The sequence below is a fragment of the Dokdonella fugitiva genome (assembly GCF_014138265.1).
Taxonomy (GTDB): Bacteria; Pseudomonadota; Gammaproteobacteria; order Xanthomonadales; family Rhodanobacteraceae; genus Dokdonella_A; species Dokdonella_A fugitiva_A.
Genome location: NZ_JACGXL010000004.1, coordinates 346,029 through 445,962, shown reverse-complemented (window position 1 = coordinate 445,962; position 99,934 = coordinate 346,029). Strand labels below are relative to the sequence as shown.

Sequence of the window (99,934 nt, the reverse complement as noted above, 5' to 3'; positions counted from 1 at the left end):
CACCACGAGCAGTTCAAGGATCGCGACGAGGCACGAACCCGGGTGTTCGACTACATCGAGGTGTTCTACAACCGCGAGCGATTGCACAGCGCGCTAGGCAACCGCTCACCCGAAGACTTCGCCGCGCAGGCGGTGTCTAATTAGACTGTCCGAGAAACCCGGGGTGGTCCAGAGTGCTGCAATCGCCGACGCGCCTGCTCGTCGACTTCTGGGACGATTGGTGCGGTCCATGGGCAATGAATCTCGGGACAAGGTCGTCTGGAGCCTCCCAGTGCTACCGAGAGGAAATCACATGGTCACGGTTGCAGATCCTTCGATAACACTCAGGTCCTTTAGGTGCCCACATTGTGGCGCATTCGCTGCACAACGGTGGGGAGAAGCATTGTTCGCTGCGGCCAATTCGGGCGAGCCTAACCTTCCGCCGGCGCTCATTACTCCCGATTCGCTGGAAGGCTTACGCAAACAAGGGCACCAACCGCATGTAATTTCGGAGTTGGGACGCGCGCTAAGTGGAGATCTGATGCTCTCATATAATTCAGCCGCGACTGCCAACTATGCCGTTCATAACCTCTTTATCGCGCAGTGCGTGGCGTGTTCCAAACTATCGCTTTGGAAACGAGAAGAGATGATTTACCCCGGAGCAACTTTTGGCCCGGAGCCAAACGAGGATTTGAGCGACGATATAAAGCACGATTTTCAGGAAGCTCGCGATATCGCAGTGCACTCGCCGCGCGGGGCAGCAGCACTATTGCGGTTGTGCATCCAAAAACTCATGAGGGCTGTGGGTGAATCCGGAAGAGATATTGACAGTGACATTGCCAAGTTAGTGGCAAAGGGTCTTCCGCCACGGGTTCAAAAATCCCTCGACATCGTGCGAGTGATCGGCAATGAAGCAGTGCATCCCGGTGTATTGGATTTAGCCGACGACATTCACACTGTTGAAACTTTGTTTGGACTCCTCAATTCGATTGCTGATCAGCTCATTTCCCATCCGGCTGCAATCGATCGCATGTATGAAGCGTTACCAGAGGCAAAGAGAATCGCAATTGAGGCTCGCAATGCCAAGGCGAAGAACACTCCGAAGATTGAATAAAGCTAGCGACCAGACCGCGCTCGCCTACGGCGTGCGCTCGGCGCCGACGATGATCCTGTTCAAGGGCGGCAAAGTGCAGGCGACGCAGATGGGTCTCGTCTCGAAGTCGCAGCTGGCCAAGGTCATCGACGCTGCGATATGAGTGCGCGGACGATCCTGGGGCGATGCCTGGCGGGCATCCTCGCGATACTTCTGCTCGGCGGCGGCCTGCTGATTGTCTACTACTACATCATGGGTGATGAGTCGGTCTCAGCACTTGTGGAAGCGGCCTTCGGTTTCATCCTGGCATTCGTCTTCGCACGCTATGCACTGGGTACGTTGGCCCAGACGTCGCGATTTCTGAGGCGGTAGCGCCAGAGATCGATCGGTGCGGAACAAGGGGGGCAGAGTAATATCTGTTTGAATGTGCAGCAAACAGGTCTATCGTGGCCCTGACCCAATGAAGCTGACGCCGCCTCGTCCCATCGATTTCTGCTCGCCAAAGGTTATCGACGCTGCGCTCTAGCCGGCTTTTCCCCACCAGCAAGCTGGCGTAGCGCCGCCCGATTGAATTTCGGCTTGCTGCTGCTTCCAAAGGCAAGCACTTCGATGTCGAGGACATCAAGAACGGCCATGAGCGCCTTCGCTGGAGCACTCGGCATCGCAATCACCTTTCGCATCTTCCGGCCAGCCAGCTGCTCGTAGATCAACAGCTGGCCCACGGCTTGTTGCACCGAAGCCGCGTCATACTCCGTCTTTATCTCAAATAGCACGTCCCGCGACATTCCGTAGGTGTACATGTCCGGGCCATACCGGCCCATCCTGGCGTTCGCATGCTTGATGCCGACGCTCTCCAGGCTCGTTTTCAGCGCCGCCGACACGTCTGCGTGCCTTCGACGTCCTATCTTCGCCTCCTGCGGCGGGATGAAGAAGTTGCCGCGCAGCTCGGGCGACAACTTCTCCATGTCTGCGACCCGTTGGAGCGGAACGCGCAACTCCTTCCCTTGCGCGCCCGCCAGTTCACGCGCGTTCGCACAATCGCCGACGAACTGCGCCAGCGCTTCGACGCAGGCCTTGGGATCCAGATCGAGTGGGCAAACTAGTGCGCACGCCGCGGAGCTGCCATCCGAGAAGCTCACGTCGCATATGTCGACGGTTGCCGATGCAAGAAAATCGGTCGACGCGATCCTCGCGCCTGCCGGATACAGACGTCCGCGATGTAGTACATAACGGCAGCCATCTTCGTCTTGAGCGAAAACTCCCTGATTCTGTGGGTTGATTCCAGAGCGTGGGGGGTTAACCTCGACTATCATGTTCTGCTTGAATCGCACTGGGGTATTGGAAAAGATGTTCCAGAAGATCGGCTGTCCTTTGCGATGGCTATCCCAGAACTGCGCAGAAATTCCGAGCGCGTCGATCCACAACGTATGGTCCCCGATTGGGGTGGCGAGCGACGCGAAGTTGTCCCGCCACTTCCTGAACAGCGCCGAGCATTCCGCTTTGTTTTCGATCGCGACAAGCTTTCGATGTGGCATGTATAGCTCCAGCCGCAGTGGGTGAACGACAACGCTTACGACCAAGTCGCGCCGCGTAACGCGGCCCCGAGTGCGGCGAGATCGTGTGGCACATCTTGCCTGCCGAGGACCTCCCGCAGATTCAAATAGCGACGGTTCTGGATGCCTCCCGGGGTACTCTTGCGGAAGTCGGTGGGTTCGAACGCGCCGCACAGAAAGAACTTATGCCCTTCGGTGATTGGCCAGCCCAGGGCAGCAGCGGCATCCGAGGCGCAGAGTATTCGCTCGGACTGCTCTTCCGTCAGCGCGGATTCTCCCGGGGCGACGCGTACGGAGCGCGCCTCCCGATCAATCACAGGATTCACCACGACGCGTTCGATGACGCCGATCGCTTGCACGGCCTTCCAGGCATAAACGCCGAGGAATCGCGTACTGCGAATGGCGCGGTCGGCCGGGCAGTAGTAAAGGCGCTCGCTGATATTGTGTTCGAACGACTGGCCGCACGGCGGCACGAACACGGTCCATTGATCTTGCGGCAGCAGGTCTTGGCTGTCGCAGAATGCTTCGTAGTCGTCGACGAGCTCCAGCATTTCCTCGTGGTGAGAGAGGTAAAGGCGGCGGACGCGGTCGATGAGGCCCGCGAAGGTGGCAATTGCAAGGGCGATGCCGCGATCCGCTGCTTCTTTGCGGAGTGCATCCATTTCAGCTGAGTTCCCATCCACTGATCCACATCCGAGCATCAGTGCGAAGCGGTGCTGCGCGGACTCGAGCGACAAGAAATGATTGCGCATCTGGGCCGTGTCGAAGGCATTCGACAACTTGGTTTCGACCACGAACTTGACGCTGTCCTGAGAAATGATTCCATCAGGAACGCTTGCGAAGGAGCGCTCCTGCTGCGTGAAACGCAGGCCGAGTCGAGGTATCTCGAACCCTTCTTCCCAAAGCGCGAGTACCAGCTGTTCAAATCGCTGGGGACTATCCCGATAGATTCGCCCTAACAGAACCATCGTGTTGTTCGTCACTAGATTTTCCGCAGCGACATAGCGCGGAAATTGGTGTAGTTCTGTCATCACAGCCCCTTGGATTCAATGCGTGGAGGCAATAACCGTCCCCACAGCTCAGGCAACAACGGCGATCACGGAAACGCGATTGCCACCCTTATACGGTGGACTGCCGACAGCGGCTTGTTGTCTGGCTCAATCTCGATTGCATTACCGAAGCAACGTCCTTGCCAACGCCTGCGGCGACAAAGGTCCAATAGGGATATTCCAGTGTGAGCCAGCGCGTACACATATGTACGAAATTGGTCGGAAGGTGACGCCGGGTTGCTCCCGGTGTAGGGGATAGGCGAAGGGAATAGGGGCTGGCAAGGGGCAGGCGACGCGGTTGGGTCTCGTCTCGAAGTCGCAGCTGACCAAGGTCATCGACGCCGCTCTGTGAGCCGCGGCTCGCCGGATCGCGCCCCCGTTCTCTCCTCTCGGAACCAGGACTGCTCCACCGAGGGCCGGTGCTGCTCCATCTCGGGGGCAGGCCTGCTCCCCGGAGGACCTGAGCTGCTCCTCGTAGGACGAACATTGCTCCTCCGAGGAGCAACGTTTCTCCTCGGAGGACCCCCCTTGCTCCTCCGAGGAGCAGCGCTGCTCCGGGCGAGGGGTAGCTTCGCTCCGCCAAGGACCGGTTCTCCTCCACGGAGGATCGACACGCCTCCTCCGCGGACCGGCACAGCGCCTGGGGAGGCGCAGCGCTGCTCCTCAGAGGGTCAGTGTTCCTCCACGGAGGCGCAACGCGTCGGTGAGGGTGGCCGTGAATGGCGACGACACTGACGCCCGCGCAGCGCGCGCAGGTCCGCGCGCACGACGGCGAATGACACCGGACTGACAGGTAGGGCATGGTTCGATCGTCGAACGCGGCCGCCTGCGTTCCGCGTTCGAGACACCATCGCACGAAACTTTCCACTCAATGCCGTGTCGTATCCCGCTCGAACGACGCCCTGATGCGGGCGATCGTTGTTCCCGTGCGTCGTTGCATGTCATGGGCCCCGAGCTGACGCTCGTCGCGGATTCAACGACCCGGGCCCCGCTCGTTCACACCTGTTTCCCGACCCCGCTGCTGGACGAATCATGAAAGCCCGCCGCGTCCATCCCTCCACGGCGGCATGAACAGGACGTCGCGCCAAGCCACCCAGGGGCCTCGAGACCGGACCGATCGCGTGCACCGCGGGATGGCGGCGCTGGTGTCGGTGCTGCTGCATGGGCTGCTCTTCGTGGTCATGATGCGCGATCCCCCGATCACGATGGCCATGCAGCAGGCCGAAGCGGGCAACGGCGCAATGAGCGTGACGCTCATCGACCCGACGCTCCCGCCATCGCCCGCCGAGCCCGTGCCACCGGCCCACGCGCGCGCACGCCCCAAAAAGCCCAAGGCGCCGCGTCCACCGCCCACGCCGGTCGAGCAGGCCACCGTGCCCCTGCCTGCCGAGGCGGCGGACACCGCGGATGCCACGGACGCATCGCCGGACACGGCGCCCGAGCCGACCGAAGCGCCGCGCGAGACCGCGAAGGTCGCTCGTCCTCCGCACGTATGGGGGCAACCGCCCGGCATGGATGCCAACGCCGTCGCGAATGCCGCATTGGCCGCCAAGCTCGGCAGCTACCGCGGGCGCGGCAACACCAACGCGCCGCCGCCCGTCGGACCCGACATGGCCGTGGATGGATTCCAGGTGTACTACGAGCTGGCCAACGAAACCCGTTTGCGCGCCTGGCGCGCGCAAGGCATGACCGAACTCTTTCTTCCGATGCCCGGCTCGCTGCGGCTAATGGTCTGCCCGCTCGAGGTCGCCCTGCGACGGGGCTCCAGCGCGTGTCGCATGGTCGAACCGGATTCACCGCAACTCAAGGTCATCGGCGACGCGCGCGACGTCATCACCATCCAGCGCGTCTACCAGCTGGGCGACCTCGTCTGGAGCGGACCGGGCCCGTACCGGTAGGCGGAAATCGCACGGGTGTCAGTCCGTTTGCGATCGCCCACAAACACGGACGGAGTTACCATCTTGATGCAGTGAGTACGTGAATCAGCCCATCGACGCGAACGTTGGTCAATGAGCATCGTAAGAGTCCGCTTCACCACCACCAGCACTGAACGCCCGCGATCGCAGGCGTCCATGCGGAGCGTTGCGACGATTCCTGCAACACTCGGAACACGCACGATGCGGCATGGAGCCCTGCGTGCGTGTGCGTGGGTGCTGACAGCGCTGCCGTTCGGCCATGCCGGAGCGACTCCCCCGATCACGGATCAAGTACGCGACGTGACGGTGAACTATGAGAATGGCGATCGATTGCATGCTGAATGCAACGATCGAAACGAATGTGATATCGAAGTCCGCGTCTTCGGCAGGACGTTCAAGCTGAAGAAGGAAGATCTGCGCCCCGCGGGCGCACTCTTCCCAACCTTCATCTCGCTCACGCCGCTCTATCCGGATGAGCTCACCTACGCGGTCGAGATCGATGTCTGGTGTTCGGACGACGAGCGCGCGCGCTGGAAAGCGATGTGGGATGCCGCCGACGCGCAATCCGGCAAGTGGACACACAGCCAACTCAAGTGTCGTGTCGGTATCATCGCCTCAGGCAACAAGGTCACGCGATTCGACCGGTTCCCGAAAGCCTCTGTTCCTGTGGACTAGCCGATTCCAGGGCGCATGGGCGGAGCATGCGCTCCGCCGCTCGTGCACGTTGGCCCGGGCATGTTTCTGCAGCTGCGCACGGTGGGACTCGCGGTGGGGCGCGTCGCATCGATGTGGGGTTCGTTCGCGCTGCGTCCCACCCTACGGGCGCCCCTCGCACCCCGCCCACTCTCCGCATGCGTACGGCAGACGCTACTTGAGGACGACCCTCAATTTGCGCAGTCTGGGCTGGTCGTCATTGCCGGTGAGCACGCTGACGCTGCGAACCAGGTTCGAGCGCAAGAGGATCGCGTCGACCGAAGCCAGCACGGCGGGCGAATCGCCGGAAAAATGAAGCTCGAGGATCGTGTCGCGACACAGCTTCGTGGGTGTCTTCGGTGCGTCTTCGAGCGGCGCCAGGGAGGCCAAGGCGACGCCGGCCGGCGAATGGGCGAGGATGAAACTCGACAGGTCGCTGACGCGCGCCGCCATGTCGGCGCACGTCGTCGGCCCTGCGCGTGATTCGGCGAACTCGGCCTCTGGTGCTGCCGGCAGGTCTGCATCGGTCAGCGGATCCGCAGGGGCATAGGGCTGTGCCGGAACTCTCGACCAGCTCGTCCGACTGGACGTGCGGATGGAACTGTTGGCGTCGCCCCAGATGTGGAACGGCCGGAGGCGGTAGACCCGATTCTTGACCAGCAGGTCACCGCTGCGATCATGCGCCAGCCAGATTTCGGTCTCGCGAGAACCGCCTTCGTCATCGGCACGAACGTCCGTGGGCTGCACGCGTGTGCGCATCCAGTTTTGCTCGCAGGCGTAGCGGACGATACCGGCATAGACGGGCGATGGTGGTCCGAGTTCGGCGACGGCCGCGAGAAAGGCATCGTGATCGTAGGAAAGTTTTCCGGCCAGCTTGCCGCGCAGCACAAGACTCCGCCAGCGCGCGTAATTTTCCGGATGGTGCTCGCGCTCGGCTGCGGCCCACTCCAGCAGTCGCTCGCGTGGCACGACCCACCACGCCTCGGTGGAGGTCGCGCCTCGCTTGAAGGTGAGCAGGATGGGTAGACCGTGGGAATCCGGCGGTGCGCGGTCGGTGATCGCCCTGCCGAGCGGATTGCCAGCAAGGTCATAGCTGCCATCGAGGGTGGGGCATTGAGGATTGCCCGGGTCGGGTTGCGCGGACGCTTCGGGATGAAAGTCGGCGGGAGGCCCAGCATCGAAGCAGGCGGTCAGTGACAGGCCGATTGCAGTGACCATGAGCAGACGACAACGGAGCATCCAAAACCCTTTCCAGGCCCGATGCCGAGAGCGTACACCAGCCGTTGCAACCAACGGTCAGAGTCATTTTTCCCAATGCAGTGAGCGCACACCAACAAAGGCACCAACAAGGGGACGGAGTAACTTTCCGTCCGCTCTGAGCCTGCGCACGCGCTTCAATCGAGTCGCGGCTGGCTTGGTCGTGTTGTGGTTCGCGGGCTCGTCGTCCTGACCGTGATGCACCGTCGAGCCGGCGCGATGGATGGGCCGTGGTCATTGTCGCCTCGAGTGCCCGGGTGGTCTGGAAGCTCCTCTGCACGGGGTGAACGAGGGTCCAGCACATCAGGATTGAGCCCGCAGACATCGGCGACCGCGCGTACGCTCGATAGGTGCGGAGGGACTCGCGGTTGTGCGCCTCGCACTCACTCGCTTTTTTTCGCGCCGCTGCGTCCCACCCTACGATCACTGCGGCGCCTCACCCCGACATGCGACAGGGTGGGAGGGGATCACGGCGCCCGATCGGCGGTGAACGGCGCCTCTCGGCACGGACGGCCCGGCGCCCGTTCGGTCCTGGCGCTTTTTTCCGTTTCCCTCTATGAGCCAGCCGATCGAGGGTCGATTCATGTTGCGCCATTTCGTCATTCCCGCGGGTCTGTGCGGCCTCGCGATCGCCTTCTCGGCGCACGCCAACTACGCGGTCGACTGGTACGTGATCGCCGGCGGTGGCGGTCCTGCCGCCGGCCCCTCCGTTTTCAGCGTCGAAGGCACCGTGGGCCAACCCCTCGCGATCGCCTCGTGCAGCCCCGGCGCGGTCGACTGCGCCTCGGCGGCCTGGGCGTTGAACAGCGGCTACTGGACGCGCGTGCCGTGCGACACGACGCCTGACGTCGTGTTCTGCGATGCGTTCGACCACTGAGCGCGCCGCGCTCCCACGACATTTCCTGCAAAGGAGTTCCGTACATGTATCCGATCCGTTTCCGTGCTTTCGTCCTCGCCGCCGCGGCGAGCGTCCTGCTGCTCGCCACCACCGCGCATGCCGCGCAGCCTCTCGGCTCCGCGTTCACCTACCAAGGGGAATTGCGCAATGCCGGCCAGGTCGCGAACGGGCTGCACGATTTCAGGTTCGCGCTGTATGACGCGCCATCCGGCGGTACCCAGATCGGCGTCACGCTGGAGCAGAGCCTCACCGTGTCGTCGGGGCGCTTCGGCACCTTGCTCGACTTCGGCGCCGGTGCGTTCGACGGCGAACGGCGTTACCTCGAAATCGCGGTGAGTCCGGCCGGCGCCGGCACGTACGAGACGCTGACGCCGCGCCAGGAGGCCACCGGCACCCCGTACACGATCGCGCAGCGCATGCGTTCGATCGTCGTGCCCGGCAACGCGATGTTCCACAACCCGAATGACGCGCAAACGACCGCGACGACCTACGGGCCGCGCTTGTCCGCCACCGCGCAATCGATCGGCTTTTCGATGCCGCAGCCCGCGGACTGGGACAAGACGCAGCCGTTCACGGTGACGCTGTACTTCGCGGTGCCGACCTTGTCGACCTCGTCGATCGTGAACTGGCGCCTGCAGGCGGGTTCGCAGAACCTCAATCTCGACGTCGGCTCGGCAAATTCCGGCTGGGACACGCTCGGCTACGGCGGCCAGGAGGACGGCACGCCGCTGAACATCTACGCGGCGCCGTCGCGCTCGAACATGATGAAGTCGCAAACCTGGACCGCCCACTGGAGCCAGACGTACCACACCTGGTACTTCGGCGCGGGCGTCAACACCAACAACGACTTCGCCGACGATCCGTTGTGGACCTTCATGTTCCAGCGCGGCAGCGCGGTTGCCGGCGGCAACGGCGAGGGGTATACGCAGGGCCTGACCGTGGTGTCGGCGGAAGTGCGCTATCCGTCGCACTGAGGCCGCCCTGCGTCGCTTGCACGCTGGTCGCCATCGCCATCTCCGTCTTGAAGGGTGGATGCGCGGGTTATAGTGCCTTCAGGCGAAGGAGATGGGCCATGCGATTCCCGTGCGCGGTGCTGCTGATGGTTTTCGCGGTCTCCATCGCGCACGCCGCGAGCGGCTCGCTGACCGTTTTCGACGACGCCGACCAGAACGGCTTCAATCGGTTGTTCTGCACGTTCGGCGACGGCGCGCAGGCGGAGCAGGACACCGTGCACAGCGGCACGACCGCGATCGGCGTCACGATCGCAGACTTCAATTCGACGTGCTGGCAAGCCCCGTCTTCGCTCTCGCGACAGAGCGACTATGACGCGATCTCGTTGTGGGTGAATGTAGGTTCTTTCACCGCGCCGCAGGACCTGCGCTTCCTGATCTACGGCAACGGCGAGATCATCGGCAAGGTCGACCTCGTGACGGTGTACGGCGGGCCGCTGCCTGCGGCGACATGGATCCCTCTGCACATCTCGCTGGCCGACCTGCCGGCGGATGCGCCGCCGGCGGATCCCGAGCACTTCGACGATATCGTGATCCGCACCTACTCCACCGGCTTGGGCGGTGCCGATCGATTCTTCGTCGACGACGTCGTGCTCATCGGCGCGGACATCTTCAAGGACGGTTTCGAGGGTTAGTCCCGACGAACACGCCAACGAACGCCCTGCGGCAGCGGCGTGCTGCAGCCGCCGACGCCGTCAGAGCGGCGCGAAGCCCGCATCGAGCCATTGCACCCTGAGGTTGCGCATCTGCGCGGAGATATCCGTCGCGCGCATCTTCGCGTAGATGAAGTAGCCGGTGTTCGCGGACGGGAATCCGTGCGCGCTGTACGGGTTCGCGCAGAACGAGTCGTCGGCGTAGAGGCTGCCGAACGGCGGCTGTATCGGACACGCGTAGAAGCCAGCCACGGTGCCGGCATAGGTCGTCGTGCCGTCGGCGAACGTGAGCGGCACGCCGGTCGCGCGCTGCGTGACCGTGAGGCGCACGCGCGCGGCATCGTCGAGCGCGTAGTCCACGTGGTACCAGGTGTTGGCTCGCAGCGGCGTCGCGAGCACGGGGCCGCAGGAGATCGTGCCTTCGCCGATCTCGAACACGATCTGCCCGCCCGTGTTCGCGACCGTGTCGCAGACGGTACCGTTGAGCGTATTGCCGGGGACGAAGGTGATCGCGACGCCGTCGTACGGCGGTACCGCGGACAGCTGGTTCGCCGCGGCCTGGCTCGCGTAATGCAGATACATCGGCATGTGATCGAGCGGCGACGCGTCCGGCACGGGCGGGAACCAGGTGCCGGTGTAGAGATCGAAACTCAGGCTCTGCCACGCGGCGCCCGCAGGGCGCTTCGTCACGTTGGATGCGTGCATGCCGTAGACGCTGCTGCCGGACGGGCTGCCGCCGAGCGCGAGCTGCGACCTGAGCGGCACGACGTCGCGGATCGGCACGGTCACCGGCGTCGTCGGCGACACGTTCGTGCCGTTGTAGGTGCCCGCGAAACCGACCGCCGCGACGGTCGGGTTCACGTACGACGCGAATGCGTAGCCGGCGACGCCTTCGTCCAACCAGCCTTTCGCGCGCAGGCTCGCGCGCGCGCTCGCGCTCAGCGTGTAGCGGTGTTCGACGGTCTGCCCGGTCGCGCGGTTGTCCTTGCGCAGGCGATACAGCGCGGTCGAGCCGTCGACCTGCGACGTGAAGAGATAGCCTTCCACGCGGTCGAAGCCGTAGCCGCTCGCTTCGAGCGCAGCGACTTCCTCGGCCGACGTCGTGTAGACGTGATCGGTCTCGGGCCGGGACTTGTACAGGCGATACAGCGGCCGCGCGTCGGCCGGCGGCGCGCACGCGAAGTCCATGCGCACGGCGTAGCCGTGGCCGGAGCGCGACGGCGCCAGGCCATCGCCCGCGGGCGCGTCGGGCGCGGCGGGCGTGCCCTTGTACGAGGGTTCGCCGAACGGCCCGTCCAGCGCGTTGCTCGAGCACGGCAACCAGGCGGCGACGCCATGGTCGACGAAGCCGTTGGCCGGCCCCGAGATCGCGTGGTCGTTGTAGTAGGTCGTGTAGAACGTGTCGGTCATGCCCGCGTTGCGCGACTCCCACAACGCCGTGAGGTCGTACGCGTGCGCGGATCCACCGGCCAGTACCAGTCCCAGTACCGCCACCTTTCCCATTGCGTCCATCCGCGTGCTCCTTCAGGTCGTCGTGGCACCGCCGCGGCGCTGTCACGCGTGATGCCGCGAATGCTACCGCAAGCGCGACGATGCGGGCTCGCGTGACGGAGCGCGACGCGGATGGCGCCAGTCGATCATGCGGATGCGGAACAGCGGCGGAACGCGCATTCATCCAGGCCGAGAGGCCAGGCAAACCGTGCGACCCACGGAGAGCGTGCGGCTGCCCTCGCGGGCAGGTAATAATGCGCTCGTGAAAATGACGCCGCCACGCCCCATCGACGTCCTCGTCTGCGGAACGACGGCGCTCGTGGTTGCGTTCGAGTTCACCTGCTTCCCCATGTGGAATGCGTTGCCCATGATGCTCGTGGCCGCGTACATGCTCACGCGCTGGGCGTCGGCGCGACGCCCGCCCGGCTGAAGCAGCGCATCCAGGCTGGAGACCGCCGCAAATGGAACGACCCATCCCGTCGCTCGGCGACATCGACGCGGCGCTGCAAGGTCGCGACGAACGCGTCGTGCGCCGACCCGTGGGGCCCGGTGCGCATCCGCGCAAGCCGTGGCTCGCCTTCCTGCTCGGCCTGTTCGTGCCGTCGCTCGCGTTCGCGTACGTCGGTCGACTCGGCGTGTTCGTGCTCCTCTACGGCGGCGTCTTCGCCGCACTCGCCGTGCTCGGCTGGAGCGGCCTCGTGCAGACGCTGCCCGGCATGGGCGTCGTGATGCTCGCTGGCGCCGCGCTGTTCGTCGCCTCCCTCGTGCTGCCCTGGCGGTGGGCGACCATGCAGCGGCCGTATCGCCTGCGCGCGTACAACCGCTGGTACGCGTACGTGCTGTTGCTCGTCGCCGTGCAGTTCCCGCTGTCGCTGGCCATGCTGCAGCGTGGGAGCTGGCTCGGCTTCGATACCTATCGCGTGCCGGCGGCGAGCATGGCACCGAGCATCGACGCCGGCGACTTCATCGTCGCGGACACGCGCCCTTCGACGCTCGCGTCGCTGCGCGTCGGCGACATCGTCGTGGTCGAATCCGCACGCCGCCCCGGCGAGCTGGTCGTGCGCCGCGTCGTCGCGACGGGTGGGCAACACGTCGTCGTCGGTGCGGACGGCGTGAGCGTCGACGACGTCGTGCAGCCGCGTACGCACGTGCGAGGCGACGAGGCGTTGCCGCCGGGCGCGATGAAGTACGCGGACACCGTGCTCGCACCGGACGAGCTGTACCTCATGGGCGACAACCGCCCCCTCAGCGTCGACAGTCGCACGACCGGCCCGGCCGCGCGCGCTTCCATCCGCGGCAAGGCGACGGCGATCTGGTGGTCGCTCGACCGCGCTCGGCTGGGCCCGATCCCCGCGCCCTGAGAAACCGCCGACCGTGTGTGGAATGACGGGACCGGAGTCACCGGTCCCGCGGCGATCCGGCCTGCGCGGAATGCGGATCGACATGTCGGGACAAAGGGGACGGAGTAACTTTCCATTTGAATGTGCGCGCGATCGAAGGAACGAAACGTCTTGCATTGAGCGCATGAGCTACGACCGTTGCCCGGACGATGTTGCGCGGCCAACGCCGGAACGCCACCCGAGCCGGCGACGTCGGTTCCAGGAAGCGGCTGCCCGCGACGAGCGCATTCCCTCGAGGTCGCTGGCGGCAAGGTCCGCGATGACCGAACGCGCGACATTCACTGTTGGGATCGAGGCGGCATCGCCACTTGGCGCGGCCATCGATCACTCGTCCGCTCGGCGCAAGTCCCTGCCTGCCTCGATGTCGCGAGCGACCGTCGATCGTCGTTCTAAGCTGCATCGACCCACGGGGAAATCCGGCATGTCCTTTCGCGCGCGTTCGTTCTCTTGGGCAAGACGGGGCATCCTGCTCGCCGCGCTCTGGGCGGGCAGTGCCGCCGCGGTGCAGCTGCAGGTGCCCGCGACGCATCCGCGCCTCTTCTATGGGGATGCCGCCCGCCTGCAGCAGGCGCGCACGTACTACGGCACGCACGCCTTCACGCCGGCCGCCGACGACTATGCCGGTCTCGCCCTGCGCGGCCTGCTCACCGGGAGCGCCGCCGATTGCACGACGGCCGCACACCACGTGCGCGACTGGCAGGCGAGCAATGGCGACGGTGGCTTCCGCGACGACGTGCGCGGCGAGGGCGAGGATCTGATGCTGGAGTTCGACTGGTGCCACGACCGGTTGACCGCGGCGGAAATCCAGACGCTGGTCACCCGCTGGAACGGGTACATGGACCGGGAACTTGCCGACACGCTCGGCAATACCGGCAAGGAAGCCAACAACTACTGGGCCGGGCGCACGCGCAACCTGCTGCTGTGGGGCATCGCGAGCACCGGCGAGAATCCGCGCGCGCAGGAGTTCATCGACGACGCGCTCGAGCAGCGCATGGGGGTGGACTTCACGCGCTGGTACGGCGATTTCGGCGTCGGCGGCGTGTTCCCGGAAGGCGACGATTACGGCGTCGTGAGTCTTTCCTATCCGCTGATCGCATTCGCGTCCGCCGCGGATTTCGGCTACGACCCGTTCGCGCAGACGCCCTATTACACCGAGGCGATCTACGCGCTCGCCTACGGCAGCACGCCGGGTCCCTCGACGATCGACGGCGAGGCTGCGAACGAGGCGAGCTTCTTCCCGTTCAACGACGACGAACATTTCTACGAAGGCGGTGCGATCAATCTGCGCGACTACCTTGGCGACTTCGCGACCTGGTTCGGCACACGCAATCCCGCCAGCGGCAACGCGCATCACGCCCTCGCGTGGCGCGCCGCGACCGGTGCGGGCCGACGCTGGATGTTCGACGCGCTCGGTACGACCGGCAGCGTCGCCGACCTCGCTTCGATGCCGCTCGACTATTACGCGAAGGGCGCCGAGGTGTTCGATGCGCGCACCAGCCACACAGGCGACGCGACGCAGGTACACCTGCAGCTCGGCACGCCGGGCGGTATCGAGCATCGTCACCTCGACGGCGGCAGCTTCCAGCTGTGGCGCAAGGGGCGCTGGATGACGCGCGAAAGCACCGGCTACGCCGACGCGCTCGCCGGCTTCATGGACCACGGCACGACCGATTCGACCGACCCGGTCGCGCACAACGCGCTGCTGTTCGAAGGCCGCTCGACCGGCATCTGGATCGGCAGCACCGGGCCGTTGCCGGTGTCGCCGGGCGGCGACCAGCCCCGCGGCCTGCCGCATGTCGTGCGCCTGCAGCACGCACCGCAGTTCGCGTTCGCCGCGGTCGATCTGTCCGATGCGTACCGCAACGGCCTCGACACGCGCGTGGACTGGCCGTATGCGGAGATCGCGATCCGTGAGTTCCTCTTCATCCGCCCGCTGCAGGCGCTCGTCGTGCTGGATCGCATGCGCGCGTCGTCGGACTCGCAGCGCCCGTTCTACGCCAGCGGCCAGTGGCTGGAGGACGGGCCGCACGAGGCGGCGGCCGCGGTGCGACGCACGTTCGTCATGCATTTCGAACGCGCGCCGACCGCGTCCGGCGGCAACCGCATGACGGCACCGGCCGGCACGCAGACCGCCGAGCTGATCACGCTGGTGCCGGCGTCGCCGTACGCGGTGGCGTCGCCATCGGTGCGCGTCTTCAACGAAGACCAGCCGGGCGACGCGCAGGCCGGGCAGTACCGCCTCGAACTCGATTCGATCGGTTCGGCCGAGAGCTATTTCCTCAATGTCGTCACCGGGCACGACGACGGCGAGCAGCCGATCGACGCGCAATTGCAGGACGAGGGTGATCACTGGCAGGTCACGCTGTCGCATCCGGGGCGCGGCACCGCGACGATCGTGCTGGCCAAGGGCATGCAGTCGTCCGGCGGCAGCGTGCGCATCGGCGATGGCGAAACGACGCCGCTCGCTGCCGGGGTGCAGGGCATGCACGTCGATACCACCGGGCCGGTCTGGGATGGCGGCGGCGACGTGATCTTCGCGTACGGTTTCGAAGCGCGCTGAGCGGGCCTACGGCGTTCGCTCAGTGGACCGCGCCCGCGGCGGAGGCGAGCGCGCGCACGCGACGCAGCAGGTCCGGATCCGGCGTCTGCATCAGGGGCAGCAGCGCGAGCGCGGCATCGGCCGCTTCACGCGCCTCGCGCGCGCGCGACATCGACGCGAGCGCGAGCGCCTTCTCGGCGGCGGTCTCGAAGCGCTGCGCTGCCTTCGGCGCGATGCGCGCGTACGTCGGTTCGATCTCCTGCAGTTCCGCCAAGGCCTCCGTGCCGCGCCCCAGCGCGAGCAAGGCCTTGGCGTGGTTGAGGCGGGTGTCGAGCGTGCTCTGCAGCAGCGCTCCGCCGACCGGTGCGTTGATCGCGAGCGCTTTCTCGGTCGTGGCCAGCGCCTGCGCAAACCGGTGTTCGCGCAGTTCCACGTCCGCGCGCACGATGAGGATCCAGGCGTACGCGGGATGTGCATCCCCCGAATGCGCCTTCTGGATCGCAAGTGCCTCGTCTTCGTCGCGATCGGCCTCGTCGAAGTGTCCGGCGTTCGCGTGGGTGCGGCCGCGCATCGCGAGGGAGCGCGCGAGCATCGTGCTGAAGCCGTCGCCGCGGTATACCTGAACCGCCTTGTCCATCCAGCGGATCGACTCCGCGTAGTCGCCGCGGTTTTCGTACAGGCGCGACGCCGCGAAGAAGGTCTGCGCGATGCGCGGATCGTCGTCGCGGAACATCGACTGCTGCAGTTTGAGCGCGCGCAGGATCTGCGTGCCCGCCTCGTCGACGCGCGACTGCGCGAGCAGGAACGTTCCGTAGGCCTGGATCGCCATCGCGTGATCGCGCGCCGGTTGCGCGTAGATGCGGTCGCCGACGGCGATCGCATTGCGATACGCCTCTTCCGCACCGTCGATGTCGCCGACGCTTTCGCGCGCGGTCGCGGCGTTGCTCCACATCGTCATCGTCCAGACCGTGAGTGGCTGGCCGTGTGCGCTCCAGTAGTCGATCGCCGTGCGCGCGAATCCGACCGCCTCGGGGTAGCGCTGGGCCTCGACCGCGACGTTGAGCTGCAGCAACAGGGCGGTCAGCGCGAGCTTCGCGTCGTCGGCGTCGCGGTAGCGCGCGACGATGCGGTCGACTTCGGCGTCCGCCTCCGCTTCGCGACCGGCCACCTGCAGCGCGCGCGCGCGGTACGTCAGCGCCTTGAGGCCGGTCTCGTCGGTACGCGCGTCGAGATCGGCGCGAAGCGGTTCGAGCAGGGCCAGCACGGGCGCTGCGTTCGTGGTCGTCTGGTCGATCAGGTTGCCCGCGCGACGTACGCGCAGGCGCACGAGCACGTCGGCGGCAGCAGCACCGAGTGCGGGCGCGAAGCGCTCGACCTCGTCGAGCAGCCGGTCGGACCGCTCGTAGGCGCCGATGCTGCTGGCCACGTCGGCCAGGGTCAGGAGCAGGTCGGCGCGCAGCGATGCGTCGAGCTGGTCGTCGCTGAGCAGGCGCTGCCCCGCGTTGGCGACGACGTCCTCGATGGTCGGCTTGCGGTCCTGCGGGCTTTCGGCATTGCCCGCATCGAACAGCGAGGCGAGGAAATCGCGGATCGTGCCGGCGCGAACCGCCTCGGCGTGCGCGACCGCCGCCTGCTCGCGCGCGAGCAGCGCCTGCTGGCGCGCGACACGCCACTGGTAGGCGATCCCGATCGTGCCGCCGACGAACGCGAGGGCGACCAGGGCCGCCGCTACCGCCGACGTGCGATGGCGCGCGACGAACTTGCGCAGCCGGTACCAGCGCGTCACGGGCACGATCTGCAGCGGTTCGCGATCGAGCCATCGGCGAAAGTCGTCCGCGAGGTGTCCGGCCGAGGAATAGCGGCGCGACGGTTCGCTCGCGAGCGTGGCGCGCAGGATCTGGGTGAGTTCGCCGTCGAGACGGCGCCAGTTCTGCCACGTGGTGGCGTCTTCGCTGGCGGGGAGCGTCGCGTCCGGCCCCATGCGGCCGCCGAGCAGCAGCTCGCTCGCGAGCACGCCGAGCGAGTAGACGTCCATCGAGGTCGCCGCGGGACCGGGCTGGAACTGCTCGGGCGCCGCGTACGCAGGGGTCAGGGCGACATGTTGCGTCGCCGTTTCGGGGTTGTCTTCGTCGATCAGCTTGGCGATGCCGAAATCCAGCACCTTGACGACGCCGTCCGCGGTCACCAGCACGTTCGACGGCTTCAGGTCCCGATGCACGACCAGCGCGCGGTGCGCTGCGTCGACCGCGCGGCAGACATCGACCAGCAGGGCGATGCGCGCGCGCGTGTCGAACGAGCGCGCGCAGGCGAAGGACACGATGTCCTGGCCTTCGACGTACTCCATCACGATGTACGGCGAGCCGCGTTCGGACATGCCCGCGTCGATGAGTCGCGCGATGTTCGGGTGCGAAAGGCGGGACAGGATCGCCTGCTCGCGTCGGAAACGGCGGTGCGCCTCCGGCGAGAGCAATCCGCTGTTGAGGAGCTTCAGGGCCACCGCCTGGACGGTGTCGCCAACGCGCCGGCGGGCGAGGAACACGACGGCGCTGCCGCCGCGCCCGAGGAAGCGCTGCAGCTCGCAGGTGCCCACGCGCGTTCCGATCATCGCCTCGACGTAGTCGTCGCCGTCGAGCTGGTGCACCCAGTCGAGCGCAGGCACTTCGAACAGACGTCGGCGCGCGTGGCCGGCGAGCAGTCGTCGCACCATCGCCCGCTCCTCGTCGTCGAGGTCCATGGCCGCGAGCATCGGTTCGTGCGCCGCCTCGGGCATCTCGAGCAGGCGTTCGAAGGCCTCGCGCACGCGCGCGTTGCGCGTGTCGAGCGTTTCATCGGTCATGCACGCACCGTTCGGTCGGCCCGGGTCGGGCCTTCGTTGGAATGCTAACGAGGAAAGCGAGGCGACCACGCCATCCTCGAAAAAATATTCTCCACGGCCCGCCGGCGCGTCGCAATCGCGCGCTCGCCTTGCTACAGTCATCGTCGTAGGTCGCGAAGTGGAAGAACGGCGGAATCCCGATGTCGGAACAGAGCATCCAGCCTTTCGAGGACGGGGGGTTTGACGGACCGGTCGCCGAGGCAGCCGTCGACGAGTCTTTCCGCAGCGTCTATGCCGCCCTGCGCCAGCTCGCGCGTCGCGAGTTGCGCCGCGGCTCGAACACCCTGCATACGACCGAGCTCGTGCACGAGGCCTACGTCAAGATGTCGCGTACCGAGGGGCTCTCGTTCGCCAGCGACGGCAAGTTCTTCCGCTACGCGGCGATGGCGATGCGGCACATCCTGCTCGACCGCGCGATGCGCCGCGCGCGCATCAAGGCCGGCGGGGGCAGTGTGCACGTCGACCTCGAGGATGCGGAGCACGCCGGGGTCGGACGCAGTCCGGCGCTCGCGCTGCATCTGGATGCGGCATTGCGCGAGCTCGAGAAGGTGGATCCGCGCGCCGCGCAGGTGGTCGAACTGCACTACTTCGCGGGCGTGTCGCTGTTGAAGGTGAGCGAAATCGTGGGCATGAACCGGCGCACGATCGATCGCGACTGGGCCTTCGCGCGCGCGTTCCTCGAGTCGCGCATTCCCGACGATCTCGGCTAGGCGCACGAGAACCGTTCCCGGGTGTCGTAGTCCGTCGCCGACGCTCGTTCTACTCGAGGCGACCGCGCAGCCGTTCTCCCTAGGTGGCTCCCCCTGTGCGTTCGCGCCCGCGGGACGGATGCAGGGCTACGGAAAGGCCCTGCGTCCGTCGCCGCATTCGCGCCGGGCGTACCGCTTGGCCTGAGTCTCGCGCCACCTGTGAGGGTGGTCGGATGGACACGCTCGGGCATTGGTGCCAGCGAGCGATCGCGCGGCGGCACGGGCGCGCATTTGCGCCGCCCCAAGCGCGCGACCGTCATGCACGGCTTCGGAATCGACGGCGCTCCCGCGCAGGACGGGCGTCGGTCGCCCGTCCTGCCCTTCGCATCAGCCGGTTTTTTCGAAGCCTGCGACGAAGATCGCATCGGGTGCCGTGAACGAGCCGAGTGCGTACGGCCCCTGGTTCACCGGTACGCTGGCGACGATCGTGTCGGCATCGCCGACGATGTTCACGACGTGCAGCACGTTGTTGCCGCTGTCGACCGCCAGCAGGCGCGTTCCGTCGGGAGAGATCGATACGCCCTGCACCGACGCGACCGCCGGGTCGTCGATCGTGTCGATGAGCGGATTCTGGCCGGCGTCGGACACGCGCGTGAGGTCGAGCACCGAGATGACGCCGCTCGTGGTGCCGACGTACGCGCGCTTGCCGGAAGCGCTGATCGCGATGCCGTTGGGCGAACTGAAGCCGAGCGGGATCGTGCGCAGCACCTGCATCGTGACCGCGTCGACCACCGCGACGGCCGAGCCGCTGCCGTGTATTACCACGTAGACGCGCGCGCCGTCGGGGCTGACCGCGACCGCGGTCGGCAGAGCCGAATCGTTTTCGCCCACTTCGACGCAATCGTTGGTCGTGTCCGGCAGCGCGACGGTGTTGACCTTGCAGAGGCGATGGCCCGGCGACGTATCCGTGACGTAGGCGCGCGTGCCGGCGAGGTTCAACGCGACCCCGAGCGGCTTGGCGAAACCGCCGCTGTAGTTGGGCAGGCCGACGTCGGTGACCGCCTGCGTCGTCGTGTCGATGACCGACAGCGTCGTCGACGCGAAGTTGGCGACATACACGTGGCGGCCGCCCGCATCGACGGCAATGCCGCGCGGGTTGTCGCCGACCGCGATCCGTCGCACGAACGCTCGCGTCGTCGTGTTGAACTGGTACACGGCCTCGTCGAAGTCAGCGGAGAGGTAGAGCATGCCGTCCTTGCCACTGAGCGCGCTGCCATAAAAACCGGGGTTGCGCGGTGTCGTGACGCTCAGCTGCATCGGCGTCGCCGCCGTGTCGGCGAGGTCGACGATCGACGCCGTCGCGTCGAAGTTCGATGCGACGTAGGCATACGGGCCTGCGGCTGCCAGCGGCAGGCTCGTGATCGCCAGCAGGCCGAAGGACAAAGCGCGTGCCTTAGGCAGCGCCTTCGTGGGGTTGCGCATCAAGCGAATCTCCTGGTGGTTGGGCGCAGGGCTGAACGAGGTCGGGCGGGCCTTGACGACATTCGACGTCGTCGCCGGTCGCGATACCGGCCGCGCACGCGGCCTGGAGTCGTCGCCGTGCGACGCGGGGACCCTGCAGCGAAGCGGGCTCTGGCGTGAACGCGCATCGAAGCTCGTTCTGACCGCGGTCAACCGTCCACGGAGTCAGATCATGAGTTCGCTATACCCATCCACCCGCCGCATCGCGCGGGCGTTCGGCACCCTGATGCTGCTGTTCGCGGGCCATGCGGCGGCCTACGTGTCGGTCGGCTCCGGATGCCAGTACAACGACCTCCAGGCCGCCATCGACGCGCAGTCCACGACCGGCACGTACGAACTCCACGTCCGCGCGGGCTACGTCAGCGGCCCGATCTCGTACAACAACAAGTCGATCTGGATATTCGGCGGCTATCCGAGTTGCGACGCCCCCAGCCCGATTCCGTACACCGGCCTGAACTTCAGCGACCTCTCGGAAATCGACGGCTCCCGCAATTCCGGCCGTCCCGCCATTTCGGTCAGCGGCAACTCGCGGCTCGCCCTGCACAACTTCAACGTGCACGGTGCCGACAATGGCAGCGGCAACGGTGGCGGCATCGCCTACAACGGGAGCGGTGATCACTCGTTCCTCGCGATCGCCAGCTCGATCATCAACAACAACAAGGCGGGCCGCGGCGCGGGCGTGTTCTACCGGAGCACGTCGAACAACGCGCTGATGTCGCTCGAGGACTACAGCTGGATCGAATCGAACACGGCATCGATCTCGGGCGGTGGCATCCGCCTCGAAGGCACGGTACACCTGACCGCGCTCGGCAACCCGGCGTCGATCGACAACAACGTGGCCAACCCGAATTCGTCCGACGGTTCCGGCGGCGGTCTGCAGATGCGCGACAACACCACGGCGAACATCGGCTCGCCGGGCAACAGCGGCTTCGCCTACATCAACGTGAACAAGGCGCGTGTCGGCGGCGGTGTCTCGGTCGAGAACAATGCCGTGCTCAACCTGTACACCGCGGTGCCCGGCCAGCTCGCGCGCATCGAGAACAACCAGGCCGCGGCGGGCGCGGGCGTGTACCTCAGTGGCGAAGGCGGCGCGCCGACGTTCTGCATGGTCGGCGGCGGCATCAACTTCAACGCGACCACGGTCGGCGGCAACGGCTCGGCGATCCAGGTCAACGGCGGCAACGCCCACGTCTATGCGGACGACATCGCGTCCGCGTGTCCCGGGACGCTCGACGGTTTCGCCAACTGCACGGCGGGCCAGCCCTGCAACACGATCACCAACAACGTCAGCGACCGCCAGAACACCGCGACCATCAACATCAACGAGGGCTCGAGCGCCGGTGTGTACCTGCGCCACGTCCTGCTCGCGTCGAACTTCGGCGGCAACCTCATGTACAGCTCGACGAGCACCGACCCGCAGCTGTCCGATTGCGTGATCACCGGCAACGACTTCGCGAACTCGCTCGTGACGACGGCCCACGCGACGCTCGGCGTCGTGCAATGCTCGATCGCGGGCAACCACCTCGCCTCCGGCGTCAAGGTGTTCCGCGAATCGGGTACGGTGTTCTCGCTGTACGACTCGATCATCTGGGAGCCGCAGAACCCGACGCTCGGCGGCAGCGGGCACAGCGTGCGCGACGTGATCGCCAGCGATGCGGGCGAATGGAACCCCGCCGACTTCGTACAGTTCTTCAACGCGTTCAATGCCGACCCGCTGTTCGTCAACGCGGGTGCCGGCGACCTGCACCTGCAGGATGGATCGCCGGCCGTCGATGCCTCGCCGACCGGAACACAGTACGACCTCGACAACCACCCGCGCGGCATCGACGTGGTGCAGGCGGCGGGCAGCCCGAACCTCGGACTGTTCGACCTCGGCGCTTACGAGGTGCAGCACATCGATGTCTCCATCCCCGTGACGTTCCCGCCGGTCGAAACCTTCGACGAGCTCGGCCCGGCCGGAACGCTGCCGGCGAACTGGCAGAACGTGTCGTCGCATCCGGAATCGGTGTGGGTGCTCGCCAACGACCAGGTCGACAGCGGCATGTACTCGGCATTCGCGCCCGATGCACGCAACGCGAACGACGCGACCCTCACGACGACGCCGTTCCATGTCGTGCATGGCGGCCAGGTCTCGTTCCGCCAACGCGTCGGGCTCGAAGCGGCCGACAACGTCACCGCCTATGACGGTGCGCGCTTGGAGATCCAGATCGGCAACGACACGGAGTTTCGCGAGGTCACCGAAGCCGGCGGCCAGATCGTGCAGGGCGGATACGACCACGTGATCGCCCAGGGCGTCGGCAACGCGTTGCCGGGAGCGGGCGTGTGGAGTGGCGACGTTCCGTATTCTTCGGTGCTGGTGGCGCTGCCGCACGCGGCGAACGGGCAGGACGTGAAACTTCGCTGGCGCGTGGTGACCGACCAGAACAACGGCTGGGCCGGCTACTGGCTCGACTCGATCCAGGTCGCGCCCGACGATGGCCAAACCGACCCGGATGACAACATCTTCCAGAATGGTTTCGATCCGTAAGAGATGATCAGCCACGGGCGGCGAGGGAGTTCCATCCCCCGCCGCCTGGTGGCCGGCGCGGGATGGCGCCGGCGCGAGTCGGCCTGCGTGCCGGCGGGCTGGTTCCCTAAGAATTGCGGATCGCATCGGGGCGATTGCCACTCTCGGCATTGATCGGATGCGCGGAGCGGATCCGTGGATCCGCCCGCGAATCGCCACATCGTCGCCCCTCGATCGCTGCACCGCCTCGCGATGCTGGGCGGCCGAATCCACGGAGCCGACGATGATCCTGTCCCTCGCATTCTCCGCCGCACTGTCGCTCGCGCCACTCGCGACGGCGCTTCATGCCGACGAGAAACCCAAGACGTGTTCACGCTGCGACGACTGGAACGCGCCCGTCGATCCGTATCCGCTCGCGGAGAACACCTGGTACGTCGGCACGAAAGGGTTGTCCTCGGTGCTGGTCGTCGACGAGGACGGGCTCGTGCTCATCGACGGCGGCTTGCCGCAATCCGCGGCGCGCATCCTCGACAACGTGCGCAAGGCGGGCTTCGATCCGTCGCGGATCCGCTGGATCCTCGATTCGCATGCGCACTTCGACCACGCCGGCGGCATCGCCGCGCTCGCGCGCATCACCGGCGCGCAGGTCGCGGCCGGGCGCAACGGCGTGATCGCGTTGACGCACGGCTCGTATCATCCCGACGACCCGCAGAAGGGTTTCGGCGCGTCGGCGCACTTTCCGCCGGTGCGCCGCGTGCACGCCGTCGACGACGGCGACGTGATCACCGTCGGCCGCACGACGATCACTGCGGTCGCATCGCCGGGCCACGCACCCGGCGGCATGAGCTGGCGCTGGCGGTCGTGCCATGACGGCGCATGCCGCGACGTCGTCTACCTCGACAGCCTCAATCCGGTGTCGACCGACGACTACCGCTTCACCGATCATCCCGACGTCGTGAGCGCGCTGCGCGCGACGGAGGACCGGCTCGCGGCGCTCCCGTGCGACGTCGCGATGGCCGCGCATCCGGACCAGCTGCCCGCGACGAGCGATGCATCGACGACGCCGTGCGCAGCGTATGCGGAAGAAGGGCGCGAGAACCTGCGCAAGCGGTTGGAGAAGGAGCGGCGGTGAGGCGAGGGGTTCGCCACGAGGAAGGACGGTTCGCGCGGCATCGTCGATGCGAATGCGGCGGGCCAGGGCCCGCCCTACGCTTACGCCTCGCCGCCTTCCGCGACGCTCCACCACAGCGCCAGCAGCGACATGCCTGCGATCGCGAGCAGCAGCGCCATCGCCGATGCGGTCAGCCGGCCGCTCGCCCACGCGCTCCAGCCCTCGTGCAGCACGGGTGCGGATTGCAGGCTCGCCCAGCACGTCAGCACCGCGGCCGCGATGCCGGCGCGCACGGGCCAGTCGACGCGGCGCCGTCGTGGCGGCAGCGCCTGCATCACGCGCTTGCTGAAACCGTCATCCGGTACGGGGCCGTCGAACTGCGCGCGCAGCAGCGCGTCGATGGGGTCGTCGTCGTGCGGATTCATGGGGTCTTCTCCTCGCCGGCGCGCGGGTGCCACGCCGCCAGCATCGCGTTCAATTTCGCCTTGCCGCGCGTCGCGTGGCTCTTCACCGTGCCGAGTGGCATCGCCAGCACGTAGGACGTCTCGTCGTGGCTGAGGCCGAGCTGCACGCAGTGCAGCAGCACCGTCTGCTCGGCCGCGGAGAGACGCTGCATCGCGCGTTCGACGTCCATCTGCAGGTCCACCGCCGGCATCGCTGCCGGCACGTGCTCGGCGGCTTCGTCGCCGTCGTCGTCATCGGCCCACGATCGCTTGCGGCGTGCCTGCAGGAAGCACGCGTAGGCGATGCGATAGAGCCAGGTCGAGAAACGAGCCTCGCCGCGGAACTGATCGAGCTTGCGCCACGCGAGCAGGAAGGTTTCCTGCGCGAGGTCGTCGGCGGCGGCGATGTCGCCGCGCAGCAGCCGGCGCAACTGCGCGCGCACCATGCCCTGGTGGCGACGCAGCAGCTGCTCGAACGCGCGCGGGTCGTCGCCGACCCGCGCGCGCGCGACGAGCGCGCGATCGATGCGCGCTTCGGCGTCGCCGTCAGCCACGCGCCTGCTCGCGCCGGTTGAACCACCAGCTTGCGAGGTAGCCGAGGCCGATCATCAGCGGCAACAGGCCGAGTCCCCACAGGTTGCCGATCGACTGGCCGTCGTCGAAATGGACGGGCAGGGCGAGCAGCGTCGCCATGATGCCGATGCCGGCGCCGATCAGCACCAGCGCGCGGCGCCGTTCGCAGTAGGCGAGCTGCGGTTCGACCAGCAGCTGCGGCGGCAGCTCCACGCCTTTTTCGGCCAGTTGCAGCAGCGTGCGATAGCGTGCCTGGGTCTGCTGCGAGCGGTAGCGCAGCAGCATGAACGCGATGAGCACGGGGGCCGACATCACGACGAGGGGGATCAGCAGGTATTCCATGGTCTTGCTCCGGTGGATTCGCGAGGGTCGATGACGGGCGTGCGCGCATTCTTCGCACAATCGGCACGCGCCGCCATCGGGGTGGTCAGGGCTTGGCGCCGTCGGCGGCGAGCAGGTCGGCGATGTGCTCGGCGAGCATCCACGTCTGCGACGGCCCTTCGTTGCTGGTCAGCACGACGGCAGCGCCGTTCTCCCACACCATCTGCAGGTTCGCGTCGGTGCCTTCGATGCTGCCCGCGTGTCCGCGGATGTGGCGACCGTGCGAGAGGCGATCGCCGAAGCCGACCGCGTAGGTGCCGGGGCCGGCCGGCACGCCGTCGTCGAACATCTTCTCGAGCGTCGCCGGTTGCAGCAGCGTGCCGTCGCGCAGCGCGCGGGCGAACTTCACGAGGTCGGTGTTGTTGGAATAGCCGCCACCCGCGGGACTGCCCTTGAAGCCGGCCTTGTACGCGTCCGTCTTCCAGCCGGTCGAGAACAGGCCGTCGTGGAAGTAACCGACCGCGAGCTTCGGCGTCACGTCCTCGGGGCTGTCGAATCCGCTCGCGGTCATGCCGGCGGGCGTGAAGACGTGGCGCTGTATGTAGTCGAAGTAGTTTTCGTGCGAGACGTTCTCGATGATGCGGCCGAGCAGCACGTAGCCGGCGTTGCTGTAGTTCCAGTCCTTGCCGGGCTCGCCGACCTTCGGCTGGCGTGCGATCAGGTCGAGGTAGTCGGCCGGATCGACGAACGTCTCGCGATGCGCGAAGAACTCCGGCACCATGAAGTCGCCGAGGCCTGCGGTGTGGTGCGCGAGCTGCCACACGGTGATCGTCTTCGCCGTCGCGTGGTCGGGATACTCCGGCACGAGCGAATCCAGCGTCGCGTCCCACGACAGCTTGCCGGCCTCGACGAGCTGCGCGATCGCGACCGCGGTGAATGTCTTGCCGATCGAGGCGATGTGGAAGCGCGTCTGGCGATCGATCGGCACGCCGAAGCGGCGATCGGCGAGGCCGCGGCACGCGTCGACGATCGTTTCGCGCGCGTCGACGACGGTCACGCAGCCGGAGAAGTCGGCCGTGCGCACGAGCTGGTCCAAGGTCGTCTCGACCAGCTGCTTCATCGCCGGGTGCGACACCGCTTCCTTGGGCCACGCGGCGTAGAGCGAGGGATCGTCCATCGGGAACGCAGCCGCCTGCGCGAGCAGTCCGGGATGCGCGGGATCGGCGGCGAGCACCCACACGGCCATGCGTCCGCCGCGACGTCCCTTGACCGCGAGCTGGAGCAGGCCTGGTTGGCGTGGATCGCTGCGCGCGTCGACGAGCTCCACGCCGCCCGCGTCGCGCGCGGCCGCGACGAGGTTCGTCGTGAAGTCCGCCTTGTCGTTCGCAGCGACGGCCGGCGAGAGGATCGTGGAGGCCCAGCTGCGGATCTGTTGCGCGTTGTCGCTGCCGACGTGGCGGATGAGCTCGCCGCCGAGCTTGCCCACGAGCGTGTCGGGCAGCCTCGCGGGTGCGGCGATCGCAGGGGATGCGAGGGTCATGGCCACCGCGGCGAGCATCGAAAGCAAGCACGTGCGGACGGCCGGGATGGCGGACGGATCGGGTCGACTCATGGATTGCGCTCCTGCAGGCGTCCGCCGCCGGCTTGCCGGTGGCGGACACGGGGGTGGGGGAAACCTTGCCGGACCGGGATGGCCGCGGGCTCGGGAGGCATGGATGCGCCGACAGGGCGGTTTGGATTCAAGGAGCGACAACGGCGACGGAGGCCGTTGGTGGAGGTCTAGGTGTGGCTGCTCGCGGACTTTGATCGCGCGGTCGTCGGCGCGTTCGCCCGGAAACGGTCAGGCTGTCTCGATCGGAACCTTCGTCGAGTACAGGAACTGTGAAGCAAGCGGGCGAAGGATGCTTCTTTGTCGCATAAAATAAAAAAGCAGCATCTGCTGCATAGCAGTGGAACAAGCCGATGAGCAACAAGCCAATCGCGATACTGCTGGCACTACTCGCCGCCACGTCGACGGCCCATGCGACGCTGAATGACGACATTGCTGCTGCTTGTGCCGGAGGCGGAAGCGTCACCGTCCCGCTCAACTACGTCGCCACCACGACGATCAACCTGACGTGCCCGGGCGCCATCGAGCCCCCTCCCGTGCTTCTCCAGGGGATGCCCTCGAAGATCACGTGCCAGACCGGTGCAGCGCCCTGCATACTGATCGGAAGCACCACGTCGACGCAAAGGACGAACCTCGCGCTTCGCGATGTCTACATCTACGGGCCCGGTCGCACGGTTGCGGGATCGGAGGCCATCCGCTTCTCGCCGACTGCCGACTATTCGAGCGTTTCCGATGTCCGGATCGACAACTTCGACAAGGGCATCCACTTCATCGGCACTACGACTCCCGTCAACGATCTGCTCGTCGGCCCGCACTTGCGCAACATCGTGATAGGCGAGTCGAACAGTCCGGCCAGAATGAACGTGGCCGTTCATCTGGATGGTCACGTTGCAAACGTAAGCTTCAACCAGTTTCACCTCTCCGCGTACCAGCGCGTGATTCTTTCCGATGGTCCGGGTGGGACCGGCGCCGATGCGACCTTCATTGACGGGGGCCTGAATACCACCGCCACGTCGGGAACAGCCGCGGTCTACATCTCGAGTTCGGATGGTGCGGGGCGAATCCTCAACCTGACTCAAATACAGGACTGGGAAACACGCACGCCATACATCGAAGTGGGCTCGGCGTCCTACGTCACGATCTCGGGTATCGGCTTCAGCGGCGACCCTTCCCAAACCCCGGGGTATGCGGCGTTCAGGATACTCAATACGGGTACCGGTTCGCGCCTGAGCATCAGCGACGCCTGGATGTGGGCGGAAAGCAACGGACTGAACCTGGTCAGCGTGGAAGATGCGACGGCGATCCTAAAAATCAGCAACTCGCACATTCAAGGCGTGGTCAATTTTTCCGCCGCCGCGAAAGGAGCCCTCGTTGGTAACTCGTGCTACATGGTCACGGGAACCCTCACGAATGTCCGCATGAGTGCCAACACTGGTTGTGCGGATCGATAGTGCGCGCAAACGCAACGAGGTGTACCGCTCTTCGTTGCGTTCGCATGCGGAAGTTAGGCTCCGGCATGAGCTGCGCAGAACGACCGACGAAGCCGTCTCACGGCTTCGTCGACACGCAAGCAGATCGCCCGCACCCTCAGCCCTTCGCGGGAAAGAACGGATCGAGGTGGAACACGTGTTCCCCGCCCGCATCCGAGCCGACGCTGACGGTGACGCCGATGCCGTCGGCGACGACCGCGTAGAGGCCGTCGAAGCCGAGGCGCACGCTGAGCGCGGCCGTCGTGCCGAGCGGGATGTCGACGACCTTGAAGTCCTTCTCCTGCCCGTCGTCCCACACCGCGACGCGCAGCTGGTCCACGCCGCTGCCGCGGTCGACGCTGCCGGTGTACTTGCCGCGCACGAGGACTTCCACGCGCGCGCGCCCCTCGACACCGGTGGCGGTCTGCACGCCGGCGACCGTCCAGTCGGCGGCTGCACGTGGCGTCGTGCTCGCTTCGTTCGTCATGATCGTTCCCTCGTGGATCGCGACTGCATCACGCGAGCGCCGATCGCGCCCGCGCCCATGTGGATCCGACGGTATCGCCATCATGCGCCGTTGGCAACGCGCAGCCGACTCGCGCGTTCGAGTCGCGCATTCATGCGAGGTTGCATGCTGCCTTCGATACTCGTGCGTCGTCCATGCAGACCGGGGCGAAGCAGCGCATGCGCATCGCGATCAACGGAGCGGGTATCGCCGGATCGACGCTGGCCTGGTGGTTGCAGCGTGCCGGCCACGAGGTCGTCCTCGTCGAACAGGCTCCGCGGCTGCGCCAGGGCGGCTACGTCATCGACTTCTGGGGGCTTGGCTACGACATCGCCGAACGGATGGGCGTGCTGTCGGACGTGCGTCGATTCGGCTACCAGGTCCGCGAGGTGCGCTATGTCGACGCACACGGCCGCCGCCGCGGCGGCTTCGACGTCGACGTGTTCACTCGGCTCACCGGCGATCGGTTCACGAGCGTACGGCGCAGCGACCTCGCCGCGACGATCTTCGCCGCACTCGACGGCAAGGTCGAAACGCTGTTCAGCGATTCGATCGCCGGCATCGACGAGGACGCCGATCGCGTGCGCGTGCGCTTCGAACGCGCCGCCGCACGCGATTTCGACCTCGTCGTCGGTGCGGACGGACTGCATTCGCGCGTGCGCGCGCTCGCGTTGGGCGACGACGATGTCCTCGAGGTGCCGCTCGGTTACCACGTCGCGGCCTTCGACGCGGTCGGCTACCGCCCGCGCGAAGAATTGGTCTACGTCAGCCATGGCGTCGCCGGCAAGCAGGTGTCGCGCTTCTCCATGCGCGATGACCGCACGCTGTTCCTGTTCGTGTCGCCGACGAACACCTGCGCGAGCGGGAGCCGTCGAACGACGCCGAACGCAAGCGCGTGCTCACCAACGTGTTCGCCGACGTCGGCTGGGAATGCCCGGCGATCCTCGACGCGCTGCAGGGCGTGGCCGAGGTCTACTTCGACCGCGTCAGCCAGATCCGCATGCCGGCGTGGACGAAAGGGCGTGTCGCGCTGCTCGGCGATGCCGCGGCGTGCGTATCGCTGCTCGCGGGCGAGGGCACCGGGCTCGCGATGACCGAAGCCTACGTGCTCGCCGGCGAACTCGGCCGCTGCGGCGGCGACACGGCCGCAGCGTTCGCGCGCTACGAGGCGTTGTTGCGGCCATTCCTCGCCGCCAAGCAGGCGACTGCCGTCCGCCTCGCCTCGTCGTTCGCGCCGAGGACCGCGATCGGCGTGCGCGTGCGCGATGCACTCACGCGCCTGCTGCGCATCCCCGCGGTCGCGGATTACCTCATCGGCCGCGATCTGCGCGACGACATCGTCCTGCCCGACTACGACTAGTTGTCGCCGCACACCGTCGCGACGGCGCGGATCGACGCATCGCCCCGGCGATCCGCACGCGGAATCGGACAACCTGGCCTCAGGCCCATCGGGGATCCTGCTTCAAATCGAAGCGTGTGCGCCAGTCGATCGTGCACAGTTGCACCAGTGATATCGCATAGGCCAATACGATGCCGGCGGCGACCGCGCCCACCCTGTTCGCGGGGAACAGGTGCCACGCAGCGAGCACGAACGCGATGCGCATCGCGAGGTGGACGAAGCCGACCGGATGCCCGGTCGTCCACGAGAAGATGACCCAGTGCAAGGCGAAGCCGATCCCCACCGTGATCGGGAACAGCGATGGCGCGTAGATCCAGACCGGGATATGGATGGCCCATGTCGACAGCGCCATCACGCGCGCCTTGGCGGAGAGATCGAACAAGGGGTTGTCCTTTCGCGTGCGCATTTCCTCGCCGCGCAAGCGGCCGATGAGCAGGCCGACGGGCATGATCATCCAGAAGCAGAGGGCGAGCACGAGGTTGTGGTGCGGAGCGGGCACCACCAGGCTCGCGAACGCCGCACTCGAGTAGGCGATGACGCCGGTGATCGGCAGCGCCAGCGAGCCTTTGCGACGCACGATGAAATCCTTCTGCATTTCCTCAAAGGTCATCTTTCCCTCGCGGGCATGCGACGTCGCGGAAGGTCCGAGGGTAGCGGGGACGACGTCCGTTGTCTCGATGCGGCAGGATCTGCGCACCCACGCGGCCATCGCCGAGCAGTAGGGACGGCCCGATATTCCGCGCACCATGCGGCGCGCGCCGGAGGTGCGCTGTCTCCCGCCCGCGCGACGGATCGAGAGGCGCCGCGCCGACTACGGCGCGCACGAAGGCACGCTCGGCGCGAGACTCGAGTTCCTGCGGCGCTTCGTCAAGACGATGGCCGATGCGGGCGTGCCGCTCGTCGCGGGCACCGAAGCGCCGACCATCGCTCGGCGGTTCGAAGGCGTCGTTGCGGTGGATCGGAGGGGACTGGATCAGAGCATCGATACTGCGCCGCCTGCACGCGCGTTCGGGCGACGAAGTGACTACGCCGACAGCGGCGCGATCTCGAAGCCGTCCGCGAACACGACGTCGTCGACGAGCGTGACGTGCAACTGGTCGACCGGCGACGGCTGCCAGCACTGCAGCGGATTGCCGTCGACGCAGGCCACGGGACCGCCGTCGATGTCGCCGCCCATCGCGCTGCCGACCAGGTGCAGCGCGGGCGTGCACGACTGGTGCGACGCGAGCACGAACGGATCGGCGCAGTGGCCACCCGCAGTATCGATGTCGACGCCGGCGATCGGCGTGATCACGAACGTGCGCGGCGATACGGACGGGTTCGTCACGGCGTACTGCACCGAGGCCTCGCCGTCGACCGGCAGTACGAGCGTCGTCGGCGTGAGCGGCACGAACGTGAGCAATGGCTGCCCGGCCGCCGCCGTGCACGCGTACGTTAGCGCGACGGCGGCCGCGATGCGGGCGAGGCTTGGTCGAAACGCGGCAACGGGCTGGATGTTCATCGGCAGCCTCCAAGGGCATGCCGATGATAGAAGGAAGAGCACGGCCCCGGCTCGTCGTTGCGTGTTCGCGGCGGGTGCGCTCAGCGGTCCGCGCCGAACCAGCGGATCTCCGCGGGCTTGCGCGGCACCACGCTCGCCGTGCCGGCCGGGTGGCCGACGATGATCGGTGCGACCGGGCGGATCTCGGACGGGATGTTGAGGAACGCCTTGCCCTCGGCGCTGCGCAGCCACGCTTGCGCGAAGCCGATCCAGCACGTGCCCAGGCCCGCGGCGTGCGCGGCGAGCATGAGGTTTTCCGCGGCGAGCGCGCAGTTCTCGACCGCCCACGGATGGTCCGTCGTGCTGCAGATCAGCACGAGCGCCGGTGCGCCGTAGAAGATGTCGAAGTTCGCGTCGTGCAGGACCGTGTCCACGTGATGCGAGAGCAGCCCGGCCGGCGTGTTCGCGAGCATGTGCTCGCGCGCGCGCGTCGCGATGTCGGCGAGCATCGTCGGATCGCGCACGATGCAGAACGTCCACGACTGCGCGTTCATCGCGCTCGGCGCCTGCACCGCTGCGTCGATGAGCTCGCGCAGCACGGATTCGTCGACCGCCTCGCTCGTGTACGCGCGCTCGGCCCGGCGATGGTAGATCGCGTCCTTGATGTCCACGGCGTTGCCCCGTCGAAGGAGAGGACTCCAGCGTCCTCCTCGCGCGTGCCGCGTGCCTTGACCGGGATCAAGCGGAACCGGAATTGCGTGCATCCGCATCGCGTCGCGCGAACCCGCCCGGTGCCTGGACGAGGCCGCGCGCGCCGATTCCCCTTGCACGGCCGGCGGTCGCCGGCCGTGCATCATGCGCCTTGCGATCGCCTCAGCGATGCACCGGCGAGACGAACAGCGGCGACGGATCGCTCGTGATCTTCGTGAAGAGGCTGCCGTTGCCGCCGGCGGTCGCGTTCGTGCCGATGTTGCCGCTGTTGCCGCCGGCGCCGGCGGAACCGCCGCCGCCGCCGCCGAAGGCGGTGTTCGCATTGCTGTTCGTGCCGGCACCGGCGGCGCCGCCGCCGACGTTGGTCGAACCGGCCGTGATCGTCGGTGCGAGCAGGTTGACGACACCGCCGCCGCCGCCGCCGGACGCGGCCGAGCCGGTCGCGCCGGCGAGCGCGTCCGCGCCCTTGCCGCCGGCCGCGCTGATCGTGCCGCTGTTGGTGATGCCGGTCTTCGAGGCGAGGATGACGATGCCGCCGCCACCGCCGCCGCCGCCGTTGCTCGTCGACGCGATCGCGGCCGTGCCGACCGCACCGTCCGCGCGGATCGCTCCGCCGCCGCTGATCGTGATCGTGCCCCCGGCGATGATGACCACGGTGCCGCCGCCGCCGGCCGGGTTCTGCACGCCGCTGTTGACGAACGGGCCGATGCCGCCGCCGGCGGGGCCGGGGCTCACGCCGAGGCGCGCGAACAGCGGGCTCGCCGCGCCGCCGCCGACGCCGACGTTGTTGTTGCCGAGCACGGCCGCCGAACTGCCGATGCCGGTGCCCGCGTTCGTGTTCGTCGCGACGAGGATCTGCCCGCTGATCGTGACGTTGCCGGTCGCGCGGATCACCATGCCGCTCGGCACGGTGAGGTTGCCGGTCACGCTGAGGGTCGTGAACTGCAACGTGCTCGCGGGCGGCGCCGAGGTCCAGTCGACCGTCGCGAACGAACCCGCACCGTCGGAGCCGTCACCGTAGACGTTGGCGACGCCGGCCGGGCCTTGCGGGCCCGTCGCACCGGTGGCGCCCGCGGGACCGGTGGCTCCGGTCGCGCCCGTCGCGCCTTGCACGCCTTGCGGCCCTTGCGCGCCCGTCGCACCGGCGGCGCCGGCCGGTCCCGTCGCTCCTTGCGGGCCGGTCGCACCGATCGGACCGGTCGCGCCCTGCGGACCTTGTGGGCCGATCGCGCCGGTCGCGCCCTGCGGACCTTGCGGACCGATCGCGCCGGTATCGCCTTGCGGACCCGCTGGGCCTGCCGCGCCCGTCGCGCCTTGCGGTCCGGCCGGGCCGACGGCGCCCGCATCGCCTTGCGGGCCGGCCGGGCCCACCGGACCTTGCGGTCCCGCCGGCCCCGCGGGGCCTGGCGCGCCGGGAGGCCCCGCAGGTCCGGGATTGAGCGAATACTGCGCGACCGGTACCGCGGACACCGCCTGGCGCCCGGCCAGCGTTTCCTGGTTCGCGAGCGTCGTGCCGACCTTGATCTCGAGCCAGTACTGCGTGCCGTTGAATACCGCGCCGAAGTCGAGGTCGGTCGTGAACAGGCCGTCGACGACGACGATCGACTGCTGGATCGGCGCGGTGCCGACCACCTGCGCACCGCCGCTCGCGGCGTCGAACAGCGTGAACGTGAAGAGGTAGGTGCCGTTGGCGAGCGTGCCGCTCGCGTTGAGTTGGCCCTGGTAGGTGAAGGCGCTCGACTGCGGCGCGAGCGGCGCGGCGACGACGCCGTGCAGCAGGCCGGCGAGCACGAGCGCGAACAGCACGGACAGGCAACGTTTCATCGTCAGCACCCCTCGAATCCGCTGAAGAACATCTGGTCCGGCGGATTGCCCGCGGCGGCCCAGAAACCGGAGACCACTTCCATCGTCGGCCCGCTCGAATAGCCGGGCGCGGCTTCGCCGACGCTGCCGGCGAGGCGGTAGCACGCACCGCGCAGCCGCGCAGCGCCGGAACCGACGCGATGGAAGTCGATGGAATAGGTCGGCGTGCCCGCGCGGCTGTCTGAAGCCGGCGACACGAGCAGTGCGGCGAGCGCGAGGGCGAGGCCGGACGCAAGCAGGCGCCCGCGCCCGCCCGGGCGCGTAGTGGACGGGTGCATCGATTCCCCCTGTGGACTCGACTGGCCGGTGGAGTATACGCACGTTCAGTTGGGAAACCGGTGACGGTGCGGTCGCGATCGATGACGCATCGCAGCGCGCGTCGCGTCGATGGGGCCGGCGTGGATCGGCGCGGTTCAGCGGTCCGCCCGCACGCTCGTAAGCGACCTATCGAGAGCCGCTGGAGGACCCACGATGAACCGGGCCGCGAGGATACTGCTCGCCTGCACGAGTGCTGCCGCCGTGGTGCAGGCGTCGGCGGGAGCGCCGGGTGAAGCGAGTGAAGGGCGCTATCGCTTGCCGTTCGCCGACGGCACGCGCGTGAAGGTGTTCGACGACGCGACGACGCATCGCCCGCCCGGTCGCGTCGACCTGTTCGCGGTCGAGGGCAAGGCGCCGTACCGCGTCGTCGCCGCCGCGGCCGGTCGCATCGTCGCGATCCAGGACGGGTACGGCGAACAACAGTCCGGCCGCGCGGCGAAGGACTGCCACAACAATTACGTCTGGATCGAGCATGCGAACGGCGAATGGAGCAACTACTCGCATCTGGCGAAAGGTTCGGTGACCGGCCGCGCGCATCGCAAGGTCGGCGACGCCGTGCAGGCCGGCGACTACCTCGGCGACGAAGGCGCGGTCGGTTGCGCGATGCTCGACCACGTGCACTTCGAAATCGCGCGGCCGGCGCAACCCGATCCGATCGACGCCGGCGGCTTCCTGCGCGACAACGACGCGGCGCAGCGTGAACGCACGCCGCGGTTCTGCGGGGTGCCGGGCGAGACCGTCGTCAAGGGCCAGACCGTCGTCGCGCGGCGGTGTGACTAGCCGCGGTGGCCGCGGTGTCGCGTCGACGACGCGAGGCCGATCGTGCGAACTGCGAAGCGGTCGAGCAAACACGCACGCGCGCGCTCCGACAATGCCGGCGAACCGGCGGCCTGGGGAGTGCGCATGCGCGGTCATCGAACCCGTCGCCACGCTCGGCGAGTGCACCGTGCGTGCATCGGCGCATCGTTGCTGTTCGCCGGCGCCGCCGCCGATGCGGCCACGTGCCCGCTCGCGCAGCCCGCGTTCTGCGAAACGTTCGAGCAGGGACCCGCGCCGGCGTGGGACCGCGGTCGCGGCGTCGAACTGAGCCGCACCCATTTCAGCGCGACGCGCTACGCACCATCGCTGTCGACGGGCGACGGCGTCACGTTCTGGGTGTGGGAAGCGGAGTTCGGCCTGATCCCCGAAGAGCCGCCGCCGTGCCGCGCCGACGTCACGGGTCTGCTCATGCCGACACGCGACACGCTCGTCTGCGATCCGTCGCCGCCGATCCAGAGTCGTTACCTCATGACCGCGGTCGGCTCGCAGAACTACGGCAGCAATGCGTACCGCATCCGCCAGCCGTTCGACTTCGCGAACCGCACCGGTCGCATCGTGTTCGACACCGACCTCGCCTCGAACTTCCTGCTCGGCTACACGAGTGTCGTGGTCAGCGAGGATCCGTCGCCCGCGCCGACGTGGGACGTCAACGGCCGCGGTCCGAACCCGCGCAACGGCGTCGTCGTCGTGTTCCTCGGCAGCCCGATCGAAGTGCACGACGTGCGCGACCATGCGATGACGGACCTGCCCGGCACGTCGAGCGACGTGCCGCGCCAGCGCGGCCACCTCTGCCGCGTCGAGCTGCGCCTGTCGACGCAGCAGATCGAGGTGCTCACCTCGGAACCGTCGGCCGACGGCGTCACGTTCGGCCCGCTCGTGAGCCGGCGCGTCGACACGTTCGCGACGCCGCTGCCGTTCACGCGCGGCTACGTCTCGCTGATCGCGCACAACCACGCGACCTGGAAGTACGGCATCACGTTCGGCGACCTGCCGCGACCGCTGCGCTCGTGGAACACGTACTGGGACAACATCGGCTTCGACGGCCCGGTGCTGCCGGGCACGCGCGAGTACGAGGTGCCGGCTTCGGAGGTCCCGCACACGTTCACGACCACCGACGAATTTCCGCCCGGCGTGATCAACGTGATCGAACATCCCGGCCTCAGCCTCGGCTACGTGATCCCCGACGGCGTGGGCGCGCTCGGCGACCCGCTCGTGTTCCGCGCGGTGTCGCTGCGCCACGCGACGCGCGCGCGGCTCGTCTTCAACGGCTATTACCAGGGTTACGACATCGACGGCATCCGCCTCGGTACGGGCCGCCTGCGCTGGCAGCTCAACGGCCATCCCGCGCACGAGCGCGCGTTCACGCCGGGCGAAGTCGCGATGCTCGATTCACCGGGGCAGACCGGCGGCTACAACCACGCGATCGACGTGCCGCTGTCCGAACTCGTCGACGGCAACAACACGCTGCGCTTCGGCACCTTGCACATCTCGTCGGGCTACCCGAACGCAGTCACCAACCTCGACCTGCTGCTCGACACCGATCCCGCCTTCATCTTCGACGACGGCTTCGATGGGCGCTGATCGTCGAGGCGAAAGCGCGAAAGCGGAACGATTGAAACACGAAGGACACGAAGGACACGAAGGACACGAAGTAGAGCAAGAGATCCAGAGATTGAAACACGGAGCACACGGAGCACACGGAGCACACGGAGCACACGGAGCACACGGAGCACACGGAGCAAGCGGAGCAAGCGGAGAAGGACTCCGGACAACCGGCGGCAACGCCTCGACGTGTCAGCGTCCCCGCGCTTTCGATCGTCGATGGGCGGGTACCTCCAGACGGCATGGATAAGCCGCGATTCAGTGCGGATCGGTTACTGGTGTCGCATGGACGCCGCCGAACGCCGCCGTCGCGCCATCACGTTCGAGCCCGGGCTCGCAGGTTCGGCCCGCCTTGAAACAGTCGCCGCGCCCGCGCGCGCCGAAGGTGCGCTCGTCGTCGCGATCGAAGCGATCGGCATTTGCGGCACCGACCGTGAACTGCTAGCGGGCGCATACGGCGAAGCGCCGCCCGGGCGCGAGCGGCTCATCATCGGCCACGAGTCGCTGGGGCACGTGCTCGAAGCGCCGGCCGACAGCGGCTTCGCGCCCGGCGATCCGGTCGCGGGCATCGTGCGCCGGCCGGACCCGGTCCCGTGTGCCCACTGCGCGATCGGCGAGTGGGACCTGTGCGAGAACGGTGCCTACACCGAACGCGGCATCAAGGCGCGCGATGGCTATGCGACCGACGTCGTGCGCATCGAGCCCGATTTCGCCGTGCGCGTCGATGCGGCACTCGGCATCGCGGGCGTGCTGACCGAACCTGCGAGCGTCGTCGCGAAGGCCTGGGCGGAAATCGAGCGGCTCGCCGCGCGCTCGGCCGCGAGCACGATCCACGACGTATGGGTCACGGGCGCGGGGCCGATCGGACTGCTCGCCGCGCTGATGGGCGTGCAGCGCGGCTGCGACGTCGCCGTCTACGACCGTGCGGAGGACGGGCCGAAGCCCGCGCTCGTACGCGACATCGGTGCCCGCTACGGCACGCCGCGCTCACCGCCTGCCGCCGACGCCGCGTTCGACGTCGTGATCGAATGCACGGGCGCGGCGCCCGTCATCGTCGAGGCGATCAAGCGGCTGCGTCCGAACGGCATCCTCTGCCTCACGGGCGTGTCGCGCACGGGCACCAAGGTCGGCGTCGACGCGGGCGCGATCAATCGCGAGATGGTGCTCGAAAACACCATCGTCTTCGGCTCGGTCAACGCGCGCCGTACGCATTACGCGGCTGGCGCGAGCGCGCTCGCCGCCGCCGATCGTCTTTGGCTGCATCGCCTCGTCACGCGTCGCGTCGGGCTCGATGCGTGGCGCGAGGCGTTCGAGCCGCGCGCGGGCGACGTCAAGGTCGTGCTCGACTTCGCCGCCGGGCGCCATGGCACGCATTGAGGACTACGGCCTCATCGGCGACTGCGAGACGGCCGCGCTCGTCGGCCGAGACGGATCGATCGACTGGTTGTGCTGGCCGCGCTTCGACAGCGACGCCTGCTTCGCGGCGTTGCTCGGCGGCGCGGACGATGGTCGCTGGCGCATCCATCCGCGCGCGGCGGTCAAGACGTGCACGCGCGCCTATCGCGGCCCGACCCTCGTGCTGGAGACGAGCTGGGAGACGCGCACGGGCCGCGTGACGCTCGTCGATTTCATGCCGCCACGCGGCGCGTGCTCGGACATCGTACGCATCGTACGCGGCGATCGCGGCCGCGTGCCGATGGCGATGGAGCTCGTGCCGCGCTTCGGCTACGGCGCGCAGGTGCCTTGGGTCGTGCGGCTCGACGACGGCGGCGTGCGCGCGATCGCAGGCCCCGACAGCGTGACCTTGCGCACGCCGGTCGGCGTGCGCGGCGACGGCGAACGCATGGCGGCCGCATTCACGGTCGAGGCGGGCGACGCGGTGCCGTTCGTGCTCACCTACGCGCGTTCGCACGAGGCGCCGCCGCGACCGATCGACCCGCATGGCGCGCTCGGGCAGACCGAAGCGTTCTGGACGCAATGGATCGCGCGCTTCGAAGGCGAGGGGCCGTGGGGCAAGGACATCCGTCGCTCGCTGATCACGCTCAAGGCGCTCACCTACGCGCCGACCGGCGGCATCGTCGCTGCGCCGACGACGTCGTTGCCCGAGCAGCTCGGCGGCCACCGCAACTGGGACTACCGCTACTGCTGGGTACGCGACGCGACGCTCTCCCTGCTCGCGATGATGAACGCCGGATTCTTCGAGGAGGCCGCGGCCTGGCGCGACTGGCTGCTGCGCGCGGTCGCGGGCAATCCGCGCCAGATGCAGATCATGTACGGCATCGCGGGCGAGCGCCGACTCACCGAGTGGTCGGTACCGTGGCTCGCGGGATACGAAGGGGCGGCGCCCGTGCGCGTCGGCAACGCCGCGCACGCGCAACTGCAACTCGACGTCTACGGCGAACTCATGGACACGCTGCACCATGCGCGTCGCGGCTCGCTCACCGGCGACGCGTCGAGCTGGCAACTGCAACGCGCGCTGCTCGCGCATCTCGAGACGATCTGGCGCGAACCCGATGCGGGCATCTGGGAAGGGCGAGGCGATCCGGCCGCGTTCACCTATTCGCGCGTGATGGCGTGGGTCGCGTTCGATCGAGCGGTCAAGAGCGTGGAGCGCCTCGGCCTCGACGGTCCGGTCGGGCGCTGGCGCCGCCTGCGCGCGCGCATCCATCGCGAGGTCTGCAGGAAGGGCTACGACCGCGGGCGTGGCACGTTCGTGCGCGCGTACGGCAGCAGCGACCTCGACGCGAGCCTGCTGCTGATGCCGCAGCTCGGTTTCCTGCCGCCCGGAGACCCGCGCATCGGCGGCACGGTCGCGGCGATCGAACGCGACCTCGTGCGCCGCGGATTCGTGCTGCGCTACGACAGCGCCGAGGCGGACGATGGCCTGCCCGCGGGCGAGGGCGCGTTCCTCGTGCAGCTTCTGGCTCGCCGATGCGTACACGATGCTCGGCCGGCATCGCGACGCGCGGCGGCTGTTCGAGCGCCTGCTCGCGATCCGCAACGATCTCGGCCTGCTGTCCGAGGAGTACGACGTCGACGCACGGCGGCTCGTCGGCAACTTCCCGCAGGCGTTCTCGCACATCGCGCTCGTCAACACCGCGCTCAACCTCCGGCGCATCGCGCCACCGGCGGAGCAGCGTGCGGACCGCGCGGGTGAACGCGTCGACGACGGTGCGCGGCGCAGGCCGCCGGCGTCCTGACGCGCGCCGCAGCACGAAGCGGTCGCCCACTCCCGTCACGCGCGCGCGAGCGCGGCGCCGTGACCGCTGCGCGCACCTCAAGCATTGAGGCATCGCCGAAGCAGAGGGACGGATGCCGACGCCGGCGCTCGGCCGGAACCGGCATGCCGTCCCTCGTGTTCACGTCATCGGCAATTCCACGCGATCACTCCTCCGAGAATTCGATCGGCGTGTCGAGGTCTTCGCAGAAGTTCTGCTTGCTCGGCGCGCTCGTGCTGCCGTCGCTGAACTTCGCGCGGATCCACTGCTCGCAGTTCTCGTCGTCGGTGCTGCTGTCCCAGACCAGCGTCTCGGTCTTGCCTGGCGCGATGCCACGGCCGATGTCGAAATCACCCCAGGTCTTCTTGCCCTCGGACACCTGCAGCTTCGTGATACGCGTTTCGGTGGCGTTCGTGACCTTGAAATGCCACTCGTCGGCGGCGGCCGCCTGCAGCGCCGGTAGCGCGAGCGCCGTGCACAGCAGTGTTGCCTGGATCATGGTCCGGATCGACATGGGTTCCCCTAAGCATGGTGGACGCGGCTGCCAGCATGGCGAGCGCGTGGCGCACGGCGTCGCGAGCGGTCGCCCGCCGCCGTGCGTGAGGGAAACCCAAGCAAGAACGGGGCCATGCGCGGCGAGGCAGTCGGCGAAGATGCCGCGTCGCAACGCGACGGCATGCGTCGATGCGTGACGCATCCGTCCCCATGACGCCAGGCCGCGTACGGCGCCGCGGTCTTCCCTGCGATCCCCGCGCGTTATCGGGCGCACCTCAGGGATCGAGGCCGTCCGCGAAGATCACGTCGCGCACGAGGCGCGTGACGACGTGGTCGGAGTCGGGGATCGGGAAGTTGAAGTCCCACAGGCGGAAGCCCGCGACGAGCACGCGGTCGCTCGCGTCGACGAGCATCGACATCGGCCAGCCTTGCGGCAGCACCAGCGACGGGTATTCGATCGACACGGTCGCGGTCGGGCCGTTGCCGGCGGCATCGAACTGCACGATCGACTGCAGCGTGTCGGAGTTGTAGTCGTTCGGCACGATGCCGTTCGACGGCGTCGACACGACCAGGTCGCCGTTCGCGCGCACGACGAGGTCGGTCGTCTGCAGGTTCACGCCGATGTCGGCGTGGACGAGGCCGTCGACGCCGAAGCCGGGCGTGCGCGTACCGTCCGGCTGCAGCGACACGAGCAGCACGCCGGTGGTCGTGTTGAAGAACTCGTCGTCGTGGTTCGCGTTGCCGGCGGCGACGATGCGACCGTCGCCGAGCACCTGCAACGCGCGCACGGTGAGGTCGTCGTGGTTCACGCCGTTCTGCAGCGAAGCCCAGGCGTAGCCGCCGTCGCCGAACGCGGGGTCGAGCGCGCCGGTCGCCGGGTCGAGCGCGAGTACGTAGGCGCGGCTGCCACGGTCGTCCTGCGCGGAGCCGCCGACGAGCACGTCGCCGTTCGCGGCGAACGCGGCCGCATAGGCGAAGTCGTAGCCGTCGACGATGAGGTTGGGGTCGAACACGGCCGATCCCGCGAGCGGGCCGCTGCCGTCGCCGAAGCTCGCGACGAGCGCGCCGGTCGCAGCGTCGAGCTTGGCGACGACGATCGCGCTCGAGTGGCCGCTCGAACCGCCCGGATCGGTGTTGCCGACCACGTACAGCGCACCGTCGCGGTGCAGGATGCGCGCGGCGTCGCTGTTGAAGCCGGGCGCGTTGAGCGGGAGCTCGACCGAGCCGGCGTTGCCGAAGCCCGCGCACGGGGCGCCGTCCGGCATGACGCAGGCGACCGCGGCATCGCCGAAACCGCCGTCGAGGTAGTGGATGCCGGTGAGGTAGAAGCGCCCGTCGACGAGGATCACGTCGTGGACGAGGTTGATCGCGGTGTCGGCGAGCTGCTTGCCGCCGTCGCCGTAGCCCGTGTCGAGCACGCCGTTCGCGTCGAGCCTGGCGATCGCGACGCGGTCGCCGTTCGCATTGGTGCGATGGAAGCCGACCATCCAGGTACCGCCGCCGTCGGCAGGGATCAGGCGCACGGCTTCGTCCCACGTACCTGCTTCGTCGTTGTAGTTGACGACGGTGTAACCCTGGCTGCCATAGGCGGCGTCGACCAGGAGGTCGCTGCCGATCGAGATGCCGACGACGTCGGCACGTGCGGCGTCCGCGACGAACGCGGCCGCGACGGCCAGCGTGATCGATGCGATCGTGGGAGTGGATGTGCGCATGGAGGCCTCGTGCTGCGGGTTGCGCGCGGTCCGCGATGGCGTGACGCGACGCTGCGAGCCGTCGATCGTCGACACGCCGGCGCGGGCTGTCAAACGGATCGCGCGGCGGATTTGTGCCATGACACAAATCCGCCGCCGCAACGGTCGCGCGGGCTCGCCGACGTGGGCGATGCGCGTGGGTGCGCGCTCGACGCTCGCGCTTTGACCCGCGCGCGAAGCGCGCAGTAGCATCGCTGACGTCCCGCCACGTCGAATCGCCTTGTCGTTCTCCGATCCCCAGGCTGTCGCACGCTACGCCGAAGGCCCCGTCCGCCAGGTCCCGGGTTTCCACGCATTGCAGCGGATGACGGAGCTGCTGCTCGCCGAGTCGGTGCCCGTCGACGGCCGCGTGCTCGTGCTCGGTGCAGGCGGCGGGCTCGAATTGAAGGTGTTCGCCGAGGCACACCGGAGCTGGCGCTTCGTCGGCGTCGATCCATCGGCGCCGATGCTGCAGCTCGCGCGTGCGACGCTCGGCGATCTCGCCGCGCGCGTCGACTGGCACGAAGGCTACGTCGACGACGCACCCACCGGTCCGTTCGACGGTGCGACCTGCCTCCTGACCTTGCACTTCCTCGATGCGGCCGAGCGCCTGCGCGCGCTCGCGCAACTGCGCCGTCGCCTCGCGCCGGGCGCGCCGCTCGTCGTCGCGCACCACAGCTTTCCGCAGGACGACGCGGGCAAGACGCGCTGGCTCGAACGCTACGCCGCGTTCGCGGCGGCGTCGGGGATCGAGGCGTCGAATGCGCGGAACGCCGTCGAAGCGATCGGCAGCCGACTGCCGCTGCTCGCGCCGGAGGTCGACGTCGCATTGCTGCGCGAGGCGGGTTTCGAACGGATCGACCTGTTCTACGCGGCGTTCACGTTCCGCGGCTGGGTCGCGTACGCGCCCGCGTAGGCGTCGAGCGCGCAACGCCGGTCACGCGAACGCGCTTCGACGCGCACCGCGCGCTCCGCTAGCATCGCGCGCATCGCCGTTCGCGTGGGGGGTCCGCGATGATGACGTGGCATGATTTCGTCGTGCAGTTGCTGCTCGTGCTCGTGCCGGCGGCGATCCTCGCGCTGATCCACGACGACACGCGGGCGCGCTGATGTACGCCGCGCACGTCGCCGCCGCGCTCGCGATCAAGGCGGTCCAGCCGAAGGCGCCGGTGTGGGCGCTCGTCGGCGCGGCGTTCCTGCCCGACCTGCTGTGGCTCGCGCTGGCGATCGGCGGCATCGAGCATGTCGACGCGGCGACCTGGTTCGACGGCTGGTCGCATTCGATGCTGTCCATCCTGCTGCAGGCGGTCGCCTGCGCCGTGCTGCTATGGCCGCGTGATCGCGGCGTCGCGCTCGCGATCGGCGCAGCGGTCGCGAGCCACCTGCTGCTCGACCTGCCGATGCATCCCGCCCGCCTGCAGCTCTATCCGCATGCATCGATCGCGTTCGGCAACGTGCTGCACGGCTGGGCCGGCGTACCGGGCTGGCTCGGTCGCAGCAACGGCTGGTGGACCGAGGCGCTGGTCGCGGCGGCATTGCTCGCGGCGTACGCGCTGCGCGCGCGCCGTGCGCGCATCCGGCCGAACATCGTCGCGGCGAGCGCGTTGTTCGTGCTGTCGCTGCAGTGCGTCTACGGCTAGGGGGACGCGACGGGCGGCGATGCCGTCGGCGGTGCCGCGCGAAGCAACCCCGCCGAACCTGTTCGTGCGTTGGTCCATGGGCAGGCGGCGCGGCGCGGTCGCGCCGCGACTGCGAACCGACCGGGAGCCGACGATCGTGCGATCCATCCTCATGGCCTTCACCGGCCTCGCCCTCGCCGCGTGCAACGGCGCCACGTACCTGCAGACCCGGCGCATGGCCGACTTCCACGTGGACCCGCGCGACTTCGATGCGATCGCGGCCGAGACCTTCCGGCAGATCGACGCGCACGGCGCGATCGAAACGATCGTCGCGCCGCCTTCACTCGACCCGCGTGCGCGCGACGCCTTGAAGCGAGTGCATCCGGTCGTCGCGGCGGTACCCGGCGCGGCGGGCACGCTGCCGGCCGGCTATTTCCTCGTGCGCGAATTCGAGGTGGACGAGGGCGAAGCGCACCTGGAAGGCCAGCTCGGCCCGGTGACCGGCCGCACGACCGCGGCAGGCATCGCCGATTGCGGCAAGGAGTATTCGATCGCGTTCGCGATCGAAGGCGGCGATTGGGTGAATCATGCGTACAAGACGTCCACCTGCACGCAGAGCCGGCACTGGGTGCCCGTCGACGAGCCGGGCGTGCCGCGCTAGCACGCCGGACGCACGCGCCGTTCGCTTCGTCGCCCGCCGGCATTCCTGTTCCGTCGACCCGACGGAGCCACGACCATGTCCCAGCGATCGCGTTTCGGCATTCCGTGCACCCGTCGCGCTCGCGCGCGGAAACGCTGCTCCTCGTTCGCTTCCCTGGGTGCCTGCCTCGTGCTCGCCGCGCAGGGCCCGTCCGCATGGGCGAGTTCGTTCGAGTGGATCGAACTCGACACGATCATGCCGTTGCAGCCGCAGGCGGGCGCGCAGTTCGGCGCAGCGCTCGCGGCGGATGCGCTGCAGCTCGCGATCGGCGAGCCGCGCGCGAGCGTCAACGGCGTGAGCGTGGCCGGGCGCGTCGCCGTGCGCCGGTTCGCCGGTGGCCCGCAGGCGTCGGTGATTCCGGACGTGCTGCACGCGGGCGGGTTGTTCGGCGCGGCCTTGAGCGTGCAGGGCGACGTGCTGCGCGTCGGCGAACCCGGCAATCCGACCAACGGCGCCGATGCGGGTGCGATCTCGCAGTACGACTACCACGCGGACAGCCAGCACTGGCTGTGGTCCGGCACGGGTTTCAGCCTCGCCGGCGACCGTTTCGGCACGAGCCTCGCGCAGGACGATCCGTGGCGCGTCGACAGCCGGCCGGGTTCGCCGGCGTTCGCGGGAGGCTACGTGATGGTCACGCAGCTGGCGGGCATGGCGGACGTCCAGTTCATCGCTGAACCGGGCGGCGTCGCCGGCGACGCTTTCGGCGCGAGCCTCGCGATCCATCGCGGCGCCGCCGGCGAGCCCGACCTGCTCGTGATCGGCGCGCCGCGCCGCGATCTCGGCGCCGGCGCGACGGACGCAGGCGCCGCATACGTGTTCGCGAACGCGACGCACACCGCGACGGGCTGGGTGCAGGTCGCCTACCTGACGCCACCGTCGCCGCACGACCAGGACTTCTTCGGCAGCAGCGTCGCAGTCGCCGCTTCGCGGGTGGTGGTCGGCGCGCCGGGCCGCGACAAGAGCGCCGCGCCGCCGGCCGGCAACGCGGGCGCGGTGTTCGTGTGCGAGCCGGATGGCGCAGGCGGCTGGCAGCAGGCGCAGGAGATCGTGCTCGCGGACGCGGCCACCGGCGATGCGCTCGGATCGTCGGTCGCTTACGACGCGGCCAGCGACCGTGTCTTCGGCGGCGCACCGTTCCGCGTGCACACGGTGTTCGGCGGCACCGGTGCGACCGGCGGCGTCATCGTCGCGCAGCGCATCTGCCTGTTCACGTCGTGCGGATGGGCGCCGATCCGCGAGCTGTACAGCCACGACCAGCCGTCGATCGGGCAGCAGGCCGGGCGCGCGATCGCGGTGGTCGGCGACCGCCTGTTCGTCGGCGCGCCGAACTACGACCACGCTACGGACGTCAACAGCGGGCGCGTGCTCGCATTCGTCGCCGACGACATCTTCGCCGACGGCTTCGAGTAGTCCCGCACGGGCGCGACGAAGGCGGCGCGTGCCTCATGCTCAGCCGTCGAAGCCGTCGGCGAAGATCGCGTCGCCAGCCCATTCGTAGGCGCCGATGTCGATCGTGCCGAGCGCGACGCGCGGCGCGATCGCGGCCGGGTGCAGGTAGACGCTCGTCGGTGCCAGCGATTCGCCGCCACCGCTGCCGGGTGCGACGCCCTGGTCGATCACCGCGATCGCGTCCGCGCGCAGGCGGTAGTCGTAGTTCGCCGCGTCGACGAACGGGTCGACGCTGCCGGCGTAGTTGTGGTCGAGCACGGCGCTCGCCTGCGAGCTGACCGTGCCGCCGCCGAAGAAGAGGTTGTCGCGCGCGAGCGCGGGCGTCGTGCCGCCGACCTGCAGGAACGTGCCGCTGCCGCGGTCGTTGACGAACGTGTTGCCGACGACGAACAGGCGGAAGTCGGTGTTCGCGCCGGCGCCTTCGCTGAGGTAGTCGAGCATCGCGCCGTTCTGCGTCGTCGCCGGCTGCTGGACCAGGTTGCCGATCACGTAGGAGAGGCCGCCGTTGGGCAGGTTGATCTCGTAGCTCTCGCTGCCCGCTTCGCCGGTGAGGCGGTTGTAGAGGATGTCGTTGCGCGCGGCTCGCGACTTCAGCAGGTGGCCGACGACCGCGTCGTGCGACCAGTTCGCGCGGAACACGAGCCGCGCGACGTGGCCGATATAGAGGTTATGCGAGTAGCCGTCGCCGGCACCGTTGCGGGCGAACTCGCTGTGCTCGATCGTGATCGTGCTCGCGGTGTTCTCGCCGGCGAGGATGCCGTCCTCGTTGTCGTGGAAGTAGGCGTGCCGCACGGTGAGGTTCGCGCCTTCCTGGCGGATGCCGGCGCCGTTCATGTCCGGCACGTGGCAACCGGACAGCTCGATGTTCTCGATCGTCGTGTCGTCGCCGGCGATGACCCAGATCGCCTTGCCTTGCGCGCTCGCGCCGTTCGCGTCGACGTGCGGTCGCCCGTTCACGCCGCGCACGGTAAGGCCGTCCTTCGACCATGCGCAGACGTCGCCGGCATAGCTGCCCGCGGCATCGACGAGGATCGTGTCGCCCGCGGCCGCCGCCGCGATCGCGGCGCACGGCGTCGCGTACGCATGACCCGGGCCGACCTCGAGCGTCGCCGCGCGCGAGGCGAGCGGGACGGCGGCCGCGGATGCGGCAGCGATGGCGAAAAGGATGCGCATGATCGGGGGCTCCGCGGGGCCCCGATCATCGCACGCCCTCGCGCGGCGAACCGAGAAGCAGCGCTGATCTCACGTGCCTACGGGCGTTTCGCGGGCGAACCCCGCGCGGCCGCGGTACGCGTCGGCGACGACCCAGCCGGCCGCGGTCAGTGCCCACGACACGACGAACTCGTTCCACTGGTCCGTGCTCGGCCCCGCGAACAGCGTCGGCACCCACACGAGCAGCGTGAAGCCACCCATCTGCAGCGCGGACAGCGTCGCCGCGAGGCGCGCACCGATGCCGCCGAGGATCGCGATGCCGGCGCCGATGTAGGTCGCGCCGGTGAGCGACGCCCACGCGGTCGGCGCGGGCAGCCACGACGGCACCAGCGCCGCGGTCTGCGCGAGGTAGGCGAAGTGCGCGACGCCGAACGCGATCAGCGCGAGGCCGTACGGCACGCGCGCGAGACGCACGCCACGTTCGCCGGCGGCGAACGCCGGCCACGGTCGCGCCGGTCGTGGGACGACGGTCGCGAACAGCGTCCACGCCGCGGCGACGAGCACGATCGTCTCGCTGCAGGTCTCGTACGACACCACCGACAGCGGCGCGCGCACGACGAAGCGTAGCTTGAACGCGAGCAACCAAAGCGCGAGCGCGGCGAGCAATACGCCCGCCGAACGCGCGGCCACGCGCGGTACCAGCAGGCCGATGCCGGTGGCGAGCGACAGCAGCGCGGTCGCATGGACGAGGGCCTCGCGCGCGGGCAGCGTCTTCGGCACCGGCTGCCAGATCGGCGCGAAGTCGCGCGCGACGAAACCGGCGACGCCGATGCCGATCATCGTCGCCGCGAACACCGCCTGTCCCACGCCTGCGATGCGCATCGTGCCTGCTCCGCTGCATGCGGTTCGCCGCCCGTTCCCGAAGCTAGCACGCGGCGGGTCGTCCCCGATTGCTCGATCGCATTGCGGAACGGGCGCGATGCGCGCGCGGGTGCCGATCCGGTCGTCGGCTACCGCGCGCGCCCCTTCGCCGCCTCGAGCACGCGATCGCGCGCCGCGCGGAACTCGTCGTCCGCGGTCCAGTTCGGCCACGCGGTGTCGTCGGCGAGACGGCGGCCGATGGCGTAGTAGAGCGCGATGTCCTGCAACGCGCCGGACCAGTCCCAGTGCGCGTCGTACTCGTCGGACGGCTGGTGATAGCGGTGCTCGAAGTAGTCGGCGAGCAGCGCCTTGCCGGTGCCGACCGGCTTGCCGACGACGTCGACGCCATTGCCGAGCAGCACGACCGGGACGCCCGCGCGCGCGAAGCTCAGCGTGTCCGAGCGGTAGCGATCGCCCGCCTCGGGCGACGCGTCGGGCTCGACCACGCGGCCCTGCGCGGCCGCGCCCGCGCGCACGACGGCGGCGAGTTCGGTCTGGTCGGCGACGAGGCGGATGTCGCGCGTGCGGCCGAGCATGAAGCCGAGCGGATCGAGGTCGATCTCGGCGACGCTCTTCGCGAGCGGATGGGCCGGATGCGCCGCGTAGTAGCTCGAGCCGAGCAGGCCGTATTCCTCGCCGGTGGTCGACAGGAACAGGATCGAGCGTTCGCTGCCGCCCGCGCGACGGAACGCGCGCGCGAGTTCGAGCAGGCCGGCGACGCCGGTCGCGTTGTCGATCGCGCCGTTGCAGATCGTGTCGCCGCGCGCGTCGGCCGGGCAGCGGCCGAGATGGTCCCAGTGCGCGGTGTAGATGACGACTTCGTCCGGCCGCTTGGTGCCGCGCAGCAGGCCGAGCACGTTGTGCGAGACGCCGCGGCGCGACTTCACGTCGAACGCGACGTCGGCCTTGATGCCGAGCGCGCGCGCCTTGAAGCCGCGTGCGCCGGCGGCCTGTTCGAGCGTGGCGAGATCCGCGCCGGCGGCGGCGACGAGTCGTCGTGCGGCATCGTGCGTGATCCACGATTCGAACTGCAATGCATCCGCGTCGGCGTCGTCGAGCGAGACGCGCGCGCCGCCGAGGCTCGAGGCAGGCACCGAGAACGGATAGCCGGCCGCAGCGTCGTCGTGCACGATGATCGCGGCGGCGGCGCCCTGGCGCGCGGCTTCCTCGTACTTGTACATCCAGCGGCCGTAGTAGGTCATCGCGACGCCGCCGAATTCGCCCTGTGTCGTCGTGCTGCGCCAGTCGGGGTCGTTGATGAGCACGAGCACGGTCTTGCCGCGCACGTCGACGCCCGCGTAGTCGTTCCAGCCGTGCTCGGGCGCGTTCACGCCGTAGCCGACGAAGACGACGTCGGAATCGTGCAGGTCGATGCGCGCCGTCGCGCGCCGCGTGTTGAGCGTGATGTCGGTGCCGTACGCGAACGCGACGCTGCCGTCCTTCACGGCGAATCGCGGCGCATGGTCGGTCAAGGTCTGCGTCTCGACCAGCGGCACCGGCTGCACGTAGGCGCGCTGGCAACCCGGCGCGAGCCCGGCGCGCTTCATCGCTGCGGTGAGCCAGGCGACCGTCTTGTCCTCGCCCGCGCTCAGCGGCCCGCGGCCTTCGTACGCGTCGCTGCTCAGCACTTCGGTATCGTGCTTGATCGCCTTCAGCGAGAACGTGGGCTGCGCGGCGCTGGCGGCAAGCGCGGTCCACAGGAGCAGGGATACGCCCGCCACGGCCACGTACGTGCGGCGTGCCGCGGCTACTTCACATCGGATCATCGCGCAAACCTCGTCCCGGGATGCGCGCAAGCGCATCGTCGACGTGCACCATCGGAGCCCGAACGATAGCAACAACCCGCGTACACGGCCCGGGACGCACTGTCCCGCGGTCGATGCTGCGCATGCAGCGTGTGGTCCGACGAACGTCGCGTCTCCCGCTCCCTAAGTCCACGCTTCCACGCGCGGCTTCCTGACCTCCACCTGAGTGGACGGGAAAGTATTCAGCGCGCGCACCGGGCGGTGGTGCCATGGTCCGCGAACTTCCACGCGTTGCATGCGACAGGGATGGCTTTGATGTACGCCCTCGACGGCATGCGACCCGCCGCCCGCCGAAAAAACGAGGAATGCCCCATGGACGCCATCACGCTGCTCAAGAACGACCACAAGGACATGCGCGCGCTGCTCGCAGCGCTCGAAGCGACGACGACGCGCGCGGTGAAGAAACGCGAGTCCCTGCTCGCGAAGATCGAGGCGAACCTCAAGGCGCACACCTCGATCGAAGAGGAGATCTTCTATCCGGCGTTCAAGCAGGCCGGTTCGAAATCCGACGACGACAAGATGTACTTCGAGGCGCTCGAGGAGCATCGCGCGGCAGGCGACCTGGTCTTGCCCGACCTGCTGGAGACGGATCCTTCGACCGACAACTTCAGCGGGCGCGCGAAGGTGCTCAAGGAATTGGTCGAGCACCACGCCGGCGAGGAAGAGAAGGAAATGTTCCCCCGCGCGAGGAAACTGCTCGAGAAGGCGGAACTGCTCGCCCTCGGCGAGCAGATGGAAATTCGCAAGCGCGAGCTGATGCGCGGCTGACGCCGTGCTGCCGATTCCGCCAACTCCAAGGACAACGATGACCATGGAAATTTCCGCCACGCGTCAGGAACCGGTCGCCTTCGGGGCCGGGGAAGACGCCAATATGTCGGGCGTCAGCTGGGGGGCGGTGCTCGGCGGTGCCGCTGGTGCGGCGGCGCTGTCCTACGCGCTCGTGATCCTCGGCTTCGGGCTCGGCCTGTCGTCGGTTTCGCCGTGGTCCTTCACGGGCGCCACGGCCACTACGATCGGGGTCGCCACGATCCTGTGGCTGACGCTCACGCAGATTGCCGCTTCGAGTCTCGGCGGCTACGTCGCGGGACGCCTGCGCGTGAAATGGCCGACCGTGCATACCGACGAAGTCTATTTTCGCGATACCGCCCACGGCTTCCTGAGCTGGGCGGTCGCGTCGCTGCTGGTGGCCGCGTTCCTCGCCAGCGCGATTGCGGGCGTCCTGCGCGGAGGCGCCATGGCCACGGCGGCCGCCGTCGGTGGTGCGACCGCCGTCGCCGGTGCGGGTGCGGTGAAGGTCGCAGGCGACCCTGAGGCACAGGCGTACTACGTCGATACGCTGCTGCGTGCGCCGCCGGGCGCGCCGCCCGGTGCGAACGCCTCCGTGGCGCCTACGGACGCGGCGCAACTCCGGGCGGAAACAGGACGGATCTTCGCCAAAGCGCTCGTCATCGGTGACCTGTCGATCGCGGATCGCGCCTATCTCGGGCAGCAGGTCGCGCAACGCACGGGCGTCGACAACGCTCAAGGTGAGCAGCGCGTCGATGAGGTGTATGCGCAGTTGAAGCAATCGGTCGAGAACGCGAAAGCACAGGCGAAGCAGGCGGCGGACGACACACGCAAGGCGACTGCCGGCATCGCCGTGTGGATGTTCATCTCGCTGCTGTGCGGCGCGTTCTTCGCGAGCCTGTCCGCGACCCTCGGCGGCCGTCATCGCGACACGTTCGTCCACGGCCCGCGCACCGCCCATCGTTGACGGAAAGGAAACCTCATGCGTTCACTCCTGCTCTGGCTGCTCGGCGTGCCCATCCCGATCATCCTGCTGATCGCCCTGTTCGTGCGTTGAAGGACCGACGCGTCCGGTCGATCCGAAGGCGCAGCCCGCATGGGCGCGCGTCGAGGTCGAAGCGGGCGGCGCCAGGGACGGCGCGCGCCCCCGCAGGATCGACGGGCTCCCCGTCGCAGGGGACTGCGCAATTGTCCCGCTCCCGGAACGCACTGATGCGCGCACGGCGCGCGAGGTCGGCTAGCATGCGGATTCATTTCGCCCGCGAGCCCGCCCGATGTCGTCGCCGATCATCTCCGTGCGCAACCTCGACAAGGTCTACGCGTCGGGCTTCCACGCCCTGCGCGACGTCAGCCTCGACATCCGCCGCGGCGAGATCTTCGCGCTGCTCGGCCCGAACGGCGCCGGCAAGACCACGCTCATCAGCATCATCTGCGGCATCGTCAAGGCGTCCTCGGGCAGCGTGACCGTCGACGGCCACGACATCGTGCGCGACTACCGCGCCGCGCGCTCGACGATCGGCCTCGTGCCGCAGGAGCTGTCGACCGACACGTTCGAAAAGGTCTTCGCGACCCTGCGCTTCAGCCGCGGCCTGTTCGGCAAGGCGCCCGATCCCGCGCACATCGAGAAGGTGCTGCGCGAACTCTCGCTGTGGGACAAGCGCGACAGCAAGATCATGACGCTGTCGGGCGGCATGAAGCGGCGCGTGCTCATCGCCAAGGCGCTCGCGCACGAGCCGTCGATCCTGTTCCTCGACGAGCCGACCGCGGGCGTCGACGTCGAGCTGCGCCACGACATGTGGCGCATGGTGCGCCGCCTGCGCGACGAAGGCGCGACGATCATCCTGACCACGCACTACATCGAGGAAGCCGAGGAGATGGCCGACCGCATCGGCGTCATCGCCAAGGGCGAGCTCGTCGTCGTCGAGGACAAGGCGACGCTGATGCGCAAGCTCGGCCGCAAGCAGCTGACCCTGAGCCTGCGCGAGCGGCTCGCCGCGGTGCCCGCGGCGCTCGCCGACCAGCCGCTCGAACTCGCCCAGGACGGCCACGCGCTCGTCTACACGTTCGACACGCAGACCGAGGAGACCGGCATCGCCGCGCTGCTCAAGCGCCTCGCCGAGCAGGGCATCGACTTCAAGGACCTGCACTCGAGCGAGAGCTCGCTCGAGGAGATCTTCGTCGGCCTCGTGCACGGCAAGCCGCAGGAGGCCGCCGCATGAACCTGCACGCGGTCAAGGCGATCTACCGTTTCGAGATGGCGCGCACGTTCCGCACGATCACCCAATCGATCGCCTCGCCGGTGCTGTCGACCTCGCTCTACTTCGTCGTGTTCGGTTCGGCGATCGGCTCGCGCATGGGCGACGTCGGCGGCGTCAGCTACGGCGCGTTCATCATCCCCGGCCTGATCATGCTGTCGCTGCTCAACGAGAGCATCTCGAACGCGTCGTTCGGCATCTACATGCCGAAGTGGGCCGGCACGATCTTCGAGCTGCTGTCCGCGCCGGTGTCGTTCGTCGAGGTCGTGCTCGGCTACGTCGGGGCGGCGGCGACCAAGTCGGTGATGCTCGGCGTGCTCATCCTCGTCACCGCGCGCTTCTTCGTTCCGTACCAGATCGAGCATCCGTTCTGGATGGTCTGCTTCCTCGTGCTCACCGCGGTCACGTTCAGCCTGTTCGGTTTCATCATCGGGTTGTGGGCCGACGACTTCCAGAAGCTGCAGGTGATCCCGCTCATGGTGGTCACGCCGCTCACTTTCCTCGGCGGCGCGTTCTACTCGATCAACATGCTGCCGCCGTTCTGGCAGCACGTGACCCTGTTCAACCCGGTCGTCTACCTCATCAGCGGATTCCGCTGGAGCTTCTACGGGATTTCCGACGTCAACGTCGCGGTCAGCGCGTTGGCGACGCTCGGCTTCCTCGCGCTCTGCCTCGTCGCGGTGTGGTGGATCTTCCGCAGCGGCTACAAGCTGCGCAGCTGAGTGCATCGGCGCCGCTCGCGCGCGTGCGCGCCGCGGGCCGTGCTACCTTGCGGCCAAGGATGGGGAAGGGGGCGGTGATGACGAGTCGACTCGACAAGCGGCGCGGCCACGCGTGCGCGGCCATCATGATGGCGTCGATCCTGGCGGCCGGCGGCTGCGCGACGCAAGCACCGACCGCGAAGCATTCCGACTGGAATCCGCGGCCGGCATCGGCCGAGGAACAGCAGGCGATCGACGCGATCACGCGGGTCGGTCGCGAGATCCACCGGCAGGACCAGTTCGTCTGGCACGCCGCGGACGCCTACGGCGTCGCTCGCGGCGACGCGCCGGCGCCGCGCGACGGCGGCTACGTCGTCACCGAGCACGAAGGCGTCGTGCGCGTCGCATTCCTCGCCGGTACCGACGACGCCTTGCGCGTGCTCGCCGACGTCGACATGAGCCATTCCTCGCCGACCGTGGCGCTCGCGCCGGCGCGCGCACCCGACGAGCGCGAGCGCGTGCAGATGCGTGCCCGCGCGACCGCGCTCGCAGCCGCCGCCAACGTCTGCGGGGGCCCGCGCAACACGGTGATCCTTCCCGGCGCGGACGGTACGATGGACGTGTACGTGCTCGCCGCGAGCAGCGACTCGAACATCGTGCCCGTCGGCGGGCACGCGCGCGTCGCCGTGAGCGCGGACGGCCGCACCGTACTCGCGCTGGAGCCGTACTCGAAGGCCTGCCTGTCCTTCGACACGCGCCAGCCGGGCCTGCGCGTGCTCATGACGTCGATCGTCCTGTCGGACCTGCCCGCACCGACCCACGTCTACACGAGCCTGACCTATCCGTGGGAACTCATGCTGCCGTCGAAGACGCACCTGTGGAAGGTCGCCGACGGCCGCGTCACGGCGATCGTGAACGACGCCCACGACGGCACGAAGTAGTCGTGGCGATGGACGATCTGCCGGCGAACCCGTGGTTGCGCCTGCCGCGGGTGGCGCCGTACGTGCTCGACGAGGACCGCCTTGCCGTGGAGGTGTTCAATGCGGACGCGCCGGCGCACGTGCGCCTGCACGTCGACACCTGTCCCGAGCCGTTTTTCGGCGATCCGGACGCGCCGATCGTCGTGCTCCTGCTCAATCCGGGCGTCAGCGAGGACGGCCGCTACGACGACGGCCTGCGCGCGACGGTGAGTGGCGACGGCCCCACGCAGCGGCACTTCTACATCGGCTCCGACAACCGATGGTGGCGCAAGCTCGTCAGCGCGCTCGCGCGCGAGCGGCCTGGCGTGGACGTCGCGCGCCGCGTGCTCTCGGTCGAGTTCATCGCCTATCGTTCACGCTCGTTCGGTTGCGGTCAGCTGCGATTGCCGTCGCAGGACTACGCGTTCGCGCTCGTGCGCCGCGCGATCCGGCGCGGCGCCGCGGTCGTGATCGTGCGCGGCGAGCGCCATTGGATCGGCGCCGTGCCCGAGCTGCACGGCCATGCGCAGCGCGTCTCGATCGTCAATCCTCAGAGTGCCGCCTTGTCGGCGCGCAACCTCGCGGGCGACGGCTTCGCGCGCCTGCTCGCGGCGCTCGACCATGCCGAGGAAAGCGAGCGTGCGACGCCGGCCTGATCCCGCCCACGGCGACGCCGCTACACTGCCGCGATGACCCGCGCCGAACCCGCCGAGCTGCTGATTCCCGCACTGCACGACTACTGGTCGCGTCGCCTGCGCGGGCTGCGCGGTGAAGGCAGCGTCCCCGATCGGCGCCGGCAACACCTCGACCGCGTGCTCAGCGACAGCCTTGGCATCGGCCTCGAGCAGATCATGCGGTTCCTCGCGACGATGCCCGCCTTCGAGTCGCTGCAGCAGTACGTGCTCGATTGCCACGGCGGCATGCTCTCGCCGGCGCGCGTGGCCTGGGTGAATGCGCTGCAGGACGGCAGTGCGTACCCGACGGAAACCGCGCAACGGCACGCGCAGGTACGCGCGCTCGCGCCCGTGTTCGATGCGCAGGCGCTGCACCACTGGGACGAACACGGTTTCGTCGTACTGCGCGCGGCGATCACGCCCGACGAATGCGCGGCCGCGGCGGCTGCCGTGCACGCGTCCATCGGCGCCGATGCCGCGGACCCGCGCACGTGGTACGCGCCGGGCGTGCGCCAGGGCATCATGGTGCAGCTGTTCCAGCATGCCGCACTCGAAGCCGCGCGCGGGTCGATGCGCGTCCACAAGGCGTTCGCGCAACTGTGGGGAACCGAAGACCTCGTCATGACGGCGGATCGCTGCGGCTTCAATCCGCCGGAGACCGAGCGCTTCCGCTTTCCCGGCCCGCACCTGCACTGGGATGCCGTGATGGAGCCGCCACTCGGCCTCGGCATCCAGGGCATCCTCTACCTCACCGACACGCCGGCCGAGCAGGGGGCGTTCACCTGCGTCCCGGGTTTCCATCGCGGCATCGACGACTGGTTGCGCGCGCTGCCGCCCGGCGTCGATCCGTACGCGCGCATCCCGGTCGAAGCCGCGCGGCCGATCGCGGGCGCCGCAGGCGATCTGATCCTCTGGCATCACGCGCTGCCGCATGCGAGCAGCGCGAACCACGGCGTGCACCCGCGCGTGGTGCAGTACATCGCGATGTATCCGGCGCGACCGGACTTCGGCGACGCCGTCGTCGCGGCCGGTGCGCTCGATCGCGGCGAGGGCGAGTGCGATGGCCCGGCATGACCCTGCACGCTGCGACGCGTGCCTCCGGCGCGAGGCCGCGATCGACGGCGTCGCCGCGCGCAGCGGATGTCCGCGCGACACGGTCGCGTGGATCGCGGGGGCTGTCACCTTCGTCGGTGCGTGGCAACGCAAGGACGCGACGTCCGCGCACGTCGATGCCGCCGAACTCTGCCGCATGCTCGTCGCGGACCTGCCCGCGCGCACGCCTCGGGAGGTCCGCGTCCAGCTCGAAGCGATGGGATTGGCGACGAGCCGCGACATCGGGCGCGTCGTCTACGCGCTGATCGACGCCGGCCTGTGCACGCCCGACGACCGCGATCGCGAGGAACACTTCGCCGCGATCTACGACGGCGCGACGATCGAAGCGTATGCCGCCCATGTGCTCGCGACGCGCCCGCGCGACCTGCCGCGGATCGCGCGGAACGTCGCCACCTGCGTCGCCGGCGCCGCCGGCGCGCTGATCCTTGCGATCACGCGGCAGCCGCCCACGGCGTCGATCGCGAGCGCCTCCGGCGCCGCGCTGCTCGGCATCGCATGGCTGCTGTCGCGCGGGCGACCTGCACGGATGCGCTTCGGCCTGCCGTGGTCGACGTTGCGTGCGGTCCGGCGCGCGGACGCGCACGACGCCTGAGTCGACGCCGACCGCGGCCATTCGACGAGCATCGCTTCCGAGGTGCCGCGTGCTCCGGCGTCCGTCGCGAACGCTCGACCGGGTAGGGAAATCCGCCGCTCGTCGCGCTAGGGTGGGCGCATGGCCACGCGCGGTCGCCCGCCCTTCGACGACGTGCTCACGCCTTCCGAGTGGAAGGTCGTCGAAGGCGTGCGCCACGGCCTCACCAATCCGCAGATCGCGCGGCGCCTCGGCGTCGGCCTCGATGCGGTGAAGTACCACGTCGCCAACGTGCTGCAGAAGCTCGGCTTCAGCGGTCGCGCACAGCTGCGCGGTTGGGACGGCATCCGGCGCTCGAGCGCCCTGCACGGGAGGAAACAACGCATGAATCCGCACATCGGCGTCGGTCCCATCGGCCAGATCGCGCGCTCGGTGCGCGACATCGACGCCGCGGAAGCCTGGTATCGCGACGTGCTGCGCCTGCCGCACCTGTACACGTTCGGCAACCTCGCGTTCTTCGACTGCGGCGGCACGCGGCTGTTCCTCAGCGAAGGCGAGTCGCGCACGGACGAATCGATCCTCTACTTCCGCGTCGAGGACATCCATGCCGCGCGCGACGCGCTCGTGGCGCGCGGTGTCGCCTTCGTCGACGCGCCGCACATGATCCATCGACACGACGACGGCGTCGAGGAATGGATGGCGTTCTTCCGCGACAACGAAGGGCGGCCGCTCGCGCTGATGGCGCAGGTCGCGCCCGCGACGCCGGCCTGAGCGCCCGCGCGCCCGCGGCGCGGCGGCATCGACCGCCGGTCGTCGCCTCGCGGGCGGACCGTCCGCGTCAACCGATCGTCGTCGACCGCGTTTGAACGTTCGCGTGCACCGCATCACGGCGCACCTCGACGAAGGAGAACGACATGACGACGATCGCCCACCGCATCCTGCTGCGCGCCCTCGCGCCCACGCTCCTCCTCGCCGGCCTGGCGACCGCGCACGCCGCCGAACCCGTGCCCGGCCATCCGCGCGTGAACGAAGTGAACCAGCGCCTCGACAACCAGCAGCGCCGCATCGACGCCGGTGTTGCCAGCGGCGCGATCACGCCGATGCAGGCGGCGCGCGACGAGAAGCGCGACGCGGCGATAGCGCAGCGCGCGAGCGTCGACGAGGCGCGCCACGGCGGCCACCTCACCGCGGCGCAGGCGCGTCGGCTCAACCGCGCGGAGAATCGCAACAGTCGCGCGATCCGTCGCCAGAAGCACTGAGGGCCGCCGCGGCGCGCATCGGCGGTGGCCGATCGCGACCGCTGCGCGTGACCACCGCGCCGCGCGGCTCAGGTCGGATAGCAGCTCGCGATCGGTTCCTCGAAGCCGTCGGCGTAGATCGCGTCGCCGCTGCCGAACTCGACTGCGCCGATATCGACCTGCGCGCCGACCTGGCGCGGATAGAGTCCGCTCATCGCGTACGCGCCGGCCCAACCTCCGCCGCGCTGGTCGCAAACGAGCGAGAGCGGATTCGCACCTGCGCCGATCGCAGGACTGCCCGGTTGCAGTCCGATCGCCATGGTCTGCCCGCCGTAGTCGCCGAGGGTGGAAAGATGCGGATCGCCCGACAACGTGCCGGCCGGCACGGCGACGCTGGCCTGGCCGATGAAGTCGTGGTCGCCGCCGATCGACGCCGCGCCGCTGATGTCGCCTCCGGGTGTGCTCAGGGCGACGATGCTGCTAACCAGCGTGAGCACGTGCGAACCCTCGATCACGATGCCGTTCGCGTGATCGGCGCGTGCGCCGTAGTTGCGCGCGATCGTGCTGTTGTGGATCGTCAGGTCGCCGCCCGCCTCGATGCCGCCGGCGAAGCCGGTCGCGGTGTTGAACGCGATCGTGCTGTCGACGATCGCGAGATCGCTGCTGCCGACGTCGGGACCGCCGAACAGGCCGAGGCCGCCGCCGTAGGCGGCGGTGTTCGCGCTCACCAGCGAAGACCGCAGCATCGCCGGGCCGGTCACGCCGACGCCGCCACCGTAGCCGATGCCGGTCGCGTTGTTGCTCGTGATCGAACTGAATACCGCATAGAACCCGTACGAGCTGAACACGCCGCCGCCGTAGGCGTAGCCGCCGCCGGCGCGCGCGAGCGCGACGTTGCCGCTGATCGTGCTGAACACGAGGTCGACCTGGTCGTTCGACCAGATGCCGCCACCAAGCGCGGCGTTGGCGTCGTTGGACGCCGCGGTGCATGCACTCACCGTGGTCGCGGTCGCGGTGACGTGGCCCATCGCGTAGATGCAGCCGCCCTTGTTCGCGTTGGTATGGCCGTGGCTGAGCGCGAGCCCGGTGATCTCGAGCGAGCCACCCGAGCGGTGCTCGATCACGCGGCTGTGGTCGTTCGCATCGATCGTGATGCTCGGCAGCGGCTTGCCGCCGACGACGCGCACGGGCGCGACGAGCTTGAGCGAATCGGTGTCCGGATCGGTGAGCGCGCCGCTGGTGAGCGTGATCAGGCTGCAACTGAGCTGGCTGAAGTCGACCGTGGTGTTGTTGTGCGCATCGAGCATCGCCTGGCGCAGGCTGCCCGCGCCGCTGTCGTTGCAGTTGGTGAGCGTGAAGTTCGCACCATGCGGTGCGTCCACGGCCTTCGAGCGCGTGGCAACGTCGCTGGCGGCGGCGCCGGCGACCGCGCTGCCGAACGAGAGCGCGAGTGCGCGCGCCAATGCGCGGGTGCGGCCGGGCGATCGCGTGGCGGTCATGGTCGATCCTTGGCGCGGGCGGGGTAGCGCCGAGGAACGCCGGGTCGCGCCGGATTCGGACACCGGCCGGTCGCATCGCGCTCAGGTCGACGCGCGCGCGGGCTCCTGCGAGGCGGGCGCGTGGGTGTAGACGTGCGTGTCGCGCTGCGGGTATGGAATCGAGACACCGGCGTCGTCGAAGGCCTTCTTGATGCGCTCGGTGAGCTCGCATTTGGCGGCGAACCAGTCTGCATTGGCGACATGGCAACGAATGCCGAGGTCGACGCTGCTTTCCGCGAGCGCGTACACGAGTACGGCCGGCGCGGGTTCGCCGAGCACGCGGCGGTCGCCCCGCAGGATCTCCATGACGATCGCGCGCGCCTGGTCGATATCGTCGTCGTAGCCGATGCCGATGACGAGTTCGATGCGACGCATCGTATCCGGCGTGAGGTTGACGATCGAGTCGGCGGTGATGAGCGCGTTCGGCAGGGTCACCGTCTGGTTGTCGGCGCCGCGCAAGCGTGTCTGGAACATGTTGATGAGTTCGACCTTGCCGCTCACGCCGCCGATGGTCACGATGTCGCCGACGCGGAACGGTCGCAAGGCGACCAGCATGACGCCGGAAGCGATGTTCGACAGCGAATCCTTGAGCGCAAGGCCGATCGCCAGGCCGGCGGCGCCGAGCACAGCGAGCATCGACGTCATCGGTACGCCGAGCAGCTGGACGGCGGCGAGCAGCAGCACGATCTGCATCGTGGTCTGCGCCACGCGCGCGAGGAACAGCGCCGCGGTCTGCTCGATGTGCGCGCGTGCGAGGGCGCGCCCGAGCGCGTCGGCGATCCAGCCGACGATCTTCATGCCGGCAAACAGGATCACGAGTGCGCCCGCGACCCGCATCCCGAATCCGGCGGCCAAGCCTGTCCAGTACCCGTACTCCGGCGTGCTGAACCAGTCGTGCATGCGCGCCTCCTCGGTCGCGGTGGATGGCCACGAATCTTATCAAGCGCGGTTTGACGGCCAGGTGAACCGCGTGTCGCGACCGCTTTCGTGACGCAATCCACATCGTTCGGTTCAGGTCGGCGCGCGGTCGCTCCGCATTCAGCTCGTGCGGCTAGCCTGCAGCTGTTCGCGGTCGCCTCCGCCGCCGGACACCACGAAACCGAAAAGGAGTACGCCGCGCATGAGCGTCAACTCGAACCTGCGCAATGCGATCCGGGCGATCGAAGCGTTGAAGCGGACCCACGATGCGTCCACTGCGCTCAAGCCGCTCGGCACGCCGATGACCGACGAGGAACTGCGCGATCGCGCCGAACTCGTCGAGAAGGTGATCCAGACGCGCAGCAAGCTGAAGGCGCTGCGCGACCGCTCCGAGGCACTGCGCGAGTCGCTCGAGCGTTTCCGCAGGCGGCGCGCGGAATCGGCGTGATGGACGGCAGCGCGGTGGCTGCCGGCTGAATGGCGCCGCGACGCGTCATCTGCGATTCATCGCCGTCGAACTATTCCATGGGCGTCGCGTGACCGATGTCCGGAGGGGGAATCCCGATGACCGACCAGCACCTGCATGGCCTCGAAGAGAGTTTCGACGTGGGCTCGCCGCAGGACGAGCCGGCGACGCTCGCCTCGATCGTACTGAACTGCATGCGCGACCGGCCGCTCGCCGTCTACCTCGGCGAGGGCCGCGCGCTCCGCTGCGTGCCGGCGCGCGCGCTCGGCGAGATCGAGATCGACGACATCGTCGGCGTCTATTCGCCGAAGGCGGATCTCGACGCGATCGCGGACGACATCCGCACCTATGTCGAGGCGCGGTTCGGCCCGGCGCGCGTGCCGCCCGTGCTCGCGCCACGTCGCGCCGCCTAGGCCGCCTAGCATGCCGGGCCGGTGCGCCCGTCGTCGCAGCGGCAGCAAGGCGTGATCGTCGGTTTCCCGCGCTTTTTCCGTTCCTGAAGACGAAGGGCCGCGTGCGCGGCTCCCGTTCGCGAGGAAACCGACCATGCGCATCCCCTCCATCCTCGTCGCCGCGTTCGCCGCGCTCGGCGGCATGCCTGCGTTCGCGCAGACCTGCGCATCACCGATCCAGGTCGGCACGCAGATGATGCCGTACGTCGCCAGCTACGACAGCTGCACGTCGTTCGACAACATTTCCTACTACGGCGGCGTGGTCTACGCGCCCGGCCGCGACGTCGTCTACCGCGTGTACGGTTATCGCGTCCGCTATGGCGCGACGCCGGCGCTGCGCTTCGTCCTGCAGCCGAATGCCGGTTACGACGCCGCGCTGTTCGCCTGCAGCCAATGCGGCGTGACCCCGACCTGCTTCGACATGGCGGACGCCACCGGGCCGGGCTGGTCCGAATCGATGATCGAGGCCGGCCAGCACGCCGCATACTACGTCATGGTCGATTCGGAGACGGACATTTCGCCGTACGGGGACTGCGGCGGCTACAGCCTGTTCATCAGTCGCTACTAGGCGCAGTGGCGCCGCGATCGCGGCGCCGGGATCGGATGCGTGGCCGCGTGTCGATCGGGCAGGGTCTCGTTCGTCGTATTTTCCGAGGACTCCTTCCGATCCGGAGATACGACGATGAACGACCGCACGATCCGCCTGCACCGCGTCATCCGCGCCACGCCCGAACGCGTCTATCGCGCGTTCCTCGACGCCGACGCGATGGCGAAATGGCTGCCGCCGAATGGCTACACGGGACACGTGCACGCACTCGACGCGCGCGTCGAGGGGACTTACCGCATGACCTTCACGAACTTCGCGACGGGCGAGTCGCACGCGTTCGGCGGCCGCTACCTCGAACTGGTGCCGAACGAGCGCATCCGCTACACCGACGCGTTCGACGATCCCGGCTTGCCGGGCACGATGCAGACGAGCGTGAGCTTGCGCGCGGTGTCGTGCGGCACCGAGCTCACGGTGGTGCAGGACGGCATCCCGGCGGCGATTCCCCTCGAAGACTGCTACTGCGGTTGGCAGGAGTCGCTGATCCTGCTCGGCAAGCTCGTCGAGGCGTGCACGGGACCGCGCTGATGCGTCAGCCGACGCGGCGGTCGCGCTGATCGCGGAATGCGGTGATCACGACGTAGAGGTCCGCGTCCGCGCCGGGCAGGCGATAGCCGGCGACGCCGCCGAGCCGCTCGAGCGCGATCGCGACCATGTCCCAGCCTTCCTGCTCGCCCGCCTCGCTCCACTTGCGCAGCGCGAAGATCTCCAGGCCCGCCTCTTCGGCTAGCGCCTTCAGGCCTTCCGAGCGCGTCCGCAGCGCCGGCGGCAACGTCGTGTTCGACCAGGCCCACTGGAACGAATCGCCGGCGACGGAGCCGACCGCATAGAAGTCGGCATCGACATCGCCGCCGTCGGCGTGGAAATGCAGCACGCCCGCATCCACGTCCGCGGTCCATCGATCGAAGTGGCCCAGTCCGTACTCGGCCTCCGCGGCATCCTGCAACACGTCCAGGCGTTCGTTGCAGCGGTCGAAGAACGCGTCGATCTGCGCGTCGGTCCAGGCCATCGTGGTCGCTCCGTCGAATGCACGAGCATACATGGCACGACGGCCGCGCAGGTCGATCGTTCGCGTCAGTCCAAGCCGTCGGCGAAGATGCGGTCGCCGCGATCGAAGTAGGCGACGTCGTTCGCGGCAGCGTGGCGGATCCAGGCGAAGTTCGGCAGCCCCGATCGCGGCGCGAAGCCGACGCGCGGCGCGGCATCGTCGATGCCGTCGACGAGATCCGCGTAGTTGGCGTTGCCGAGCGTCCACGCGTTCGGCGCGGCGAATTCGAAGCCGTTCGACTTGAACACGAGCGCATGGGCGGCGCGATCGACGTAGGTGAGCAGGAATGTCGCGTCGTGGTCGTCGTAGACGACGTGCGCATCGCGTTCGTCGCCGCTGCCGACCGGTGTCGGCGCGAACTGGCCCCAGAAATTCGTGTAGTGCCCGCGCATGTTGTAGAAGCCGACCACGTTGCCGAGTCCGGGCGCACGGTCGCAGGTCGCGGTGACGAGCGTCGTATTGCTGCCGATCGGGTTGTCGACGTCGGAGTACTGCACGGCGATCGACGGCGCGCGGCAGGCGCCTTCGGTCGCTGCGACGACCGGGAACTCGGGGCAGGGATCGCTGCCGGCGTCGCACTCCGTCGGCGCGGGCGCGCCGGGTGGCGTACACGGGTCGTTGCTCGAGCCTGGTGCGCGGTTGACCGTGACCGGCGTGATGAACGCGCTGCTGACCGTGCTCGTGTTGCGCGATTCGCAGATGCTGCCGTCGACGTCGTCGACCGCCGCGAAGCGTTCCCAGGCGACGTAGTAGCGGCCGTTCGAGCCGCTCGCGCTGCGGCCGTATGCGAGCGCGACGCGGCCGAACGTCGCCGACGTGCCGGCGACGGTGCGCGTAGTTGCGTAGGTCGCGCCGCCGTCGGTGCTCACGGCATAGCCGATCTCGTCCTGCGAGGGCGTGAAGCGCGACCAGGCGATCGCGACGCTGTAGGGCGAGGTGCCGACGCCCGGCTTGCGGTAATCCGAGGCGATCGCGACGTCCTTGATGTGCGTGGTGCTGAACAACGCGAACGCGGTGCCGAGCGGCGTGCCGCTGGCGCCGTCGTAGCGGTCGACCGTGAGCGTCGAGGTCGGGCCCGACGGCGACTTCACCACGGCGACGTCGAGCACGAGGCTCGCCTCGTCGTTGCCGCTGACGACGAGATCGACGCCGTTGTAGTCGCTGTCGAACGCCGAGTACGCGGCGAACGGGCTCCAGTTCGCGCCGCCATCGGTCGACCTGAGGATCGTCACGCCACCCGTGCCGTTGGACTGCGTGCCCAAGGCGGCGTAGACCCAGCCGTTGGACGCGGTGGTCGTCTTCAGGTGCGCGAGCGCACCCGCTGCGGCGGTCGCGAGTGGCGTGTCGGCGTGCGCGATCGGCGCGGCGAACAGGAGTGGCGCGAGGCAGGCGAGGCATCGCTTCATGGCGGACATCCGTCGACGGAGGACGCGGTTCGCGGCCGCGCTCCGATCGGCGCGGCGCCGCTGCGCGCCGGTATACCACGCGTCGTGCGCCGGCGCGAAGCGTCGCCTCAGGCGGCGATTTGGCGCAGCGCGCGCTCGATCGCGAACACGTGCGCGTCGTCGGCGTCCTCGGCGCGCAATGCTTCGGCGAGGTGGAACACGTAGTCGCGGTTGGCACCGCTCGGGCCGTGCGCGTCGGCGATCTGGCGCGCGATCGCCGCGTCGGACGCCGGTCCGAGCCAGGCCGCATTGTGTTCGTCGGCGATGTAGACGAGGCCGTCCGCGCGCTCGCCGTCGTCGAACTCGAGCGGTTCGACGTGGCGCAGGTAGCCGTTCTTCTCGCGCTGGTCGAGCGCATCGAACACGGCGGGCGTGACGAGGTAGGCGGCGCCGACGCAGGTCGCGCCGGCCTCGCGCGCGAGCGTGAGCACGCGTCCCGGCGCGTCCGGCGTGCCGCGATGGTCGTGCGAACCCTGCCAGAAGCGGCGCGACCAGCCGTACAGGCGCGCGCGGCGGCGCTCGATGAAATCGAAGTCCGCCTTCCAGATCAGCGAGCCGTAGCCGAACAGCCACACCTGCGTCGCGCCTTCGAAGCGATGGCGCTCGCGATTGAGCGCGGTCGTGTCGTGCGTCATGCGCCGCATGATAGCGGCGCGCGCGGGCCGCGGTCGCGCGCGCGACACGGTCTGCGCCGGCCTGCCGCTCCACGTCGTCGGCGCGGATCCGCGCGGCCATGCGCGCAATGCCTGCACCGCGGGCCGGCGTGGTCGCGTGTACGCTGCGACGCACGACCCCCGGCGATCGCGGAAGCGACGACATGGCGATGGGCAAGGCGGTGGCGGCGAAGGATCCCGACGCGTACGTCGACGCGCTCGACGGCTGGCGGCGCGATTGCGTCGAACACCTGCGCGCGGCGGTGCGCGGCGCCGCGAACCTCGACGAGGTGATCAAGTGGGGGCACCTCGTCTATATCGGCGACGGGCCCGTCCTGCTCATCCGCGCCGAGGAACGGCGCGTCCTGTTCGGCTTCTGGCGCGGACAGCGCCTGCGCGCGATCGAGCCGCGCCTCAAGCCCGGCGGCAAGTACGAGATGGCGACGCTCGACCTGCGCGAAGGCATGGTGATCGGCGCGACGGTCGCTCGCCGGCTCGTGCGCGCCGCGGTCGCGCTGGACGCCGCATCCGGCGCATGAGTACGCCGCGTCCCCGCCGTTTCCCCTGCGCCGGCGCGTCGGCGCGAGCCGCGATGGAACTTCGCGCGGACGTGCCGGTTCCAAGCCGGTACCGCACGCCTTGGAAGGAGCGCACCGATGTCGTCCAAGTGCCCGAAATGCGAAAAGCCGGTCGACCACGTCAACGCACGCGCGATGCCGATCCAGGCGAGCACGAAGCAGTGGCGCGGCGTCAGCTACGACTGTCCGCATTGCCACACGATCCTCTCGGTCGCGCTCGATCCGGCTGCGTTCAAGGAGGAATTCGTGCAGGACGCGAAGCGGCGTTGAGCGCCCGGCGGGAGCGTGCGTCGCATCGACGCGTCCACGCGGTCGGCCTATGCTGCGTGCGCCAGCCACGGAGGTGATGAGTGCCTGTCCGATTAGTCCTGACCGCCGCGGTCCTCGTCCTCGCCGGATGCGCGCCGGCGCCGCCGAAGGTGAATGCACCGCTCGCGCCGCGGGCGGCATCGGCCACCGAGGCTTCGGCCATCGCGCGCGTCGAAGCCGCGGGGCGCGCGATCTACCGCCAGGACCAGGCCGCGCAGCGCGCGCGCGATGCGCTGGCGGCGCAGGGCATCGCGATACCGCTGCCCGACGTCGGCGGCTGGATCATCACCGAACTGCCGCAGGGCACGCGCGTGAGCCTGTTCGTCGAGGACGCCGACGCGGTCGCGCATGTCCAAGCCGATGTGCTGTTGCCGCCGCCGGGCAAGGGGCTGCCGCAGGTGACGACCGCGCCCGCGCGCGCGCCGGATGCAGCCGAAGCCGCGATGTACCGCGCGCGGCAGACCGCGCTCGCCAACGCGGACGAGCTGTGCGGCGCCGCGTTCGGCACGGTGATCCTGCCCGGCGCGGAGCAGCGCTGGGACGTCTACCTGTTCCCGGAGTCGGATCGTGCGAAGGTGATCCCGCTCGGCCCTCTGCTGCGTTTCGACGTCTCCGCGGACGGCACGCGGCTCGTGTCGAGCGAGGCGTACTCGAAGGATTGCATCAGCATGGCCGACAACGACGCCGAGCTCTACGTGAGGCTCGAGAACCGTACGCAAGGCGAGCTGCCGGTGCCGATGGACGTGTTCCTCAGCCTCAGCTATCCCAAGCCGATCATGCTCGCGACCGGCGGCCACCTCTGGCTCGTGGAGAACGGTCGCATCAAGCCGAAGGGGCCGTGAAGCACGAATGGACAGGTGGGGAGGTCCGGACCAGCGGCCTCTTCAGCGGCGCGTGAACTCCATCGTCCAGTTGGTCTCCCAGGACTTGCCGCCATCGGATGAAGAGGCCTGTTCCCAGTGCGCGTGGTCGGCATCGGCGTGCGACCACTGGTAGCGCGTGCGGACCGGCTTGCCGTTGACCATGCCGTCGGAATAGAAGCGGCCCACGCCGTTCTCGAAACGACCCTTGACCGGCGGATCGATCGCTCCGTGCGGATCGCGGCCGTCGACCCACCAGATCGCCCACGAGCCGGTCTTCGGATCGTAGGCGCGCATCCCGACGGCACGGTAGCGGCCGTTCGGCGAATCGAGCACGTTGTCCTCGACGTTGCCGAAGCCTTCCATGATCTTGCGCGTGCTCATCGTGCCGTCGAATTCGATCCACTGGCGTGTCTTCGCGCTGACCAGGCGGTGGTGCACGCGCCAGTCGCCCACCGCGAAGTCGAAATCGTGCAGGCCGGACAGGTCCTGCGCGGCCTTCGGTGCGTCCGGCGGCGCGGCCACGGCGGTCACCGCGCAGCAGGCGAATGCGAGCGAGAGGCCCGCGGCAGGCAGGAAGTGCAAGGCGATCATCGGTGCAGCCCTCGGCATGCGCACGGTGCGCGCGAGCCGAGGCTGCGCCGCGCGACGCCGGCCGAACAGGGCCACTCGTGCGCGCCGATGCCGGGCCACTGGCGCGGCTCGCGTGGCGGCAGGCCTCAGCATCGCTGATCCATTCGCCGCACTGAGGTATACCAATACACCTGTATTACTGTGGATGTTTTGATACGATGTGGCGGCGCCGCCCAGCGGTCGCGCCAAGGGGGATCTTCGAACCGTCTCGCGTATTCGATCGGCTTGCCCGTGGCCGCGCCGGCGCGTCCCCGTATGTCCCACGCCAGCTACCGGAGGATGCACCATGAAGGGAGCCACCTGTGTCGCGCGCGGCCTCGCCGGCGCGTCGTTGATGTTGTGCGGAGTGTTGGGAATGGATGCGCGCGCGGCCGAGGGCGCCTCGCCTGCGTGCTCGCCGCCGACGTCGGTCGCTTCGACGCCGGAACAGACGGCCTGGCAGTTGTTCGTCGCGGCGACCTGTCCGGTCAACACCGTGCAGTACCCGTACGTGACCTGGCAGACCTGGATCGAGCAGAACCAGCTGTACGGCGCCGGCGGCGCCGCGCTCGCCGCGGGCGAGCGGCCGCGCTTCCACATGAGTCCACTCGCCGCGCTGCTGCGCGCGCAGGCCGACGCGATGGGCAAGGACAAGAAGAAGGGCAAGGCGAAGGACGCGAAGGATGCCGCGAACGCGCACGCGGCGCTGCCCGACATCGCGAACCAGAACTGCAACTCGAACACCTGGAGCGGGCGCACGATCTGCGAGGAGGCGCGCCTCAATCCGGACGCGCAGCAGTACATCGTCGCGAACGGCCTCAACACGCGGCCGGGGCAGGTCAAGTTCATCGAAGCGGGCAACGTGTTCAAGTTCCCCGCGCCGGCGGTCGAGATCAAGGCCGACTGGATCCAGCTCGGCAGCTGCAACAACCCGCCGCAAGGCGTGCACGTCGAGAACGTCGGCGGCACCTGCTACGCGCTCGGCGGCATCCACCTCATCTCCAAGCTCATCGACAAGTGGATCTGGGCGACGTTCGAGCCGCAGAACACGACGACCAATCCGCAGCGCTGCAAGGTGCTCGGCTGCAACGACCCGTGGGGCTCGAGCCCGGCGACGAGCCAGGGTGCGTCGACCCAGCAGACCGCGGCGCTGAAGGCGCTCATGGTGCAGGCGAACCTCGCGCCGGAATGGTTCAACTATCGCCTCGACGGCGTGCAGGTCGACTTCCTCGACGCGAGCGGCAAGCCGACGCGCCTCGGCAACTCGATCATCGAAGGCGACAACGCGGGCAACCCGCAGGCGATGGCGAAGTCGTCGTGCATCACCTGCCACAACCTGTCGTCGATCAACCCAGCGGGCAACGAGCAGAACCCGAACTTCATCATCGGCGCCCCGCAACCGCCACCGTCCGGCTACGTGCTGCGCGACTTCGTCTGGTCGCTCACGCTCGCACTGCCGCCGCCGTCGAACTGACCGCCCCTGCGAACGCGCGTGCCGCCGCTGCGCGGCACGCGCGTTGCGCGCATCAGTCCACTTCGCTGCCTTCGAACGGGATGCGCGTCGCATCGACCGACAGCAGCGGGCCGAGTTCGTAGACGTTGGTGTAGCCGTAGGATTTCAGCGACGTCCAGGTCGACAGGTTCAGCGACGCCGTTGCCGCCTTCGGTGCGAACGCCTGCGGGCTGTCGCGGAAGTTGTTGTTGCAATAGATGAGGATCTTCGCGTCCGTGCGCGGCGCGACGCGCGCGAGCGACTCGGCGGTGAACTCGGTGAACGGCAGGTTCACCGCGCCCTTGACGTGGCGCATGCGGTAACGCGCTTCGCTGCGCGCGTCGAGCACGATCACGCCGGGCTCGCGCATGCGCGCGAGGAACGCCACTTCGCTCAGGCGGTGCGACTCGCGTTCGTCCTTCGACGACGCGACGATGCGCTGGAAGCCGTCGTAGTCGATCAGCGGGTTCGGAATCGCCTCGTCGGCGCGCGCGACGCCCGCGGCCACGGCGAGAGTGAATGCGACGGCGACGGACTTCGACATGAGGCCCTCCCGGACAGCGGCGCGGTCGCGCCTCTCCGTGGTTTGGTGCGTGCGACGCGCGGAAAGTTCAGCACGGACCGCCACGCGTGTCCGAGGTACGGGCGCTGCGGCGTTCGACGCAGCATCCCTGTCCGTGTCGAGGTCGTCATGTCCCGCTTCGCCCGTCCGCCGATGCCTGCGTTGCGACCGCTCGCCGCCGGTGTGCTCCTCCTCTGCGGCGCCACCGCCGGCGCGGCGACGATCCCGGTCACGAACTGCCTCAACGGCGGCACGGGCAGCCTGCGCGCGGCGGCGCAGGCGGCCGGCAACACGGACGTGATCGATCTCGGCCAGTTGCAGTGCAGCCTCATCACGCTGACCACCGGTCGCATCGAGCTGCCGAGTTTCGTCACGGTGCAGGGGCCCGGATCCGGCCTCCTCGCGATCGACGGCAACGCGTACGACCGCGTGTTCCAGCACACCGGAGCCGGCGTGCTCACGATCAGCGGCCTCACGTTGCGCAACGGCAGCGGTTTCCTCTCCGGCGGCTGCATCTACTCCGGCGGCAACGTGCAACTCACCGATGTCGCGATCCGCGACTGCAAGGTCGTCGGCATCGCCGGCACGAGCACCTATCGCGGCGGCGGCCTGTTCGTCGACGGCATCCTCGCGATGGTCGGCAGCCACGTCGACGGCAACCGCGTCTATTCCTCGCTCGGCAACGCGGTCGGTGGCGGCGCGTACGTGCACGGCGACCTCACGATGACGAACAGCACGATCAGCGGCAACCGCGCCGACAGCGTCGCCTCGGCCGGCTTCGCCAATGGTGGCGGCGCGTACGTGACCGGCGTCGTCGACGCGAACTATTCGACCATCGACGGCAACACCGTCGCGGCGCTCGCCTCGCCGTTCGGCAGCGGTGGCGGCGCAGTCGCGGGCGGCCGCGCGAGCTTGCGCAACTCGACCGTGTCCGGCAACGAAGCCGGCTTCGTCGGCGGCGTGCAACTCAAGGGCGGCAACACCGTACCCGCTTCGCTGATCGCGAACAGCACGATCTCGGGCAACCGCGCGACGATGGCGACGATCGGCGGCGTCTACGCGAAGGCCGCACTGACGGTCGCGAACGCGACGATCGCCTTCAACCAGGAAGCGCTGCCGCTCGGCGCCGGCCTGTTCCAGACCGGCTTCGCGGCGGACCTGCAGAGTTCGATCATCGCACGCAACGGCGGCGCGGCCGGTTCGCCCGACGTCGGCGAAGGTCTCGGCGCCTCGTTCGGCGGCGCCGACAACCTCATCGAGAACCACGGCACCTCACCGGTGCCGGCCGACACGATCGCCGCCGATCCGCGCTTGGTCGGCCTCGGCGACAACGGCGGCCGAACGCGCACGCACCTGCTGCGTGCGGACAGCCCCGCGATCGATGCGGGGAACAACGCGCAGGGACTCAGCGCGGACCAGCGTGGCGGCGCGTTCGCGCGCGTACACGGCGTGGCCGCGGACATCGGCGCGCTCGAGGCCGACGGCGACCGCCTGTTCGCGAACGGCTTCGACTGACTTCCCGGCCGCTCCGGGGGCGCATTCCGCGGCTCCGGGCAGCTCTCGTTCTGTGATGGCTTGAGCTAAAAATATCCTGCGTATACCTGTACTTGATGGGTATACTTGGTGTATATCGTCACCGAACGCACGCGAGGGATTGCGGCATTGCTCCAGGGGAGCCCTCCGTGAAGCCACGTCTCTTGTGTATCGCCCTTCTGGTCGGAGCCGCGCCCGGCCATGCCGCGTCGCCGTGGGGCGAAGTCGTCTTCGCCGACGCCTTCGAAGGTTTCGCCACCTGCCCGTCGACCACCGTCGTGCCCGATGGCACGGCGCGCATGCGCCTGCTCAATTCCAACATTTCCTACGGTGTATTCCCGACGTTCCGGCCTGCGGCCTACCTCGGCGAGTACGACAACATCTGGGGCCACAACACGCCCTATGATGGCGTCACTGCGTGGCCGGGCGTCACCGGCTCAGCGCCCGTCATCAAGGAATTCCACCGCTGGAACTACATCGGCGCGCATTTCAGGACGCCGGCGACGGTTCCGCCGGGCTTCTCCGGGCGTTTCGTGAATCCCGCATCGATCGCCGGGCCAAACACCACGATGGCGATCAGCCGCGCCTGCGGCGACTTCGCCAACCACCTGCCGACTCCCGGCTGCATCACCCGCGACGTACCGACGGCCGACGCCTACATGGTGTTCTGGCAATTCGGCTCGTCGAGTCCGCAAACCGCCTGCAACCTCGAAACCGACACCGACTACTACGTCAACATCATCCAGTCGGACGAGGACTCGCATACGGAGTGTGCCGGCGACATCTGTCCGGTCGCGCCCTGGCGCAACTGACGAGCGCGCCGCTCCAACGCTCGCACAATGTTTTCCGAACGAAATCGGAATCCGCGCTCGCGCATGATGATGCGTTGCGGTTTCGCCGCCGTTCTCCCACGTCGTCCAGAAAGCCTGCTCTGCAGTGGTGGACGTTTCCTTGCCACCCGTCGCCCAGAGGAGGCTACGACCTTGCGTATCCGTCTTGCCCTCGCCGGCCTGCTGCTCGTGCTCGCCGTGCCCTGTTCCGCCGTACCTCCGTCGTGGGACGAAGTCGTGTTCGCCGACGAGTTCGACGCGATCACCGATTGCCCCGACACGATCCTCGTGCCCGACGGCACGCAGCGCCTGCGCCTGCTCAAGTCGGACATCCAGTACGGCGCGCAGCCGGCGTATCGGCGCGACGTGCCGTTGGCCGAGTACGACGACATCTGGGGCCACAACAATCCCTACGACGGCGTGACGTCGTGGCCGGGCGTGACCGGCGCCGCGCCGGTGTTCAAGCAGTTCCACCGATGGAATTACGTGGCGGCGCATTTCCACACGCCGGCCACGGTGGTGCCGGGCATGTTCGGATCGTTCGTCAATCCCGCATCGGTGCCGAGCCCGCACACGACGATCGCGATCAGTTATGCGTGCGGCGACTTCTCGCGGTGGCTGCCCTCGCCGGGCTGCCTCGCGCGCGACGTGCCGAGCGCGGACGGGATGATGATCTTCTGGCAGTTCAACACGTCGAGCCCGGCGCTCGCGTGCGACCTGCGCCCGGACACCGACTACTACATCAACGTGATCCAGGCCGACGCGGTCTACGACCCGGAATGCAGCGGCGACATCTGCACGATCTCGCCCTGGCGCGGCGGCTGAACGCGCTTCAGTCGAGGCCGTCGGCGAACAGCAGGTCGTTCTCGACGCCCATCGTCGCCTGCGCCAGCGTGGCATTGCCGATGCAGGCCTGCACGCCCGCGATGATGCGTCCCGGCTGGACCAGCGGATTCACCGCGTACGTGCAGTCGAGGTCGTCCGTCGCGACCTGCGCGAGGTAGCGCGCCTTGCCGCCGTCGCCGAAGCTCGGGTCGAGGTCGAGCGACGGCGTGAGGCGCACGAGCGTGACGCCGGTGAGCGAACCGGGTGCGCGGCTTTCGCCGAGGATGACGATCTTGCCGTCGCCCTGGCGTGCCAACGCATAGGCACGGTCGAAGTTGTCGATCGCGTTGGCCGGATTCGCACCGCCGAAGTCGAGACTGTACGCGCGCGCACCGAGCGGGCCGATCGACGTGTCGAGCTGCCCGTCCGCGCGCCACTTGACCAGCACGATGTCGTAGTCCGAATGCGCGCCGCCGTAGTGGATGCCGGTGCCGACCTGCAGGATCGAGCCGTCGGGCTCGAGCAGGGAGCCTTCGCTCAGCACGCGCTTCTGCAGGTCGCCGGAGGCGGTGCCGAGGTCGGCATGGGCGATGCCCGGCGCGAAGTTGCCGAAGCCGACGTCGACCGCGCCGTTCGGTTGCAGGCGAAAGACCGTCTGTCGGCCTTCCAGCAGGTTCGGTGCGTAGCGGCCGGTGACGACGATGCGCCCGTCGCGCATGAGGTGCAGGCCCTGCACCGCGTTGATGAGGTTCTGGGCGTCGAAGTCGGCCTTGCCGTCGACGCCGAAGCCGGCGACCGGCGCGCCGTCGGCGGTGTAGTGGGCGATCGCGAGTCGGCGGGCCGGCGTCGCCGCGGCGAAGCCCGCGGCGACCACGCCGCCTTGCGCATCGATCGCCAGCTGGCGCGCATCGTCCGCGTCGTCGTCGCCGAGGTCGAACGCGATCGTGAGCACGCCGGTGCCGAGCAGGCTCGTGTCGACGTCACCCGACGGCGTGAAGCGGTAGATCGTGAAATCGTCGCAACCGCTGAAGCCGACCCAGATGCGACCTTGCGCGTCGATCTGCGCATCGGATGCGTTCGCCCCCACGCACGGCAGCGGATAGCTGCGCAGGCCGGTGTCGCCGAACGTGTAGTCGGGATAGCCGTCGGCGTCGAGGCGCTGGATCGTCGTGCGCCAGACGTTCTGTTCGTCCATCATCGACCCGATCAGGTAGAGCTGCCCGTTCGGCGCGCGACGCAGCGTCTCGAGGTGGGCGTTGAACGTGCTGCCGTAAGGGTTGAGGTAGAAGCCGAAGCCGGGGAACTCGGCGTCGGTGCCGAACGTCGGATCGAGCGCGCCGTCGGCGCCGAACGCGGGCGTGGCGGTGGCGACGGCGGTGGCGAGGGTGGTGAACAGCAGGGCGGTGCGCATGGCGATGTCCTCTACGGTTGCATCGGCATACGCAATGCCGCGGCGCGAGGGATCACGCCGCGACGCATGGGTACCGCGACGGGCGCGGACGAGGCAAGATCGGCGGTGGAGGCCGGCCGATGCGTGCGACGCGCGCCGGGATTCAACACGCTCCGGAGGCCCGATGCTCGCAACGCTCGCGATGATCCTCGCCCTCGCGGCCCCGCCGCCGCAGGAACTGCCGCCGACGCGCGTGCAGGGCGAAGCGACGACCACGCTCGCGCAGTTCACCCCGGCCGAGCGCTACCGTTTCGACCTCGGCGGCGAGGCGGGCCAGTACAGCGAATGGGAGCGCACCGGCCTCGCCCGTTTCGACGGCATCGCGACGACGATCCTCGTGAAGGCGGCGAAGGGCCGGCGCAGCGAGAAGTGGGCATCGATCGCGCGCATCGACCTGTACGGTGCGGGCGGCGCCGACGCCCGCCGCCAGCTGTCGATCATCCTCTCGGTCGACCGCGCGACCGAGCTCGTCACGCCGCAGCTCTGGCGCGGCAAGGACCGGCCGCGCGCGCCGTTCAAGGTCGAGCTGCCGCGCGGCGAACCGGTCGACCTGAAGATCCTCACCGACACGCCGGGCCAGCTCACGATCGCCTTCGGCGAAACGATCTTCCGCATCGAGGACGACTTCCAGATCAAGTCGGTCGGCGTGCTCGCCTCCGGCGTCGACGTGCGCTTCGATCCGTTCGCGTTGCTGCGTCGCGTGGCGACGGAAGACTGAGCGCCGCCGGCCGCGATGAGGCTCGCGATCGGCCGTTCCGCGGCGGGCGGCGTTGAACGGAAATCCGCAGCAAGGCGGAGGGAGTGCCACTGCTCGCGGGCGGGTGCACGCCCGCGAAGCGTCAACCGTCGAAGCCGTCGGCGAAGATCACGTCGGACACCACCGGCTGCCGTTCGTAGGCGCCGATGTCGGCCGCGACGCCGGCTTCGCGCGGATAGCCCTCGCCGCGCTGGTCGAACACGAGGCCGATCGCGTTGTTGCCGGCATCGATCGCCGGGCTGCCGTCGCCGAGTGCGTGCGTCGGTGTCGCGCCGCCGTTGTTCGCGAGCGGCTGGAGCAGCGGGTCGGCGGTGATCGTGTCGGCCGGCATCGTGGCAGGGCCGCCCGCGTTCGGCACGAGGTTGTTCGCGCCGCCGACCGTGTCGGGGAACGCCCACACGTTGTTGGCCGCGCCGACCGTGTCGTTGTTCGCGACGATCGTGCTCTGCAGTTCGATCTGGTAGGTGTACTCGCCCGCGCTGATGCCGGCGCCGCGCGACGCCGCCGTGTTGAACGCGATCGTGCTGTTGCTGAAGCTCGCATCGCCGCCGTCGAGCATGATGCCGCCGCCTTCGCGACCGCTCGTGTTGCCGCTGATCGTGCTGTCGATGATCGCGGTCGCCTGCGGTGCGTACTCGCCGTAATGGATGAAGATGCCGCCGCCTTCCGCGCCCGCGCTGTTGCCGCTGACCGTGCTGCTCTGCAGGACCACCGCGCAGCCGAGGCAGAGGATGCCGCCGCCGCCTTCGTTGAGCCCGGCTTCGTTGCCGGAGCTGTTGCCGGTCACCAGCGTCGTGTCGAGCGTGACCACGCCTTGTTCCGGTCCCATGATGCCGCCGCCCGCCGACGGCGCGTGGTTGCCGGCGATGACCGAGCCGTCCACTTCGAGGCTCGTCGCCTTGAACACGCGCACGCCACCGCCGCCGCCGTAGTGGCCGGGCGAGTACACCGTGTTGTTCAGCACGGTCGAGTCGCGCAGGCGCGTGTCGCCGACCGCGGCGATGCCGCCGCCCTGCGGCGCGCACACGCCGCATTGGGTCGTCGTCGTGTTGTCGTGCACGTGGCCGCGCAGCACGTCGAGCGAGGCGATCGCGTCGTCCGGGTGCGAACCGACCGCGACGCCGCCGCCGAACACCTCGTACGAATCGGATTTCGCCGTGTTGCCGGTGATCGTGCTGTCGGTGAGGTGGGTGTCGCCGAGCGCGAAGATCGCGCCGCCTTCGGCGACGTCGTCGTTCGGGTTGCCCTCGGCATGGCTCCACGCGGTGTTGTTGGTGAACGACGTGCCGGTCACGGTCAGCGTGTTGCCGACCGCGATCGCGCCGCCGCGCACGCGCTGCGTGCCGTCGACGTGGTTGGCGTCGAAGGCGCCGCCGGTCAGCGTCGCATTGCCGGTGACCGCGACCGCACCACCGGAGACGAGCGCGGTCGTCGCGCTGCCGGCCGCGCACGCGTTCGCGACGACGTCGTCGAGCACGAGGTCGCCGCCGGCCTGCACGCAGCCACCGTCGCCGCCCGCATGACCATGGGTGAGCGCGAGCCCGCGCAGCACCAGGTGCGCGCCCGCGGCCGGCTGCTCGAACACGCGGCTCGCGTCGTTGCCGCTGATCGACAGCGCACCGCTGCCCGGGCCCTGCACCGTGAGGTCGGCGACCGTGACCGCGAGCGCGCCGCCGGTAAGGACGATCGTGTTGCAGGCGAGGCCGGCGACGTCGATCGTCTCGCCCGCCGCGGCGTTCGCGACCGCGTCGCGCAGGCTGCCCGCGCCGGCGTCGTCGCAGTTCGTCACGGTCGCCGCACCGGCGAGCGGAGCGGCGAGGGCGAGGGCGAGACCGGCGGCGAGGCGTTGCGGTCGCAGGGTGCGCGCACGGGCGCGGGGACGGGCAGGACTCATGCGGAAACTCCAAGGGCGATCGAAAGGAAGGGGGCGCGCGCCCGGGTCGACGCGGCTCGCCTGAAGCATCGCACCCGCGGGTGCAGCGTCCATGCCGGGCGCGTTCCGTTGCTGTTCGGATTCCGTTCCGCGTCAGTCCGCGGCGGGTGCAAGTCGTTGCAGCGACTCCGGAATCGGTCGTTCGCCGGCGAGTTCGCGTGCGTGCGCGAGCGCGGCGCGCCAGGCCGACGCCTGGCCGAGCGCGCGGTACAGCCGCACCTGCAGCAGGGCGCAGTCGAAGTCCTGCTCGGCCGCGCGAGCGACGCGACCGGCGACGACCGCGGCGGCGTCGAGCCGGCCTGCGGCGATCAGGTCGTTGCCGTACGCGGTCGCGACGTCGGCGACGAGTTCGCTGCGCCCGTCGACGCCGGCGAGCGCGGCGTCGAACGCGGCGCTCGCCGTGCCGGCGTCGGCCGCGGTCGCGGCGCGCGCGAGTTCGACCCGCACGCGCACGCGCGGGTCGTCGGTGTCCTTGGCCCAGGTCGCGAACGCCACCGACTGCGTCGTCGCCGCGGTCGCCTCGCCCGCGTGCAGCGCACGCACGAGCGTGAGCCACGCATCCGCGCGGTCGGCCTCGTCGCCGGCACCGTCGAGCGCATCGACCGCGTCGCGCGCGAGCACGGCGGCGGTCGACGCGTCGCCGAGCGCGAGGTCGAGGCGCGCTTCGATCGCGCGTGCGTGGCCTACTTGCGCCGCATCGACCGGCGGGTCGGTGCGGTGGATCAGTGCGTCGAGCACGGCGCGCGCCTCGGCGATGCGCCCGTTCGCCGCGAGCGTGTCCGCGCGCGCGGCTTCGAACGCGCTGCGCACCTGCGGGTCGGTGATGCGCGCGTGCTCGGCCCAGCCGGCGTCGCTCGCCTTCAGCGCGTCGAGCGGCTGCAGCAGCATGAGGTGCGAACCGATCTGGTTGACGATCGAGGTGATGAACTCGTTGACCATGCCGAAGCGGCGGAACGTCTCGCCCGCGCGCACGAGCGTCGGCAACGCCTCGGCCGGGCGCCCGTGCGCCATCTGCACCGTGCTCTCGTTGCCGTCGAGCTGGGCGAGCAGCAGCGGGTCGCCGCCGAGCGTGAGCGCGACGCGCGAACGCGAGAAGTCGGCGAGTGCTGCATCGGCGTGGCCTTCGCGCGCTTCGAGGATGCCACGGTCGTTGTAGGCGCGGCCGAGCGCGATCGGCTCGCCGCGGCCGTCGAGCAGGCCGATCGCCGCGTCGCAGGCGCGGCGTGCGTCGGGCAGGCGGCCGCTGCGCAGGTCGGCGACGCAGAGGTTCTCGAGCAGGCGCGCGTGCATGACCGGATCGGACTCGGCCGTCACGCGTTCGAGCAGCGCGGCGATCGCCGTGCGCGCGGCGTCGAAGCGCCCTGCGCGCAGGTCGATGCGGACCGCGCGTTCGCGCACTTCCGGCAGGTCGCGCAGCGCGGGCGGCGCGTGCTCGATCAGCGAACGCGCGAGCTCGAGGTTCTCGGCGAGGCGCGCGGCGTCGGTGCGCTGCAGCAGCTCGGTCAGGCCGATGTCGGCGTCGGGCGGTGCGTCGCCGGCCTGCGCCCGACCGAGCAGCGCGAGCAGCTGCTGCGCGGCGCGATCGGTCGCGGCGATCGGGTTGTCGGCCTCGGCCTGCACCGCGCGTCGCGCGCCGCCGACGTCGGCGAGCTCGGCGCGCACGACCCAGTCGTGGCCCGACCTGCGCACCGCGGGCAGCACGAGCGAACGCAGCGCGGCGGAACCGGACAGGCGTTGCGCGGCCTCGTCGCTGCCGCGGCTGCCGGCGACGACGCGCACGACGCTGTCGCTCGGCATCACCGCGACGCCATGTGCGCGCAGGCGCGTCGCGAGCAGATCCATGAGGCCGAGGCGCAGCCATTCGTCGTCGCTGCCGGCGAGCACGTCGGCGGGCAGCACCGCGATCGCGTCGCCGCGCGCGGGGGCGGCGGCGTCGGCGCGCGGCGCGTCGGCTTCGCGGGCATGGCGCGCGGCGAACCAGCCGGTGGCGAGCGCGAGCCCGATCGCGACGGCGGCGACGAGCGCTGCGAGTCCGTGGCGGCGCGTGGGTGCTGCGACAGGCGCCATGGCGCCCGGCGATGGCGCCTGCGCGACTGCGGGCGGCGTCGCAGCGGCGGCGCCGGCGTCGACCTCCTCGGTCGGCGCGACCCAGCGGTAACCGTAGCGCGGCACCGTGCGCAGGATCGCCTGCGCCTCGGCGGTGTCGCCGATCGCACGACGCGCGGCGAGGATCGCCTTGCCGAGCATCGTGTCGCTCACCGCGGTCTTGCCCCACACTGCGGCGACGAGTTCGTCGCGACCGACCGCGCGGTCGCGGTGCGTCGCGAGGTAGGCGATGCAGTCGAACACCGTCGGCGGCAGGTCGATGCGGCGGTCGCCGCGCCAGAGTTCGCGCGCGGCGATGTCGATGCGGTCGTCGCCGAAGCGCAGGAACGTGCGGGTCATCGCCGCAGCGTAGCGGCGTGCGGCGCGCGCGTGAAGCGCGTCCGACGAAGGTCGAAACGTCGCGTCGACGTGCCCGCGTCCGTCGTGGCGCCGGACATCGGAGGCCGCGGACGGCCCTCAGGCGCCAGCGAGCTCGCGCGTGAGCTCGGCCGCGCCGATCTCGCGGCAGCCGCTCGCGTCCTGCCCGGCCCACAGCGGCGAGAAGTCGCCGCGACCCGCGCGTTCGGCGTGCGCGCGCAACGGCGCGATCGCCGCCGCGGCGAGCGGGAACGGCGGTGCGAGCGGACTGATCGGGCCGAGCTCGCGCATGAGCCGGTTGACGATGCCGCGCGCGAGGCCGCCGCTGAAAAGGTTCGTCAACGCGGTATGCGCCACCGCGTCGCTGCGCAGCGCGGCGCGATGCACCGCGTGCGTGGTCGCTTCGTCGCACAGGAGATAGCTCGTACCTACTTGCACCGCGCTCGCGCCGAGCGCGAGCGCAGCGGCGACGCCGCGCGCGTCGGCGATGCCGCCGGTCGCGACCACCGGCACGCGCAGCGCGCGCACGAGCTGGGGCAGCAGTGCGAACGTGCCCGCTTCGCGCGTGGCGTCGTCGGACAGGAAATGGCCGCGATGGCCGCCCGCCTCGAGACCCTGCGCGATCACCGCATCGACGCCGCGCGCCTCGAGCCAGCGCGCCTCGTCGAGCGTCGTCGCCGAGGCGAGCACGGTCGAACCCCACGCCTTCACCTGCGCGAGCAGGTCGGGCGCGGGCAGGCCGAAATGGAAGCTCACGACCGCGGGCCGGTACGCCTCGACGACGTGCGCGGTGCGCGCGTCGAACGGCACGCGCGAGACCGCCGCGGGTACCGCGTCCGGATCGAGGCCGGCCTCGCGGTAGTACGGCGCGAGCGCGTCGCGCCACGCCTGCTCGCGCGCCTCGTCGGCGGTCGGCGGACGATGGCAGAAGAAGTTGAGGTTGAAGGGCCGCGAGGTGCCGTCGCGCAGCGCGTCGAGTTCGCGTCGCAGCGCGTCGGCCGGCAGCATCGCGCACGGCAGCGAGCCGAGGCCGCCCGCGCCGCACACCGCGAGCGCGAGCGCGCTGCCTTGCACGCCGGCCATCGGCGCCTGGATCAGCGGCAGGTCGGTGCCGAGCAGGCTGGGCATCGGGATCCTCCGGTCGGGCCGGCGTACAGGCTAGCGCATCGGCTTTAAACCTTCGTGCCCGCGGTCGCATCCGAACAGGGGATTCCCCACGGAGCCGCCCGCATGCGCCGCCTGTCCCTCGTCCTGTTCGCCTTGCTGCCTGCGTTGGCGGCGGCGAACGACTGCAAGTTCACCGCCCGCCACGACTTCGACGTCGATGCCGCGGGCCTCAAGACGTTCGCCGCCGCGATCGGCTCGAGCGACCTCGAGATCGTCGGCGTGCCCGGCCTCGCCAAGGTCGAGGTGCGCGGCCGTGCCTGCGCCTCGGAACAGGCCTGGCTCGCCGACCTCGGCGTCGACCAGCAGCGCAGCGGCGACCGCCTCACCGTCACGCCGCGCCAGGACCGCTCGCACGGCTGGCACTGGTTCGAGTCGAGCTACGCCTACGTCGACCTGGAAGTGCGTGTGCCCGCCGCGCTCGCGGTCGAGGTGCGCTCCGGTTCGGGCGACGCCAAGGTGCGCGAGGTCGCGTCGCTGCGCTACGACGGCAGCTCGGGCGACCTCATCGCGGCGAAGATCGCCGGCCTGTTCGACCTCAAGCTGAGCTCGGGCGACGTCGAAGCGAGCGACGTCGGCAGCGTCGAGGTGCGCAGCGTGTCGTCGGGCGATCTCATCCTGCGCGACGTGCGCGGCGACGTCCGCGTCGACCGCGTCGGCTCGGGCGACGTGCGCCTCGACAACGTCGGCGGCGGCGTTGCGATCGGCAGCGTCGGTTCCGGCGACGTCACGATCGGTCACGTCGACCGCGACGTCAGCGTCGAATCGCTCGGCTCCGGCGACATCGACGTGTCCGACGTCGGCGGCAACTTCAGCCTGCGCAGCAAGGGCTCGGGCGACGTCCACCACCGCGGCGTGCGCGGCCGCACCGACGTGCCGCGCGACGACGACTGACGCGGGGCGGGGGCGGCGGCGCATGGCGTCGCCGTGCCTCCTGCGCACGCGGGCATCGATCCCGCGCCTCGCGCTCGACGCGGGACCGCGTCGCCGGGCTCCTGTCGCGCGGGGCGAGGTGAGTGCTTTCGCACCGCCGCCGTCCCGCGAGGCGCCCCCGCGGCCCTCCGATCCGCTCCCGAGGCGCATCGATCCCGCTTCAAGCCGCCTGCATGCGCCTCCCACCGCGCACGGCTGCGACTTCGAGCGGCATCGTTGCGACTTCGAGCCGCACCATTGCGACTTCGAACCCCCATCGCTGTGACTTCGAGCGGCATCGTTGCGACTTCAGGCCCCATCGTTGCGACTTCGAGCCGCACCATTGCGACTTCGAACCCTCATCGCTGCGACTTCGAGCGGCATCGGCGCGACTTCAGGCCCCATCGTTGCGACTTCGAGCCGCACCATTGCGCCTCCGCGGCGCAGGCTTGCGACTCCAACCCCCGACGCTGCGCTCCCCGACCCGCGCCGTTGCGCCTCGAAGTCGCACGCGCGCGCCTCCCGCGCGCATCGATGCCGCTCGATCCCGCATCGCTGCGCAAAAACCTAATCGCTGCGGCCAAGGGCGCGGCGCCGGAGAGCCGCGCCCCGCGCGATCACTCGAAGCCGTCGGCGAAGATCGCGTCGCCGACGACGAGCGTCGCGACGTAGCTGCCCTTGTTCGTCGCGAGCAGCAGGCGCGCGTCGTCGCCGGAGCGCACCGTCGCGAGTTCGGTCGGCGCGCCGCCCGCGTCGAGGCCGCTCGCGAACGGCGTGAACGTGGCGCCGGCGTCGGTGGAGCGCGCGACGCGCGCGCCGGAGCCTTGCGCGATGTAGAGCGTGTCGCCGTCGGTCGTGTCGCAGGCGATGTCGAGGATCGACGCGCCGTTCCAGGCCGGCGTCCAGCTCGCACCGGCGTCGTCGCTGCGCAGCACGGTGCCGTTGCTCCAGCCGCTCGCGATGCCGAGGTAGAACACGCGCGGATCGGCGATCGATCCGCACAGGTGCGGGCGCTGCACGTAGGTCGACTGCTCGAGCACCGGCGCCCAGCTCGCGCCGCCGTCATCCGAACGCAGCAGGCCGCCCTGGTCGGGCGACTGGTAGCCCGTGTACGGCGCGAGCATGACCTGGTCGCTGCCGTCGTCCGCGATCTCGATGTCGCCGATGAAGAGCCCGTCGTCGCCGATGTACTGCTTGTCCCAGGTCTGGCCCGCGTCGGCTGAACGCCACACCGTGCCGGCGCTGCCGGCGACGCCGAAGTCGGAGCCGCCGAGCAGGATGAGGTCGGGGTCGACCTCGCTGAAGCGCAGCGCGGCGAGATCGGATTCGTAGAGTGGCCCTTGGTCCGGGCCGAGTCCGGTCCAGCTCGCGTCGGCTTCGCGCCGGTAAAGGCCTTCGGGCGCGATCGACGACGGCCCGCTCGAGATCGCGTAGAGCACGCCGGACGGCGACCATCCGACCTTGCTGTAGCGCGTCGGCGGCAGCGCCTCGATCGTCCAATGCACGCCGCCGTCGGTCGAGCTCATGACGCCGCCATTGTTGTTGCCCTGGAACGCGACCGCGACCTCGGCGGGATCGAGCGGGTTGCCGGCGATCGAGACAAGGTTGAATTCCGAGATGCCGTCCGACGACGCGACGAGCGGCGCGTCGGCATCGGCCGAGCGGTACACGCCGAGCGCACTCGCGCCGACGAGCAGGGCCTGCGAACCCGCCGCGGCCCAATGCACCGATTGCGCGGCGAGCGCGCCGCTGCCGCCGATGCCGAGGTCCCAGTGCGCGCCGCCGTCGCGCGTGCGGTGCACGCCGGTGCCGTCGGTCGAGACCACGATCGTCTGCGCATCGGCGGGATCGACCGCGATCGCCGTCACGATCGGCAGCGGCCACGTCGCGTCGTGCAGCGGCGACCAGCTCTGGCCGAGGTCGGTCGATGCGTACAGGCCGAAGTACTGCGAGCCGAAGTTCATGCCGCCGCCCGCGAGCAGGCGCGTGCCGTCGTAGTGGAGTGCGTTGACCGGCGTGCCGGGCAGGCCGGCGCTGCGGTCCTGCCAGTGGTCGCCGCCGTCGACGCTCGTCCACACTTCGCCGGTGCCGAAGTCGCCGCGGAACGCGGCGACGACCGTCGCCGACTGCTGCGGATCGATCGCGATCGCGGTGCCGTTCAGCGGCGTCGCGTGCGGCGGCGTGCGATCGGACCAGTTCGCGCCGCGGTCGAGCGAGCGCATGAGGTTCACGCTCTGGAAGCCCGCGGCGGCGGTCACGCCGACCCACACCGTTGCCGGCGTCGACGGATCGACGGCGAGCGAGAAGGTCGCGTCGTTGAGCGGATCGATGCCGAGGTTGCGCTGCGTCCAGCTGGCGCCGGCGTCGTCGCTGGTCCAGACGCCGTCCTGGGTCGCCGCGTAGACGCGGCCGTCGCTCGACCAGGCGACGTCGTGCACGCTGGTGCCCGCGAGCGTGGGCACCAGCGCCCAGTGCGTGCCGGCGTCGGTCGAGCGGTACAGGCTGCCGCCCGGACCACCTGCGGGCGCGGTGCCGGCGAGCACGATCGACGGCGTCGTCGGCGACGCGACGACGACCGCGACGTCGCCGCCCGGCGGGCCGAGCGGGTTCCAGGTACCACCGCCCGCCGGGCTGAGGTCGTGTGCAGCGGAAGTGATGCGCGGCGCATGCACGCCCTGCAGGTCGGTGCGCACGGGCGACATCGACGGCGGGATCGACGCGACGTGCGCCGGCGCCGCGACGGCAGCCGCGATGCACGCGGGCAGGGCGAAGACGGAATGATCGAAGGCCATGGCGGGACACCGGTTCGGGGGAACTCCGACAATGGCGGGCGCCGGCGCGGAAGGCTTGATGTTCCGATTAGATTCGCTTTCCAATCCGATGAGTGATCCATCGCCGCGACGCCGGCGTGCCGCCCGATCCGACCGTCGGCGTAACATTTGGCCAATCGCCGGGGAGCATGGCCGCGCGCCGCAGGGCCTGCGCGATGGCTCAGTTGTTGCAGGAAAGACCCCGCATGCGCGTCGATGGTCGGACGCGCGTCGATAGGACCATCAGGGGGAATCCATGAAGTCGATGCACAAGCGCAATATCCTCGCCGCCGCGATCACGTGCGCCGTGGCCGCACCCGCCGCCCAGGCGGTGGACCTGCTCTACCAGCCGTTCAACATCGGCGTGACCCAGCCGCCGGGCTGCCACACCGAGGAGTTCGGCGGCGGCGCCGGAACCTATCCGTATCCGAGCGACTGGCTGCTCTTCAACGTCGACGGCCGCACGCCGGCGGGGGCGGTCGCCTACGTCAACGACGCCTGGGAAGTGCGCGAGGACTTCGGGCACGACGTGACGCAGTGCGCGGCGTTCAGCACGTCGTGGTACTCGCCCGCGGGCCAAGCGGACGACTGGACCTGGTCTCCGGCCGTGGCGCTGACCGGCGGCGCGACGCTGAGCTGGCGCGCGATCGCATACGACCCCGATTATCGCGACGGCTACGAGGTCCGCGTGAAGACCGGCGCCGTGCCGACGCAGGCGAACCAGGCCACCAGCGACGTCGTGTTCTCGACGCCGGCCGAGGAGACGGCCTGGACGGACCATTCGCTGAGCCTGGCGAGCTACGCCGGCCAGACGGTGTACATCGGCTTCCGCAACAACAGCAACGACAAGTTCCTGCTGGTCATCGACGACGTCCACGTGATCGACGACACGCCCGATCTCGTCGCTACCGCGTCGCCGACATTCACGACCGACTACGCGCGCGCGCCTTCCGGCTACGACGTGACGCCGCTGCTCGGCGTAACGGCGATGAACGGCGGCGGCGCGACGCTCACCAACGTGTCGGGCACGGCCACGCCGACGCTCGACGGCAGCGCGGCGGGCATCCCGGTGCCGGCGAGCGCGCCGATCGCGAGCCTGGCGATCGGTGCGAGCGAGCCGCTGACGTTCGGTGCGGCGGCGGCCTACTCGGGCGACGGCGCGTGGACCACGGAGTACGCGCTCACGTCCGACCAGTCGGGCAGCGAGACCAACACCGCCAACAACATCGTCGACGTGCCCGGCACGACGATCGGTGGCAACGAACTCGCGCGCTGGGAAGGCGCCGTTTCGGGATCGCTCGGCATCGGCGCCGGCGATGGTGGCGAGCTCGGCGTCGCGTTCACGCTCGAGCACGACCTGCTCGTCGGCGGTGCCCACTTCACGATGCTGTCGCTGCCGCCGGACGACGGCGGCATGCCGCCGACGCCGACGCCGTGTCCCGGCTTCGACTACACGCTCAACCTGCGTGCGTTCGATACGGTCAACAACGTGCCCGGCGACGTCATCGACACGACGGTGCCGGTGGCGTGCACTTACGAGGGAGGTTCGTACGACGTCGCTTTCGCAGCGGGTCGTCACCTCCTCGCGGCGGGCACCTACGTGCTCACCGCGATCGAGCCGGTCGCGGGACAGACCTTGCCGCTAGCGTTGCATGTCGACCGCTATGTGCCGGCCTCGACCTGGGTCGTCTGGCCGTCGAGTCCGTTCGGGGACTGGGCCCACTTCGAGGATTTCGGCGTGGCTTTCGCCCGCACGCCGGAGCTTTCGCTGCTGAGCGCCGAGGCGTCGATCTTCGAGGACGGCTTCGACGGCGTGCCGGTGGCGATGACGATGCAGACGGTGCACAAGGCGGCGCCGGTCGCGCAGCCCTCGCGCCCGACGCGCAGCGTCGCGCCCACGCGCCTTACGCAGGCGAAGCGCTAGTCCGGTCCGCGCATCGCATGCGCGAGGACCGTTATCGGCAGCGCGTCGCCGAACACGCGATGCACGGTCGATTCGGCGCCGCGCTCGCCACGCTCGACGCATGGCGGGCGCGGACGCCGGGGAGCGTGGAGCCGGAACTGCTGCACGCGCGCATCGACCTCGCGCGCGGACGCGTGCGCGCGTCCGGCGCGCGAGCCGTCGCCGCCATTCGTGCGCACGACTGCCCGCCCGAACTCGCCGTCGACGTCGTCCAATGCCTGCGCGTGCTCGTCGAGCACGATGCGCTGGTCGAATGGGCGAGTGCCTACCCGCATCGCGCTGCCGTCGCGGCTGCCGACCTCGCGCGCGTCGCCGCCGCGCTCGCGAGCATCGGCGCGCACGCACTCGCGCGCGACTGGGTCGAGGCGGCTGTCGCGCGTGCGCCTGACGACGCGACCTGCCTCGTCAACCGCGCGCTGCTGCGCAGCTACGCGGGTGATTTCGGCGGCGCGGGCGCGGACCTCGAGCGCGTGATCGCCTCACCCGCGGACCCTGCGATCGCGCACTGGCTGCTCGCGCGCCTGTCGCGCCAGCGACCCGACGCGAACCACGTCGAGCGACTGCGCGCGCGCATCGAGGGCGCCGCCGCCGCCGATCGCGAGTACCTGCAGTTCGCGTTGTTCAAGGTACTCGACGACATCGGCGACCTCGACGGCGCCTGGGCCGCGCTCGACGCGGGGTGCCGGCTCGTGCGCGCGCGCGCGCCGTACGACCGCGCCGCGCACGAGCGGCTGTTCGCGGCGATCGAGCGCACGTTCCCGCTCGACGGACCGCCTGCCGCGGTGCGCGCCGATGCGCCGCAGCCCATCTTCATCGTCGGCATGCATCGCTGCGGCAGCACGCTGCTCGAAAGCATGCTCGCCGCACACGACGCCGTGTACGGCTACGGCGAGTCGCAGCGCCTCAGCGGTGCGCTGCGCCATGCCGCGGACCACGCGTGCACCACATTGCTCGACGAGGCGCTCGTCGAGGCGGCGCCGCGGCTCGACCCTGCGCTCGTGCGCGACCGCTTCCTCGACGCGGGTCGGCGGCTCGTCGGCGACGCGCGCTTCGTGACCGAGAAGATGCCAGGCACGTTCCAGCTCGTCGGCTTCATCCGGCAGGCACTACCCGCGGCGAAGGTCGTCCATGTGCGGCGTGAGCCGACGGACTTGTGTTTCGCCAACCTGCGCGAGCTGTTCGCCGACAGCGTCGCGCACGCGTACGCGCAGGACGACCTCGCCCACTACCATGGCCTCTATACCGGGCTGATGGCGCACTGGCACCGCGTCCACCCGGGCTTCGTGCTCGACGTCGACTACGAGGACCTCGTGCGCGATCCGGTCGGCACGTCGCGGCGCGTATTCGCATTCTGCGGACTCGACTGGCACCCGCGCGTGGTCGAGCCGGAGGCCTGGGCGGGACGCTCGATCAACACCTTGAGCTCGGTGCAGGCGCGCCAGCCGGTGTACGCTTCGAGCATCGGCCGCTGGGAACGCTACGCGGACCGGCTGCAGCCGCTGCATGACGCGCTATCGCGCACGCGCGAGGGCTGAGGCCGCGACACTTCGCAGCGCGTGGGTTTGCGTTTATCGTCGGCGCTTTCGCGAGCGAGGAGTCGTCGATGAGGTCGTCCGTCACGCTGTCACGCGCATGCTTGCTCATGGCCGCGTTCGCCGCCGCGGCGCCGGTCCTCGCGGCGACGCCGCCGCTCGCGCCCGACATCCCCAGGAAGTTCGACGTGCCGGTCGGCGACGCCGACTACATCAAGCGCGAGGAGATGATCCCGATGCGCGACGGCGTGCGCCTGCACACGGTGATCGTGATCCCGAAGGGCGTGCAGCACGCGCCGATCATCCTCACGCGAACGCCATACAACGCGAGCAGGCGCGCCGAGCGCAACGTGAGCCCGCGCATGCACGCGACCCTGCCGCTCGGCGACGAGGTGTTCGCCAGCGACGGCTACATCCGCGTATTCCAGGACGTGCGCGGCAAGTACAAGTCGGAAGGCGACTACGTGATGACGCGGCCGCTGCGCGGCCCGCTCAACGACAGCAAGGTCGACCATTCCACCGACGCGTACGACACGATCGACTGGCTCGTGAAGCACGTGAAGGAGAGCAACGGCAAGGTCGGCATGATCGGTTCGTCGTACGAGGGCTTCACCGTGCTGATGGCGCTCGTGAACCCGCATCCCGCGCTCAAGGCCGCGGTGCCGATGAGCCCGATGGTCGACGGCTGGAAGGGCGACGACTGGTTCCACAACGGCGCGTTCCGCCAGACCAACTTCGACTACATCTACGGCCAGACCGCGGCGAAGGACGACAGCCTGCACGTGCCGCGCGGCGCGTTCGACGACTACGCGAATTTCCTCAAGTACGGTTCCGCCGGCGACTACGCGAAGCACTTCGGCTTCACCCAGCTCGGCTTCTGGAACAAGATCGTCGAGCATCCGGCCTACGACGCGTACTGGCACGGCCAGGCGCTCGACCCGGTCATCGCCGCGCAACCGCTCGGCGTGCCACGCATGATCGTGGCCAGCCTGTGGGACCAGGAGGACATGTACGGCGCGATCGCGACGTACGAAGCGACCGAACCGAAGGACACCGCGAACGATCGCAACTTCCTCGTGCTCGGCCCGTGGCGGCACAGCGGCGTCAATTACGACGGCAGCATGCTCGGCGCCCTGAAGTTCGACGGCGACACCGCGCTGCAATTCCGCCGCGACGTCATGAAACCGTTCCTCGACGCCTATCTCAAGGACGGCGCGCCGAAGGCGGACACGCCGCCGGTGTTCGTCTACGAGACCGGCACGAATCGCTGGCGACGCGAGACGCGCTGGCCGCTCGCCTGCGCGCGGGGTTGCGCGTCGACGTCGAAGCCGATCTACCTGCACGCGGGTGGCACGCTCGATTTCGCACGCGCCGACGGCAGCGCGTTCGACGAGTACGTGTCCGACCCGGCGAAGCCGGTGCCGTACCAGCCGCGTCCCGTGCACTTCGAGGACGGCGATGCGTGGCGCCGCTGGCTCGTCGTCGACCAGCGCTTCGTCGACGGCCGCACCGACGTGCTCAGCTATGCCAGCGCGCCGCTCACGGCTCCGCTGAAGATCGCCGGTGCGCCGCTCGTGAACCTGTTCGCCTCGACCAGCGGCAGCGACAGCGACTGGGTCGTCAAGCTCGTCGACGTCTATCCCGACGAAGTGCCGGCGCAGCCCGAACTCGGCGGCTACCAGCTCGGCGTTGCGATGGATATCTTTCGCGGCCGCTACCGCGAAAGCCTCGAGCATCCCTCGGCGATCCCGGCCGACACGGTGCAGGCGTACCGCTTCGAACTGCCGAACGCGGACCACGTGTTCCTGCCCGGCCACCGCATCATGGTTCAGGTGCAGTCGAGCTGGTTCCCGCTGTACGACCGCAACCCGCAGACGTACGTCGACAACATCTTCACGGCCAAGCCGGGCGACTACCGCAAGGCGACGCAGCGCGTGTACGTCGCGGGCGAGCAGGCGAGCTTCGTCGACCTGCCAGTGGTCGCTGCGGAGTGAGCGGGGCTGTCGCCCGCGATTGCTGTGGGAGCGGCGGAAGCCGCGATGCTCTTCGGCGATCGGACCTTCCCTCGAAAAGCATCGCGGCTTCCGCCGCTCCCACAGGAGAGGCCGCCGGCCCCTGAGTCCCCTGACATCGGAAGAATTTCATGGACGCCTTCAGCTACCTGTCCGTCCTGCTGTCGATCATCCTCGGCCTCGCGATCACGCAGGTGCTGAAGGGGTTCCGCGGGCTCATGCAGTCGCGCTCGCGGCTGCGCCTGTACTGGCCGACCGTGGTCTGGTCGATCCTCGTGCTCGTGATCGCGGTGCAGTCGTGGTGGGCGATGTTCGACCTGCGCGACCACCACGACTGGACCTTCCTGGAGTTCTCGATCGTGCTCACGCAGACGATCGTCGTCTACCTGCTCGCCGCGCTCGTGCTGCCGGATTTCTTCGGCGACGCGGGGTTCGATCTGCGCGCGCACTACTACGACCACCATCGCTGGTTCTTCGCGTTGCTCGTCGCGCTGATCGGCGTGAGCATCGTGAAGAGCCGCGTCGTGTACGGCGAGTGGCCGCACCCGCTCAACTTCGCCTACCACCTCGTGTTCGCGACGACCGGCCTCGTCTGCGCGTGCACGCGCAACGCGCGTTTCCATGAAGTCATGACGGTGGTCGCCGTAGTCAGCATCGGCAGCTACATCGCACTGCTGTTCACGTACCTGACCTGAAGCGGCCGCGCGCGCCGCCGCCGCGACGTCGCGTACGGCCGCGGCCGGTTGACCATCGCGACGAGCGCGTAGCTGACGATCAGCAACAGGAACCACGAGCCGAGCTTGCCCAGGCGCACGAGCGTCCAGCCGTGCGCCTGGTGCGGATAAGTCCAGGTGTGGGTCAGCGTGCCGAGGTTCTCGGCGATCCAGATGAACGAGGCGACCAGCAGGAAGCCGAGCAGCAGCGGCATGCGCCGGTGCACGCGCCAGATGCGGTAGTGCACCTCGGTGCGCGCGAACAGCAGCGCGGTGGCCGCGAACAGCGCGATGCGCAGGTCGATCCAGCGATGGTGCGTGTAGAAGTTCGCGTAGATCGCGAAGGCGAGCAGCGCGACCGCCCACGGTTTGGGGTGGCGCGTGAAGCGGAAGTCGAACAGGCGCCAGCACCGCGCGATGTAGCTGCCGATCGCCGCGTACATGAAGCCGGAGAACAGCGGCACGCCACCGATGCTGAAGATCGCGGCCTCGGGATAGCTCCACGAACCGACCCCGGTCTTGAACACTTCCATCGCGGTGCCGATCACGTGGTAGACGAGGATCACCTTCGCTTCGTCCGGCGTCTCCATGCGCGTCGCGAGCAGCAGCGCCTGCAGCGCGAGCGCGGCGACGAACAGCGCGTCGTAGCGCGCGAGCGGCGCGCCCGCCGGATACCACAGGTGGCTGGCGACGATCAGCGCGACCATCGCACCACCGAACAGGCAGGCCCAGGCCTGCTTGCAGCCGAAACGCGCGAATTCGTAGGCGAACGTGCGCGCGCGCGTGCGCGCGAAGCGCTCGGCGAAACGCGCCTCGGCGGCGGCGAAATGCGCGATGAGCGGCCAGGCGCGATCGGCCGGCGTCGTGCGCGGGGCGACGACCTCCGGCCGTGCGGTGTCGTCGGTGCATGGCGTGTGCATATGCGACCTCCCTCGATCGCGAGAGTGGTCGCGTCGCGTGTCGCCGGCGGGGCGCGGATGTGGCGTGGCGATGGCGTCGGTGCATGCGGCACCGGCCACGGACCTCGCGGTGGACGCGGACGGCATCGGCGTCGAGGCGCCGCCGGCGCTTACCGCCGCGGCCGCGACGGAGTAGGCTGGAGGCCGGGTGACGGAGAGCCGGCATGGCGACGCAGTCGACCAAACTCGCGGTGCTCATCGATGCGGACAACGCGCAGCCTGCCGTGGTCGAGGGCCTGCTCGCCGAGATCGCCAAGTACGGTACCGCGACGGTCAAGCGCATCTACGGCGACTGGACCGGGCCGCAGCTCAAGGGCTGGAAGGAAGCGCTGTTGACCCACGCGATCCAGCCGATCCAGCAGTTCCGCTACACCACCGGCAAGAACGCGACCGATTCCGCGCTGATCATCGACGCGATGGACCTGTTGTATTCGGGCCGCCTCGGTGGCTTCTGCATCGTTTCGAGCGACAGCGACTTCACCCGCCTCGCCGCGCGCGTGCGCGAGGCGGGCCTCGTCGTCTACGGCTTCGGCGAAAAGAAGACGCCGGCGCCGTTCGTGTCCGCCTGCGACAAGTTCATCTACACCGAGATCCTCGTCGCCAAGGACGACGAAGCGGCGGCGCCGCCGCCGCGCAGCGGTGCGCAGCTCAAGCAGGACACGCGCCTGGTCAACCTGCTGCGCAACGCGGTCGAGGCTGCGTCGGACGATTCGGGCTGGGCGTTCCTCGGCGCGATCGGCAACGTCATCGCCAAGCAGGCGCCGGAATTCGACGCGCGCAACTACGGCTACCAGAAGCTCAGCGAGCTCGTCGCCGCGAGCGGCCTGTTCGAGGTCGAGAAGCGCAAGACCGGCGACGGTTCGACGACGTCGATCTACGTGCGCCAGGCCGGCAAGCGCGCGCGACGCGGTACGTGAGGCACGGTCCACGGGATGCGGTCGCGCACGGGGTGCGCCCTGCCGGACGCGTTCGTGCTGCATTTCCGTGCATTCCGTCGCGCCGCGCGTCCGCGCCGGCTGCGATGATGCGATGTCGGTATCCCGGAGCCGTGCCGTGCGCATCGCTGCCCTCGCCATCCTGCTCTGCACCGCGCCATTCGCCGCGGCGAACGACTTCTACGTCGACCCCGATCACGGCAGCGACGCCGGCAACGGCAGCGCGGCGCAGCCGTGGCGTTCGCTCCAGGCGGTGTTCGACGACGGCCTCGTCGAGACGCGCGACTGGCCTTCGTATCCGTACGTGCCGGGCATGACGCTCGTGACGGTGAACGCCGGCGCGCCCGTGCGCGCGGGCGACACGATCTGGCTGCGCAGCGGCTACCACGGCGACCTCGTCGTCGCCGACGCGTACAACAGCGCGCCGATCACGATCGCCGCGCAGCCGGGTCAGAGCCCGCGCATCCGCAGCGTGCTCGTGCGTTCGGCGCAGAACTGGATCCTGCGCGACCTCGTCGTGAGCCCGTCGTTCGCGCCGACCAACGAACCGCTGACGATGCTCAGTATCGAGAACCACGGCTGGACCGGGCCGAGTTGGGACGTCGACGTCGACCACTGCACGCTCTACAGCGTCGCCGACGCGTCCGCGTGGGGCGCGAACGAGTGGATCGACCTCGCCTCCGACGGCATCTACGTCGGCGGCGACCGCGTCGACGTGCACGACTGCAGCGTGCGCAACGTGCGCTTCGGCATCGGCGTGGACGGCGTCGACGCGCGCATCCGCCGCAACGTCGTCGACGGGTTCTCCGCCGACGGCCTGCGCGGGCTCGGCGACGGCGACGTGTTCGAGTACAACACGATCGAGAACGACTACATCGGCGACGAACTCGACGCCAACCACGACGACGGCTTCCAGAGCTGGTCGATCGGCAGCGACGGCCAGGTCGGCACCGGCGAGGTGCGCGACGTGGTCCTGCGCGGCAGCCTGTTCATCAACGCCGAGGACCCCGGCAATCCGTTGCGCGGCACCTTGCAGGGCATCGGCTGCTTCGACGGTCTGTTCGTGAACTGGGTGGTCGAGAACAACGTCGTGATCACCGACCACTGGCACGGCATCAGCTTCTACGGCATGCGCGACTCGCGCATCGTCAACAACACGGTCATCGACCTCGCCGACGGGCAGCCCGGACCGCCGTTCGACCTGCACCTGCGTGCGGGCGCGGCGGCGATCGACGCGGGCAGCAGCGTGCTCGCGCCGGGCCGCGACATCGAGGGGCAACCGCGACCGCAAGGCGCGGGCGTCGATCTCGGCGCGTACGAGCGCCCCGTCGATGCGATCTTCCGCGACGGGTTCGATCAAGCGTGAGGGCAGGGCGGCGGGACGCCGCCCGGGTCATTCGTTCGCGGCGAAGCGCAGGTCGCCGAGGTCGGCATCGTCCTGCACGCGCTCGCGGCGCAGGCGCTCGATCTTCTCGCTCGTCGACGGCTGCAGCGGCAGCAGCGCGCGCAGGCGGTCGAACAGGCCGGACTTGCGCGGGCCCTGGGCCCCGTCGGTGCGCGGCGCCGCGTGCGCGGCCTGCGCCGGCAGCGGCAGGATGTAGTCGTCGCCGGTGCGCAGCGCCCATTCCTCGACTTCGCGCTGGGCCGAACCGAGCGAATCGTGCAGCTCGAGTTCGCGCGCGGGCATCGGGCGTTCCCACCAGGTCAGCGCGTACTTGCCCGACCACGGACCGGAGATCCCGGCGACCGCCTTGCTGCCGATGTAGGCGACCGTGACGAGGCCGTCGTAACGCGTGCGCCACTGCAGGGCGCGGCCGGAGGCCGGCGCGACCGTCGCAGGAGGGTTGCGGTCGCCGCAGAGCGTTTCGAAGGAATCCATCGTGGCCAGCATGTCGAGCCGTTTGGTCGTCGTGTGTCGCTGAACCTCAAGCAAGGGGCATGCCACGGCCGGAGGGGTCGCCACAAGGCCCTCCGGCCCGGCGCAGGCGGGTGGAACTGCCATTCCTTGGCACTTTCGGCCGATGTGTCGCCCGTCACACTTGCTAGAGTCGGCCCATGCGCCCGCGCACGTCCGCGGGCGGCGACCGAGGAGATGCCATGACACCGACCGCCCTCGCCCCGGCGGGCTTCGCGATGCTGCTGGCCTTCATGCTCTACCGGCGCTTCCGCCGCCTGTTCGGCCGCCAGCCGGTGCAGCCGGCGCGGATGAAGGTGCGCATCGCGATCCTCGGCGTGGTCGGGGCGATGCTCATGCTGCGCGGCTCGCACGATCCGTCGATGGCGCTCGCGCTCACGCTCGGCTTCGCCGGCGGCGCGGCGCTCGCCGTGCTCGGCCTGCGCCTGACCACGTTCGAGACGACGCCGCAGGGGCGCAGCTACACGCCGCACGGCGGCATCGGGTTGGTCCTGTCCGCGCTGCTGCTCGGCCGGCTCGCGTATCGATGGTTCGTGATCGCGCCCGCGTTCGACGGCGCGCGCGCGGCCGGCGCCGATCCGTTCTCGGCGTTCCAGCGCAGCCCACTCACCTTCGCGCTGTTCGGCCTGCTCATCGCGTACTACGTCGCCTACTACGCCGGTATCCTGCTGCACGAGTCGCGCGGCGCGAAGGCCGTCGCGCGCGACGAGGCCGTGCCGCCGCCGCGCGAGCCGGGCGCGTAGCAAGCGAGGAGCGCGGCCGGCGCCTCGCCCTTCGGACACCGTCGCCCGCAATCGTGCGCGGCGCAGCCCGCGTGCCGATCGCGCAATCGGCGCAGGCGCGAATATGTGACGCATGCACGGTCATTTGCGTGGCCGTCGAGGCGCGTGCTATCGTCCGCCGAATAGACGTCTATACGTCCGTTGCTCGTGCGCGACGTCGCATCGCGCGTCCCGTACCGCCTCGCCGGCCGATGCCCCGGATCGCTCCGGCCCGTCCGTCGCCCACCCTGGGGATCCCGAAACATGAAGCACACCGCATTCCGCCGCACCGCGCTGGCCGCCGCCTTGCTGCCGCTGCTCGCGTTCGCCCAGGACGACACCCAGGTGCCCGCGCAAACGAACCAGCTCGAGCAGATCACCGTCACCGGCTCGCGCATCCCGCGCGCGCAGGTCGAGGGGCCGGCGCCGGTCATCACGATCAAGGGTTCGGACATCGACGCCGGCGGCTTCCGCAGCGTGTTCGACGTGCTGACCCAGGTCACGCAGAACACCGGCAGCGTGCAGGGCGAGGACTTCGGCAGCACGTTCACGCCGGCGGCCAACGTGCTCAACCTGCGCGGCCTCGGGCCGAACCACACGCTCGTGCTCGTCAACGGCCACCGCGTCGCCGATTATCCGATCGCCTACAACGGCTCGGTCAACGCGGTCGACCTCGCCAACATCCCGAGCGTGATGATCGACCGCATCGAGATCCTCAGCGGCAGCGCGTCCGCGGTGTACGGTTCGGATGCGATCGCCGGCGTCGTCAACATCGTGCTCAAGCAGCAGCACGAAGGGCTCGACGTCAGCGTCAGGGTCGGCGGCACGCAGCAGGGTGGCGGCGACAACCAGCGCGTGCAGCTCATCGGCGGCGGCAGCTGGGGCGACCTGTCCGGCGTGTTCGGCCTCGAACTGACCCAGCGCGAGCCGATCTTCTACGGCGATCGCCGCCTCACCGACAGCTACACGCGCTACACCACGCCGGACGACGTGCCGGCGCCGATCCTCGCGATCCGCGATCCGGTGTCGCGCGACTACTACGACCTGCCCGGCGCCGGCTGCGACGCGCTCGGCCAGCTCCTGGACGGCAGCCTCACGAGCTTCCAGAACCCGCGCTACGACGGCAGCTACTGCAGCAGCGACCACTACTACAGCAACCGCACGATCCAGACGCGCAAGAAGCTCGCCAACGGCTACGCGAGCCTGCACTACGCGCTCAACGACACGACCGAGCTGTTCGCCGACGCGCTGTACGGCTTCTCGAAGATCGCGACGACCGTGCGTGCGCCCGCGTGGTCGTCGCCGGCGGCGTTCTGGAACGAGGCGACCGGCCGCCTCGAGACCTGGACGCGCGTGCTCACGCCGGAGGAGATCGGCGGGCGCGAACGCAGCGCGCGCACGTTCCTGCAGCACGCGACCGATTTCACGTTCGGCGCGCGCGGCACGTTCGGCGCGTCCGACTGGCACTACGAAGCCTCGGCGAACCGTTCCGACTACGTCAGCGACCAGGGCATCTCGCGTTTCCTCGCCAACGTCGACGACTTCTTCCTAGGCCCGCAGACCGGCACGCACGAGTTCGAGGGCGACGAGTACCCGTCCTACAACGCGGACCCGGCGCAGTTCCTGCGGGCGGTCACGCCGGAGCAGTTCCGCAGCTTCAGCACCTACACGCGCGAGCGCGACAAGGCGTGGACCGAGAACGTCAGCTTTTCGGTCAACGGCGACCTGCTGCAGCTGCCCGCGGGACCGCTCGGCTTCGCCGGCGTCGTCGAGGTCGGCCGCCAGGGCTACCGCAACACGCCCGACCCGCGCATCGACGCGGGCGCGATCTGGCACGTGACCGGCGCCGAGACCGACTTCGGCACGCGCGATCGTTACGCGGCGGGTTTCGAGCTCAACGTGCCGATCTTCTCGCAGCTCAACGCGACCCTCGCGGGCCGGCACGACGCCTACAGCTACGCCGACAAGGACATCTCGAAGAACACCTACAACCTCGGCCTCGAGTACCGGCCGTTCGAGAGCCTGCTGCTGCGCAGTACCTACGCGACCTCGTTCCGCGCGCCGGACATGAACTACCTGTTCGCGCGCAACACGACCGGCTACATCCCGAGCGTGACCGACGACTACCAGTGCCGCCTGTCGGGCCAGCCGTACGACAGCTGCGACATCTTCTACAACATGAACTTCGCCCAGTCCGGCAGCACCGAGCTGCTGCCCGAGCGCGGCAAATCCTTCACCTACGGACTGGTGTGGTCGCCCGGCGGCGGCTTCGACGTCTCGCTCGACTACTACCGCATCCGCATCCGCGACGAGGTGACCAACCTCGACGAGAACCAGATCCTCGCGACCGAGGCCGACTGCCTGCTCGGCGAGGCGCAGGACGGCACGCCGATCGACCGCGACTCGCAGATCTGCCGCGACGCGATCGCGCGCGTCGTGCGCAATCCCGCCGACGCGGCCGTCAACCCGAACCAGGTGACGAACCTGCTGCTGAGCCCGGTCAACGCGGCGACCGAGCGCACGCACGGCATCGACCTCGCCGCGAACTACCGCATCGCGACCGACGGCTACGGCAAGTTCCAGCTCCACGCCGGCTACACGCACGTGCTCGGCCACGACTACCAGCAGTTTCCCGGCGATCCGGTGCGCGACTACCTCAACGACCTCGCCTACCAGAGCGACTGGCGCACCAAGGTCGACGCGTCGGTCGGCTGGAGCCGCGGCAATTGGAGCGCGACGATCGACGGCACGCGCTGGGGCCGCATCCCGAAGAACGACTACTCCGGCTTGCGCAGCGCCTACACCCTGTTCAACGGCAGCGTCGGCTACGACATCGGCGATCGCGCGCACGTGATGCTCGCGGTGAACAACCTGCGCAACTCGAGCCCGGTCGACAAGAGCGCGGGCTGGCCGAACTACTCGGCCGGCTGGTACGACGCGTACGGACGCCAGTGGTGGCTGCAGTTCGACTACCACTTCGGCGCGGGCAAGAAGGGCGGCTGACGCGCCTTGCGGGGCGGCCGCGGCTTGAGCCGCGCGCCGCCGGCCCCATCTCCGCGCGATGCTCGACAGCGAATTCCCCGATGGCGCCACGGCGCCGCTTCCCGACGGCGACGCGTCCCCGGCCGTCGACACCGTCGCCCTCGACGCGTACTCGCGCGTCGTCACCGGCGTCGTCGACGCGGCTGCGTCCGCGGTCGTCGCGATCGGCGTGTCCGACCGCGTCGACGAGGCGGGCCGCGCGCTGCCCGGCGGCGGCGGTTCCGGTTTCCTGTTCACGCCCGACGGCCTCATCCTCACCAATTCGCACGTCGTGCATCGCGCGCGGCGCATCGAGGTGACGACCACCGCGGGGCAGGCGTTCACGGCCGACCTCATCGGCGAGGATCCGCACACCGACCTCGCGCTGCTGCGCGTGTCCGCGCCGAAGGCGCTGCCGGTGCTGCCGCTCGGCTCGGCGCGCGGGATCCGCGTCGGCCAGCTCGCGATCGCGATCGGCAACCCGCTCGGCTTCGCCTGCACGGTCACCGCGGGCGTCGTCAGCGCGCTCGGCCGCAGCCTGCGCGCGACCGGCGGACGGCTCATCGAGGACGTGATCCAGACCGACGCCGCGCTCAACCCCGGCAATTCCGGCGGACCGCTGCTCGACGCGAACGGGCGCGTGATCGGCGTCAACACCGCGATCATCGCCGGCGCGCAGGGCATCTGTTTCGCGACCTCGATCGACACCGCGAACCAGGTCGTGACCGAGCTCATGCGCCACGGTCGCGTGCGTCGCGCATCGCTAGGCCTCGGCGCGCAGAACCTGCGCCTGCCGCGCCGCTACGTGCGCTGGTTCGAACTCGCCTCCGATGCGGCGATTCGCGTCATGGAAGTCGCGTCCGGCAGCGCGGCCGCGCGCGCGGGCGTCGAGGTCGGCGACATCGTCGTCGCGTTCGAGGGCGCCACGGTCGACGGCATCGACGCGCTGCATCGCGCGCTCGGCGCCGACGCGATCGCGCGCACGGCGACGATCCGCTTGCTGCGCCGCGACCGCCGCCTCGACCTGCGCATCACGCCGGACGAGTTCGCGGGGTGAGGGCTTCGCGCGGAAAGGCGAAAGATTGAAACACGAAGGACACGAAGGAAAAACAAAAGAAGATTGAAACACGGAGCACACGGAGCACACGGAGAAAGCAAGGCAAGGAAGCGCTTTTTCT

Annotated in this window: 91 protein-coding genes and 2 pseudogenes; 58 read left to right on the top strand and 35 right to left on the bottom strand. The window is 69.3% G+C overall.

What is annotated here, in order from left to right:
- From FHW12_RS14490 to FHW12_RS14475, 4 genes are all read left to right on the top strand, one after another.
- A partial coding sequence (locus FHW12_RS14490; protein WP_182531737.1) for an IS3 family transposase occupies positions 1 to 144 on the top strand: 144 nt, incomplete at its 5' end.
- Positions 145 to 382: 238 nt separating this feature from the next.
- Positions 383 to 1,093, top strand: coding sequence for a DUF4145 domain-containing protein (locus tag FHW12_RS14485; protein WP_182531736.1), 711 nt, complete (start codon positions 383 to 385; stop codon positions 1,091 to 1,093).
- Entirely contained in the window at positions 1,086 to 1,235 is a 150-nt protein-coding gene (locus FHW12_RS14480) for a thioredoxin family protein (RefSeq protein ID WP_182531735.1), read from the top strand. Before FHW12_RS14485 ends, FHW12_RS14480 begins: the two co-directional genes overlap by 8 nt.
- On the top strand, positions 1,232 to 1,444 hold the full coding sequence (locus FHW12_RS14475) for a hypothetical protein (RefSeq protein WP_182531734.1): 213 nt from the start codon (positions 1,232 to 1,234) through the stop codon (positions 1,442 to 1,444). Before FHW12_RS14480 ends, FHW12_RS14475 begins: the two co-directional genes overlap by 4 nt.
- Before the next feature lie 134 nt (positions 1,445 to 1,578).
- Here FHW12_RS14475 and FHW12_RS14470 read toward each other — a convergent pair whose 3' ends face one another.
- Positions 1,579 to 2,607: a hypothetical protein gene (locus FHW12_RS14470; protein ID WP_182531733.1), complete on the bottom strand. Its 1,029-nt coding sequence runs from the start codon at positions 2,605 to 2,607 to the stop codon at positions 1,579 to 1,581.
- Positions 2,608 to 2,642: 35 nt separating this feature from the next.
- Entirely contained in the window at positions 2,643 to 3,608 is a 966-nt protein-coding gene (locus FHW12_RS14465; RefSeq protein WP_182531732.1) for a hypothetical protein, read from the bottom strand.
- Between the two features lie 1,199 nt (positions 3,609 to 4,807).
- Here FHW12_RS14465 and FHW12_RS14460 point away from each other — a divergent pair.
- Positions 4,808 to 5,572, top strand: a complete 765-nt coding sequence (locus FHW12_RS14460; protein ID WP_182531731.1) for a type II toxin-antitoxin system RelE/ParE family toxin — start codon at positions 4,808 to 4,810, stop codon at positions 5,570 to 5,572.
- A gap of 111 nt (positions 5,573 to 5,683) precedes the next feature.
- Positions 5,684 to 6,265: a hypothetical protein gene (locus tag FHW12_RS14455; RefSeq protein WP_182531730.1), complete on the top strand. Its 582-nt coding sequence runs from the start codon at positions 5,684 to 5,686 to the stop codon at positions 6,263 to 6,265.
- Between the two features lie 192 nt (positions 6,266 to 6,457).
- Here the strand turns inward: FHW12_RS14455 and FHW12_RS14450 are convergent, their stop codons facing one another.
- Entirely contained in the window at positions 6,458 to 7,501 is a 1,044-nt protein-coding gene (locus FHW12_RS14450) for a hypothetical protein (RefSeq protein WP_182531729.1), read from the bottom strand.
- Between the two features lie 622 nt (positions 7,502 to 8,123).
- Here FHW12_RS14450 and FHW12_RS14445 point away from each other — a divergent pair.
- The 3 genes from FHW12_RS14445 (at position 8,124) to FHW12_RS14435 (ending at position 10,083) form a co-directional block, all read left to right on the top strand.
- On the top strand, positions 8,124 to 8,417 hold the full coding sequence (locus FHW12_RS14445) for a hypothetical protein (RefSeq protein ID WP_182531728.1): 294 nt from the start codon (positions 8,124 to 8,126) through the stop codon (positions 8,415 to 8,417).
- A 44-nt stretch (positions 8,418 to 8,461) separates the two neighbouring features.
- Positions 8,462 to 9,412, top strand: coding sequence for a hypothetical protein (locus FHW12_RS14440; protein WP_182531727.1), 951 nt, complete (start codon positions 8,462 to 8,464; stop codon positions 9,410 to 9,412).
- Positions 9,413 to 9,510: 98 nt separating this feature from the next.
- A complete protein-coding gene (locus FHW12_RS14435) occupies positions 9,511 to 10,083 on the top strand; it encodes a hypothetical protein (RefSeq protein ID WP_182531726.1) in 573 nt (190 codons plus the stop codon).
- Between the two features lie 60 nt (positions 10,084 to 10,143).
- Here FHW12_RS14435 and FHW12_RS14430 read toward each other — a convergent pair whose 3' ends face one another.
- Positions 10,144 to 11,613, bottom strand: coding sequence for a hypothetical protein (locus tag FHW12_RS14430; RefSeq protein WP_182531725.1), 1,470 nt, complete (start codon positions 11,611 to 11,613; stop codon positions 10,144 to 10,146).
- Between the two features lie 440 nt (positions 11,614 to 12,053).
- On the opposite strand from FHW12_RS14430, the gene lepB reads away from it, so the two are divergent.
- Together lepB and FHW12_RS14420 are read left to right on the top strand one after the other, a co-directional pair.
- Complete coding sequence (gene lepB, locus FHW12_RS14425) at positions 12,054 to 12,953, top strand: signal peptidase I (protein ID WP_182531724.1); 900 nt, start codon at positions 12,054 to 12,056, stop codon at positions 12,951 to 12,953.
- A 460-nt stretch (positions 12,954 to 13,413) separates the two neighbouring features.
- Positions 13,414 to 15,552 (top strand): hypothetical protein, encoded by a 2,139-nt coding sequence (locus tag FHW12_RS14420; RefSeq protein WP_182531723.1) that lies wholly within the window; start codon positions 13,414 to 13,416, stop codon positions 15,550 to 15,552.
- A 19-nt stretch (positions 15,553 to 15,571) separates the two neighbouring features.
- On the opposite strand, the gene FHW12_RS14415 is transcribed toward FHW12_RS14420, so the two are convergent.
- Positions 15,572 to 18,367 carry a protein kinase domain-containing protein gene (locus tag FHW12_RS14415; protein WP_182531722.1) on the bottom strand — a complete coding sequence of 932 codons (2,796 nt, stop codon included), beginning with the start codon at positions 18,365 to 18,367 and terminating at the stop codon, positions 15,572 to 15,574.
- A gap of 179 nt (positions 18,368 to 18,546) precedes the next feature.
- Here FHW12_RS14415 and FHW12_RS14410 point away from each other — a divergent pair, with 179 nt between their 5' ends.
- Complete coding sequence (locus FHW12_RS14410) at positions 18,547 to 19,116, top strand: ECF-type sigma factor (protein WP_182531721.1); 570 nt, start codon at positions 18,547 to 18,549, stop codon at positions 19,114 to 19,116.
- Positions 19,117 to 19,482: 366 nt separating this feature from the next.
- Here FHW12_RS14410 and FHW12_RS14405 read toward each other — a convergent pair whose 3' ends face one another.
- A complete protein-coding gene (locus tag FHW12_RS14405; RefSeq protein ID WP_182531720.1) occupies positions 19,483 to 20,577 on the bottom strand; it encodes a YncE family protein in 1,095 nt (364 codons plus the stop codon).
- Positions 20,578 to 20,788: 211 nt separating this feature from the next.
- Between FHW12_RS14405 and FHW12_RS14400 the strand changes: the two genes are divergently transcribed.
- Both FHW12_RS14400 and bla read left to right on the top strand, forming a co-directional pair.
- A complete protein-coding gene (locus FHW12_RS14400) occupies positions 20,789 to 23,143 on the top strand; it encodes a hypothetical protein (RefSeq protein ID WP_182531719.1) in 2,355 nt (784 codons plus the stop codon).
- A gap of 262 nt (positions 23,144 to 23,405) precedes the next feature.
- Complete coding sequence (gene bla, locus FHW12_RS14395) at positions 23,406 to 24,254, top strand: subclass B3 metallo-beta-lactamase (protein ID WP_182531718.1); 849 nt, start codon at positions 23,406 to 23,408, stop codon at positions 24,252 to 24,254.
- A gap of 80 nt (positions 24,255 to 24,334) precedes the next feature.
- Here the strand turns inward: bla and FHW12_RS14390 are convergent, their stop codons facing one another.
- From FHW12_RS14390 to FHW12_RS14375, 4 genes are all read right to left on the bottom strand, one after another.
- Positions 24,335 to 24,658, bottom strand: a complete 324-nt coding sequence (locus tag FHW12_RS14390; protein ID WP_182531717.1) for a hypothetical protein — start codon at positions 24,656 to 24,658, stop codon at positions 24,335 to 24,337.
- A complete protein-coding gene (locus FHW12_RS14385) occupies positions 24,655 to 25,230 on the bottom strand; it encodes an RNA polymerase sigma factor (protein WP_182531716.1) in 576 nt (191 codons plus the stop codon). The genes FHW12_RS14390 and FHW12_RS14385 overlap by 4 nt, the downstream gene beginning before the upstream one ends.
- Positions 25,223 to 25,591, bottom strand: coding sequence for a DUF6249 domain-containing protein (locus FHW12_RS14380; RefSeq protein ID WP_182531715.1), 369 nt, complete (start codon positions 25,589 to 25,591; stop codon positions 25,223 to 25,225). The genes FHW12_RS14385 and FHW12_RS14380 overlap by 8 nt, the downstream gene beginning before the upstream one ends.
- 85 nt (positions 25,592 to 25,676) lie before the next feature.
- Entirely contained in the window at positions 25,677 to 27,110 is a 1,434-nt protein-coding gene (locus tag FHW12_RS14375) for a serine hydrolase domain-containing protein (protein ID WP_182531714.1), read from the bottom strand.
- A 422-nt stretch (positions 27,111 to 27,532) separates the two neighbouring features.
- Here FHW12_RS14375 and FHW12_RS14370 point away from each other — a divergent pair, with 422 nt between their 5' ends.
- Positions 27,533 to 28,630, top strand: a complete 1,098-nt coding sequence (locus tag FHW12_RS14370; protein ID WP_182531713.1) for a hypothetical protein — start codon at positions 27,533 to 27,535, stop codon at positions 28,628 to 28,630.
- Positions 28,631 to 28,766: 136 nt separating this feature from the next.
- Here FHW12_RS14370 and FHW12_RS14365 read toward each other — a convergent pair whose 3' ends face one another.
- On the bottom strand, positions 28,767 to 29,135 hold the full coding sequence (locus tag FHW12_RS14365) for a hypothetical protein (RefSeq protein WP_182531712.1): 369 nt from the start codon (positions 29,133 to 29,135) through the stop codon (positions 28,767 to 28,769).
- Positions 29,136 to 29,308: 173 nt separating this feature from the next.
- Here FHW12_RS14365 and FHW12_RS21835 point away from each other — a divergent pair.
- Positions 29,309 to 29,761 (top strand): annotated as a pseudogene (locus tag FHW12_RS21835) (FAD-dependent oxidoreductase); the annotation flags it as partial.
- Between the two features lie 287 nt (positions 29,762 to 30,048).
- Positions 30,049 to 30,513 (top strand): FAD-dependent monooxygenase, encoded by a 465-nt coding sequence (locus tag FHW12_RS21090; protein WP_310735243.1) that lies wholly within the window; start codon positions 30,049 to 30,051, stop codon positions 30,511 to 30,513.
- A gap of 79 nt (positions 30,514 to 30,592) precedes the next feature.
- Here the strand turns inward: FHW12_RS21090 and FHW12_RS14355 are convergent, their stop codons facing one another.
- From FHW12_RS14355 to FHW12_RS14335, 5 genes are all read right to left on the bottom strand, one after another.
- Positions 30,593 to 31,261, bottom strand: a complete 669-nt coding sequence (locus FHW12_RS14355; protein WP_182531711.1) for a DUF7010 family protein — start codon at positions 31,259 to 31,261, stop codon at positions 30,593 to 30,595.
- A 315-nt stretch (positions 31,262 to 31,576) separates the two neighbouring features.
- Positions 31,577 to 32,053: a hypothetical protein gene (locus FHW12_RS14350; RefSeq protein WP_182531710.1), complete on the bottom strand. Its 477-nt coding sequence runs from the start codon at positions 32,051 to 32,053 to the stop codon at positions 31,577 to 31,579.
- Positions 32,054 to 32,133: 80 nt separating this feature from the next.
- Positions 32,134 to 32,703 (bottom strand): nitroreductase family protein, encoded by a 570-nt coding sequence (locus tag FHW12_RS14345; protein ID WP_182531709.1) that lies wholly within the window; start codon positions 32,701 to 32,703, stop codon positions 32,134 to 32,136.
- A 202-nt stretch (positions 32,704 to 32,905) separates the two neighbouring features.
- Positions 32,906 to 34,567, bottom strand: a complete 1,662-nt coding sequence (locus tag FHW12_RS21630; RefSeq protein WP_182531708.1) for a collagen-like protein — start codon at positions 34,565 to 34,567, stop codon at positions 32,906 to 32,908.
- A gap of 2 nt (positions 34,568 to 34,569) precedes the next feature.
- Positions 34,570 to 34,884 carry a hypothetical protein gene (locus FHW12_RS14335; protein WP_182531707.1) on the bottom strand — a complete coding sequence of 105 codons (315 nt, stop codon included), beginning with the start codon at positions 34,882 to 34,884 and terminating at the stop codon, positions 34,570 to 34,572.
- Between the two features lie 193 nt (positions 34,885 to 35,077).
- Between FHW12_RS14335 and FHW12_RS14330 the strand changes: the two genes are divergently transcribed.
- The 4 genes and pseudogenes from FHW12_RS14330 to FHW12_RS14315 all read left to right on the top strand — a co-directional run bounded on the left by FHW12_RS14330 (position 35,078) and on the right by FHW12_RS14315 (position 40,545).
- Complete coding sequence (locus FHW12_RS14330) at positions 35,078 to 35,704, top strand: M23 family metallopeptidase (RefSeq protein WP_182531706.1); 627 nt, start codon at positions 35,078 to 35,080, stop codon at positions 35,702 to 35,704.
- 159 nt (positions 35,705 to 35,863) lie between these two features.
- Complete coding sequence (locus FHW12_RS14325; protein WP_182531705.1) at positions 35,864 to 37,324, top strand: hypothetical protein; 1,461 nt, start codon at positions 35,864 to 35,866, stop codon at positions 37,322 to 37,324.
- A gap of 306 nt (positions 37,325 to 37,630) precedes the next feature.
- A complete protein-coding gene (locus FHW12_RS14320; RefSeq protein WP_182531704.1) occupies positions 37,631 to 38,722 on the top strand; it encodes an alcohol dehydrogenase catalytic domain-containing protein in 1,092 nt (363 codons plus the stop codon).
- A pseudogene (locus FHW12_RS14315) lies at positions 38,709 to 40,545 on the top strand (glycoside hydrolase family 15 protein). Before FHW12_RS14320 ends, FHW12_RS14315 begins: the two are co-directional and overlap by 14 nt.
- A 184-nt stretch (positions 40,546 to 40,729) precedes the next feature.
- On the opposite strand, the gene FHW12_RS14310 reads toward FHW12_RS14315, so the two are convergent.
- On the bottom strand, positions 40,730 to 41,062 hold the full coding sequence (locus tag FHW12_RS14310) for a hypothetical protein (protein WP_182531703.1): 333 nt from the start codon (positions 41,060 to 41,062) through the stop codon (positions 40,730 to 40,732).
- A gap of 271 nt (positions 41,063 to 41,333) precedes the next feature.
- The gene (locus FHW12_RS14305) at positions 41,334 to 42,770 is read right to left on the bottom strand and encodes a hypothetical protein (protein ID WP_182531702.1); all 1,437 of its coding nucleotides are present in this window, start codon (positions 42,768 to 42,770) and stop codon (positions 41,334 to 41,336) included.
- Here FHW12_RS14305 and FHW12_RS14300 point away from each other — a divergent pair.
- From FHW12_RS14300 to FHW12_RS14280, 5 genes are all read left to right on the top strand, one after another.
- Complete coding sequence (locus FHW12_RS14300) at positions 42,769 to 42,975, top strand: hypothetical protein (RefSeq protein ID WP_182531701.1); 207 nt, start codon at positions 42,769 to 42,771, stop codon at positions 42,973 to 42,975. The two genes, FHW12_RS14305 and FHW12_RS14300, sit on opposite strands and share 2 nt — an antisense overlap.
- A gap of 138 nt (positions 42,976 to 43,113) precedes the next feature.
- Positions 43,114 to 43,704: a methyltransferase domain-containing protein gene (locus FHW12_RS14295; RefSeq protein WP_182531700.1), complete on the top strand. Its 591-nt coding sequence runs from the start codon at positions 43,114 to 43,116 to the stop codon at positions 43,702 to 43,704.
- Positions 43,705 to 43,897: 193 nt separating this feature from the next.
- Complete coding sequence (locus FHW12_RS14290) at positions 43,898 to 44,428, top strand: hypothetical protein (RefSeq protein WP_182531699.1); 531 nt, start codon at positions 43,898 to 43,900, stop codon at positions 44,426 to 44,428.
- A gap of 136 nt (positions 44,429 to 44,564) precedes the next feature.
- Positions 44,565 to 45,068, top strand: coding sequence for a hypothetical protein (locus FHW12_RS14285; protein ID WP_182531698.1), 504 nt, complete (start codon positions 44,565 to 44,567; stop codon positions 45,066 to 45,068).
- Positions 45,069 to 45,143: 75 nt separating this feature from the next.
- Positions 45,144 to 46,517 carry a hypothetical protein gene (locus FHW12_RS14280; RefSeq protein WP_182531697.1) on the top strand — a complete coding sequence of 458 codons (1,374 nt, stop codon included), beginning with the start codon at positions 45,144 to 45,146 and terminating at the stop codon, positions 46,515 to 46,517.
- A 39-nt stretch (positions 46,518 to 46,556) separates the two neighbouring features.
- Here the strand turns inward: FHW12_RS14280 and FHW12_RS14275 are convergent, their stop codons facing one another.
- The 3 genes from FHW12_RS14275 to FHW12_RS14265 all read right to left on the bottom strand — a co-directional run bounded on the left by FHW12_RS14275 (position 46,557) and on the right by FHW12_RS14265 (position 50,350).
- The gene (locus tag FHW12_RS14275) at positions 46,557 to 47,729 is read right to left on the bottom strand and encodes a right-handed parallel beta-helix repeat-containing protein (RefSeq protein WP_182531696.1); all 1,173 of its coding nucleotides are present in this window, start codon (positions 47,727 to 47,729) and stop codon (positions 46,557 to 46,559) included.
- A gap of 69 nt (positions 47,730 to 47,798) precedes the next feature.
- Positions 47,799 to 48,590, bottom strand: a complete 792-nt coding sequence (locus FHW12_RS14270) for a DoxX family protein (protein WP_182531695.1) — start codon at positions 48,588 to 48,590, stop codon at positions 47,799 to 47,801.
- A 128-nt stretch (positions 48,591 to 48,718) separates the two neighbouring features.
- Complete coding sequence (locus FHW12_RS14265; protein ID WP_220484461.1) at positions 48,719 to 50,350, bottom strand: M28 family peptidase; 1,632 nt, start codon at positions 50,348 to 50,350, stop codon at positions 48,719 to 48,721.
- A gap of 396 nt (positions 50,351 to 50,746) precedes the next feature.
- Between FHW12_RS14265 and FHW12_RS14260 the strand changes: the two genes are divergently transcribed.
- The 10 genes from FHW12_RS14260 to FHW12_RS14215 all read left to right on the top strand — a co-directional run bounded on the left by FHW12_RS14260 (position 50,747) and on the right by FHW12_RS14215 (position 58,752).
- On the top strand, positions 50,747 to 51,202 hold the full coding sequence (locus tag FHW12_RS14260; protein WP_182531693.1) for a hemerythrin domain-containing protein: 456 nt from the start codon (positions 50,747 to 50,749) through the stop codon (positions 51,200 to 51,202).
- A 43-nt stretch (positions 51,203 to 51,245) separates the two neighbouring features.
- On the top strand, positions 51,246 to 52,187 hold the full coding sequence (locus tag FHW12_RS14255; RefSeq protein ID WP_220484460.1) for a hypothetical protein: 942 nt from the start codon (positions 51,246 to 51,248) through the stop codon (positions 52,185 to 52,187).
- 307 nt (positions 52,188 to 52,494) lie between these two features.
- Positions 52,495 to 53,439, top strand: coding sequence for an ABC transporter ATP-binding protein (locus tag FHW12_RS14250; protein ID WP_182531692.1), 945 nt, complete (start codon positions 52,495 to 52,497; stop codon positions 53,437 to 53,439).
- The gene (locus FHW12_RS14245; protein ID WP_182531691.1) at positions 53,436 to 54,197 is read left to right on the top strand and encodes an ABC transporter permease; all 762 of its coding nucleotides are present in this window, start codon (positions 53,436 to 53,438) and stop codon (positions 54,195 to 54,197) included. Before FHW12_RS14250 ends, FHW12_RS14245 begins: the two co-directional genes overlap by 4 nt.
- 77 nt (positions 54,198 to 54,274) lie before the next feature.
- Positions 54,275 to 55,117 carry a hypothetical protein gene (locus tag FHW12_RS14240; protein ID WP_182531690.1) on the top strand — a complete coding sequence of 281 codons (843 nt, stop codon included), beginning with the start codon at positions 54,275 to 54,277 and terminating at the stop codon, positions 55,115 to 55,117.
- An 8-nt stretch (positions 55,118 to 55,125) separates the two neighbouring features.
- Complete coding sequence (locus FHW12_RS14235) at positions 55,126 to 55,791, top strand: hypothetical protein (protein WP_182531689.1); 666 nt, start codon at positions 55,126 to 55,128, stop codon at positions 55,789 to 55,791.
- A gap of 33 nt (positions 55,792 to 55,824) precedes the next feature.
- Positions 55,825 to 56,883, top strand: coding sequence for a phytanoyl-CoA dioxygenase family protein (locus FHW12_RS14230; RefSeq protein WP_182531688.1), 1,059 nt, complete (start codon positions 55,825 to 55,827; stop codon positions 56,881 to 56,883).
- Entirely contained in the window at positions 56,870 to 57,514 is a 645-nt protein-coding gene (locus tag FHW12_RS14225) for a hypothetical protein (protein ID WP_182531687.1), read from the top strand. The genes FHW12_RS14230 and FHW12_RS14225 overlap by 14 nt, the downstream gene beginning before the upstream one ends.
- A 120-nt stretch (positions 57,515 to 57,634) precedes the next feature.
- Positions 57,635 to 58,264, top strand: coding sequence for a LuxR C-terminal-related transcriptional regulator (locus tag FHW12_RS14220; RefSeq protein WP_182531686.1), 630 nt, complete (start codon positions 57,635 to 57,637; stop codon positions 58,262 to 58,264).
- 143 nt (positions 58,265 to 58,407) lie between these two features.
- The gene (locus tag FHW12_RS14215; RefSeq protein ID WP_182531685.1) at positions 58,408 to 58,752 is read left to right on the top strand and encodes a hypothetical protein; all 345 of its coding nucleotides are present in this window, start codon (positions 58,408 to 58,410) and stop codon (positions 58,750 to 58,752) included.
- Between the two features lie 68 nt (positions 58,753 to 58,820).
- Here FHW12_RS14215 and FHW12_RS14210 read toward each other — a convergent pair whose 3' ends face one another.
- Both FHW12_RS14210 and FHW12_RS14205 read right to left on the bottom strand, forming a co-directional pair.
- Complete coding sequence (locus FHW12_RS14210) at positions 58,821 to 60,230, bottom strand: choice-of-anchor Q domain-containing protein (RefSeq protein WP_182531684.1); 1,410 nt, start codon at positions 60,228 to 60,230, stop codon at positions 58,821 to 58,823.
- A gap of 81 nt (positions 60,231 to 60,311) precedes the next feature.
- Complete coding sequence (locus FHW12_RS14205) at positions 60,312 to 61,169, bottom strand: mechanosensitive ion channel family protein (RefSeq protein ID WP_182531683.1); 858 nt, start codon at positions 61,167 to 61,169, stop codon at positions 60,312 to 60,314.
- Positions 61,170 to 61,389: 220 nt separating this feature from the next.
- On the opposite strand from FHW12_RS14205, the gene FHW12_RS14200 reads away from it, so the two are divergent.
- The 4 genes from FHW12_RS14200 to FHW12_RS14185 all read left to right on the top strand — a co-directional run bounded on the left by FHW12_RS14200 (position 61,390) and on the right by FHW12_RS14185 (position 63,237).
- Complete coding sequence (locus FHW12_RS14200; RefSeq protein ID WP_182531682.1) at positions 61,390 to 61,635, top strand: hypothetical protein; 246 nt, start codon at positions 61,390 to 61,392, stop codon at positions 61,633 to 61,635.
- Between the two features lie 116 nt (positions 61,636 to 61,751).
- Complete coding sequence (locus FHW12_RS14195; RefSeq protein WP_182531681.1) at positions 61,752 to 62,066, top strand: hypothetical protein; 315 nt, start codon at positions 61,752 to 61,754, stop codon at positions 62,064 to 62,066.
- 133 nt (positions 62,067 to 62,199) lie between these two features.
- The gene (locus tag FHW12_RS14190) at positions 62,200 to 62,673 is read left to right on the top strand and encodes a hypothetical protein (RefSeq protein WP_182531680.1); all 474 of its coding nucleotides are present in this window, start codon (positions 62,200 to 62,202) and stop codon (positions 62,671 to 62,673) included.
- Between the two features lie 114 nt (positions 62,674 to 62,787).
- Positions 62,788 to 63,237, top strand: a complete 450-nt coding sequence (locus tag FHW12_RS14185) for an SRPBCC family protein (RefSeq protein ID WP_182531679.1) — start codon at positions 62,788 to 62,790, stop codon at positions 63,235 to 63,237.
- A 4-nt stretch (positions 63,238 to 63,241) separates the two neighbouring features.
- Here the strand turns inward: FHW12_RS14185 and FHW12_RS14180 are convergent, their stop codons facing one another.
- The 3 genes from FHW12_RS14180 to FHW12_RS14170 all read right to left on the bottom strand — a co-directional run bounded on the left by FHW12_RS14180 (position 63,242) and on the right by FHW12_RS14170 (position 65,837).
- Entirely contained in the window at positions 63,242 to 63,718 is a 477-nt protein-coding gene (locus FHW12_RS14180) for a DUF6882 domain-containing protein (protein WP_182531678.1), read from the bottom strand.
- Between the two features lie 65 nt (positions 63,719 to 63,783).
- Complete coding sequence (locus FHW12_RS14175; RefSeq protein ID WP_182531677.1) at positions 63,784 to 65,163, bottom strand: hypothetical protein; 1,380 nt, start codon at positions 65,161 to 65,163, stop codon at positions 63,784 to 63,786.
- Positions 65,164 to 65,270: 107 nt separating this feature from the next.
- Complete coding sequence (locus FHW12_RS14170; RefSeq protein WP_182531676.1) at positions 65,271 to 65,837, bottom strand: gamma-glutamylcyclotransferase; 567 nt, start codon at positions 65,835 to 65,837, stop codon at positions 65,271 to 65,273.
- Positions 65,838 to 66,019: 182 nt separating this feature from the next.
- Between FHW12_RS14170 and FHW12_RS14165 the strand changes: the two genes are divergently transcribed.
- The 3 genes from FHW12_RS14165 to FHW12_RS14155 all read left to right on the top strand — a co-directional run bounded on the left by FHW12_RS14165 (position 66,020) and on the right by FHW12_RS14155 (position 67,584).
- Positions 66,020 to 66,394: a DUF1801 domain-containing protein gene (locus tag FHW12_RS14165; RefSeq protein WP_220484459.1), complete on the top strand. Its 375-nt coding sequence runs from the start codon at positions 66,020 to 66,022 to the stop codon at positions 66,392 to 66,394.
- 117 nt (positions 66,395 to 66,511) lie between these two features.
- Positions 66,512 to 66,703, top strand: a complete 192-nt coding sequence (locus tag FHW12_RS14160; protein WP_182531675.1) for a hypothetical protein — start codon at positions 66,512 to 66,514, stop codon at positions 66,701 to 66,703.
- Between the two features lie 80 nt (positions 66,704 to 66,783).
- On the top strand, positions 66,784 to 67,584 hold the full coding sequence (locus FHW12_RS14155) for a hypothetical protein (protein ID WP_182531674.1): 801 nt from the start codon (positions 66,784 to 66,786) through the stop codon (positions 67,582 to 67,584).
- Positions 67,585 to 67,626: 42 nt separating this feature from the next.
- Here the strand turns inward: FHW12_RS14155 and FHW12_RS14150 are convergent, their stop codons facing one another.
- Positions 67,627 to 68,196 (bottom strand): DUF1579 domain-containing protein, encoded by a 570-nt coding sequence (locus tag FHW12_RS14150; RefSeq protein ID WP_220484458.1) that lies wholly within the window; start codon positions 68,194 to 68,196, stop codon positions 67,627 to 67,629.
- A 394-nt stretch (positions 68,197 to 68,590) separates the two neighbouring features.
- Here FHW12_RS14150 and FHW12_RS14145 point away from each other — a divergent pair, with 394 nt between their 5' ends.
- Positions 68,591 to 69,688 carry a hypothetical protein gene (locus FHW12_RS14145; protein ID WP_220484457.1) on the top strand — a complete coding sequence of 366 codons (1,098 nt, stop codon included), beginning with the start codon at positions 68,591 to 68,593 and terminating at the stop codon, positions 69,686 to 69,688.
- Positions 69,689 to 69,740: 52 nt separating this feature from the next.
- On the opposite strand, the gene FHW12_RS14140 is transcribed toward FHW12_RS14145, so the two are convergent.
- Positions 69,741 to 70,250, bottom strand: a complete 510-nt coding sequence (locus tag FHW12_RS14140; RefSeq protein WP_182531672.1) for a rhodanese-like domain-containing protein — start codon at positions 70,248 to 70,250, stop codon at positions 69,741 to 69,743.
- Between the two features lie 147 nt (positions 70,251 to 70,397).
- On the opposite strand from FHW12_RS14140, the gene FHW12_RS14135 reads away from it, so the two are divergent.
- The 3 genes from FHW12_RS14135 to FHW12_RS14125 all read left to right on the top strand — a co-directional run bounded on the left by FHW12_RS14135 (position 70,398) and on the right by FHW12_RS14125 (position 73,456).
- A complete protein-coding gene (locus FHW12_RS14135; RefSeq protein WP_182531671.1) occupies positions 70,398 to 71,783 on the top strand; it encodes a choice-of-anchor Q domain-containing protein in 1,386 nt (461 codons plus the stop codon).
- A gap of 167 nt (positions 71,784 to 71,950) precedes the next feature.
- On the top strand, positions 71,951 to 72,613 hold the full coding sequence (locus tag FHW12_RS14130) for a hypothetical protein (RefSeq protein ID WP_182531670.1): 663 nt from the start codon (positions 71,951 to 71,953) through the stop codon (positions 72,611 to 72,613).
- A gap of 171 nt (positions 72,614 to 72,784) precedes the next feature.
- Complete coding sequence (locus FHW12_RS14125) at positions 72,785 to 73,456, top strand: hypothetical protein (protein ID WP_182531669.1); 672 nt, start codon at positions 72,785 to 72,787, stop codon at positions 73,454 to 73,456.
- A gap of 7 nt (positions 73,457 to 73,463) precedes the next feature.
- On the opposite strand, the gene FHW12_RS14120 is transcribed toward FHW12_RS14125, so the two are convergent.
- A complete protein-coding gene (locus tag FHW12_RS14120; protein WP_182531668.1) occupies positions 73,464 to 74,867 on the bottom strand; it encodes a hypothetical protein in 1,404 nt (467 codons plus the stop codon).
- A 163-nt stretch (positions 74,868 to 75,030) separates the two neighbouring features.
- Here FHW12_RS14120 and FHW12_RS14115 point away from each other — a divergent pair, with 163 nt between their 5' ends.
- Complete coding sequence (locus tag FHW12_RS14115) at positions 75,031 to 75,624, top strand: hypothetical protein (protein ID WP_182531667.1); 594 nt, start codon at positions 75,031 to 75,033, stop codon at positions 75,622 to 75,624.
- A 121-nt stretch (positions 75,625 to 75,745) separates the two neighbouring features.
- Here FHW12_RS14115 and FHW12_RS14110 read toward each other — a convergent pair whose 3' ends face one another.
- The 3 genes from FHW12_RS14110 to FHW12_RS14100 all read right to left on the bottom strand — a co-directional run bounded on the left by FHW12_RS14110 (position 75,746) and on the right by FHW12_RS14100 (position 81,187).
- Positions 75,746 to 77,557, bottom strand: coding sequence for a choice-of-anchor Q domain-containing protein (locus FHW12_RS14110; protein ID WP_182531666.1), 1,812 nt, complete (start codon positions 77,555 to 77,557; stop codon positions 75,746 to 75,748).
- Between the two features lie 132 nt (positions 77,558 to 77,689).
- On the bottom strand, positions 77,690 to 80,041 hold the full coding sequence (locus tag FHW12_RS14105) for a winged helix-turn-helix domain-containing protein (protein ID WP_182531665.1): 2,352 nt from the start codon (positions 80,039 to 80,041) through the stop codon (positions 77,690 to 77,692).
- 117 nt (positions 80,042 to 80,158) lie between these two features.
- On the bottom strand, positions 80,159 to 81,187 hold the full coding sequence (locus FHW12_RS14100) for an NAD(P)H-dependent flavin oxidoreductase (protein ID WP_182531664.1): 1,029 nt from the start codon (positions 81,185 to 81,187) through the stop codon (positions 80,159 to 80,161).
- 102 nt (positions 81,188 to 81,289) lie between these two features.
- On the opposite strand from FHW12_RS14100, the gene FHW12_RS14095 reads away from it, so the two are divergent.
- A complete protein-coding gene (locus FHW12_RS14095; RefSeq protein WP_182531663.1) occupies positions 81,290 to 82,117 on the top strand; it encodes a DUF4097 family beta strand repeat-containing protein in 828 nt (275 codons plus the stop codon).
- A 635-nt stretch (positions 82,118 to 82,752) separates the two neighbouring features.
- Here the strand turns inward: FHW12_RS14095 and FHW12_RS14090 are convergent.
- A complete protein-coding gene (locus FHW12_RS14090) occupies positions 82,753 to 84,927 on the bottom strand; it encodes a WD40/YVTN/BNR-like repeat-containing protein (protein WP_182531662.1) in 2,175 nt (724 codons plus the stop codon).
- 274 nt (positions 84,928 to 85,201) lie between these two features.
- Here FHW12_RS14090 and FHW12_RS14085 point away from each other — a divergent pair, with 274 nt between their 5' ends.
- The 4 genes from FHW12_RS14085 (at position 85,202) to FHW12_RS14070 (ending at position 91,147) form a co-directional block, all read left to right on the top strand.
- A complete protein-coding gene (locus tag FHW12_RS14085; RefSeq protein ID WP_182531661.1) occupies positions 85,202 to 86,869 on the top strand; it encodes a choice-of-anchor J domain-containing protein in 1,668 nt (555 codons plus the stop codon).
- A 17-nt stretch (positions 86,870 to 86,886) separates the two neighbouring features.
- On the top strand, positions 86,887 to 88,443 hold the full coding sequence (locus FHW12_RS14080; RefSeq protein ID WP_182531660.1) for a sulfotransferase family protein: 1,557 nt from the start codon (positions 86,887 to 86,889) through the stop codon (positions 88,441 to 88,443).
- Positions 88,444 to 88,511: 68 nt separating this feature from the next.
- Complete coding sequence (locus FHW12_RS14075) at positions 88,512 to 90,434, top strand: CocE/NonD family hydrolase (RefSeq protein WP_259393059.1); 1,923 nt, start codon at positions 88,512 to 88,514, stop codon at positions 90,432 to 90,434.
- A 149-nt stretch (positions 90,435 to 90,583) separates the two neighbouring features.
- On the top strand, positions 90,584 to 91,147 hold the full coding sequence (locus FHW12_RS14070; protein WP_182531659.1) for a hypothetical protein: 564 nt from the start codon (positions 90,584 to 90,586) through the stop codon (positions 91,145 to 91,147).
- Here FHW12_RS14070 and FHW12_RS14065 read toward each other — a convergent pair.
- The gene (locus FHW12_RS14065; RefSeq protein ID WP_182531658.1) at positions 91,114 to 92,085 is read right to left on the bottom strand and encodes a DUF817 domain-containing protein; all 972 of its coding nucleotides are present in this window, start codon (positions 92,083 to 92,085) and stop codon (positions 91,114 to 91,116) included. The two genes, FHW12_RS14070 and FHW12_RS14065, sit on opposite strands and share 34 nt — an antisense overlap.
- Positions 92,086 to 92,288: 203 nt before the next feature.
- Between FHW12_RS14065 and FHW12_RS14060 the strand changes: the two genes are divergently transcribed.
- Positions 92,289 to 93,041, top strand: a complete 753-nt coding sequence (locus tag FHW12_RS14060; protein WP_182531657.1) for an NYN domain-containing protein — start codon at positions 92,289 to 92,291, stop codon at positions 93,039 to 93,041.
- A gap of 136 nt (positions 93,042 to 93,177) precedes the next feature.
- Positions 93,178 to 94,425 (top strand): choice-of-anchor Q domain-containing protein, encoded by a 1,248-nt coding sequence (locus FHW12_RS21625; protein ID WP_182531656.1) that lies wholly within the window; start codon positions 93,178 to 93,180, stop codon positions 94,423 to 94,425.
- A 27-nt stretch (positions 94,426 to 94,452) separates the two neighbouring features.
- On the opposite strand, the gene FHW12_RS14050 is transcribed toward FHW12_RS21625, so the two are convergent.
- On the bottom strand, positions 94,453 to 94,938 hold the full coding sequence (locus FHW12_RS14050) for a hypothetical protein (protein WP_182531655.1): 486 nt from the start codon (positions 94,936 to 94,938) through the stop codon (positions 94,453 to 94,455).
- 218 nt (positions 94,939 to 95,156) lie between these two features.
- Here FHW12_RS14050 and FHW12_RS14045 point away from each other — a divergent pair, with 218 nt between their 5' ends.
- The 3 genes from FHW12_RS14045 (at position 95,157) to FHW12_RS14035 (ending at position 99,813) form a co-directional block, all read left to right on the top strand.
- Positions 95,157 to 95,717 (top strand): DUF1453 domain-containing protein, encoded by a 561-nt coding sequence (locus FHW12_RS14045; protein WP_182531654.1) that lies wholly within the window; start codon positions 95,157 to 95,159, stop codon positions 95,715 to 95,717.
- Positions 95,718 to 95,999: 282 nt separating this feature from the next.
- Positions 96,000 to 98,738, top strand: a complete 2,739-nt coding sequence (locus FHW12_RS14040) for a TonB-dependent receptor plug domain-containing protein (protein ID WP_182531653.1) — start codon at positions 96,000 to 96,002, stop codon at positions 98,736 to 98,738.
- A gap of 58 nt (positions 98,739 to 98,796) precedes the next feature.
- Entirely contained in the window at positions 98,797 to 99,813 is a 1,017-nt protein-coding gene (locus FHW12_RS14035) for a S1C family serine protease (RefSeq protein WP_182531652.1), read from the top strand.
- Positions 99,814 to 99,934 lie beyond the last annotated feature (121 nt).

What these genes read in the sequence shown, in the direction of transcription:
- FHW12_RS14180 (WP_182531678.1), bottom strand. Translation starts at nt 63,718, where the DNA reads ATGGCCTGGACCGACGCGCAGATCGACGCGTTCTTCGACCGCTGCAAC.
- FHW12_RS14100 (WP_182531664.1), bottom strand. Translation starts at nt 81,187, where the DNA reads ATGCCCAGCCTGCTCGGCACCGACCTGCCGCTGATCCAGGCGCCGATG.
- FHW12_RS14195 (WP_182531681.1), top strand. Translation starts at nt 61,752, where the DNA reads ATGACCGACCAGCACCTGCATGGCCTCGAAGAGAGTTTCGACGTGGGC.
- FHW12_RS14115 (WP_182531667.1), top strand. Translation starts at nt 75,031, where the DNA reads ATGCTCGCAACGCTCGCGATGATCCTCGCCCTCGCGGCCCCGCCGCCG.
- FHW12_RS14295 (WP_182531700.1), top strand. Translation starts at nt 43,114, where the DNA reads ATGACGGAGCTGCTGCTCGCCGAGTCGGTGCCCGTCGACGGCCGCGTG.
- FHW12_RS14320 (WP_182531704.1), top strand. Translation starts at nt 37,631, where the DNA reads ATGGACGCCGCCGAACGCCGCCGTCGCGCCATCACGTTCGAGCCCGGG.
- FHW12_RS14235 (WP_182531689.1), top strand. Translation starts at nt 55,126, where the DNA reads ATGGACGATCTGCCGGCGAACCCGTGGTTGCGCCTGCCGCGGGTGGCG.
- FHW12_RS14445 (WP_182531728.1), top strand. Translation starts at nt 8,124, where the DNA reads ATGTTGCGCCATTTCGTCATTCCCGCGGGTCTGTGCGGCCTCGCGATC.
- FHW12_RS14260 (WP_182531693.1), top strand. Translation starts at nt 50,747, where the DNA reads ATGGACGCCATCACGCTGCTCAAGAACGACCACAAGGACATGCGCGCG.
- FHW12_RS14045 (WP_182531654.1), top strand. Translation starts at nt 95,157, where the DNA reads ATGACACCGACCGCCCTCGCCCCGGCGGGCTTCGCGATGCTGCTGGCC.
- FHW12_RS14375 (WP_182531714.1), bottom strand. Translation starts at nt 27,110, where the DNA reads ATGACCCTCGCATCCCCTGCGATCGCCGCACCCGCGAGGCTGCCCGAC.
- FHW12_RS14075 (WP_259393059.1), top strand. Translation starts at nt 88,512, where the DNA reads ATGAGGTCGTCCGTCACGCTGTCACGCGCATGCTTGCTCATGGCCGCG.
- FHW12_RS14145 (WP_220484457.1), top strand. Translation starts at nt 68,591, where the DNA reads ATGGATGCGCGCGCGGCCGAGGGCGCCTCGCCTGCGTGCTCGCCGCCG.
- FHW12_RS14170 (WP_182531676.1), bottom strand. Translation starts at nt 65,837, where the DNA reads ATGACGCACGACACGACCGCGCTCAATCGCGAGCGCCATCGCTTCGAA.
- FHW12_RS14430 (WP_182531725.1), bottom strand. Translation starts at nt 11,613, where the DNA reads ATGGACGCAATGGGAAAGGTGGCGGTACTGGGACTGGTACTGGCCGGT.
- FHW12_RS14165 (WP_220484459.1), top strand. Translation starts at nt 66,020, where the DNA reads ATGGCGATGGGCAAGGCGGTGGCGGCGAAGGATCCCGACGCGTACGTC.
- FHW12_RS14065 (WP_182531658.1), bottom strand. Translation starts at nt 92,085, where the DNA reads ATGCACACGCCATGCACCGACGACACCGCACGGCCGGAGGTCGTCGCC.
- FHW12_RS14255 (WP_220484460.1), top strand. Translation starts at nt 51,246, where the DNA reads ATGGAAATTTCCGCCACGCGTCAGGAACCGGTCGCCTTCGGGGCCGGG.
- FHW12_RS14040 (WP_182531653.1), top strand. Translation starts at nt 96,000, where the DNA reads ATGAAGCACACCGCATTCCGCCGCACCGCGCTGGCCGCCGCCTTGCTG.
- FHW12_RS14410 (WP_182531721.1), top strand. Translation starts at nt 18,547, where the DNA reads ATGTCGGAACAGAGCATCCAGCCTTTCGAGGACGGGGGGTTTGACGGA.
- FHW12_RS14335 (WP_182531707.1), bottom strand. Translation starts at nt 34,884, where the DNA reads ATGCACCCGTCCACTACGCGCCCGGGCGGGCGCGGGCGCCTGCTTGCG.
- FHW12_RS14210 (WP_182531684.1), bottom strand. Translation starts at nt 60,230, where the DNA reads ATGACCGCCACGCGATCGCCCGGCCGCACCCGCGCATTGGCGCGCGCA.
- FHW12_RS14050 (WP_182531655.1), bottom strand. Translation starts at nt 94,938, where the DNA reads ATGGATTCCTTCGAAACGCTCTGCGGCGACCGCAACCCTCCTGCGACG.
- FHW12_RS14330 (WP_182531706.1), top strand. Translation starts at nt 35,078, where the DNA reads ATGAACCGGGCCGCGAGGATACTGCTCGCCTGCACGAGTGCTGCCGCC.
- FHW12_RS14350 (WP_182531710.1), bottom strand. Translation starts at nt 32,053, where the DNA reads ATGAACATCCAGCCCGTTGCCGCGTTTCGACCAAGCCTCGCCCGCATC.
- FHW12_RS14110 (WP_182531666.1), bottom strand. Translation starts at nt 77,557, where the DNA reads ATGAGTCCTGCCCGTCCCCGCGCCCGTGCGCGCACCCTGCGACCGCAA.
- FHW12_RS14390 (WP_182531717.1), bottom strand. Translation starts at nt 24,658, where the DNA reads ATGAATCCGCACGACGACGACCCCATCGACGCGCTGCTGCGCGCGCAG.
- FHW12_RS14355 (WP_182531711.1), bottom strand. Translation starts at nt 31,261, where the DNA reads ATGGCCGCGTGGGTGCGCAGATCCTGCCGCATCGAGACAACGGACGTC.
- FHW12_RS14455 (WP_182531730.1), top strand. Translation starts at nt 5,684, where the DNA reads ATGAGCATCGTAAGAGTCCGCTTCACCACCACCAGCACTGAACGCCCG.
- FHW12_RS14160 (WP_182531675.1), top strand. Translation starts at nt 66,512, where the DNA reads ATGTCGTCCAAGTGCCCGAAATGCGAAAAGCCGGTCGACCACGTCAAC.
- FHW12_RS14175 (WP_182531677.1), bottom strand. Translation starts at nt 65,163, where the DNA reads ATGAAGCGATGCCTCGCCTGCCTCGCGCCACTCCTGTTCGCCGCGCCG.
- FHW12_RS14420 (WP_182531723.1), top strand. Translation starts at nt 13,414, where the DNA reads ATGTCCTTTCGCGCGCGTTCGTTCTCTTGGGCAAGACGGGGCATCCTG.
- FHW12_RS14475 (WP_182531734.1), top strand. Translation starts at nt 1,232, where the DNA reads ATGAGTGCGCGGACGATCCTGGGGCGATGCCTGGCGGGCATCCTCGCG.
- FHW12_RS14205 (WP_182531683.1), bottom strand. Translation starts at nt 61,169, where the DNA reads ATGCACGACTGGTTCAGCACGCCGGAGTACGGGTACTGGACAGGCTTG.
- FHW12_RS14090 (WP_182531662.1), bottom strand. Translation starts at nt 84,927, where the DNA reads ATGGCCTTCGATCATTCCGTCTTCGCCCTGCCCGCGTGCATCGCGGCT.
- FHW12_RS14070 (WP_182531659.1), top strand. Translation starts at nt 90,584, where the DNA reads ATGGACGCCTTCAGCTACCTGTCCGTCCTGCTGTCGATCATCCTCGGC.
- FHW12_RS14095 (WP_182531663.1), top strand. Translation starts at nt 81,290, where the DNA reads ATGCGCCGCCTGTCCCTCGTCCTGTTCGCCTTGCTGCCTGCGTTGGCG.
- FHW12_RS14220 (WP_182531686.1), top strand. Translation starts at nt 57,635, where the DNA reads ATGGCCACGCGCGGTCGCCCGCCCTTCGACGACGTGCTCACGCCTTCC.
- FHW12_RS14460 (WP_182531731.1), top strand. Translation starts at nt 4,808, where the DNA reads ATGGCGGCGCTGGTGTCGGTGCTGCTGCATGGGCTGCTCTTCGTGGTC.
- FHW12_RS14215 (WP_182531685.1), top strand. Translation starts at nt 58,408, where the DNA reads ATGACGACGATCGCCCACCGCATCCTGCTGCGCGCCCTCGCGCCCACG.
- FHW12_RS14450 (WP_182531729.1), bottom strand. Translation starts at nt 7,501, where the DNA reads ATGGTCACTGCAATCGGCCTGTCACTGACCGCCTGCTTCGATGCTGGG.
- FHW12_RS14135 (WP_182531671.1), top strand. Translation starts at nt 70,398, where the DNA reads ATGTCCCGCTTCGCCCGTCCGCCGATGCCTGCGTTGCGACCGCTCGCC.
- FHW12_RS14275 (WP_182531696.1), bottom strand. Translation starts at nt 47,729, where the DNA reads ATGCGCATCCTTTTCGCCATCGCTGCCGCATCCGCGGCCGCCGTCCCG.
- FHW12_RS14370 (WP_182531713.1), top strand. Translation starts at nt 27,533, where the DNA reads ATGAGCAACAAGCCAATCGCGATACTGCTGGCACTACTCGCCGCCACG.
- FHW12_RS14400 (WP_182531719.1), top strand. Translation starts at nt 20,789, where the DNA reads ATGAGTTCGCTATACCCATCCACCCGCCGCATCGCGCGGGCGTTCGGC.
- FHW12_RS14245 (WP_182531691.1), top strand. Translation starts at nt 53,436, where the DNA reads ATGAACCTGCACGCGGTCAAGGCGATCTACCGTTTCGAGATGGCGCGC.
- FHW12_RS14185 (WP_182531679.1), top strand. Translation starts at nt 62,788, where the DNA reads ATGAACGACCGCACGATCCGCCTGCACCGCGTCATCCGCGCCACGCCC.
- bla (WP_182531718.1), top strand. Translation starts at nt 23,406, where the DNA reads ATGATCCTGTCCCTCGCATTCTCCGCCGCACTGTCGCTCGCGCCACTC.
- FHW12_RS14225 (WP_182531687.1), top strand. Translation starts at nt 56,870, where the DNA reads ATGGCCCGGCATGACCCTGCACGCTGCGACGCGTGCCTCCGGCGCGAG.
- FHW12_RS14290 (WP_182531699.1), top strand. Translation starts at nt 43,898, where the DNA reads ATGTACGCCGCGCACGTCGCCGCCGCGCTCGCGATCAAGGCGGTCCAG.
- FHW12_RS14085 (WP_182531661.1), top strand. Translation starts at nt 85,202, where the DNA reads ATGAAGTCGATGCACAAGCGCAATATCCTCGCCGCCGCGATCACGTGC.
- FHW12_RS14240 (WP_182531690.1), top strand. Translation starts at nt 54,275, where the DNA reads ATGACGAGTCGACTCGACAAGCGGCGCGGCCACGCGTGCGCGGCCATC.
- FHW12_RS14080 (WP_182531660.1), top strand. Translation starts at nt 86,887, where the DNA reads ATGCGCGAGGACCGTTATCGGCAGCGCGTCGCCGAACACGCGATGCAC.
- FHW12_RS14190 (WP_182531680.1), top strand. Translation starts at nt 62,200, where the DNA reads ATGCGCATCCCCTCCATCCTCGTCGCCGCGTTCGCCGCGCTCGGCGGC.
- FHW12_RS14440 (WP_182531727.1), top strand. Translation starts at nt 8,462, where the DNA reads ATGTATCCGATCCGTTTCCGTGCTTTCGTCCTCGCCGCCGCGGCGAGC.
- FHW12_RS14140 (WP_182531672.1), bottom strand. Translation starts at nt 70,250, where the DNA reads ATGTCGAAGTCCGTCGCCGTCGCATTCACTCTCGCCGTGGCCGCGGGC.
- FHW12_RS14435 (WP_182531726.1), top strand. Translation starts at nt 9,511, where the DNA reads ATGCGATTCCCGTGCGCGGTGCTGCTGATGGTTTTCGCGGTCTCCATC.
- FHW12_RS14300 (WP_182531701.1), top strand. Translation starts at nt 42,769, where the DNA reads ATGGAGGCCTCGTGCTGCGGGTTGCGCGCGGTCCGCGATGGCGTGACG.
- FHW12_RS14250 (WP_182531692.1), top strand. Translation starts at nt 52,495, where the DNA reads ATGTCGTCGCCGATCATCTCCGTGCGCAACCTCGACAAGGTCTACGCG.
- FHW12_RS14105 (WP_182531665.1), bottom strand. Translation starts at nt 80,041, where the DNA reads ATGACCCGCACGTTCCTGCGCTTCGGCGACGACCGCATCGACATCGCC.
- FHW12_RS14380 (WP_182531715.1), bottom strand. Translation starts at nt 25,591, where the DNA reads ATGGAATACCTGCTGATCCCCCTCGTCGTGATGTCGGCCCCCGTGCTC.
- FHW12_RS14365 (WP_182531712.1), bottom strand. Translation starts at nt 29,135, where the DNA reads ATGACGAACGAAGCGAGCACGACGCCACGTGCAGCCGCCGACTGGACG.
- FHW12_RS21630 (WP_182531708.1), bottom strand. Translation starts at nt 34,567, where the DNA reads ATGAAACGTTGCCTGTCCGTGCTGTTCGCGCTCGTGCTCGCCGGCCTG.
- FHW12_RS14230 (WP_182531688.1), top strand. Translation starts at nt 55,825, where the DNA reads ATGACCCGCGCCGAACCCGCCGAGCTGCTGATTCCCGCACTGCACGAC.
- FHW12_RS14310 (WP_182531703.1), bottom strand. Translation starts at nt 41,062, where the DNA reads ATGATCCAGGCAACACTGCTGTGCACGGCGCTCGCGCTACCGGCGCTG.
- FHW12_RS14200 (WP_182531682.1), top strand. Translation starts at nt 61,390, where the DNA reads ATGAGCGTCAACTCGAACCTGCGCAATGCGATCCGGGCGATCGAAGCG.
- FHW12_RS14280 (WP_182531697.1), top strand. Translation starts at nt 45,144, where the DNA reads ATGTCCCAGCGATCGCGTTTCGGCATTCCGTGCACCCGTCGCGCTCGC.
- lepB (WP_182531724.1), top strand. Translation starts at nt 12,054, where the DNA reads ATGGAACGACCCATCCCGTCGCTCGGCGACATCGACGCGGCGCTGCAA.
- FHW12_RS14270 (WP_182531695.1), bottom strand. Translation starts at nt 48,590, where the DNA reads ATGCGCATCGCAGGCGTGGGACAGGCGGTGTTCGCGGCGACGATGATC.
- FHW12_RS14150 (WP_220484458.1), bottom strand. Translation starts at nt 68,196, where the DNA reads ATGATCGCCTTGCACTTCCTGCCTGCCGCGGGCCTCTCGCTCGCATTC.
- FHW12_RS14035 (WP_182531652.1), top strand. Translation starts at nt 98,797, where the DNA reads ATGCTCGACAGCGAATTCCCCGATGGCGCCACGGCGCCGCTTCCCGAC.
- FHW12_RS14305 (WP_182531702.1), bottom strand. Translation starts at nt 42,770, where the DNA reads ATGCGCACATCCACTCCCACGATCGCATCGATCACGCTGGCCGTCGCG.
- FHW12_RS14470 (WP_182531733.1), bottom strand. Translation starts at nt 2,607, where the DNA reads ATGCCACATCGAAAGCTTGTCGCGATCGAAAACAAAGCGGAATGCTCG.
- FHW12_RS14120 (WP_182531668.1), bottom strand. Translation starts at nt 74,867, where the DNA reads ATGCGCACCGCCCTGCTGTTCACCACCCTCGCCACCGCCGTCGCCACC.
- FHW12_RS14405 (WP_182531720.1), bottom strand. Translation starts at nt 20,577, where the DNA reads ATGCGCAACCCCACGAAGGCGCTGCCTAAGGCACGCGCTTTGTCCTTC.
- FHW12_RS14415 (WP_182531722.1), bottom strand. Translation starts at nt 18,367, where the DNA reads ATGACCGATGAAACGCTCGACACGCGCAACGCGCGCGTGCGCGAGGCC.
- FHW12_RS14060 (WP_182531657.1), top strand. Translation starts at nt 92,289, where the DNA reads ATGGCGACGCAGTCGACCAAACTCGCGGTGCTCATCGATGCGGACAAC.